This window comes from Kordia sp. (genome assembly GCF_965283645.1).
Classification (GTDB): domain Bacteria; phylum Bacteroidota; class Bacteroidia; order Flavobacteriales; family Flavobacteriaceae; genus Kordia.
Map to the genome: position 1 here is coordinate 2,004,043 of NZ_CBDIPG010000001.1, position 115,343 is coordinate 2,119,385.

Annotated in this window: 113 protein-coding genes, 1 tRNA gene and 2 pseudogenes (2 of these 116 only partly in view); 37 read left to right on the plus strand and 79 right to left on the minus strand. The window is 32.7% G+C overall.

Annotated features, from left to right (window positions below):
* The 4 genes from ACQ654_RS08730 to ACQ654_RS08745 form a co-directional block, all read left to right on the plus strand.
* On the plus strand, positions 1-1,166 hold the 3' portion of the coding sequence (locus tag ACQ654_RS08730) for a sulfatase-like hydrolase/transferase (protein WP_430409939.1). The gene continues 373 nt to the left of window position 1, outside the view; 1,166 of the gene's 1,539 nt are visible here — the last part of the coding sequence; the start codon falls outside the window, past its left edge; its stop codon occupies positions 1,164-1,166.
* A 95-nt stretch (positions 1,167-1,261) separates the two neighbouring features.
* Positions 1,262-1,477 (plus strand): hypothetical protein, encoded by a 216-nt coding sequence (locus ACQ654_RS08735; protein ID WP_430409940.1) that lies wholly within the window; start codon positions 1,262-1,264, stop codon positions 1,475-1,477.
* Positions 1,478-1,639: 162 nt separating this feature from the next.
* On the plus strand, positions 1,640-2,581 hold the full coding sequence (locus ACQ654_RS08740) for a YitT family protein (protein WP_430409941.1): 942 nt from the start codon (positions 1,640-1,642) through the stop codon (positions 2,579-2,581).
* 54 nt (positions 2,582-2,635) lie between these two features.
* The gene (locus tag ACQ654_RS08745) at positions 2,636-3,982 is read left to right on the plus strand and encodes a DEAD/DEAH box helicase (protein WP_430409942.1); all 1,347 of its coding nucleotides are present in this window, start codon (positions 2,636-2,638) and stop codon (positions 3,980-3,982) included.
* Positions 3,983-4,040: 58 nt separating this feature from the next.
* Here the strand turns inward: ACQ654_RS08745 and ACQ654_RS08750 are convergent, their stop codons facing one another.
* Positions 4,041-4,196: a hypothetical protein gene (locus ACQ654_RS08750; protein WP_430409943.1), complete on the minus strand. Its 156-nt coding sequence runs from the start codon at positions 4,194-4,196 to the stop codon at positions 4,041-4,043.
* A gap of 123 nt (positions 4,197-4,319) precedes the next feature.
* Here ACQ654_RS08750 and ACQ654_RS08755 point away from each other — a divergent pair, with 123 nt between their 5' ends.
* Positions 4,320-4,778 (plus strand): GNAT family N-acetyltransferase, encoded by a 459-nt coding sequence (locus ACQ654_RS08755; RefSeq protein WP_430409944.1) that lies wholly within the window; start codon positions 4,320-4,322, stop codon positions 4,776-4,778.
* A 39-nt stretch (positions 4,779-4,817) separates the two neighbouring features.
* On the opposite strand, the gene acs is transcribed toward ACQ654_RS08755, so the two are convergent.
* The 3 genes from acs to ACQ654_RS08770 all read right to left on the minus strand — a co-directional run bounded on the left by acs (position 4,818) and on the right by ACQ654_RS08770 (position 8,901).
* A complete protein-coding gene (gene acs, locus ACQ654_RS08760) occupies positions 4,818-6,725 on the minus strand; it encodes an acetate--CoA ligase (RefSeq protein ID WP_430409945.1) in 1,908 nt (635 codons plus the stop codon).
* A 111-nt stretch (positions 6,726-6,836) separates the two neighbouring features.
* The gene (locus ACQ654_RS08765; RefSeq protein WP_430409946.1) at positions 6,837-8,612 is read right to left on the minus strand and encodes a sodium:solute symporter family protein; all 1,776 of its coding nucleotides are present in this window, start codon (positions 8,610-8,612) and stop codon (positions 6,837-6,839) included.
* A gap of 28 nt (positions 8,613-8,640) precedes the next feature.
* Complete coding sequence (locus tag ACQ654_RS08770; protein ID WP_430409947.1) at positions 8,641-8,901, minus strand: DUF4212 domain-containing protein; 261 nt, start codon at positions 8,899-8,901, stop codon at positions 8,641-8,643.
* A gap of 310 nt (positions 8,902-9,211) precedes the next feature.
* On the opposite strand from ACQ654_RS08770, the gene ACQ654_RS08775 reads away from it, so the two are divergent.
* From ACQ654_RS08775 to ACQ654_RS08790, 4 genes are all read left to right on the plus strand, one after another.
* Positions 9,212-9,763: a hypothetical protein gene (locus tag ACQ654_RS08775; protein WP_430409948.1), complete on the plus strand. Its 552-nt coding sequence runs from the start codon at positions 9,212-9,214 to the stop codon at positions 9,761-9,763.
* Between the two features lie 377 nt (positions 9,764-10,140).
* On the plus strand, positions 10,141-10,710 hold the full coding sequence (locus ACQ654_RS08780) for a hypothetical protein (protein ID WP_430409949.1): 570 nt from the start codon (positions 10,141-10,143) through the stop codon (positions 10,708-10,710).
* Between the two features lie 225 nt (positions 10,711-10,935).
* On the plus strand, positions 10,936-12,450 hold the full coding sequence (locus ACQ654_RS08785) for a tetratricopeptide repeat-containing sensor histidine kinase (protein WP_430409950.1): 1,515 nt from the start codon (positions 10,936-10,938) through the stop codon (positions 12,448-12,450).
* Between the two features lie 3 nt (positions 12,451-12,453).
* Positions 12,454-13,200 carry a LytR/AlgR family response regulator transcription factor gene (locus ACQ654_RS08790; protein WP_430409951.1) on the plus strand — a complete coding sequence of 249 codons (747 nt, stop codon included), beginning with the start codon at positions 12,454-12,456 and terminating at the stop codon, positions 13,198-13,200.
* A gap of 33 nt (positions 13,201-13,233) precedes the next feature.
* Here the strand turns inward: ACQ654_RS08790 and ACQ654_RS08795 are convergent, their stop codons facing one another.
* Both ACQ654_RS08795 and ACQ654_RS08800 read right to left on the minus strand, forming a co-directional pair.
* Entirely contained in the window at positions 13,234-13,650 is a 417-nt protein-coding gene (locus tag ACQ654_RS08795; RefSeq protein ID WP_430409952.1) for a hypothetical protein, read from the minus strand.
* A gap of 85 nt (positions 13,651-13,735) precedes the next feature.
* Positions 13,736-14,095: a hypothetical protein gene (locus ACQ654_RS08800; RefSeq protein WP_430409953.1), complete on the minus strand. Its 360-nt coding sequence runs from the start codon at positions 14,093-14,095 to the stop codon at positions 13,736-13,738.
* Between the two features lie 370 nt (positions 14,096-14,465).
* Between ACQ654_RS08800 and ACQ654_RS08805 the strand changes: the two genes are divergently transcribed.
* Positions 14,466-16,079: an alkaline phosphatase family protein gene (locus ACQ654_RS08805; protein WP_430409954.1), complete on the plus strand. Its 1,614-nt coding sequence runs from the start codon at positions 14,466-14,468 to the stop codon at positions 16,077-16,079.
* A 125-nt stretch (positions 16,080-16,204) separates the two neighbouring features.
* On the opposite strand, the gene rimK is transcribed toward ACQ654_RS08805, so the two are convergent.
* The 15 genes and pseudogenes from rimK to ACQ654_RS08880 all read right to left on the minus strand — a co-directional run bounded on the left by rimK (position 16,205) and on the right by ACQ654_RS08880 (position 29,645).
* Positions 16,205-17,584, minus strand: a complete 1,380-nt coding sequence (gene rimK, locus ACQ654_RS08810; RefSeq protein WP_430409955.1) for a 30S ribosomal protein S6--L-glutamate ligase — start codon at positions 17,582-17,584, stop codon at positions 16,205-16,207.
* A gap of 27 nt (positions 17,585-17,611) precedes the next feature.
* A pseudogene (locus tag ACQ654_RS08815) lies at positions 17,612-18,599 on the minus strand (GNAT family N-acetyltransferase); the annotation flags it as partial.
* Positions 18,600-18,606: 7 nt separating this feature from the next.
* A complete protein-coding gene (locus tag ACQ654_RS08820) occupies positions 18,607-19,023 on the minus strand; it encodes a VOC family protein (RefSeq protein ID WP_430409956.1) in 417 nt (138 codons plus the stop codon).
* Positions 18,989-19,441, minus strand: coding sequence for an NUDIX hydrolase (locus ACQ654_RS08825; RefSeq protein ID WP_430409957.1), 453 nt, complete (start codon positions 19,439-19,441; stop codon positions 18,989-18,991). The genes ACQ654_RS08820 and ACQ654_RS08825 overlap by 35 nt, the downstream gene beginning before the upstream one ends.
* Positions 19,442-19,456: 15 nt before the next feature.
* A complete protein-coding gene (locus ACQ654_RS08830; protein ID WP_430409958.1) occupies positions 19,457-19,768 on the minus strand; it encodes a hypothetical protein in 312 nt (103 codons plus the stop codon).
* Between the two features lie 35 nt (positions 19,769-19,803).
* Positions 19,804-19,953, minus strand: a pseudogene (locus ACQ654_RS08835) (arginine decarboxylase); the annotation flags it as partial.
* Between the two features lie 696 nt (positions 19,954-20,649).
* A complete protein-coding gene (locus ACQ654_RS08840) occupies positions 20,650-20,808 on the minus strand; it encodes a hypothetical protein (RefSeq protein WP_430409959.1) in 159 nt (52 codons plus the stop codon).
* A gap of 258 nt (positions 20,809-21,066) precedes the next feature.
* On the minus strand, positions 21,067-22,242 hold the full coding sequence (locus ACQ654_RS08845; RefSeq protein ID WP_430409960.1) for a radical SAM protein: 1,176 nt from the start codon (positions 22,240-22,242) through the stop codon (positions 21,067-21,069).
* Between the two features lie 57 nt (positions 22,243-22,299).
* A complete protein-coding gene (locus ACQ654_RS08850; protein ID WP_430409961.1) occupies positions 22,300-22,539 on the minus strand; it encodes an acyl carrier protein in 240 nt (79 codons plus the stop codon).
* A gap of 25 nt (positions 22,540-22,564) precedes the next feature.
* The gene (locus ACQ654_RS08855) at positions 22,565-22,894 is read right to left on the minus strand and encodes a hypothetical protein (RefSeq protein WP_430409962.1); all 330 of its coding nucleotides are present in this window, start codon (positions 22,892-22,894) and stop codon (positions 22,565-22,567) included.
* Between the two features lie 141 nt (positions 22,895-23,035).
* Positions 23,036-23,821 (minus strand): galactosyltransferase-related protein, encoded by a 786-nt coding sequence (locus ACQ654_RS08860; protein WP_430409963.1) that lies wholly within the window; start codon positions 23,819-23,821, stop codon positions 23,036-23,038.
* Entirely contained in the window at positions 23,818-25,290 is a 1,473-nt protein-coding gene (locus ACQ654_RS08865; protein WP_430409964.1) for a glycosyltransferase family 4 protein, read from the minus strand. The genes ACQ654_RS08860 and ACQ654_RS08865 overlap by 4 nt, the downstream gene beginning before the upstream one ends.
* Positions 25,291-25,294: 4 nt before the next feature.
* Positions 25,295-26,917: a hypothetical protein gene (locus ACQ654_RS08870; protein WP_430409966.1), complete on the minus strand. Its 1,623-nt coding sequence runs from the start codon at positions 26,915-26,917 to the stop codon at positions 25,295-25,297.
* Positions 26,918-27,031: 114 nt separating this feature from the next.
* A complete protein-coding gene (locus tag ACQ654_RS08875; protein ID WP_430409967.1) occupies positions 27,032-27,226 on the minus strand; it encodes a hypothetical protein in 195 nt (64 codons plus the stop codon).
* A gap of 82 nt (positions 27,227-27,308) precedes the next feature.
* On the minus strand, positions 27,309-29,645 hold the full coding sequence (locus ACQ654_RS08880) for a TonB-dependent receptor domain-containing protein (protein WP_430409968.1): 2,337 nt from the start codon (positions 29,643-29,645) through the stop codon (positions 27,309-27,311).
* A gap of 48 nt (positions 29,646-29,693) precedes the next feature.
* Here ACQ654_RS08880 and ACQ654_RS08885 point away from each other — a divergent pair, with 48 nt between their 5' ends.
* Genes ACQ654_RS08885 through ACQ654_RS08895 form a run of 3 tightly spaced genes read left to right on the plus strand, consistent with a single transcriptional unit; the run spans position 29,694 to position 32,785 of the window.
* Positions 29,694-30,983: an HAD-IIIA family hydrolase gene (locus tag ACQ654_RS08885; protein ID WP_430409969.1), complete on the plus strand. Its 1,290-nt coding sequence runs from the start codon at positions 29,694-29,696 to the stop codon at positions 30,981-30,983.
* Between the two features lie 2 nt (positions 30,984-30,985).
* Positions 30,986-31,960: a GHMP kinase gene (locus tag ACQ654_RS08890; protein ID WP_430409971.1), complete on the plus strand. Its 975-nt coding sequence runs from the start codon at positions 30,986-30,988 to the stop codon at positions 31,958-31,960.
* Positions 31,961-31,972: 12 nt separating this feature from the next.
* Positions 31,973-32,785, plus strand: coding sequence for an FkbM family methyltransferase (locus tag ACQ654_RS08895; protein WP_430409972.1), 813 nt, complete (start codon positions 31,973-31,975; stop codon positions 32,783-32,785).
* On the opposite strand, the gene ACQ654_RS08900 is transcribed toward ACQ654_RS08895, so the two are convergent.
* Complete coding sequence (locus ACQ654_RS08900) at positions 32,769-33,311, minus strand: D-sedoheptulose-7-phosphate isomerase (protein WP_430409973.1); 543 nt, start codon at positions 33,309-33,311, stop codon at positions 32,769-32,771. The two genes, ACQ654_RS08895 and ACQ654_RS08900, sit on opposite strands and share 17 nt — an antisense overlap.
* A 348-nt stretch (positions 33,312-33,659) precedes the next feature.
* On the opposite strand from ACQ654_RS08900, the gene ACQ654_RS08905 reads away from it, so the two are divergent.
* Positions 33,660-35,054: an AMP-binding protein gene (locus ACQ654_RS08905; RefSeq protein ID WP_430409974.1), complete on the plus strand. Its 1,395-nt coding sequence runs from the start codon at positions 33,660-33,662 to the stop codon at positions 35,052-35,054.
* A gap of 2 nt (positions 35,055-35,056) precedes the next feature.
* Complete coding sequence (locus ACQ654_RS08910; protein WP_430409976.1) at positions 35,057-36,121, plus strand: polysaccharide pyruvyl transferase family protein; 1,065 nt, start codon at positions 35,057-35,059, stop codon at positions 36,119-36,121.
* 13 nt (positions 36,122-36,134) lie between these two features.
* Here the strand turns inward: ACQ654_RS08910 and ACQ654_RS08915 are convergent, their stop codons facing one another.
* Together ACQ654_RS08915 and ACQ654_RS08920 are read right to left on the minus strand one after the other, a co-directional pair.
* Entirely contained in the window at positions 36,135-37,211 is a 1,077-nt protein-coding gene (locus ACQ654_RS08915) for a hypothetical protein (protein ID WP_430409977.1), read from the minus strand.
* Between the two features lie 61 nt (positions 37,212-37,272).
* Positions 37,273-37,548: an acyl carrier protein gene (locus ACQ654_RS08920; protein WP_430409978.1), complete on the minus strand. Its 276-nt coding sequence runs from the start codon at positions 37,546-37,548 to the stop codon at positions 37,273-37,275.
* Positions 37,549-37,622: 74 nt separating this feature from the next.
* Here ACQ654_RS08920 and ACQ654_RS08925 point away from each other — a divergent pair, with 74 nt between their 5' ends.
* The 6 genes from ACQ654_RS08925 (at position 37,623) to ACQ654_RS08950 (ending at position 42,091) form a co-directional block, all read left to right on the plus strand.
* The gene (locus ACQ654_RS08925) at positions 37,623-38,879 is read left to right on the plus strand and encodes an exo-beta-N-acetylmuramidase NamZ family protein (protein WP_430409980.1); all 1,257 of its coding nucleotides are present in this window, start codon (positions 37,623-37,625) and stop codon (positions 38,877-38,879) included.
* A gap of 46 nt (positions 38,880-38,925) precedes the next feature.
* The gene (locus tag ACQ654_RS08930) at positions 38,926-39,858 is read left to right on the plus strand and encodes a hypothetical protein (RefSeq protein ID WP_430409981.1); all 933 of its coding nucleotides are present in this window, start codon (positions 38,926-38,928) and stop codon (positions 39,856-39,858) included.
* A gap of 267 nt (positions 39,859-40,125) precedes the next feature.
* A complete protein-coding gene (locus ACQ654_RS08935) occupies positions 40,126-40,311 on the plus strand; it encodes a hypothetical protein (protein WP_430409982.1) in 186 nt (61 codons plus the stop codon).
* A gap of 229 nt (positions 40,312-40,540) precedes the next feature.
* Entirely contained in the window at positions 40,541-40,882 is a 342-nt protein-coding gene (locus ACQ654_RS08940) for a hypothetical protein (protein ID WP_430409983.1), read from the plus strand.
* Between the two features lie 452 nt (positions 40,883-41,334).
* Positions 41,335-41,520, plus strand: coding sequence for a hypothetical protein (locus tag ACQ654_RS08945; RefSeq protein ID WP_430409982.1), 186 nt, complete (start codon positions 41,335-41,337; stop codon positions 41,518-41,520).
* A 229-nt stretch (positions 41,521-41,749) separates the two neighbouring features.
* A complete protein-coding gene (locus ACQ654_RS08950; protein WP_430409983.1) occupies positions 41,750-42,091 on the plus strand; it encodes a hypothetical protein in 342 nt (113 codons plus the stop codon).
* 305 nt (positions 42,092-42,396) lie between these two features.
* Here ACQ654_RS08950 and ACQ654_RS08955 read toward each other — a convergent pair whose 3' ends face one another.
* The 4 genes from ACQ654_RS08955 to ACQ654_RS08970 all read right to left on the minus strand — a co-directional run bounded on the left by ACQ654_RS08955 (position 42,397) and on the right by ACQ654_RS08970 (position 48,618).
* Complete coding sequence (locus ACQ654_RS08955) at positions 42,397-43,335, minus strand: carbohydrate kinase family protein (RefSeq protein WP_430413014.1); 939 nt, start codon at positions 43,333-43,335, stop codon at positions 42,397-42,399.
* Positions 43,335-44,510: a glycoside hydrolase 100 family protein gene (locus ACQ654_RS08960; protein ID WP_430409984.1), complete on the minus strand. Its 1,176-nt coding sequence runs from the start codon at positions 44,508-44,510 to the stop codon at positions 43,335-43,337. The genes ACQ654_RS08955 and ACQ654_RS08960 overlap by 1 nt, the downstream gene beginning before the upstream one ends.
* Entirely contained in the window at positions 44,507-45,823 is a 1,317-nt protein-coding gene (locus ACQ654_RS08965; RefSeq protein ID WP_430409985.1) for an MFS transporter, read from the minus strand. Before ACQ654_RS08965 ends, ACQ654_RS08960 begins: the two co-directional genes overlap by 4 nt.
* Before the next feature lie 179 nt (positions 45,824-46,002).
* Positions 46,003-48,618 carry a TonB-dependent receptor gene (locus ACQ654_RS08970; RefSeq protein WP_430409986.1) on the minus strand — a complete coding sequence of 872 codons (2,616 nt, stop codon included), beginning with the start codon at positions 48,616-48,618 and terminating at the stop codon, positions 46,003-46,005.
* 159 nt (positions 48,619-48,777) lie between these two features.
* Here ACQ654_RS08970 and ACQ654_RS08975 point away from each other — a divergent pair, with 159 nt between their 5' ends.
* Positions 48,778-49,800 (plus strand): LacI family DNA-binding transcriptional regulator, encoded by a 1,023-nt coding sequence (locus ACQ654_RS08975; protein ID WP_430409987.1) that lies wholly within the window; start codon positions 48,778-48,780, stop codon positions 49,798-49,800.
* Positions 49,801-52,076: 2,276 nt separating this feature from the next.
* On the opposite strand, the gene ACQ654_RS08980 is transcribed toward ACQ654_RS08975, so the two are convergent.
* From ACQ654_RS08980 to ACQ654_RS09030, 11 genes are all read right to left on the minus strand, one after another.
* Positions 52,077-52,571, minus strand: a complete 495-nt coding sequence (locus ACQ654_RS08980; RefSeq protein ID WP_430409988.1) for a hypothetical protein — start codon at positions 52,569-52,571, stop codon at positions 52,077-52,079.
* Positions 52,572-53,339: 768 nt separating this feature from the next.
* Complete coding sequence (locus ACQ654_RS08985) at positions 53,340-53,507, minus strand: hypothetical protein (protein ID WP_430409989.1); 168 nt, start codon at positions 53,505-53,507, stop codon at positions 53,340-53,342.
* A gap of 68 nt (positions 53,508-53,575) precedes the next feature.
* Positions 53,576-54,358 (minus strand): ATP-binding cassette domain-containing protein, encoded by a 783-nt coding sequence (locus ACQ654_RS08990; protein WP_430409991.1) that lies wholly within the window; start codon positions 54,356-54,358, stop codon positions 53,576-53,578.
* 1,349 nt (positions 54,359-55,707) lie between these two features.
* Positions 55,708-56,292 carry a hypothetical protein gene (locus tag ACQ654_RS08995; RefSeq protein WP_430409992.1) on the minus strand — a complete coding sequence of 195 codons (585 nt, stop codon included), beginning with the start codon at positions 56,290-56,292 and terminating at the stop codon, positions 55,708-55,710.
* Between the two features lie 48 nt (positions 56,293-56,340).
* Positions 56,341-56,550 (minus strand): hypothetical protein, encoded by a 210-nt coding sequence (locus ACQ654_RS09000; protein WP_430409993.1) that lies wholly within the window; start codon positions 56,548-56,550, stop codon positions 56,341-56,343.
* Between the two features lie 11 nt (positions 56,551-56,561).
* A complete protein-coding gene (gwsS, locus tag ACQ654_RS09005; protein ID WP_430409994.1) occupies positions 56,562-57,671 on the minus strand; it encodes a grasp-with-spasm system SPASM domain peptide maturase in 1,110 nt (369 codons plus the stop codon).
* Positions 57,661-57,846 carry a hypothetical protein gene (locus ACQ654_RS09010; protein ID WP_430409995.1) on the minus strand — a complete coding sequence of 62 codons (186 nt, stop codon included), beginning with the start codon at positions 57,844-57,846 and terminating at the stop codon, positions 57,661-57,663. Before ACQ654_RS09010 ends, gwsS begins: the two co-directional genes overlap by 11 nt.
* Entirely contained in the window at positions 57,843-58,793 is a 951-nt protein-coding gene (locus ACQ654_RS09015; protein ID WP_430409996.1) for a hypothetical protein, read from the minus strand. The genes ACQ654_RS09010 and ACQ654_RS09015 overlap by 4 nt, the downstream gene beginning before the upstream one ends.
* On the minus strand, positions 58,771-59,268 hold the full coding sequence (locus tag ACQ654_RS09020) for a hypothetical protein (protein ID WP_430409997.1): 498 nt from the start codon (positions 59,266-59,268) through the stop codon (positions 58,771-58,773). Before ACQ654_RS09020 ends, ACQ654_RS09015 begins: the two co-directional genes overlap by 23 nt.
* A 58-nt stretch (positions 59,269-59,326) precedes the next feature.
* Complete coding sequence (locus ACQ654_RS09025; protein ID WP_430409998.1) at positions 59,327-59,542, minus strand: hypothetical protein; 216 nt, start codon at positions 59,540-59,542, stop codon at positions 59,327-59,329.
* Between the two features lie 48 nt (positions 59,543-59,590).
* On the minus strand, positions 59,591-59,773 hold the full coding sequence (locus ACQ654_RS09030) for a hypothetical protein (RefSeq protein ID WP_430409999.1): 183 nt from the start codon (positions 59,771-59,773) through the stop codon (positions 59,591-59,593).
* Positions 59,774-60,131: 358 nt separating this feature from the next.
* Here ACQ654_RS09030 and ACQ654_RS09035 point away from each other — a divergent pair, with 358 nt between their 5' ends.
* Positions 60,132-60,578, plus strand: coding sequence for a hypothetical protein (locus tag ACQ654_RS09035; RefSeq protein ID WP_430410000.1), 447 nt, complete (start codon positions 60,132-60,134; stop codon positions 60,576-60,578).
* Here the strand turns inward: ACQ654_RS09035 and ACQ654_RS09040 are convergent.
* The 4 genes from ACQ654_RS09040 to ACQ654_RS09055 form a co-directional block, all read right to left on the minus strand.
* Complete coding sequence (locus ACQ654_RS09040) at positions 60,575-60,766, minus strand: hypothetical protein (protein ID WP_430410001.1); 192 nt, start codon at positions 60,764-60,766, stop codon at positions 60,575-60,577. The two genes, ACQ654_RS09035 and ACQ654_RS09040, sit on opposite strands and share 4 nt — an antisense overlap.
* Positions 60,753-61,193 carry a hypothetical protein gene (locus ACQ654_RS09045; RefSeq protein ID WP_430410002.1) on the minus strand — a complete coding sequence of 147 codons (441 nt, stop codon included), beginning with the start codon at positions 61,191-61,193 and terminating at the stop codon, positions 60,753-60,755. The genes ACQ654_RS09040 and ACQ654_RS09045 overlap by 14 nt, the downstream gene beginning before the upstream one ends.
* Before the next feature lie 313 nt (positions 61,194-61,506).
* Complete coding sequence (locus tag ACQ654_RS09050) at positions 61,507-61,671, minus strand: hypothetical protein (RefSeq protein WP_430410003.1); 165 nt, start codon at positions 61,669-61,671, stop codon at positions 61,507-61,509.
* Between the two features lie 476 nt (positions 61,672-62,147).
* On the minus strand, positions 62,148-62,375 hold the full coding sequence (locus ACQ654_RS09055) for a hypothetical protein (RefSeq protein WP_430410004.1): 228 nt from the start codon (positions 62,373-62,375) through the stop codon (positions 62,148-62,150).
* A gap of 2,200 nt (positions 62,376-64,575) precedes the next feature.
* On the opposite strand from ACQ654_RS09055, the gene ACQ654_RS09060 reads away from it, so the two are divergent.
* Positions 64,576-64,776, plus strand: coding sequence for a hypothetical protein (locus ACQ654_RS09060; RefSeq protein WP_430410005.1), 201 nt, complete (start codon positions 64,576-64,578; stop codon positions 64,774-64,776).
* The gene (locus ACQ654_RS09065; RefSeq protein WP_430413015.1) at positions 64,733-66,334 is read left to right on the plus strand and encodes a recombinase family protein; all 1,602 of its coding nucleotides are present in this window, start codon (positions 64,733-64,735) and stop codon (positions 66,332-66,334) included. The genes ACQ654_RS09060 and ACQ654_RS09065 overlap by 44 nt, the downstream gene beginning before the upstream one ends.
* On the opposite strand, the gene ACQ654_RS09070 is transcribed toward ACQ654_RS09065, so the two are convergent.
* The 15 genes from ACQ654_RS09070 to mraZ form a co-directional block, all read right to left on the minus strand.
* Positions 66,288-66,361, minus strand: a tRNA-Arg gene (locus ACQ654_RS09070). The genes ACQ654_RS09065 and ACQ654_RS09070 overlap by 47 nt on opposite strands.
* A gap of 54 nt (positions 66,362-66,415) precedes the next feature.
* Positions 66,416-66,868 carry a GatB/YqeY domain-containing protein gene (locus tag ACQ654_RS09075; protein ID WP_430410006.1) on the minus strand — a complete coding sequence of 151 codons (453 nt, stop codon included), beginning with the start codon at positions 66,866-66,868 and terminating at the stop codon, positions 66,416-66,418.
* A 99-nt stretch (positions 66,869-66,967) separates the two neighbouring features.
* Positions 66,968-68,920, minus strand: coding sequence for a cell division protein FtsZ (gene ftsZ / locus ACQ654_RS09080; RefSeq protein ID WP_430410007.1), 1,953 nt, complete (start codon positions 68,918-68,920; stop codon positions 66,968-66,970).
* Positions 68,921-68,941: 21 nt separating this feature from the next.
* On the minus strand, positions 68,942-70,297 hold the full coding sequence (gene ftsA / locus ACQ654_RS09085) for a cell division protein FtsA (RefSeq protein WP_430410008.1): 1,356 nt from the start codon (positions 70,295-70,297) through the stop codon (positions 68,942-68,944).
* Between the two features lie 3 nt (positions 70,298-70,300).
* On the minus strand, positions 70,301-71,020 hold the full coding sequence (locus ACQ654_RS09090; protein WP_430410009.1) for a cell division protein FtsQ/DivIB: 720 nt from the start codon (positions 71,018-71,020) through the stop codon (positions 70,301-70,303).
* On the minus strand, positions 71,010-72,362 hold the full coding sequence (murC, locus tag ACQ654_RS09095) for a UDP-N-acetylmuramate--L-alanine ligase (RefSeq protein ID WP_430410010.1): 1,353 nt from the start codon (positions 72,360-72,362) through the stop codon (positions 71,010-71,012). The genes ACQ654_RS09090 and murC overlap by 11 nt, the downstream gene beginning before the upstream one ends.
* A 5-nt stretch (positions 72,363-72,367) precedes the next feature.
* On the minus strand, positions 72,368-73,468 hold the full coding sequence (gene murG / locus ACQ654_RS09100) for an undecaprenyldiphospho-muramoylpentapeptide beta-N-acetylglucosaminyltransferase (RefSeq protein WP_430410011.1): 1,101 nt from the start codon (positions 73,466-73,468) through the stop codon (positions 72,368-72,370).
* 281 nt (positions 73,469-73,749) lie between these two features.
* A complete protein-coding gene (locus ACQ654_RS09105; RefSeq protein WP_430410012.1) occupies positions 73,750-74,949 on the minus strand; it encodes an FtsW/RodA/SpoVE family cell cycle protein in 1,200 nt (399 codons plus the stop codon).
* A 69-nt stretch (positions 74,950-75,018) separates the two neighbouring features.
* On the minus strand, positions 75,019-76,356 hold the full coding sequence (murD, locus tag ACQ654_RS09110) for a UDP-N-acetylmuramoyl-L-alanine--D-glutamate ligase (protein WP_430410013.1): 1,338 nt from the start codon (positions 76,354-76,356) through the stop codon (positions 75,019-75,021).
* Between the two features lie 122 nt (positions 76,357-76,478).
* Positions 76,479-77,714 (minus strand): phospho-N-acetylmuramoyl-pentapeptide-transferase, encoded by a 1,236-nt coding sequence (mraY, locus tag ACQ654_RS09115; protein ID WP_430410014.1) that lies wholly within the window; start codon positions 77,712-77,714, stop codon positions 76,479-76,481.
* Positions 77,715-77,737: 23 nt separating this feature from the next.
* A complete protein-coding gene (locus ACQ654_RS09120) occupies positions 77,738-79,201 on the minus strand; it encodes a UDP-N-acetylmuramoyl-L-alanyl-D-glutamate--2,6-diaminopimelate ligase (RefSeq protein ID WP_430410015.1) in 1,464 nt (487 codons plus the stop codon).
* Positions 79,198-81,204 carry a penicillin-binding protein gene (locus ACQ654_RS09125; RefSeq protein WP_430410016.1) on the minus strand — a complete coding sequence of 669 codons (2,007 nt, stop codon included), beginning with the start codon at positions 81,202-81,204 and terminating at the stop codon, positions 79,198-79,200. The genes ACQ654_RS09120 and ACQ654_RS09125 overlap by 4 nt, the downstream gene beginning before the upstream one ends.
* Before the next feature lie 6 nt (positions 81,205-81,210).
* Complete coding sequence (locus tag ACQ654_RS09130; RefSeq protein ID WP_430410017.1) at positions 81,211-81,528, minus strand: FtsL-like putative cell division protein; 318 nt, start codon at positions 81,526-81,528, stop codon at positions 81,211-81,213.
* A 3-nt stretch (positions 81,529-81,531) separates the two neighbouring features.
* Positions 81,532-82,428, minus strand: a complete 897-nt coding sequence (gene rsmH, locus ACQ654_RS09135; RefSeq protein ID WP_430410018.1) for a 16S rRNA (cytosine(1402)-N(4))-methyltransferase RsmH — start codon at positions 82,426-82,428, stop codon at positions 81,532-81,534.
* Positions 82,415-82,882 carry a division/cell wall cluster transcriptional repressor MraZ gene (gene mraZ / locus ACQ654_RS09140; RefSeq protein ID WP_430410019.1) on the minus strand — a complete coding sequence of 156 codons (468 nt, stop codon included), beginning with the start codon at positions 82,880-82,882 and terminating at the stop codon, positions 82,415-82,417. Before mraZ ends, rsmH begins: the two co-directional genes overlap by 14 nt.
* Positions 82,883-83,156: 274 nt before the next feature.
* Here mraZ and ACQ654_RS09145 point away from each other — a divergent pair, with 274 nt between their 5' ends.
* Complete coding sequence (locus tag ACQ654_RS09145) at positions 83,157-83,921, plus strand: alpha/beta fold hydrolase (RefSeq protein WP_430410020.1); 765 nt, start codon at positions 83,157-83,159, stop codon at positions 83,919-83,921.
* Between the two features lie 6 nt (positions 83,922-83,927).
* A complete protein-coding gene (gene yihA / locus ACQ654_RS09150) occupies positions 83,928-84,536 on the plus strand; it encodes a ribosome biogenesis GTP-binding protein YihA/YsxC (RefSeq protein ID WP_430410021.1) in 609 nt (202 codons plus the stop codon).
* On the opposite strand, the gene ACQ654_RS09155 is transcribed toward yihA, so the two are convergent.
* Positions 84,511-84,882: a GTPase gene (locus ACQ654_RS09155; protein WP_430410022.1), complete on the minus strand. Its 372-nt coding sequence runs from the start codon at positions 84,880-84,882 to the stop codon at positions 84,511-84,513. The genes yihA and ACQ654_RS09155 overlap by 26 nt on opposite strands.
* A gap of 318 nt (positions 84,883-85,200) precedes the next feature.
* Between ACQ654_RS09155 and ACQ654_RS09160 the strand changes: the two genes are divergently transcribed.
* Entirely contained in the window at positions 85,201-85,953 is a 753-nt protein-coding gene (locus tag ACQ654_RS09160) for a DUF5995 family protein (protein ID WP_430410023.1), read from the plus strand.
* Positions 85,954-86,001: 48 nt separating this feature from the next.
* On the opposite strand, the gene gldC is transcribed toward ACQ654_RS09160, so the two are convergent.
* Together gldC and gldB are read right to left on the minus strand one after the other, a co-directional pair.
* On the minus strand, positions 86,002-86,340 hold the full coding sequence (gldC, locus tag ACQ654_RS09165) for a gliding motility protein GldC (RefSeq protein WP_430410024.1): 339 nt from the start codon (positions 86,338-86,340) through the stop codon (positions 86,002-86,004).
* A complete protein-coding gene (gldB, locus tag ACQ654_RS09170; protein WP_430410025.1) occupies positions 86,340-87,296 on the minus strand; it encodes a gliding motility lipoprotein GldB in 957 nt (318 codons plus the stop codon). Before gldB ends, gldC begins: the two co-directional genes overlap by 1 nt.
* A gap of 206 nt (positions 87,297-87,502) precedes the next feature.
* On the opposite strand from gldB, the gene nadE reads away from it, so the two are divergent.
* Together nadE and ACQ654_RS09180 are read left to right on the plus strand one after the other, a co-directional pair.
* A complete protein-coding gene (gene nadE, locus ACQ654_RS09175; RefSeq protein WP_430410026.1) occupies positions 87,503-88,291 on the plus strand; it encodes an NAD(+) synthase in 789 nt (262 codons plus the stop codon).
* Positions 88,292-88,453: 162 nt separating this feature from the next.
* Entirely contained in the window at positions 88,454-89,083 is a 630-nt protein-coding gene (locus ACQ654_RS09180) for a response regulator (protein WP_430410027.1), read from the plus strand.
* 70 nt (positions 89,084-89,153) lie between these two features.
* Here ACQ654_RS09180 and ACQ654_RS09185 read toward each other — a convergent pair whose 3' ends face one another.
* Positions 89,154-89,915 carry a hypothetical protein gene (locus tag ACQ654_RS09185; RefSeq protein WP_430410028.1) on the minus strand — a complete coding sequence of 254 codons (762 nt, stop codon included), beginning with the start codon at positions 89,913-89,915 and terminating at the stop codon, positions 89,154-89,156.
* Positions 89,916-89,931: 16 nt separating this feature from the next.
* Positions 89,932-91,893: a DNA primase gene (gene dnaG, locus ACQ654_RS09190; RefSeq protein WP_430410029.1), complete on the minus strand. Its 1,962-nt coding sequence runs from the start codon at positions 91,891-91,893 to the stop codon at positions 89,932-89,934.
* Positions 91,894-92,216: 323 nt separating this feature from the next.
* On the opposite strand from dnaG, the gene ACQ654_RS09195 reads away from it, so the two are divergent.
* The gene (locus ACQ654_RS09195) at positions 92,217-92,483 is read left to right on the plus strand and encodes a Cys-every-fifth RiPP peptide CefA (RefSeq protein ID WP_430410030.1); all 267 of its coding nucleotides are present in this window, start codon (positions 92,217-92,219) and stop codon (positions 92,481-92,483) included.
* 65 nt (positions 92,484-92,548) lie between these two features.
* Here ACQ654_RS09195 and ACQ654_RS09200 read toward each other — a convergent pair whose 3' ends face one another.
* From ACQ654_RS09200 to ACQ654_RS09220, 5 genes are all read right to left on the minus strand, one after another.
* Positions 92,549-93,826 carry an erythromycin esterase family protein gene (locus tag ACQ654_RS09200; protein WP_430410031.1) on the minus strand — a complete coding sequence of 426 codons (1,278 nt, stop codon included), beginning with the start codon at positions 93,824-93,826 and terminating at the stop codon, positions 92,549-92,551.
* A gap of 170 nt (positions 93,827-93,996) precedes the next feature.
* Positions 93,997-95,031, minus strand: coding sequence for a hypothetical protein (locus ACQ654_RS09205; RefSeq protein ID WP_430410032.1), 1,035 nt, complete (start codon positions 95,029-95,031; stop codon positions 93,997-93,999).
* A 53-nt stretch (positions 95,032-95,084) separates the two neighbouring features.
* Positions 95,085-95,876, minus strand: coding sequence for a hypothetical protein (locus ACQ654_RS09210; protein WP_430410033.1), 792 nt, complete (start codon positions 95,874-95,876; stop codon positions 95,085-95,087).
* Positions 95,863-96,426 (minus strand): RNA polymerase sigma factor, encoded by a 564-nt coding sequence (locus ACQ654_RS09215; RefSeq protein ID WP_430410034.1) that lies wholly within the window; start codon positions 96,424-96,426, stop codon positions 95,863-95,865. Before ACQ654_RS09215 ends, ACQ654_RS09210 begins: the two co-directional genes overlap by 14 nt.
* Before the next feature lie 69 nt (positions 96,427-96,495).
* Positions 96,496-97,473, minus strand: a complete 978-nt coding sequence (locus ACQ654_RS09220) for a polyprenyl synthetase family protein (protein ID WP_430410035.1) — start codon at positions 97,471-97,473, stop codon at positions 96,496-96,498.
* Positions 97,474-97,766: 293 nt separating this feature from the next.
* On the opposite strand from ACQ654_RS09220, the gene ACQ654_RS09225 reads away from it, so the two are divergent.
* Complete coding sequence (locus ACQ654_RS09225) at positions 97,767-98,846, plus strand: choice-of-anchor J domain-containing protein (RefSeq protein WP_430410036.1); 1,080 nt, start codon at positions 97,767-97,769, stop codon at positions 98,844-98,846.
* Positions 98,847-98,941: 95 nt separating this feature from the next.
* A complete protein-coding gene (locus ACQ654_RS09230) occupies positions 98,942-99,847 on the plus strand; it encodes an IS982 family transposase (RefSeq protein ID WP_430409813.1) in 906 nt (301 codons plus the stop codon).
* A 330-nt stretch (positions 99,848-100,177) separates the two neighbouring features.
* Here ACQ654_RS09230 and rlmN read toward each other — a convergent pair whose 3' ends face one another.
* The 10 genes from rlmN to rsgA form a co-directional block, all read right to left on the minus strand.
* On the minus strand, positions 100,178-101,218 hold the full coding sequence (gene rlmN, locus ACQ654_RS09235; protein WP_430410037.1) for a 23S rRNA (adenine(2503)-C(2))-methyltransferase RlmN: 1,041 nt from the start codon (positions 101,216-101,218) through the stop codon (positions 100,178-100,180).
* Between the two features lie 89 nt (positions 101,219-101,307).
* Positions 101,308-102,354, minus strand: coding sequence for a hypothetical protein (locus ACQ654_RS09240; protein WP_430410038.1), 1,047 nt, complete (start codon positions 102,352-102,354; stop codon positions 101,308-101,310).
* A gap of 382 nt (positions 102,355-102,736) precedes the next feature.
* A complete protein-coding gene (gene queA / locus ACQ654_RS09245) occupies positions 102,737-103,792 on the minus strand; it encodes a tRNA preQ1(34) S-adenosylmethionine ribosyltransferase-isomerase QueA (protein ID WP_430410040.1) in 1,056 nt (351 codons plus the stop codon).
* A 79-nt stretch (positions 103,793-103,871) separates the two neighbouring features.
* Positions 103,872-105,101, minus strand: a complete 1,230-nt coding sequence (locus tag ACQ654_RS09250; protein ID WP_430413016.1) for a 3-phosphoshikimate 1-carboxyvinyltransferase — start codon at positions 105,099-105,101, stop codon at positions 103,872-103,874.
* A 114-nt stretch (positions 105,102-105,215) separates the two neighbouring features.
* The gene (locus ACQ654_RS09255) at positions 105,216-105,542 is read right to left on the minus strand and encodes a nucleotide pyrophosphohydrolase (RefSeq protein WP_405303103.1); all 327 of its coding nucleotides are present in this window, start codon (positions 105,540-105,542) and stop codon (positions 105,216-105,218) included.
* 207 nt (positions 105,543-105,749) lie between these two features.
* On the minus strand, positions 105,750-107,765 hold the full coding sequence (locus ACQ654_RS09260) for a transglutaminase domain-containing protein (protein ID WP_430410041.1): 2,016 nt from the start codon (positions 107,763-107,765) through the stop codon (positions 105,750-105,752).
* Between the two features lie 31 nt (positions 107,766-107,796).
* Positions 107,797-109,800, minus strand: coding sequence for a transglutaminase domain-containing protein (locus ACQ654_RS09265; RefSeq protein ID WP_430410042.1), 2,004 nt, complete (start codon positions 109,798-109,800; stop codon positions 107,797-107,799).
* Positions 109,801-109,839: 39 nt separating this feature from the next.
* Entirely contained in the window at positions 109,840-111,747 is a 1,908-nt protein-coding gene (locus ACQ654_RS09270; protein WP_430410043.1) for a DUF3857 domain-containing protein, read from the minus strand.
* 112 nt (positions 111,748-111,859) lie between these two features.
* A complete protein-coding gene (gene dtd, locus ACQ654_RS09275) occupies positions 111,860-112,312 on the minus strand; it encodes a D-aminoacyl-tRNA deacylase (RefSeq protein ID WP_430410044.1) in 453 nt (150 codons plus the stop codon).
* 2 nt (positions 112,313-112,314) lie between these two features.
* Complete coding sequence (gene rsgA / locus ACQ654_RS09280; RefSeq protein WP_430413017.1) at positions 112,315-113,268, minus strand: ribosome small subunit-dependent GTPase A; 954 nt, start codon at positions 113,266-113,268, stop codon at positions 112,315-112,317.
* A 275-nt stretch (positions 113,269-113,543) separates the two neighbouring features.
* On the opposite strand from rsgA, the gene ACQ654_RS09285 reads away from it, so the two are divergent.
* Genes ACQ654_RS09285 through ACQ654_RS09300 form a run of 4 tightly spaced genes read left to right on the plus strand, consistent with a single transcriptional unit; the run spans position 113,544 to position 114,486 of the window.
* Entirely contained in the window at positions 113,544-113,744 is a 201-nt protein-coding gene (locus ACQ654_RS09285; protein ID WP_430410045.1) for a hypothetical protein, read from the plus strand.
* A 41-nt stretch (positions 113,745-113,785) separates the two neighbouring features.
* Entirely contained in the window at positions 113,786-114,037 is a 252-nt protein-coding gene (locus tag ACQ654_RS09290; RefSeq protein ID WP_430410046.1) for a hypothetical protein, read from the plus strand.
* Between the two features lie 18 nt (positions 114,038-114,055).
* Positions 114,056-114,274 (plus strand): hypothetical protein, encoded by a 219-nt coding sequence (locus ACQ654_RS09295; protein WP_430410047.1) that lies wholly within the window; start codon positions 114,056-114,058, stop codon positions 114,272-114,274.
* A gap of 29 nt (positions 114,275-114,303) precedes the next feature.
* Positions 114,304-114,486 carry a hypothetical protein gene (locus tag ACQ654_RS09300; RefSeq protein WP_430410048.1) on the plus strand — a complete coding sequence of 61 codons (183 nt, stop codon included), beginning with the start codon at positions 114,304-114,306 and terminating at the stop codon, positions 114,484-114,486.
* A gap of 78 nt (positions 114,487-114,564) precedes the next feature.
* Here ACQ654_RS09300 and ACQ654_RS09305 read toward each other — a convergent pair whose 3' ends face one another.
* Positions 114,565-115,343, minus strand: the 3' portion of a protein-coding gene (locus ACQ654_RS09305; protein WP_430410049.1) for a chorismate mutase. It continues 304 nt past the right edge of the window; only the last 779 of its 1,083 coding nucleotides appear in the window; the start codon falls outside the window, past its right edge; it ends in the stop codon at positions 114,565-114,567.

Below are 115,343 nucleotides of genomic sequence, written 5' to 3' on the forward strand. Positions count from 1 at the left end.
AAGGTGAAACTGAAAACGGATTGACAGCTTCTGAAATTGCACTCACAGGTTTTAAAGGTTGGATTGCTCCTGATGCAGGAGAAGATGTAAAACCGCAAAACTTTGGTGGCGGTTACGCAAATCATGATGAAATATACATTCAGCAAGGAATTGACTTTTTACGACAAGTGCGTACCGAACGTGAAAGTGGTAAAAAACGTGTGCCATTCTGTTTGGTGCTTTCCTTGGTAAATCCGCATGATGTGTTGGCGTATCCAAATGGTGTAAACTATGGATATTCTAAAAAAAATTGGCTCGGTAGAAGTGTTAGTTTGCCATATTCTGTCAATGAAGATTTACTAAAAAGTAAAAAACCAATGGCGCAATTTCAAATTGTACAATCTGCCAATATTCTTTTAGGAGATTTGCCTACTGATGAGAAAAAACTAAACTACATCAATTTTTATGCACATACATTAACAAAGATTGACAAACAAATTGGTGAATTTATTGACGAGCTTTATCATGTAAGTGATGCTGGAAATCGCATGGCTGATGAAGCGTTGGTAATTCGTATTTCTGATCATGGAGAAATGGGCTTAGCGCACGGCGGCATGCGACAAAAAGCATTCAATGTATATGAAGAAACGCTCAATGTTCCGATGGTTTTTTCAAATCCGATTCTCTTTCCAAGTGAAGACAAAAAAGGAAAAGCGATTCCACAACGAAGTTCAGATGAATTGGCTACTTTGATTGATATTATGCCAACAATGGCAGAAATTGCCAATATAAAACGTCCATCAAAAGCTTTGCAAGGCAACAACTTATTGCCAATAATTACAGATGATGAAAGCGTTCAAGATGAAATTATGTTTACGTTTGATGATACCAAAGCGAGTTCGGCAGATTATGCTTCGGCGGTTTTAGCGGCAAATCGGATTCGATGTATTCGTACAAAAGAATGGAAATTTGCGTACTACTTTCATGCATTAGGAAGTTATCCAACACAATACGAATTGTATAAATTGACCGATAACGAAGACAACGAAATGGAAAACTTAGCATACAAACCAAAATACAAGAAAATCAGAGATGAACTCGCAAAAAAACTACACGAAGCTGAAAAGCGATTGTTATTGCGCAATGCAATCTCGGATGGACCAATTGCGTTAAATCAAAATAAGTAAAAAGCACTTCTCCATTTATAAATGGGCACTATTACTTATTGTTTTCACTATGTCAATCGTATACATTTATGATCTAATTTTTAAAATTTCATATCATGAAAAGAAAGAATCTTAAGTCATTAAAACTTAACAAAAAATCTATTTCAAGTTTAAACTCATCTTCTATCAATGGAGGAACATCCGGAATATTATCTATGCTTCCTGGAGTTGCATGTGCGCCTGGTGGCTCGCAAGGAACTTGTATCAATACACATTGTGAAGACGGAATTGTGTGCGATTTACAAGTACCAAAACCTAAGCAAGACAATTAATTGTGAAACGAGCGAACTTCGGTTCGCTTACTCTTCTCTTATTTGGATTGAAAATACCTATTCATAAAATTATCTCTACACATATAAATAATATTTTTGTAGGCATTACAACAAGTTTTTCGTTATCTTTTGAAAAAATATTTTCAGACTTAAACTTGCTACATGAAACAACTTATTTCAGAGATTTTTCAAATTTTCATAGGAATTATTTTGGCAAGTATTGGACTGAAAATGTTTCTACTACCAAACGGGTTTTTAGATGGTGGCGTTACTGGAATTGCTATTTTACTAAGTGAAATTTATGATTTTAATATCTCAATAGTCTTACTCATTGTCAGCATTCCGTTCTTAATCTTAGCTTGGTTTTCGCTATCCAAACGAATTTTCATCAAATCGATTCTTTCCATTATAGGTTTAGCCGTTTTTATTCAATTTGAAAACTTCTCCTCAGTTACGGACGACAAACTTCTGATTGCAATTTTTGGCGGATTATTTTTAGGAGCAGGAATTGGCTTAACTATCAAAAATGGAGCAGTTTTAGACGGTTCTGAAATATTGGGCATCTTCATCAACGATCGTTTAGGAATAAGTATCGGAAAAGTAATTTTAGGATTCAATGCAATATTATTTGCAATTACTGCGAAAGTACTTTCGGTAGAAATTGCCATGTATTCCATTCTTACATTTTTAGTCACAGCCAAAATTATAGACTTGATGATTGAGGGTTTTGAAGATTTTGTTGGTTTGATGATTGTCTCAGAACATTCAACCGAAATTGAAGAAGAATTAATTAAAGTTATTGGCGCAGGAACAACGTTATACAAAGGTTCAAGAGGTTATGGAAAACGCGGTGCGCAAACGGAAAAAAATATCATTCACACCGTGATTAATAGAATTGACATTCGGAGAACTTACAATTTAATTGAAAAAATTGATGAAAACGCGTTCATTATAGAATTTGATGTCAACAACATAAAAGGTGGAATTTTAACCAAATATCTCACCAAAGAAGGACTTAAAAAGTTAACGCCAGCTTTGTATTCGCAAAATGGTGAAAATGTAGAAAAAGCTATTGAGGATACAGAAAAAACAAAACAGAAATAGATTTCTGCGTCCTAACATCATGAAATACACTACATTTGCGCAAAATTACACAATATGTCTACTTTTCAAGATTTCGACTTATCAAATCAATTGCAATATGCCATTGACGATTTAGGTTTCACAACACCTACACCAATTCAAGAACAATCATTTTCAGTGGTTCGTTCAGGAAAAGATGTTGTCGGAATTGCACAAACAGGAACAGGAAAAACATTTGCGTACATGTTACCGCTGTTGCGCGATTTGAAATTTTCAAAACAACTAAATCCGCGAATTTTAGTCTTAGTGCCTACACGAGAATTAGTAGTGCAAGTGGTTGAACAAATTGAGTTGTTTGCCAAATATATAAATGTGCGCACGCTTGGAGTTTATGGTGGTGTCAACATGAATGCACAAATGCAAATTTTACAACAAGGTGTAGATATTGTGGTAGCAACACCTGGACGTTTGTATGATTTGGTTTTGAGTAGAGCTTTGCAATTAAAATCGATTAAAAAATTAGTGATTGATGAAGTTGATGTAATGTTAGATTTAGGTTTTCGTTTTCAGATTACCAATATTTTAGAATTGTTACCTGAGCAACGTCAGAATATTATGTTTTCGGCTACGATGACAGATGATGTAAGTGCATTAATTGACGATTTCTTTACAACTCCGCACACAATTTCTATCGCGGTAAGCGGAACACCGTTGGATAATATTTCACAAACGTGCTATCCTGTTCAAAACTTTTACACGAAAGTAAATTTATTAAAACAGCTATTAAAAGATAAAGAAACCTATAGTAAAGTGTTGGTTTTTATTTCGAATAAACGCATTGCTGATCGGTTGTTTGATTGTTTAAAATCTGACTTCGGAGAAGAAACCTGCGTGATTCATTCCAACAAAACACAAAATTACCGTTTGCGTTCAATCAATCAATTTAATGAAGGTCTGAACCGAATTTTGGTTGCTACTGATGTAATGGCGCGTGGTTTGGATTTAGATATGATAACGCATGTATTCAACTTTAATACACCTAACTATCCTGAAAATTACATGCACCGAATTGGTAGAGCCGGAAGAGCAAAAGCCAAAGGAAACGCCGTTTTATTCTACACAGAAAAGGAAAGAGTATACAAAGAAGCCATTGAAACGTTGATGAATTATGAAATTCCACAATTAGAATTTCCCGAAGAAGTTGCGATTTCATCTGAATTAGCTCCTGAAGAACAAACTAAAATTCGTGAAATTAATAATCCTTCCAAAACAACTGGATTGGCGCCAGGTTTTCACGAAAAGAAAGAAAAAAACAAGAAGACAAATCAAGGTGGATCATACCGAAGAGAAATTGCTAAGAAGTATAAAAAGCCAAAAACTAGAGGTGATAAAAATTACAACAAGCGGAATAAAAAGAAGTAATAATAAAGTTGAGTAAAGTCTGGAGACCTTACTCAACTTTACTTAACTGTTGATGATTTTAAGGCTGTGTATCCTTATCTGCACTCCAGCACCAGCAGTCTGAATACGGTAAAGATAAATACGTTGGATAACCTCTTCCTCCTTTAAGAACCTCACTAATTTTAGAAACAATTTCTTTTTTAAGGCCTAATGTTTTCAAATTTCTTTTTTTCATATCTAAATGATTTTAAGATTAATAATGATATGAAAGTAAACCAGTAAAAAACAGAAAACAAGAATTAGAACCTTCGTTTTATGAATCAAAGGTTATTAATAACTTTATTTTAAATTCATAAAAATGATTGAAAAACTACAACATTCCAATATAAAAGTAGCCACAGAAATACGTTCAGTTTTTCAAGTTTCATATGCGATTGAAGCCAACTTATTAAACGCACTAAATTTTCCTCCTTTACAAAGACCGCTGGAAAGTTATACAAATAGTACTACCATATTTTTTGGATACTTTAAAAATAAAGAACTCGGTGGAGTTGTTGAAATTGATCATAATCCTAATTTCACACATATTAATAGTTTGGTAGTTGCTCCAAAATTTTTCAGACAAGGTATTGCGAAACAATTAATAGATTTTGTTTTCAATACATTTGATTCGAATTTATTTGTAGTTGAAACTGGATTGAAAAATGAACCTGCCACGAAATTGTATTTGAAATTTGGGTTCAAAGAAGTGAAACAATGGAACACCGATCACGGTGTTCGGAAAATACGCTTTGAACGAAAAATAAAAGTTGAGTAAAATCTGGAGACTTTACTCAACTTTACATAATTTTTATCGCTACAAAGCATTATCCATAATATCTTGTACAACTTCAGGATTTAGTAATGTACTAATGTCGCCTAAGTTATCAGCATCTTTGCTCGCAATTTTCCGTAGAATACGACGCATGATTTTTCCTGACCGTGTTTTTGGTAATCCTTGTGTAAACTGAACTTTATCTAATTTTGCAATCGGCCCAATTTGTTCTGTTATAATTTGATTTATTTCTTTTCGAACATTATCATGATTTCTGCTTTCGCCCGTTTCTTTCAACGTTACGTAACCGTATAATGCATTTCCTTTGACATCATGCGGGAAACCTACAATTGCCGATTCTGCTACCGCAGGATGTTCGTTAATTGCATCTTCAATTGGCGCCGTTCCTAAGTTATGACCTGAAACAATAATGACATCATCTACTCTACCCGTAATTCGGTAATAACCAACCTCATCACGCAATGCGCCATCACCTGTAAAGTATTTGTTTTCATACGCTGAAAAATACGTGTCTTTGTATCGTTGATGATTTCCCCAAATGGTTCGTGCCATACTTGGCCATGGAAATTTGATACACAAACGTCCATCTACTTGATTCCCGTTGATTTCTTTACCATTTTCGTCCATCAACGCAGGTTGAATTCCTATGAATGGCAACGTTGCGTAGGTCGGTTTTGTTGGTGTTGCAAAGGCAATTGGCGTAATCATAATGCCGCCAGTTTCTGTTTGCCACCATGTATCAACAATGGGTGCTTTTCGTTTTCCAACATTATCGTCATACCAATGCCAAGCTTCTTCATTGATTGGTTCTCCAACTGTTCCTAATACTTTTATAGAAGATAAATCGTGTTTTTCTAAATGTTCAACACCTTCTTTCGCTAACGCACGAATGGCAGTTGGCGCTGTATAAAATTGATTGACTTTATGCTTTTCTACAATTTCCCAAAAACGTCCAAAATCTGGATAACTTGGCACACCTTCAAACATAACGGTGGTTGCTCCGTTACATAACGGACCGTACACAATGTAACTATGTCCTGTAATCCAACCGATATCGGCCGTACACCAATAGACATCTTTTTCGCGGTATTGGAATACATTTTTAAACGTATACGCACTATATACCATGTAACCTGCCGTAGAATGCACCATTCCTTTTGGTTTTCCAGTAGAACCTGAAGTGTACAAAATAAATAACGGATCTTCCGCATCCATAATTTCAGGAACACAATCGTGGTAGGCTTCATCTAGTAGTGGTTGCAACCAATGATCGCGTCCTTCTTCCATATGAATGTCAGCGTTGATTCTTTTGACAACTAAAACCGATGCTACACATTCGCAATCTTTCAAAGCTTCGTCTACAATTCCTTTTAGATCGATGGTTTTTGCTCCGCGATACGAACCGTCACTTGTGATCACCATTTTACAAGTTGCATCGTTGATTCTGGTTGATAATGCAGTGGAAGAGAATCCTGCAAAGACTACCGAATGAATGGCTCCAATTCGCGCGCACGCTAGTACAGAAATTGCCAATTCTGGAATCATTGGTAAATAGATACATACGCGATCTCCTTTTTGAATGCCTTGTTCTTTTAAAACATTTGCGAAACGACATACTTTGTCATGCAAATCACGGTAGGAAATATGTTGTGCTTCTTCGCTTGGATCGTTTGGTTCAAAAATAATTGCTGTTTTATCGCCACGTGTGTATAAATGACGATCGATACAGTTTTCCGTGATGTTAAGTTGTGCACCTTCAAACCATTTTACTTCTGGTTTTGAAAAATCCCAACTTAATACATTGTCCCACTTTTTTCGCCACATGAAGTGTTCTTCGGCAATTTCTTCCCAAAAAACTTCTGGATTACGAACTGATTCTCGATATACTTGGTAATATTCTTCTAAGTGTTTTATATGATAGTTACTCATAATGGTTTATTTTTTGGTCGATCGTAATTTATATATTGATTAAATTCGGCAGTAATTTACGCAGAATTTTTTCCATTTTATATGTTGAATTAAAGAATTCATGTAATCAATTTAATGACTTGAAGCTTCACCTGCTCCAGAAGGAATTCTGATGTTTTCTACTAAATCTTGTACATCTTTTGGTGGCGCGGCAGTGAATCTTGAAACAACTATGGAAACGACCACGTTTACAAACATTGCAATGGTTCCGAAACCTTCTGGTGAGGTTCCAAACCACCATTCGCTTTTTGGCAGTGGATCTAATACCCAAATTAGTCCTGTTTTGTAACGAATCATGTAGAATAGCATGAGCATAATACCAACAACCATTCCTGCTATGGCGCCTTCTTTGTTCATTCGCTTATCAAAAATTCCTAAAATGATGGCTGGAAAAAATGATGCAGCCGCCAAACCAAATGCTAAGGCAACCACCGCGGCGACAAATCCTGGTGGATAAATTCCGAACAATCCTGCAATGATGATTGCTACAAAGATTGCAATTCGTGCAGCTAATAGTTCTCCTTTTTCAGAGATATTCGGTTTTAATTGTTTTTTGATTAAATCGTGAGAGATTGATGTTGAGATTACAAGTAGTAATCCTGCGGCAGTTGATAGTGCTGCGGCTAATCCGCCAGCGGCCACTAAAGCAATTACCCAGTTTGGAAGTTTTGCAATTTCAGGATTTGCTAATACCATAATGTCTCTATCTACATATAATTCATTGGTTGCTGTGCTTGCATTTGCGATTAAACGTTCTCCGTTTGTTCCTCTTGCTTCAGTGAAGACAGGTTTTTTACCTTCTAAAGCACTTCCTGCCAGATATTGTATCTTTCCATCTCCATTTTTATCCGCCCAAGCGATTAACCCAGTATCTTCCCAGTTTTTAAACCAAGCTGGTATTTCTTGATAGTCTTTGTTACTTACCGTTTCTATTAGATTTGTTCGTGAGAATACCGCAATTGCTGGCGCAGTTGTGTATAGAATTGCAATGAATAGCAATGCCAATCCTGCAGATTTACGTGCATCTTTTACTTTAGGAACCGTAAAGAAACGAACAATTACGTGTGGTAATCCTGCAGTACCAACCATTAATGCTAATGTGATTGCAAATACATCCCACGTTGATTTGGTTCCGCTGGTATATTCGTTGAAACCGAGTTGTGTGTGAAGTGTATCAAGTTTATCGAGCAGGAAAGCGCCACCTTCTACTTTTCCTCCCATTCCTATTTGTGGAATGATGTTTCCTGTCATTTGCATAGAGATAAAAAATGCTGGCACCATGAATGCGAAGATTAGTACACAGTATTGTGCAACTTGTGTATACGTGATTCCTTTCATTCCGCCTAAAAAGGCAAAGATTAAAACCACTGTCATTCCAATGATAACTCCAACTGTGATATCTACTTGTAAAAATTGAGAAAATACAATTCCTACACCACGCATTTGCCCGGCTACATAGGTAAATGATACTATTAATGCACAAATTACAGCTACAGTTCTTGCTGTGTTTGAGTAGTATCGATCTCCAATAAAATCGGGCACTGTAAATTTTCCAAATTTCCGCAAATACGGCGCTAATAGTAATGCTAGTAATACATAACCTCCTGTCCATCCCATCAAAAATACAGAACCATCATATCCCATAAAAGAGATTAATCCTGCCATACTGATGAATGATGCGGCACTCATCCAATCGGCGGCTGTTGCCATTCCGTTTGCTAATGGAGACACGCCTCCGCCAGCAACGTAAAATTCTTTTGTTGAGCCAGCTCGTGCCCAAATTGCGATTCCAAAGTATAGGGCAAAAGTAATCCCTACTAAGATCCAAGTCCACGTTTGTACACTCATAATGTTTTATTGTTAAGTTTAGTTAGGATTACTCGTCAAAACCGTATTTTTTGTCTAGTTTGTTCATTAATCGTACGTATACAAATATTAAGATAACAAATACGTAGATTGAACCTTGTTGTGCAAACCAAAAGCCTAGTTTGAAACCGCCAAGTCTGAATTGATTGAGTTCTTCTCTGAATAGAATTCCACATCCATAGGAAACTAAAAACCAAATAGATAGTAGAATTATTAAGTATTTTATATTTTCTTTCCAGTATGCTTTTGCACGTTTTTGTGTATCGTCCATAATTGGTTGGTTTTATAAACTAGATAGTATTTTGAATGCTGTCTACTAAGGTATGTATTTATTCCCAAACCAAAAGCGGTTGTATTGCCGTCAATGGCATCTATTTGTCTACTATTAAATTGAATATATGGTTGGGATTTTTGTTTTTTTATTTCAAAATATTCATTAATCGTATACAATTCATAGACAAACAACTTTTTAATATCGTTTTACATTATGTGTAAGAAAAATATATTTTATATTTAGTAAGAAGCGTTGAAAGCAAATTTCAATAGTATAATTTTTTTATAAAATTACAATCAAAATAGTTATGAATACACATGCTGCTAAAACTCAAAAGAATGCTACGCAAACTGTAGCGAGTAGAATTGTTCAGAAAAAAGGAACTGCATTTGAATTCGAAGACAATCGACCTGAAGCTGTTGTACAGCAAAAAATAAAAGAATTGCAAAATAAGAAAGCTACTCAATTACAAGGAAAACATACTACAGGATGTGGTTGCGCTTCGTGTGTTTCACAATTAGCAGAAAAGAATAATTCTGAAACTATTCAAAAACAAAGTAAGGAAATTGTTCAACTGGTAAATTGTCCACACGGAAAACAAAAACACAAGTGTAAAGCCTGTCAACAAAGTATTGATGCCAGAAATGCAAATAAAGTAAGACGTTATCAAACGCCTCATAAAGATGAGCAAAAACAAAAAGCCAGAGAAGATGCTGTAAAGGGTAAAAAAGGTTCAGTTGCGCACGGGTTTGGTAAAAAAGGATCAAAACAAAGTGGAAAAATGGATCAAATTTTAAAAGATGTCAATGAAAAAGGAGGAAAAGGAGGAAAAGGAAAAAAAGGGAAGAAAGGCAAATAGTATTGATTGTTATTTTATGAAAATAATTTTGTTCAAAATTGACTAAACAGCTTTGTTTATTAGTATTTTGAATTCACCCAAAACTATTTTTGACTGAAATTATTTTTTCACTTCTTATTAAAAATCAATATATTTATATAGGAAAAAACTTTGTTTAAAAGCGTATTTTTATCCTTAATAGCCAATCTACCACAGTCATGCATACAAATACTACTCAGTACACAATACAAAAATTCTTTTCACAAACTTCATATTTAACTTACAAAATAGTGGTTCCGCTTTTATAGCATGACTACATATACTTAAAACACCTGATTCACAACACAATAACAAATTAATTTTAATCAAAGACTAATAACCTTACCAAACTTAAACTCATGTCAAACTACAGTCTCATTATTCCTGGAGAAAAAATACCACATTACGATATTGATCATAAAAAAAAGTTTTTTATGTTCAGGAAAGGGGAACATACCTTACCTGTTAGTATGCGACCTAATTTAAAAGTTGTAACACCTGCAGAAGAGCAAGATATATTTAGTGTAAAAACACTTATTGCGCCTACAGCATTTTCTATGCATCATCCTGATGTTTCTTATGAAGGAGAAAACTTTTTGAACGTTAAGGTTTTTACGTTTCTAAAAATCGCTTTGGGTGGTGATTATGTATTCAACGTAAGTTACCAACTCGTATTGAATGCTAGTGGAAATTATCAAATAAATATTTATATTTCTTTTAACAGGTTAAATTATAGTTCCGAAGAAAGTACCCCATTTGAGCATTATGAATTTGATATTATTTTTAAAGAAAATTCTATTAGTCTTATATCTAATTCTGATGTTTCTTCTTTAGATTTAAAAAATGTTGAGACAGTAAAGGTGTTTTTAATCCGCACCAATCCGAAAACATCTAGAGGAACAGTCACTACTGTACAAAGACCTGGATAGATAAGACGTATGTTAATGTTATACAATAGAATAGTATGTATTTGCTGGTTTTTTTTGACATCACTCTTTGGTTTTTCTCAACAGAAAATAGATCACACACTATTTCGGGAAAAAGTAACCGAAAAAAGTGCCCATTTTGATAGTGAAATTAGTTTTATAAAAGCGCGATCCTTTTTTTTATTGGAAAAATGGGATTCAACACTTGTGTATACGAGCAAGCAATTAATGATTAAAAATAATACTGCTGAGTTAAAAAATTATTGTCACTTTTTAAGAGGTTATAGTTTTCAGGAAAAGAAATTATTTACCCAAGCAGCACAAGCTTTTACGAATATTACACCTGATTTTTATTTTTATGATCATACAAAAGTTTTTTTAGGTGGAAATGCATTGGAACAACATCAGTTTGAAAAAGCTATTGATTATTATCAATCCGTTCAACATTTAGATGTGTATACAGATTTATCGTTGGAAAAAAGTCGCGTAGAACATAATATTGGTCTGTGTTATTTGCATTTAAAACAGTTTGATAGAGCTGAGTTTTTTTTATTGAAAAGTACTCAAACTCACGAAACCGCAAAAGACACCGTAAATTTAGTAAGTTCCTACGGAGATTTGGCAAACTTATATTATGAACAATATAAAGATGCGATGGCAATTCCTTATTTTGAAAAAGCATATGAACTTTCAAAGTTGGTTTCAAGTTTTGATTTGAAAGCTACTACTGCGCTTAATATGGCTATTGTTGAAGAGAATAAGAAAGAGTTTAGCAAATCGTTAACGTACAGAAAAGAATATGAACAATGGAATGATTCCTTGAATAACCAAAATAAAATTTGGAAGACTGCAGAGACTGAAAAACGACTCGCTATTCTTGAAAAAGATAAAGAATTTCGCATCCTTGAAGCTGTCAACAAAACAAGAATTGCTGAACGAAATGGCTTTATCTATTCTTCTATTTTTTTACTCATTTTACTCGGAACAGGTTTATATTTATATCGTGAAAAGATAAAAGCAAATGCAATTATTAACGCTCAAAAGGAAGCTTTGAATGAGTTGAATGCCACGAAAGATTATTTATTTTCTGTGGTTTCGCATGATTTACGTTCGCCTGTAAATGCATTACGGAAACAGCATCGTGCATTGAAGAATCAAGTTATGGAACATGATTTTGATAATCTTGAAAAAACTATTGAAACCTCAACAGCTATCTCAGAAAGCATGTATGGTTTGCTAAATAATATTTTACATTGGTCACTAGAACAAAGCAACCAGTTATTATTTCAAGCAAACATAAGTACTTTACAGCCTGTTATCTCACATGTTTTATTTGATTTTAAGAGTTTAGCCGCTTCAAAAAATATTGTTTTAAAAACTAATTTAGACGAAACTATTATTGCTAGTTTTGATAGAGAATCATTAAAAATTATTTTAAGAAATCTTATTGATAATGCTATTAAGTATACACCGAATAATGGTGAAATTGAAATAAAAACCTCAGAAACAAAACTTAATTCTTGTATTGAAATTAAAGATTCTGGCATTGGATTTTCAGAGGAACAACTTGAAACTATTCATGATTTAAAAGAGATTACCGTTGCAAATATTGATCGTGCAAAAGGTGTCGGACTTGGCTTGTTACTGTGTACAACATTGATTAAAAAAAACAAAGGAGAAGTATTTATTTCAAACAATCCAACTATTGGATCAACCATAAAAATAGTTTTACTAAAAACATAACCTATGATGGAAAAGATACATATTTTAATTTTAGAAGACGATTTAGTTGAAGCAGAAGAACTCACTTCTTTACTACATAAAAATGACTACAAAACTACACATGTTCCTGATGCAATACAAGCAATAGAAACCTTGCGACAACAAACATTTGACATGATGATTTTAGACATTATGATTGATGGAAAACCCAAAGGTATTGAACTCGCTCAAACATTAGAAAAAGATGGAATTGAAGTTCCGTTCATTTTTCTAACAAGCATCCGAAGTAGAGCTATTTTTGAAAAAGCAAAGTATACAAAACCTTTTTCATACTTACTAAAACCATACAATGAATTAGAGCTTTTATATGTGATTGAATTAGCCATAGAAACCTTTCATCAACAAAAAAACACGATTAGTAGAGAAGAAAATAATGCAGTTATTGCACCTGAATTTTTCTTTGTAAAAAAAGGACAAAAAATAGTCAAAGTAAATGTGAATACCATTAGTTATATTAAAGTTGATCAAAAGTATTGTCAATTGGTTTGTGATACTGGCAACTATTTGATACGACTTTCACTTTCCAAAGTAATAGAGGTTTTGGCTAATTCTAACTTCAAACAAACACACAGAAATTATGTGATAAATAGTAAAAAAATCAAAGAGTTATATATGGAAGATAATTTAATCATCATGGAAGCAGATCATCAAATTCCATTTAGTACGCGTTTTAAAACTGCTTTTTTAAAGGATGGGTTGTTTTTGAAATAACATAGAAAATTAACTACTTATCAAGTTATCTATTCAATTCTTTTTATGAAGATTTAATGTTTCTGGAGTTTTTGAAAACGTTGAAGGACATAAAAAACCTATAAAAACTGGAGCATCATTAATTGAAAAATTAGAAATAATTATTTGACTTCCTTTAAAATTTGAAATTGCAATGATTTGCTCTTTTACACTAAGTACGTGGATTCCGTTTAATCTTGAATTATTATTAAAAAAGGTGTTCTGCGTATCGCCAATTATAGTAACTATAACTTCTTGTGAATTATTCGTGTTTTTTATTGTGCAAATACATTCTGTACCGTTATTGGTACTTAACACAATATATTCATACTGATAAATCAAAACTGTTTCTACTTTAGAATGTTTAATAATATGTTGACTAAAAACTTGACAACATACAAACAATAATAGTATGGATAATCTAAATTGCATATGTTATTTTTATAAAAAAGCTTTCATATCTATTTGAACTCAAAAAGAGTCAATTTATATAAATTGACTCTTCCCGGACTATTTATTACTTATCTCTATTAGTAGCAACTACTAATGCGACAGCTTCATTATCTTCACTTGTATTATTTTCTAATGTTACCTCAACTCCTTTAAAGTTACCAGACCCAACAATCGAATACGATGGACTATTGGGTGGAACTATATGGTATCCATTTAAATCTGCTGTCTTACCATTAATAAAACCTTTTACATCATCTGGCACTCCTGAAATGATAATACTTAATTCATTTTTACGACTCTGATTAGTCACCGTCATAGTTGAATTTCCTCCATTAACTGTCACCCAAGTACATGTTCTAGTTGCTTTTACTTCTGCTCTTCCTGTTTTATCAATCTTTGGATTTTTTGAATTCTTTGCACTCATAATTTTAAATTTTAAATTGGTTATAAACTCCTACTCTATTCAACACAGGCTTTTCGGATTCCACCTTTTACTTCGCAATGCATAAAAATGATCGTAGCTACTCAATCGAAGGAATTTGTATGATTACGTTTGTTTTGAAAAACACACTTGGTTTATTTTTTGTGCGTTTTGTTATTTCAAAATTGATAAAATAAAGCGTTGCATTTTTAAAGAAGTCCTTAAGCGTTGGCTATTTGAGCATAAGTGTACTTATTTTGGCATGAAAGCAGCAGAAAACTATTTCCTACGTATAACTCGCTCTTTCTAAGGCTATATTTGGAAGTTACCATAGTATGCTATACCTTGATGTTCTTAACTAATCTACAAAGGAATGACTACAATTAATAGCAAAATTAAGCATGTCGTCGTCGTAATGTTTGAAAACAGATCATTCGACCATATGTTAGGATTTTTATACAACGATAGTTATAAAAATAAAAATACCGATAAAACAACGATTAATATATCGCCACTTGGACATCCATTTGAAGGATTGACAGGCAATGAAACAAACCCTGATGGTAAAGGTGGCAGCGTTAAGGTGTTTCCAATTGATAAAAATGATAAGTATGCGTATTATATGCCCAAAATGGATCCGGGTGAAGGTTTTATGAATACAAATTTTCAATTATTCGGATCTTTAAATCCTCCTTTTCCAACCAAAATTGGTCCAAATCAAGGTTTTGTGCGTGATTTTCATAATAAAATTGATACTAAATATTACGGAGATCCAAAGGAGAAAAAAACGGTTGCTACCAAAACAACTGAAAAAAAAGCATACGATAAAAACTATGATCATTCCAAAGATTATACAAATGAAGCTTATAAAGCTTGGTATAAAGAAGAACTTCCGCCAAAATCAGGTCTGAAAATTGTATCAAAATTTCCAGGTACTGTACCAAGTGATATTATGGGAATGTACACTCCTGATTTACTTCCTATCCTATCAAATTTGGCAAAAGGATATGCTGTTTGCGATCAGTATCATTGTTCTGTTCCTTCCGAAACACTTCCTAATAGAGCATTTATGCATATGGCAACTTCACAAGGCAACTTGTATGATGAAGAAAAAAGATATAGTGCTCCGAGTATTTTTAAACATCTTTCTAACAATGGGCATACATGGGGAATTTTTGGATACGAAGCCAAAAAAGAACCGTATACATTTAACTTTTGCGCAGATATATCTACACCTGAAAAAACAACAGAAACTATAGGACTCACAATTCCTACAGGTTGTCAGTATGGAAAATACACAAAATTTGAAGAAGCATTACAAAACGGAACACTTCCAGATTATACTTTTTTAGAACCATCATGGGGAAGTTACGGCAATAGTCAGCATCCTAATTATGACGTTTCTTTAGGTGAAGATTATATCTTAAAAATATACAATGCAATTAGAGAATCTGATTATTGGGAAAACACGTTATTTATCATTAATTATGATGAACATGGAGGTTGTTATGATCACGTAACTCCACCTACAGGAGCCGCACAACCAAACGCGGCATCAGTTAATGAACCTACTGGTTTTAAATTTGATCGTTTTGGCGTTCGCGTTCCTTGTATTTTAATTTCACCTTGGATAGAAGCAGGAACTGTATACAGAACAAAAAGTGATGTACCATTAGATCATACTTCTATTTTAAAAACAATTGAAGTATTGTTCAATTTAACTCCATTAACCGCGCGTGATGCGGCGGCGGCGGACATGTTAGATGTACTTACACTTGAAACAGCACGAACTGACAATCCGTTAGAAGGTATTAAAGCTCCTGTGACTGATCCGACTGTACAAATAGAAGATCATGCTTCTCAGATTTTAAGAGCGCAAGCAGATGCACTTACTGAAAAACGCAATGCTGAAACTGGAGAAAACTATAAAACACCCGTTTTTAAAACAGATGAAGAAGCCAATCAATACATTCATCAAGAATCGTAAAATTAAAATAGGAATATTGCTTTAAATCATAAAAGCGCAACAAATACTGTTACGCTTTTATGATTTGATTATTTATAATAACTTGTCAAGTAGTCGTCGCTTTGTTTAACGTTAATTTGATGAAATTATTGATGCTTAAATTTCAATTTCTTTTCTATAGATTCAATCATGATATTGGCAATATCCAATCCGGTAGCATTTTCAATTCCTTCCAAACCTGGAGACGAATTTACTTCCAATAGTAATGGTCCTTTGTTGGAACGAATGATATCTACACCTGCAACAGGTAATCCAAGTATTTTTGCCGCTTTGATCGCCAATTTACGTTCTTCAATGGTAATTTTTATTTTAGAAGCCGTTCCACCTTGATGAATGTTAGCTCTAAATTCTCCTTTTGCCGCTTGTCGTTGCATGGAAGCCACTACTTTACCGCCTACAACAAAACAACGAATATCTTGTCCGTTGGCTTCTTTGATAAATTCTTGTACTAAAATGTTTGTTTTTACACTTTTAAACGCATTAATTACACTTTCTGCCGCTTTTGTCGTTTCTGCTAAAACAACTCCTTTTCCTTGTGTACTTTCCAATAACTTGATGATTAATGGCGCACCATTCACCATTTTTATTAAATCTTTTGTATCTAATGGCGAATTTGCAAAACCTGTGATTGGAATGTTAATTTCATGTTTTGCAAACAATTGTGTCGCTTGCAGTTTGTCTCTTGATTGTGTAATTGCTTCCGCAGAATTTAAACAATATGCGCCCATTGCATCAAACTGACGAATTAGTGCACATGCATAAAACGTTACCGATGGTTTGATTCTTGGGATAATTGCGTCAAATTCGTCCACAATATTTCCACCACGATACCGAACTTGTGGTTCGTTGGCATCAAACTTCATATAAGCTTGTTCTACATTTAAAAACACCATTTCATGTCCTCTTGCAATTCCTGCTTCTATGATTCGCTTGTTACTAAACAATGCGGGATTACTCGCTAATAGGGCAATTTTTAATCCTGTTTTTTTCTTGATTAAGTGCTTGTACTTCTCACGAATTTCATCATCTATAAAGTTAGACGCTAAATACGTTTCTGAAGGATTTACCATAAAACGTTGCATCAATGCTTCACGCCCTAACAACATTCTGAATTCCATTGCATCACGATTGGCAAGTGTCAATTCTATTTCAAAAGTATCATTTCCAATTGTTACAGGTGATATAATGACATACCGTACTTCCGAAGTTCCGCTTGAACTTTTTACCAAACGCTTGTCAAAAACCTTTGCTTTACACTTTACAACGATACTTTTGTTTTCTTGTATCGGATTGACTTCAAAACTTACCCATTCTTCATTTACATCTTCGATTAGTTTTATATTATTAGCCTGAATCGATGATGTTTTTGCGCCCGAATCTACACGTGCTTTAATGGCAGGAATTGCCAAGTTTTCAAAACTACACCACTCTTCACTACCAATAATTTTTAATGTTGTTGAATTCAAATCGTTTCTTCTTTTTTTTAAATTAATTTATTTTTTCCTGAGTTCAAACAGGTCTTTTCTTCGATCTCTTAGGTTTTTTACAGCGCCAAATTGGTTTAATTCTCGCAGTAAATCGATATCGACATCTGCTAATAAACGACTTAATTCTGGAAATTCAGAATCATAACAGATAAGTATGCCAATTTTTCCACAATCTGTGTCAAATGTTTTGAGCGTGTTTCCACCTTGCATTCCCCAAACTTTAGCTTCATCTGGCGTAACATGTAATTTTTCATAACGTTCTAAAGTTCCATCACGTTTGCATAAATAACCTACATTGTATAGTTTTCCATCTCGCATTTCTGGCATGCTTCCCGAAATAACGTTAATGTTGTATGAAATGGAAAATTCAGCTTGCTGTAGTAATTCTTCCAAATCTTTATACGGACGCATTTGCCACTGAATAAGTCCTAAGCGCATATTTTTTTTCTTTGTAACTGCTTTTTTGTTGGGTTTCTCATAGTAAATATTATCCCATTCCATCAAAACCGCAAATTCGTTGGAGCTGTATCGCTTGCCAAATACCCTTTCATCACTTTTACAGGATGAAAATCATTAGAAATTTGAAAGTTTAGCACTGAATCGTTGATTTCTTTGCGTTTTACTTTTTCAATATATTCTTTTGGATTTAGTGTTGCCGCATAGTTATGATAGTTTGGCATTCGTCCTCCAAATACAATTCCTTTTAGGTTTTGTTTTTCACACAGTTCTTTGCGATAATCGTATAAACGTCTTCCGAGACGCAATCCTCTAAATTTTAGTTTTATAAATACATCTATTCCGTGTAAAACGTCGCCTTCATTCGTATGTGCATCAAATGATTTTTGAATGATGTCTTTGTAAGTATGTGAATCTTCAAAAGTATCATAATCTACAATGATTGATAATGCACAACCAGCCAATTCGCCATTGATTTTATCACGACTTGCCCTTCCGAAAACTTATCAATTAAAGTTTCTATTTGCTCTTCTTGCCATCTGTATTTATGCGTTTATGAATAGTTCGTTTTCGTTTTTGAAACTTTTAAATTCTACTTTATAACCATCTGGATCTGTTACAAAAAAAGAAATGTGTTCTCCTGCTTTGTTTTCTAAGAATGTAACTTCTGTAGTTACTTCTATATCCATAGAAAACAGTTTTGTATAGAGTTTTCCCCACGTTTCTGTATCGACAATAACTCCAAAGTGAAATGAAGGCAATACTTGTCCGCTTAAGCGATAGTTTTTAAAATCAAAGTTGAACGAACCTGCGTTGGTAAATGTTAATTGATTCCCGTAAAGATTTACATCTACCCAAGTATTTGTTCCTCTTCCTTGACTTGCGCCAAGCGTGTCAATATAAAATTCTTTCGTTTTTTGAATGTCATCACATGGCAATGCGAGGTGAAATGCTGCTTTCATTACGGTTTGGTTTTAGTTTCTTTTTTAATTTACTTTTAAAATATTTTTTAACTGCTTTTTTGTCTTCTTTATCTAAATACGGCAACGCATTTTCCCAATAAGTCCAATATACATCTTTGAATTTTTCAGTTTCTATTACTTTACATATATTCGTTTTTAACGTTGGTACAAAGTGATGCTTTATAATTGTAATTGAGTTTTTTGTAACTCCATTTGATAGTACATGTGAGAGCTTATGGACATCTATTAGAAGTCCTATTTCCTCTAGTGTTTCGCGCTTCAGACTTCCTTCTAGTGATTCGTTTCGTTTTTTTACACCTCCAGAAAGCGTGAGTTTTTTGAGTATTCCAACTTTTTCAATAACTAGAAGTTGATCTGCATTGACTGCTAATAAACGTGTTTTATGAATCGTTTTCATACGGAACCGTCTGATTTAGTAATCGTCTTCGTTTACTATTGGCGCTTGTACTGCATCTGGATCGTTGTCATCATAATCTTCATAATCATCTTCATCATAGTTTTCCATCGTTAATTCAAGCTTCACACTTACTTTTACCAAGTATTTTGTATCGCCTGATATTACTTCTACAGCTTCTACCGCTTCTCCTTTAGCATTTTTAAATTTTATAATATGAAAGTCGTCATAGCCATCAGGATATTTTTCTACCAAAAGTCCTAATATTTCTGGTGTCAACTTTTTAAAGTCAACAATGACGCGCTTTAAGTCGTTTCCTTGAGTTTTCATGATTGTATTTTTTGATTTGGTTATAGATTTAAAAAGTATGCAAATATTAATGGCGCAACATATTGAGCAACGAGTTTTGTGAGATCGATGCCGTGAAATTGTAATTTGTTGTTTTCATCGAGTTTGAATTCTTTTTGAGGGAAATAAAATGTCTGCTCGATAAGATCAATATATTTAGTTTTCATTTAAAAAATGAGTTGAAAAAATTATAGAAATAAGCAAGAATTACTAAATGTTGAACTAGTAATTAAAAGTGATAAGAATTTGATTTTCTCAAATACGGAAAGTAAACACCGTAAACGGTATGAACGTGCGTTGTAGTAGGCACTTAAAAGTATGTTCTGTTTCAGAAGTCAGCCTGAGAATTCGGCGTCTTATACGTAAGACAGCTTTTGGAGTAGACTTCTTTATTCTCCTAAGCCCGAATCTGAAAAAAGTATTCATTTATATAGGCAATGCGTTCTATTTGTGAACTCATTTACTAAACAAACATAGTAAAAAAATGAATTGAAAAAACTTTTTTTTATTTTTTTTATTTTCAATTGGAATTGCCTGGGAAATTGATACTTCAATAGGGTTATAAATTGTCTTGAAAATGAAAAGGAGATTGAAACAAGAAACCACATCATTTGACGTAGTTTGTTATGTGTTGTGACCTCAAGTATTGAAGGTTTGATTTTTTAATAGAGAATTTAAAGAGAATTGGTTTATTTTTAAAAGTTAGAGAAGAAGCTGTTTGTAACCAAGTTTTCTTAGCATACGTATTTCGAAACTTTTACTTCAATTTATATTATTATAATCAGATTTATTTAAAAACAAAAATGCTACACTGTACATAAGTATAGTGTAGCATTTTTGTTTTTTTAAAGTGTACTCAATTCTTAACCAAGAGGTGATCTCAAATCTCTTTTAGGTGCGTCGTTCGTTTCTTCAGTACATGTAGTATCCACAAGTCCACCAAGAAGTGTTTCCATTTGGTGAAACTTTAAAACCTTAGTTTTTTTTAATTTTAAAGACTTTTCACTTTTTTTATTTTTCATAATTATAAGAATTTATTCAATCAAATATAGCTATTTTTTTTGTAACTATCTAGCCCTCAATTCTTTTTTAAGGAGTTTTTATTTTCTCATTTACACATGCGTTATCGTAAGTTTAAAGAAGAAATAGCAACGTAGTTTTAGGGAATTGAACGTATAAGAAAATACAATCCACTTACAATTAGTTTGTTATAATTTCAGAATAGTATACTGAAAAATAGCATCTAGTATTCTTCTATAAAAATGATATGAGATTAATTGCTACATTCCATTGGAAAATAATATTTCACATTTGGCACAAATAGGCATCAATTCGTTGTTATGTGTTTTTCTAAATTTATGAAATGTTTCGCCATGCCATACTTCTTTCATAGAGTTTTTGTGAAGACTTCCCATTTTAAATTCAGTGAATTTTTTACATGAAACTACACTTCCAGAAGGCATTACATCCATACGGTTTGAAATTCCTAAACAGGTAGATTTACATGAAGGCGCTTTGGATTTTCCTTCAAGATATCCTTTGATTTCGTGCAATTCCAAGTTTGGCTGAAAACGTATTCTAATCTTCCAAGTTTTAGCTAAGATTCGATTTATTTGAGCAAGTAAATCATTTAACTTGTTTATATCAATATGAAAATCAAATGATTCCCACGTTTTTCTTCGAATGCGCGACTTTTCAAGCCACGAATAGTTTTCGTTGTAAAAGTTAGTCATCTTTTCTGCTTCATCATCAGGAATGTACCATGGAAAGTTAAAATACAACGTGTCAATTCCTTTTTCTTCAAAGTATTCACAACATTCGTATAAATGCGGAATTAAATCTTCGCTAAATACTGCAGCAATGGAAATATGACCTTTGTAGATATCTTGTTTTTGCAAATCGATTAGATAATCAATATTGTCCATTATTTTTTTAAAAGTACCTTTCCCTCTGAGTTTATCATGCTGTGCTTCCAAACCTTCTACACTTACTAACGTGGTGAGTCTTTCAGATATTTTTATCAATGAATCTACTTTTCGTTTGATGGATAGTCCGTTCGTACAAACTACCGTATCTCTCGGATCATTTGCCAATAATTCTACCAATTCATTCCAATATGTATAAATCATTGGTTCGCCGCCCCATAAATAAAAATGTGATTTTGTGTGACGTGTTGCTGCAAATAGTTTTTTTACAATTTCAATGTCTAAATCTCCTTGAACTTTTACTTCGCTTTTGTCTAATTGTCTATGAAAACCAGCATCATTCCATTGGAAACAATGTGTACAACGCAAATCACATCTATTGGTTAGTTTTAATCCTATTTCACGTGGCACTTCTGTGGCAAACGTAGGATCTTTTAATCGTTCCGTATAGCATTTTCGCGTGAAATCAATTTTCTCTTTAAATCGCTGTAATGATTCTACGGTATAGGGTTTGGTGCTTTTTGGTTGCATGATGTGTAGTGTTTGTCAAAGGTTTGTACATGTAATTTGAAAACATGTGATTTCATTTTATGCTTGCTCGCGCTCAATGAATTCTTTTAGTGTTTTGTACGTAAAAAATGTTTTTACATCAACCTCTTCTAAATCAACTTCAACTCCAAAAACATTTTCAATTTCTAAAATAAAGTACATCACATTAAGTGATGTTAATCCGAAATCTGTAGTAAGATTGGTTTCTTCCTGAATATTTTCTGGAGTAATGGTTTCTTCTAAAATTTCGGTGAGTATGGCCGCTAATTTTTCTTTCATGCGTTTGTGTATAATTTTTTATGCGCTATTTCCTTATTGCTTCAATGGTTTTATCTCCGTCTTGATCAAATTTGTGATATTCTCTAACTTCTAAATCGTCATAAAATAAGCAATAGGCTACTTCTCCATTTTTGTGAAAGAACAAAATAATTTGATCCGTAATACATTGCTCGTTTTTTACTGTATAATGTATTTTGTATTTTATATAAAATATACTTCCTGTTTTGAAATATTCACGCGCAATTTCTTCATTACTTACATAAATTGCATCTTCAGTAGGAAAACGCATTTCAAAAACTTTTTCAAATTGTGCTTTCAGTTTTTCTTCAAAAGAGTCTACTTGTACGATTTTCATGTTATATTTTCAATGATTATACTATTTTAATTAATTCGATTTTTTTGAATATATCGATAGTAAATATACCTTTTTTTTGTGTCATTTTTTTGTTGAAGTAAAGAAATGTCTTTTGATTTTGTTACGCAATACGGTTTTAAATCACAAGGCGTCAGTATCTTCTTCATACGTTCCTAAAAAGTGCCCAATTAGATAATTAGCAAGTGCTTTTTTAAAGTTTAAATCCTCGTTGGTAGCTTTGTCTTCTTGGATTAAATATCGTTTGTTGTCGGAATGACTCAGGTGAATGCAATTTCCTTTTTTTATACGTTTAATTTCATGATATTCTAATCTGTACACAAAATCGATATCTTCCCAACCCCAACCGACTAAATCCGAATTCATTCCTCCTATTTTGATAAAATTAGATTTTGACAGAATGACCAAACCTGGACAACTTCTAGCGTTTTCACCTAGAAACATTCGGTTGGTTTCCACAATAACTTCCTTTCCTTTTTGATTTTTAAAACCAATGTAATACGCAATTTCCTTAATTTCACCTTCAATTATTTTTTTGGAACTTCTGTTGCTTTCTGTTGTTTTTTGAAGTGTTAAGAATGAATTTTCATCTTTCAAATCTGCTGTTATGGTATTGATAGCGTCGTTCAGTACAATATCGCAGTCTAATATAAATAGTGTTTCATTTTTAGCATGATACGCGCCAATATTTATGGCTTTCGATTTGTTAAAAACCTCACTTTCTATATGTATTATTTTGATGTTTTTCAGTGCAGACGCAGTTACAATTGTATTGATTTCCGCAATATTTCCACCAAAATTGACAATAATGATTTCGATGTGATCAAAATTGAATGTATCATGATTCTTTTCTAAACTCTGCGCCAAATCTGGTCGGTTGCTCCACGGAATAATAATACTTACATTCATGCTGTTTTGTGTTGAGAATATACTAAAGCTCCTATTGAGAGTAATTTTAAAAGCGCGTTAGTGTCTAATTTAAACGATAATTTTGTTTGTAATTCGTCATAATCAATACCTTCTTTACAAGCGTCTATAATTTCTTTGGTTTGATTGGTAAAAGGTATTTGTAATGGCCAAGCTGGATCTTGAAATGTAATTTCGTTGTCTTGAATTGTATAGTTGCTGAACGTTTGTAGCGAAAGTATATTTGAAAATTTTATGTTTTCTATTGAAGTATTGCAATAAATTTGTGCCACTTTTTTATAATAATTCCATGAAGGTTTTACGTTTGGCAAATAGTTATTTTCTTCATAGGGTACGAAATCTAAATTCCCTTCCATATTGCTTGCGGCTAATTCAGTATTTGCGGAAATATTAATGATGTCAACCAAATTTTGAGCACAACTTTGAAACGAATAGTATTTTTCAGCTCTTTCCAAGCAATTGTTGGTTACTTTTTCTTTTAAAGCGGTATCATGATAGAGTTCTTTTATGAATTCTAATCCTTCGTAATATGCTGATCTGATACCTGATGCTGCACTCCAAGTGTCTAATAAGAAACCCGTTTTTTGATGTACAATGGAGTCTTTCAATCCGCCATAAGCAGTTCCAATAACAGGCGTTCCACATTTCATCGCTTCAATTGGTGCATAGCCAAAGTTTTCATCTAAAGAGTTTGTTGGATGTATTAAAAAATCTAACGCGCCATAGGATAGTGTTAATTCTTCATTACTGAGATTTGACTGAAATTGAAATATGTTTTCACTTAGTCCTAACGAACTTATGAGTTCATTTATGTACAAATGATATGCGTCTTCTGTTTTTTGCCAATTTAGAATTGGATAATCTACCCAATAATCACCAATTATAATCAGTTTTACATCTTTCGTAATTTCATGTTTTACTTTGTGTAGCATGTAAATGGCTTGATGTAGATTTTTTTGAGGTAAAATCCGAGCTACATATCCTAACAATAGTGTGTTCTCGTTGATATTGAATACAGATTTGCAATCATTTTTAGAATAGTTCAATGCTATATCTTTGCTTATCGGTAACTTGAGTAAATGCGTGTTTGGTGGCGTTTTAAATATTTTTTGTAAAATGGTTGTATCGCTTGTGCAATTTACGATGAAAGCATCATGAGCATTTACTTTTTCAGCATTGTTGATTAGAAATTCATAGTTTAAAACAGCGCCACCGTGCAAACAAAACACAACAGGTACTTTAATGTTGTGTTTGTGTTCCCAAACTAAGTTCCCGAAAAAATTAATAATGACATCAAAGTGCTGCAGTGTGTCAAAAAACTCTTGTTCGCTATGAATTAAAATAACATCGTGCGTCTTTTGTAAACTTTCTACATAAAATGTTTTTGTTCTTTCCAGACTGAGCCAACCTTTTAGACCAATACATACAAAGCCGATTTTTTTTAACGTCATAATTTTATACTTCTAATTGTAGCATTTTGTTCGAAATTTTCTCTTCACTTAAAGCTATCAATTTTATAAAGTCTTGCACAATTTTATCGGTAGCTACTTCTTCATTGTATAACATGTATAGACGTCCACAATTGTACCAAGCATTATCAATTAAAACATCTAATTCTGGCACGTTTGCTTGAATGTGTTGGTGTATTTTTTCTAAATCTGAAAATAAATCTTTGTATGCTACATCTTCAATGTGCAGTTCTACACCAATAGAATTATTAACGGTGTATTGTACAATTTCAAAATGTACCGAACGCGGCCATTTGTTTGGATGGTATCTTCGAAAGTGTTCAAAACCTCCTTTTAATTCCAGCTTGCTTTCTTTTAAAATTTCATTTTCTAACACTTCATTTAGTCTTGGTAAAACGTTGTATTCTTTAACGGAGAATAAGAAGTATTCTTTGTAATGTTGTTCATCAATATCAACCGAACTTAATGTTTCATTTTCTTCTTGAATTGCGTCTAAATCCACCGTATATAGTTTTAGCTTTTCATTGATATTAAAATCAGTAGCTAAGTTTAGCTTTTTATCAATATGCTTTGAAATTTCAAACAATAGTAATGATGCTCTTCTGTAATGTCCTAAAGAAAGGAAGCTTTCTAAAAAGCTGATGGCATCTAATCCGAAGTGATGTAAAAATCTATTTGCCGTATTAACCGCTTTGATCATCAAATTATAATGCACCATGTCTATTTTGAATCCGTTCAGCATTCCAAAACAAGCATTTTCAATGGCATGTCCTAAATAATACACATGATTCTCAAAATAGCTAAGAATGACCATTTTATCTCGTATGGATGTTAGCAAACTAAGATCGCCGTCTTCATCAAGTATTTGTTCAAAGATGAGTTGTATTAACCCAACCATTTCTGTTTGTCCATCTAAAAACCGTTGTGCGTCTGGCTTGTATTTTTCTAATTGTGGAACTTTGGAAGTAATGGCACATAATCCTTCTGACAAATGGAATTTACGACAAACTTCAAATCCTCCGTAATCATGTGCATCAATTCCTCTGTGTATTAATTCTTCTAAATTATGTGAAACACCATTGAGGTAAAATATATTTTCTAAGTCGTTTTTTTCATAATTGTTTGCAAAGGCAAAAAGCAAGTGACCTAATTCTTCTCCTTTATTTTTATTAATCCAAACACTGTTGAATGCTAAATCTTTTAAGGAATGATTTTTCACTTTTACAGTATCAAAATCAACTCCTGCCATACTTGTGTACGCTAACGATTGCCACGGATGAAAATCTCCTTCTGGATCGCATTGTTTTATATAAGGTTGATTATTTTTATAGAAAATGAAATCTTCCATTTTTTCAATAATGGGCGCGCCTTCATACGTAAAGTTTCCCCAACCGCATATCAAATGCGACAAATTGGGCAAACTGTTTCTTTCTACAATTGTTTTGACATTATTTTTTAATAAGATATTTACCTTTTTATCTACTTTGTTTAGTAAGTCACTATCTAATTGTTGGGGAGTTTGTTTTATGGTAGCTTTTAATTTTTTTAGTGCTTCTTTTTCTAGATCAGAAAGCGCTATCGGAAACCATACTTTTTCCTCTTTTTTCATTGTAGATTTTTTTTAAATAAAAAAAAGCGAATGTTGAAAAACACATTCGCTAATTAATTAAACTAATACTTTTTAGTTTTTAAGCTTACTACTTAAATTGATTATCCCAAAGGATTAGTTGCTTGTTGCAGTAGTGATTGGAGCCGCTAGAGCGTTATCTGCTGTTCCTAATCCACCACCTTCTTCTTCTCCACAACATCCTTGTGTGCAACATCCTGCTAATAATCTTCCACCTACTAAATTAGCTTCTTCCAATTTAGTCAGCATAGCTTGCTTTAATGCGTTTAAATCTTTTTTCGAATGGTTCATAATGTTAAATTTATTTATTTTCTTACAAGAATAATTAGTATCAAATGTATACTTTATTACATTGGATAACAAAAAAATACTGTTAAAACTGAACGCCATTTACATCTCTTGTTTCAATTGATTTTCTTCTCTTTCGTTGAATATTTTTAGTTTTATTTGATTTGAAATTGTATGAAAGTGCTATCCGTACTCTTCTTGATTCTGGCTCAAATAAACCTACTCTGTAAGCGTTGTCCGTTCGTATTTCATATTCCGGATTGTACGTATTGAAGATGTCGTACACTTGAATGGCGATATTTCCATTTCCTTTAAAAATTCGTTTACTGTATCCAAAATCAACTTTACCGTACGGATTTCTTCTTCCTTGCGGGAAAACTGCATTTCCTTTGTATCGAAAGTTGAGTTGAAAATTATGTTTCTTCCACTTGAATCGATTGTAACTTCTTAAATAGTATGATGTAAATTCTCTTTCAATGATTTGCGTGTCAATTAATGTTCTTATGACCGCATTATTTACATCAACTGTGTTTGTTACGGTGTACCAATTATTTATTTTCCATCTGCTAGACATTTCCAAACCGTACGCGTTATCACTTTCAATATTTTCCAGCGTGAATATGTAGATATCCGAATTTGCATTCGATGGTCTTTGGATATGCGAAATCCGATCATTCATATTTTTGTAATACACGCTCGTAGACAAGTTGAATCCGCCTTTTTGATAATTGTGAGAGATTTCAAAAGCGTTGATAAATGAAGGCTCTAGTTCAGGATTTCGAACTGCAAATGATGTTGGAGAAAAATATTTTGGAATCGTTGTCAATTGCCAATGTTGCGGTCTTACCAATCTTCTATTGTAATTAAACGCTATTGAATTTGCATCATTTAACGTGTTGGAAACAAATACACTCGGATATAATTGTGTGTAATCGTAATCAAAATTTTCGCTATTTAATGCCAGTTCTCGCTTTACATATTCCGTTCGCAATCCGGCAGTTACGCTCCATTTGTCAAAAGTTCCGTTGTAATTAAAATATCCAGCAATTATATTTCTTGAAAAATTATAATCTAACGCAAAGTCAGGAAATACTGGGTTATTTATACTTGTATTTTGCAAAAATTGATCAATATTTTGAAAACTCGATTGCAATCCGAGATCAAACGAATGTTTCGAAGATATTTCCTTCTGATAATCCACATTAAATTGCGCAAAATTTCCGCTTCCGTTGTAATTGTACAGTAGTGTATTATTGTCTAGTGTACCTTCAGCTATTTGTTCAGCTTCACTTTCGTTAGGCGACCACAAAAAATAAGCTTCAATGTCTAGAAAGTGATTTTCGCCATCTAAAATCTTTTTGTAACCAACTGTCAAATCGTGATTATTGTATTCATAATCTGTTTCATGAAAACTCCTTTCTGTATCATTGACAAGAAACTTTGAAATCGCTTCTGGTGAAGATATGTTACGCTTGTAGTTTACGAAAAGTTGATTTTTATCGTCCACGAAATAATCAACTCCAAACGTAAAAGCACGGTCATCAGCTCTGTTTACGTTTTCGGTAATTTGGAGAATATCATTTAAAAAATCTTCCGTTCTACCTTCAAAATAATTTTTGCTTTTACTGTACGATATAGAACTATTAAAACTAAATTTATCTACCGTATAATTAGCGGAAATACTAGATCGGTATTTCGCAAAAACTGATTGCGTATAACTGAAATTTCCATTAATATTCAATCCTCTTTCTCTGTTTTTTTTCAGGATTACATTTATAATACTGGAACCATCTGCATCCCATTTTGCTGACGGAGAAGTAATTAATTCTATCTTGGAAACATTAACAAGCAATAATTGATCTAAGCTTCTTTGCGTTGGTTTGCCGTCAATAAATATTCTGACATCCGTGTTTCCACGCATGGAAATTGTACCATTTTCATCAATATCAACCGAAGGGATATTTTCCATGATTTCGGTTATAGATGCGCCTTCATTCATAACATCGGCATCAACACTAACAATCACTTTTCCGTTTTTTCGCTCTATAAGTTTATCATCAGGTGATGCTTCAATAACTACTTCATCTAAACTGTCTATTTTTTTTTCTAATTGAATACCATCAAAAACTAAATTAGAAGCCAATTGATTGATCGGAATGAATACATCTGTATATCCTACACTTTGAATTTTAAGTACATAGTTTCCTTTTTCAATTTCCGTTAGTAAAAATTTTCCTTCCTTATCGGAATTCACTTTTTGAAATATTTTATCTTTAAGGATTAACGATATTGTACACAATTCAATAGGCGTTTTATTTTCCTGATCTAAAACGGATCCTTGTATGGAAAAAGTTGTCTGCGCATAAGTATTTATTGAAAATAGAACAATAATTAAGAAATTAATCCCATATTTGAAAACCATAATTTCGTATAATTTAAGACACTAAAAGTATAAAAATAAATAATATAAATGGTACAAAAAGCGGTAATATTAGCTGGCGGAAAAGGGACAAGACTCGGAAAAATTTCTGAGAAAATTCCTAAATCCCTACAACTCATAAACGCGATTCCGATATTGCATCATCAAATAGCGTTGTTAGCGAAATATGGAGTTAGCGAAATTTATATTATTACCAATTATCTGTATGATAAAATAGAAGATTCTCTACAAGAAATGCAACAGTATAAAGACTTAAAAATTGTTGTTCACAAGGAAAGTAAAGAATTAGGCACTGTTGGCGGAATTAAAGAAATTGAGCACCAATTGACAGCCGATTTTTTTGTGTTATACGGAGACATTATGTTGGATGTAGATGTAAGCCGAATTGCAAAATTTCACTCAAAAAACAAGTCTGATGCTACACTAGTTGTGCATCCCACAGATCATCCAAAAGACAGTGATTTGTTGGGCGTAAACACATCTGACAAAATAATTGAATTTTATCCCAAGCACGAAAGAAATCTTGAAGCTGTACATCCAAACATCTCAAATGCAGGCTTGTATCTTTTTACACCTAAACTATTTCCGTTTTTAGCTAAAGGTGTAAAAGCTGATTTTGGAAAAGATATTTTCCCGAAAATTGTTGACAAACTCAATATGTACGCGTACAACACGCCGGAATATTTGAAAGATATGGGCACGCCTGATCGTATTGAAAAAGTTCGAAACGATTTTGCAACTGGAATCGTTCAAACTAAGAACTTAGAACACAAGCAGAAAGCTATTTTTTTGGATAGAGATGGCGTTATCAATAAACTGTCCGGTTACATTAGTAAACCTGAGCAATTGGTGGTTTTTGAACATGCAATTAAAGCCATTAAAAAGATTAATGCCTCCGATTATTTGGCTATTGTCATTACAAATCAGCCTGTAGTTGCGAGAGGACTGTGTTCTATTGAAGAATTACAACAAATTCATCACACCTTAGAGTTTACGTTAGGCAATTCCGGAGCAAAATTAGATGCCATTTTCTTTTGCCCACATCATCCCGATAAAGGCTTTGAAGGCGAAAATATAAGCTATAAAAAAGAATGTACGTGCAGAAAACCTAATATTGGAATGATTGAAAACGCTGTGGCAAAATTTAATATTGATGTAAAAAAATCATACGTTATAGGTGATACTTGGAGAGATATTGAATGTGGCACAAATGCGAAAATGAAAACCATTTTGGTTGGCGATTCTAAGGAAGGAATTGGCACAAATCCTACTTCAAAAGCGAAACATTTACTGGAAGCAGTACAACAGATAATACACTAATTATGATAATTACAAGAACGCCTTTTCGGATCAGTTTTGTTGGCGGCGGCACAGATATTCCTGAGTTTTTCAAGTTACACAAAGGCGCTGTGCTCAGTTCTTCTATAAATAAGTACATGTATATAAGTTCGCATCCTTTTTTTGATAAAAGTAAAATACGACTCAAGTATTCTCAAACTGAGACGATTTCCAATATCGGCGAAATACAACACGAACTTTTAAAAAGAATATTTACTGAAATGAATGTGAGCAATGGAATAGAACTTTCGTCCATTGCAGACATTGTATCAGGAACCGGAATGGGTTCTTCTTCCGCTTTTACCGTTGGTGTTTTGCATAATTTGGCAATACAAAATGGAGACCTTATTGATAAGAATGATTTGGCACAAAAAGCTTTTGAAATAGAACAATCATTATACACTTCCATTGGAAAACAAGATCAATACGCGGCAAGTTTTGGAGGTTTAAATGTATTTGATTTTTCAAAAGATGGAACTGTAACTCGCACACCAATACGACTAAATTCAGATTTCAAAACGGCACTTAATAAAAAACTCTTGCTATTTTATGTAGGAAGTAGAAAATCGACTAAAAACATTTTGAACTCGTATGAATATGAAAAAAAGAGAACTGTTTTAATTCAAATGAGCGACTTAGTGTACGATTTAAAAAATGCCTTAGAAAAAGAATCTTTTAATGCTTTTGGCGAAATTCTTCACGAAGGTTGGTTGTTAAAAAAGTCTATTTCCAATCAAATATCGACAACCGAAATAGATGCTATTTATGAAACTGCTTTGAAACATGGAGCAAAAGGCGGCAAACTTTTAGGAGCTGGCACAAGCGGCTTTATGCTGTTTTATTGTGATGAGAAATATCAAGCCAATGTGATTGAAAGTTTACAACCAAAGTATAGAAAATTCGATTTTTCTTTTGAAGAAGATGGCTCTACAGTTATTTTTAAAGATACGTTGACTTAATTCATAGCTATTATGGAAAAAACAATCAAAAAAAGAAACATAGCATTTAAAGTGTTGGACAATCATAGAATAGAAGGCTATTGTCCAAATGGTTTTTTTACAGATTGTATTCAAAATGGAGATTGGGAAGAAGAAACATTTATCATTTTAGAAAAATATGCCACTACAAATAAAGTCTACATAGACGTTGGTGCTTGGATTGGCCCTACAGTTTTATTTGCTGCTCAATTGTATGAAAATGTAGTTTGTTTTGAACCCGATCCGATAGCGTTATTAACGTTAGAATACAATTTGTTGATTAATGATTTTGAACATGTTATTTTGGAGAAAAAAGCCTTAGCAGGTCATGTTGGTACAATTAAATTTGGCGGTAATTGGGAAATGGGCAATAGCGAATCTACACTATTGGTAAACGATGCTACTTTTTTATCAAAATATGATGTTGAAGGACAAAGAGGAACGTACAAATCACGCACGGAAAACAGTATTGAAGTGCCGTCAATTACCATTGAAAAAGTTATGGATACGCATGCGATTGATCCGAAAACTATTGCTTTAATAAAGATGGATATTGAAGGTGGAGAATATATAGTATTGCCAGCTATGAAAGATTTTTTACAAACAAATCAACCTAATTTTTACTTATCACTTCATTTTGTGTACTTGTTAGATTTTCAAGTTGATGAAATATTAGCTATTTTATTTCAAATTTACAACAGATGTTATACCATTATTGATGGAAAAGAACTAGAAATGACCAAAATTGAAATTATGCAAGAAAAGATAGAACACTTGGTTTTTGAAAACACTATTGAGCATCCGTAAATAAATCATTTACCAACGCTCTTTTAATAGCATGAAAGCAAGAAAGATGTACATCTTCTGTAATTTCCATATCGTGAATTGGAACATGCATGTGTTTGGTAGCTATTTTTTTTAATTCGCCTCCATCAAATCCACAAAAACCTATCGTTTCTATATTTTTGGAATTTGCATAGCTTATGGCGTTTATGATATTTTTCGAATTTCCACTTCCCGAAACTCCAATAATTACATCTTGTTCTTGTAGCATATTTTTTAATTGTTCTCTAAAAATTTCTTCATAATGAAGGTCATTTGCAATAGCAGATAACACCGTAGTATTATCGTTTAAACACACAATACGCAAACCTTTTACCGTTTTTAAATAATCACCCGCTACATGAGAAGCTGTAGCGCCACTTCCGCCATTACCAAAAATATAAACCATTCCATTTCGCTGATAACACTTTAATATGCTATCTTTAATAATCATCAAATTATCGGTATCGATTTTTGAAATTGTATCTTTTAAATCACTGAAGTATTGCATTATAATTCTCTGTAAATTATGTAATAGTTTGCGTTAAAGCTACTTAAATTCGATGATTTAAAAACCTTTATTATTTCGTTCACAATGTGTATAAATTTACCTTTATTATAAGAAAAATCAAAATTAATTACACTATTATCTTATACCGATATTTTATATTTTAAAGTATCTTAACGTATAAAATTTGTCGAGTTTACTCAAGGAAATAAAATGTTTATAAACCTTTACTTTGGAAAATGATACGTTAGCTACGATCATAAAAAAATTTCCAAAACCGAAAACAATTGACCATCTTTGCTTTTGTGGTGAAATAAACGTTGCGCGAAGCTATTTTCTAAAAGCATAAACATGGAAGTAAAAATTAAGAAATACGCTAATTTATTTGAAATCTATCGCAGCAATTTGCTAAACAATCCGAAAAGCACTTATATCGTACATAAAAAATCTCAGTATACGTATGCGGATTGTAATCACATCATCGATAGAATTACTACTTATTTACAATGCAACGCAAGAAAAAATGAACTTGTTGTCGGTCTTAATTTTTCGGATCAATTCAAATTTATAGTTTCGTTTTGGGCGTGTACAAAATTAGAAGCAACTATAATTCTTATTCAACAGCCAAACGCTCATTCAAAAATAAGTGAGTTGGAAAACTTGAACATGGAAATGGATGTAATGTTGTCTGATGATAATTTTGAAACAATTCATGAAGATAAAATTGATTTCATTACACCTTCCAAAGAAATACATTCCAACACATATATAGAAAACTCCGAGCGGTTAGGTTATATTTATTTTTACACAAGTGGAACAACTGGGAAGTCAAAATTTGTAAAAACTACTTATTATCAAATCGTACATGCCATCAATTGTATTCAGGATGAAGAATTGATGCCGTATGCAAAACATCAAAATGTTTTAATCACCGTGCCTCTATTCCATTCATATGGTTTAAGTTGTTTAGTGGAATATACCGCAGGAAACAGCAAAATAGTACTTCCACCTACAAAAGATTTCATCACTCCGATACAATGTTTATTTGATAAAAGCATCAGTGAACATATTTCTGCAATAGAAGGCGTTCCGTATTTTTACCAACAAATGGCATTATTGTTAAGAAGAATGCAATTACCTTGCTTACAACACATTGGAATGGGCGGCGATACGGTATCACAAAAATTAGTAGATAAATTTCATGCTAAAAATGATAGTGTAACATTTTCAATTCGGTACGGAATCACGGAAATTCCTTCTGTAATTGGTATTCGCTATTTTACCTATTCAACAGATTGCAAACCTAGTAAATTAGGCAAGATTCCGTCAATTTATAATATTACTATTGAAAAAGATCAGGAAGATGCTACTATTGGAGAGTTATCGATTGTACATCCGTTTCTTCCCAATGAGAAAAAGAAAATACAAACTGGAGATTTATTTGAACATCTCGGAAACGAATTTAATTTTATTTCAAGGAAAACGTTTCTAAAGTACAAAGGCTATAAAATAAACCCGATTGAAGTTGAAACTCATGTACTTGCACATCCAGAAATTGACGATTGTAAGGTTTTATTAAGTAATAGAATCTTAACAGCGGAAATTGTAACAAATGATCAGACAATAACTTTGGGCAGGTTGAAAGAATTCTTGAAACCGCGACTTACAGGTTTTATGATTCCAGATACTATTGAAATTGTGGAGTCTATAAAACGGACGAAAACTGGTAAAATAATTAGACATTGATTATGATTAAAATATTAACTTTTTTTGATTGCTACAATTACGGCGCGTACTTACAAGCGTATGCGTTGCATAAATTTTTAATAGACAATGGATTGGAAAACGAATTCATTAATTACAGAACTAAGAAAAGTATCAAAAATGAGTTGGCTAACGAATTAAAACCAGGCGCTAAAAATTTTGTATTATATTTTAAACTCTTAGGTAAAGTGTTAAGTTTCAAGCTTCATCAACGAAAGTTAAAGAAAACAAAACCAATTCATGTCTCAACAGCTCTTAAAAACGAAACATTTGATAAAGTCGTTATTGGGAGTGATCAAATTTGGTGTTATACACAAGAATGGGGCGGCATAGATACTACTTATTTTTCGGATAATATAGAAGCAGAAACCATCATTTCGTACGCTGCAAGTTTGGGTCCAGATAATTATAATAAACAACATCCAAGGTCAATTTTACGCTTGATGAAAAGATTTAATCATGTCAGCGTTAGAGATTACAATACGTTACACTTTGCCAAATTGGCGCGTCCGGATGATAAAAAAGGACCACATTTAGTATTAGATCCGACGTTGATATATGATTTCAAAAACGAGATTAAAACACCTACTGCCAAAAACTACATTGTATTTTATTCTGATAAACTTGAACCTTCAGCAGAGGTTATTGCTACTATAAAAAAGGTTGCAAAAGAGCGAAATCTTCAAATAATTTCTTTGGGAAAATCGTATGATTGGTGTGATAAAAATATCATAGCATTATCACCTTTTTTGTGGATGGGCTACATGAAAAACGCAGCCATGATCGTGACCTGTATGTTTCACGGATTGCTTTTTTCGGTGAAGTTTCAAAGAGAATTTATGATGTTTTTAAACGCGCACAGAAAAAACAAATGTTTAGATTTCTTAAATAGAATCGGGCTTGAAGATCGAGTGATTGAAAAACCTAAAGATGTTGTCAATTTGTTCAATTCCAGCATAGATTACAAACCTGTTGATTCGTTTTTGAAAACGGAAATGGAATATTCTCAAAATTTCTTGATAAGCACGCTAACAGACGAATACAAATAACGGAACTAGTTTTTTAACTTTTAATATCTGACACAATTTCAGAGATCAAATCAGGAAGATCCGTTTTTATCTTTTGAATATTTTCATGAAATTCACGAAGCAACTCTTTTGAAAATCCTTCTTTTTGCCATGTTTCAAATGAAGTTCCAATTTGAAGTCGCTCAATCAAGATTCGATTTCCTTCTTCGTTTTCTCCCATCGGTTCCAAATATAGTAAAGGCGTTCCTGTACTAATTGAATCTACTAATGTCATTCCTCCAGGTTTCGAAATAATTGCTTTGCTGTTTACAATCAAATCCAACACGCTATGATATTCAAAATTTTCAGTATAAGCTATATTTTCTTTGGAATTTATTTTGCCCAATCCTGGAAAATACGAAGCGTGTGCACGATGTTGAATAGGATTCCAAGTTGGATCATTTATATAATAAGCAGTCGCTTTTTCTTGAGGAATATACTTTGAAAAATCCTTTACTAATATTTTTTTAATCAATGTTTCAGGCAATTGTTGCGTGGTTTCCAAAAAGTTTCCAAGTGCCCATCCTCCACCATGAATTACAACAGCTTCTTCCCTTTCATCATATGGAATATACTGTAATGTAGGTATTGATAGTTTATAGTTTATTTTGCTTTCGGTAAGATTTAAAAAAGAATACGTTTTCTGTATGGCAAGCTCATCATTGATTCTCCATGTGACTGCATCACCAGCATCCAATCTACATAATTTCACATTAACTTTTGGGACAGATTTAGCATATAAAGACAGTACATCTAACCAAAGTCCGGAAAAGCATAAAAATTCAGAAACATTTGCCTCTTTCCACTGTTTGAATAATGTTTTCATCTTATCTAGATCAAACATTTCAGATGAATTAATGGACAATTTTGTAGCGAGCTTGGCAAGTTTGTAATTTTTGCTAAATGCAATTTTTGAAGCTTCAAATGTCTCTCTTTTTGCATCTGTGAATACATCTTCAATCAGTAACACTTCGCTGTCAAATTCGGCTGTTTTTAGACCGTTAGCTACAATACGAGCCGGAAAGTACACTCCAAATCCGAAAAGAGAAGTTAGAATTTTTGGTGCGGCCATTTTTTATATATTACTTTTGATTACAATCTATTTATGCGCAGATAGCAACATTCGTTTTCCTTCAACTTGCATTATTTTTTGCGATACATTCTTTGATGAATTTCTCTATATACATGTACTTTTTAAAATACCTCAGATCTAAACTTCCTACATCAATTTCAACATCAAATTCATTCTCTAATTCCAATATAAACTCTAAAAACTGTAATGAATTCAATCCAATTTCATCAATCAAATCAACTTCATCAGTCAATTCATTTGGCTGTATATTTTTAGACATAACTTCAGTTAATACTTTCGCTACTTTTTCTTTTAAAAGATTCTGATTATAATCCATTTTGCACTATATTTAAATTCTTAAGCCCTAAAGTAGGGCATTTGAATATACTATTCTCATTTTAAATACAAATTATGAAATATTTTAAGGTTTTAATAATTATAAGTTTATTAATAATTATTCCATTCCTTGTTTTTTCAAGCTTCCAAGCGAATACAGAAAAAATCGTTGATGAAGAAACACTTCCAACAGCTATTGTTGAAGATGAAATCTTAACAGGTGCAGACCAAGTAGCCATATATTTACCCTATTTACGAGATAAAAAAGTTGGACTTTTAGTGAATACTTCTTCCATCATTGAAAGCACTTCACTAGTGGATAGTTTGCTCGCTCACGATATTAATATCAAATACATTTTTGGCCCAGAACATGGTTTCCGATCAAATGCAGGTAACGGAGTTTCTATTAAAGACGAAGTTGATCCTACTACCGGAATTCCTATCATATCATTATACGGTGGCACAAGAAAACCTTCAAAAGCGCAAATGGACGCACTGGATTTGATTGTGTTTGATATACAAGATGTAGGCTGTAGATTTTTCACTTATATCAACAAGCTGTATGATATTATGGAAGCTTGCGCTGAAAACAATAAGGAGTTGATTATTTTAGATCGCCCAAATCCGAATGGCTTTGTGGACGGACCTGTTTTAGATATGAAATTGAAATCAGGAATAGGAAAGTTTCCAGTTCCTATAACACATGGAATGACTATGGCAGAATTTGCACAAATGATCAATGGAGAAGGTTGGCTTCCCAATAAAGCTAAATGTAAACTTCGTATCATTCCGCTTAAAAATTACACACATTCCACATATTATGAATTGCCTGTAAGTCCGTCACCTAATCTCAACACCCAAGAATCTATCATGTTGTATCCTTCATTATGTTTATTTGAAGGAACAATAATCAGTCAAGGAAGAGGAACCTATATGCCGTTTACCGTTTTAGGAAACCCTAAATTAAAAGATGCATATAAATTTTCATTTACACCAAAAAGCATAGCAGGTATGAGCAAGAGTCCGTTACATATGAATGAAACCTGTTATGGAATAGATTTAAGAGATTATGATGTGAAACAACTGCTTGAAACAAAACAAATCAATCTGAAATGGTTGATGGAGTTCTACGAGAAATATCCAGATAAAGCACGATTTTTTGACAGATCACAAAGTGCACAAATGGGAGACTTTGATAAATTAGCGGGTACTGTGAATCTAAAAAAACAGATCATAGACGGAATGTCTGAAGAAGAAATAAGAGCAAGTTGGGAACCTGAATTATCAGCATACAAAACAATGAGAGCGAAATATGTACTATATGATGAGTAGTGCAATTTTTTGCTACAATTTCATCATTAACAGCTAAAAAAATTACATGAAAAAAATCGCTTCGCTTTCTGCTATTGAATATGAATTAGGTAAAAGTAAATCTATTGAAACCTTAGATTTTTTAAAAAATGACCAAGATCAATTAAATAGTTACAAAAAAGCGGGAGCAGCATATTTTGCAGAATCCGAACTATCAAATATGGATCTTTGCTTTACAGCAATCAGCAAAACACTAAATGCTACTGCTGTTGAAAAAGACTCAATTGATGTAGTTTTATATGTTTCTGAAAATGCTACACGAGGTTACAGTATCAGTATAATTGATATCAATAAATTGTTGTTACGACTTGGGTTAAACAAGGCATTACCAATTGGAGTTTCTCTTTCGGATTGTGCTAATATCATCACAGGTTTACAAGTGGGAGCAAGTATGATTGCTTCTGGAATGGCAAACAATATTCTTTTGGTATGTTCTGATATAATAACTGGTGGAGACGAAAAGCGAAAAATGGATCGTGATACTTCAATTTTTAGTGATGGAGCAGTCAGTTGTATTTTAAGTAAACCCGGGAATGGTGACTTTGATATTTGCAGTATAATTAATGAAAATTTATCGGCTTTATGGGAACATGATGCAGAAACACACGAACACGAGTATTCTATGGAAAAGTTTAAAATTATGCATCGCATCAGCCGAGCTATTCTGAAGGAAAACACTATAAAACCTGTAAATCTCAAAAAAGTATTTGCCAGTAATTATTCCCTAGCGACTACTAAATTATTTGTCAAAATGACTGGTTGTAAGGCTGACAAAGGATTTTACGATAATATTGGACGATTTGGTCATACACTAGCCGGAGACATCCTTATCAACCTCAAAGATTTCTGCAAAGACAACACCTTAAATGCAGATGATACTTTCCTTTCGCTTGTAGATTCATATTCTACTTGTGGCGCTATGGTGTTTCGTAAAAAATAAAAAAGCAAGCTGATTATGTTAGCTTGCTTTCCGTTTATTCGTGACCGCGAACCTTCAAAGTTCGAACTTTTTAGTTGAGGATTTGAAGGCGATTGGTTTGTTTTTTGAGAAGAATTCGCATTTATTAATTGCACCTTAATTTTGATTTCATTTATAATTTCTTTAGTTTTAATAAAACTAATCCTACTTTTGAAAGACTCTAGGTTAGTTATAATAGAATAGTAGGAATTTCTGTTATAAATACGTTAGTTGAAATCACTAAATGATATGAATTTTTTCAAAAAACTCTTTAGAAAACGTAAAGAAGAAGTCAAAAAAGTATCAGATAAAAACAGTCATCATTGTATTACATGTGGTACATGCATTGGAACAGGTGTAATTAAGACTTCAGATAAAATACGAATTTGCCCTTACTGTGGAGGTAACTACTTTTTACGAAATGAGGAAAAATAAACTTCTTGAAACTATAACAACACGGTTTTTCTTCTGGACTGTTATATTAATTGTATGCGTTTTTTTAAGCTTATATTTTTTCCTTTCTACTAAATTAGGCTATAATATTTCTGAATTTAATAAGGTAGTTGATACTATATTAAAATCTCTGGCTGTAATACTTGGATTAATTTGGTTTGGAAATAGATATTTTAAGGAAAGAAAAGACATTCCCAAATTTGATATTCAGGTGGATTTTAACACTATTAAATTAGATTCAGGACAAACATTGTTAATATATAGATTAGACTTATTCAACAAAGGAAACACCTTATTCAATAATTATGACTTCTTTTTCAGTATTGACGGATTCAGAGTGGATTCTAATTCGATACTCAAGGATAATATTAAAAGATATCCAGTGTCAGGACTTCAAGAAGGAAGACCTATTGAACCAAATTCATGGACAGCAATTAATCATGAAATTCTAATAGGTAGTGAATATCCTGCAATAAGATTTTATTACGAAATAAATGAGAATGATACCATTGTTTGGTCATGGCATAAAACATTTAAACTAGACAGCAACTAACAATAGTGGTTTAGGTGATAACACGAAAGTATAGGTACGAAATAAAGGTCATTGCAAAACTGAAAGGTTAGTGAATAAAAACCCACTAATGTTCATACATGAGAATTTTACCCATAAAAATCTAACTTTTAAATATTTAGAAACCAAAAGCTTACATAAAACTGCCCGCTCGGGTATAAAACAAAAAACCTGTAATTATTTAAATTACAGGTTTTTACAACTTTTGTGACCGCGAACCTTCAAAGTTCGAACTTTTTAGTTGAGGATTTGAAGGCGATTGGTTTGTTTTTTGAGAAGAATTCGCATTTATTAATTGCACCTTAATTTTGATTTCATTTATAATTTCTTTAGTTTTAATAAAACTAATCCTACTTTTGAAAGACTCTAGGTTAGTTATAATAGAATAGTAGGAATTTCTGTTATAAATACGTTAGTTGAAATCACTAAATGATATGAATTTTTTCAAAAAACTCTTTAGAAAACGTAAAGAAGAAGTCAAAAAAGTATCAGATAAAAACAGTCATCATTGTATTACATGTGGTACATGCATTGGAACAGGTGTAATTAAGACTTCAGATAAAATACGAATTTGCCCTTACTGTGGAGGTAACTACTTTTTACGAAATGAGGAAAAATAAACTTCTTGAAACTATAACAACACGGTTTTTCTTCTGGACTGTTATATTAATTGTATGCGTTTTTTTAAGCTTATATTTTTTCCTTTCTACTAAATTAGGCTATAATATTTCTGAATTTAATAAGGTAGTTGATACTATATTAAAATCTCTGGCTGTAATACTTGGATTAATTTGGTTTGGAAATAGATATTTTAAGGAAAGAAAAGACATTCCCAAATTTGATATTCAGGTGGATTTTAACACTATTAAATTAGATTCAGGACAAACATTGTTAATATATAGATTAGACTTATTCAACAAAGGAAACACCTTATTCAATAATTATGACTTCTTTTTCAGTATTGACGGATTCAGAGTGGATTCTAATTCGATACTCAAGGATAATATTAAAAGATATCCAGTGTCAGGACTTCAAGAAGGAAGACCTATTGAACCAAATTCATGGACAGCAATTAATCATGAAATTCTAATAGGTAGTGAATATCCTGCAATAAGATTTTATTACGAAATAAATGAGAATGATACCATTGTTTGGTCATGGCATAAAACATTTAAACTAGACAGCAACTAACAATAGTGGTTTAGGTGATAACACGAAAGTATAGGTACGAAATAAAGGTCATTGCAAAACTGAAAGGTTAGTGAATAAAAACCCACTAATGTTCATACATGAGAATTTTACCCATAAAAATCTAACTTTTAAATATTTAGAAACCAAAAGCTTACATAAAACTGCCCGCTCGGGTATAAAACAAAAAACCTGTAATTATTTAAATTACAGGTTTTTACAACTTTTGTGACCGCGAACATTCAAAGTTCGAACTTTTTGATGAAGGATTTGAAGGTTATTCATAAATTTATGAAAGCTGTTTAACTTTATTGTTTCAATAGCTCAGATAGTATATTGATGTTGTTAGGTAATCTACCTACATTTTGTAGTTTAAGTGCTGCTAAATTTAATGCAATATGCAAACAGTCTTTAATTGAATGCTCTTTTAAATACGCAAATAAAAATCCTGACCAAAAAGCATCTCCTGCACCAGTTGCATCCATAACTTTATTAATTTTTATGGCTGGCATTAGGATTAATTCTTTATTTTTTTGTGATAATTTGACACCATTTTTACCTAAAGTCAAGCATACGATATCCACGCCTAATTCATGGAAAAAAGTAAATATCTCATCATGTAGTGTATGTTTCCCAAACAAGCGTGCAACATCATCTTCACTAATTTTCACTAACGGATTGTAACTACAATATTTTTTAATGATTTCTAATGCATTTGCTTTGTTACTCCATATTTTTTCAGAATAATTAATATCAATACTTAGCCTACATCCTAATTTGTATGCTTCTTTAGCTTTATTTATAATCGTTTCTTGTGCTGGATTTTTACTTAGCGCAAAACAAGTTGTGTGAAAAATTTTTGTTTTTTGAAGTAAGTCTGAAGGGATTTGATCTTCTGTGATTAAAAAATCTGCGCTTCTATATGGAATAAAGTCAGGTGTCTCTTTGGATCGAGACACAAAAATAACTGAAGTTGGACTTTCAAGTGTTTGTTTTATATATTCATTATTTATGTTTATTTCACTAAGTCGTTTTAAAATATAACTCCCCAAACCATCATTTCCTATGCTAGCTACTAATTTAGTTTGCAATCCTAAGCGTGCTGTATTCATAGCAACATTTGTAGGAGAACCTCCTAAATGTCTATGATAATCACGTACCTCATCAATCAGCACACTATCTTGATGTCCAATAAAATCAATCAAAGCTTCACCTACGCAAAGTATATCTATATTCTTATTTGTAATCAAACTAATAACCTTTTTCCGTTAATATATTGTTCTAATAATATTTCTCCTGCGGCGCTCCATGTACATTGCGGAACTCCTACTGCCTGTTGTGTTTTAGTGTTGAAGTTTTCATAAAACCCGTAGTTTTCTTTCGCGTTTAATTCCTTTATCGCTTTTAACACATGCTGAGAGTTTTCAATGTAATTCTGACTCACCAAACTCATTCCATAAAAACCATTTACCATTTGCCATGTACCGCCATTATGAAATTCATACGGAAAGTTTCTAAATTCATATTTACAATTGTTGACAAGTAATTTCCAATCGTCATCTTCTTTTTGAATCGGTTTCCAAAATGCTGGTAATAAGTTTAATGGTAAACTTTCTCTTAATTCCTCTGAATAACTTGAAAGCCTTTTTTGAAACGATGAGTCACCAAACTGTAATAACTGTGCAATGGAATTTGCAAATGCATCAAACATGGTTTGGTAACCCGAAGGATTTACAGAAGCCATCCAATATGGAGTATCTTCTAATTGTTTGTATGCTTTTGGATGAAACGGATTTTGACATGTTGTCTTTCTGTAGTTTTCATTTAATTTTTCTGTGATGCGATCAATTTTTGTTTGAAAATTATCAGATGGTTTTAATCTGTGAACACATCGCAATGCCCACAATCGCAATACTTGATCGTAAAACGTATGTCCTTCCGTAATGTATTCGTCTGCCCAATTTCCTGATCGTGGAACATATAATAAATCATTGTTATTAAATTCCCATGCTTCCAGCAGTTTTAGTCCTTTTTCTATGTTTGGAAGCAATTCGGTCAAAAATTCATCATCCTTCATCATCCAACAATAGTTGCATACGCCAATAATGAACCAAGAAATGGTATCTACTCTACCTGCCAAGCCACCAAAACTCAGTTCCACTTCATCGGTTGACTTAAAATATACATTAGACGGAATTTGTCCTAATTCATGTTGATGATTCGCAAGTGTTTGTAATGTATTTTTAAAAGTATTTACCAAAGTTTCATCACCATCTAACAATGCAGAAAGTCCGCAAATAACGCCATCACGAGCCCAAACACGTTTATAGTTTGTGATATTTTCTGCGCTTGCTAAAAACCCTTTTTCAGAACTTGCCTTCAAAAGTAGCTGTTTGGCTTGTATGTAAGATTGATTTGTCATGCAGCAGCTATTTTTTCTTTTGCTTTGGAGTTTATTAATAACGTACAGATTACACTGATTAAGAGTAATACACCTGCAAATGTGATTGCATTACGCGGATCGTTGTCTAAAAAGTGTTCTAATATATAGCCAAATGATATGGTTTGAAGCAACATTGGAATGACAATCATCATGTTAATAATTCCCATATACACACCATAACGTTCTTTTGGAATGTCATGTACAACCATTAAGTATGGAATTCCCATAATACTTGCCCAACCGATTCCAAAACCTGTAATGGCAAAGAATAATAGATTTTTATTTTCTATGTGAGGAAATACTAAGAATCCAATCGCAGCTAGTAATAAACAAAAAGCATGTACTCGTTTTGGACTGTATTTTTTTGCATATCCTACCAAGGCAAAAGCAACTAAGAAAGTAACGGCGTTGTACCAACCATTTACTAAACCTGTCCAGCTTGTAGCTTGTTCATACGCTTCTGGATTACTTTTTGGTGTGGCATTCCATACAGAAAGTGCAATACTTTTTGAAGAGTTTTGCCAGTAACAAAACAGCGCATACCACTGAAATAAGTATACCAATGCCAATTGCCACATTACTTTAGGCATATCACCAATGGCTTCATAAATTTCTATTAATGGATGGAAAACACTTCTTTTTTCGCTTCGTAAGACTGCGAGCTCTTCTTCTGTTGGAGGAATTTCATTTGTCGTTTTCATTGTCCATAAAATGGAGCCAATTGAACAAACTGCTCCTAGAAAGAAGGAAGCATATACCCAAGTTGGCAACGAGCCAGTGGTTCCTATAAAAATCATTGGAAATATAAATAAGGAAACATTTGCCAATACTTGTCCTATACCTGTAAAAAAGCTTTGCATTTGAAATCCTAAAGGCTGTTGTTCTGCGTCTAATTTATCAGCGATAAATGCACGATACGGTTCCATTGCTGTGTTATTTCCTGCATCTAAAATCCAGAGTAATCCTGCTGCCATCCATAGAGAACTGCTAAACGGAAATGCTAGTAAACAAATACTACAGATAAGCGCTCCAACAAAAAAATACGGTTTTCTACGTCCAAATTTTGGATGCCATGTTTTATCGCTCATTGCTCCAATTAATGGTTGAATCAATAAACCTGTCATGGGACCAGCTAAATGTAGTAAAGGAATTTGCGACGGATCTGCTCCTAGAAAATCATAGATTGGTGTTACCGCACTTTGTTGCAATCCGAAGCTATATTGAATTCCAAAGAATCCAATATTCATATTCCAAATTTGCCAAAAACTTAGTTTAGGTTTCTTAAACTTCATAGTATGCTATTATTTTTCTAGAAATTAGTTAAAATATGCAACGTTAGCTACTCCAATATACGCAAAGGAAATATAGCAATAATTAGGTTTTTCATGTGATGTTTTTATGAGAAAAAGAGTCAATATCAGTTGACATCAACTCTTTTAAACTAATTAAAAAACTTATGGTATTCAAATAATTAAAACATGTATTGTAATGTAAGAGAGATTGATCTTCCAGGTAAAGGTCTAGCTCTTACAATATTTGTTTGTCCTTCTACAATACTTCCTTCCTCTGATTCTGTAATTCCTAAAGAATCAAATATGTTGTTTGCTGCTATGTTTACGTTAAGTGATTTTGTGATTCCAACGTTTATAAAACTGTTTACGATTAAGAATCCTGGCATTACTAATTCATTGTTGTCTTGTGCGAATGCTTTCGATTGTCCTATGAAACTTAATCCTACTGAGTTTTGCTTTTCACTTCCAAAGTTATATGACGGAATTACGTTATAGATAAAATCTGGTTGTCTTCTTGGTGTGTTTCCTGCATTGTCACCAGAATCTACTTCTGCATCTGTCCACGTAACTGCTCCGCGTAAGCTAAAGTCATTAAATCTGTAGAAACCTTCTACTTCAACACCTAACGACTTGTAATCATTTTCTACAATACTGTTTGTTGATGCTTCAAATCCGCCTTCTTCTTCTGTTTTTGCGTAGAATGCTGTTGCGTAAATTGCTCCATTTTCAAAACCTCTTTTATATCCTATTTCTGCTTGATTGATGAAGTCTAATGCGTTGATTCGATCTCCATCTAAATAATCTAATCCTGAGAATAAAATACGGTCTGCTTTTGCTGAAGCACCTCTACTGTAGCGTCCAAAAACAGCTTGATTGTCTTGTAATTTATAGTTTAATCCTACTGAGTATGATACATAATCATAATCATAATCTACTGCCGTAGGATTTGCATTGTCAATGGCAAATACATTTTGCTCTGGTACAGAAATAACGCCGTCATTGTTGACATCAAATTCTCTTTGTGTTCCACCTGTGAACGAACCTGAAACACGTCCTTTGTCGTAACGTAAACTTGCATCAATTGTAAAGTTTTCAGAAGCTTCTAGCGTAAAGTTTACATAAGGTGCAGATACATTGTAGTCTGTATCATAGTTTCTGTGTAAATTTCCCCAAAAAGGAGTTCCGTAGGCATATAAACCATTTTCACTTAATGCGTTGTTTCCTGCATCAAATACATTAATCAATCGTGCATTATCGTCATTTACTTCTTGTAAGTACGAATTCCATAACCATGACATAGAAATACTTTGGAAAGATTTAAAGTATCCTACGGTAACATCTAAGTTGTCAAATGATTTTGATAATTTGAAATCGTTCATAAAGTTATTGAAGTTGTTCAATTCTACATCAAACATGTGAATTCTTGCTACCAAACTGCTTCCGCCTACAGGCGTACCATCTGTAAAAGCTAGTGTTGAGCCTGCTCCAAAAGAATCTGCAATTGTATTTGCATCAGCTATTTGCGATGGAAATGGCGATACAAAAGCTCCATTATTAGCAGAGTAACGTGCGTTGTTCCTTACTTTCCAATCATTCCCTAAGTCGAAATTTGCTTGCATCCCTACAGAAGTAGAAAGCGGATTCATTCCGTCAGTAACATCTCCTCTTTGTACTTGTCCGTCAGCACCGATTCTAACAGTTTGTGTAAGGTTTGCGCTGTGTAGTGAACCTCTTGTTGCATCAAAGTTTGGCGCATTTCCCCAATCAGGATTGCTATTGGTTCCTGTTACTTGTATTGGCATTGGTAAGTATGCAGCAGCTCTATCATTTAGATATTTAGCATACACACGTACAGAACCATTTTCAAATTCTTTTGTTAAGCTAAGTTTCAATTGTCCACCATTGTTGGCTGTAAATCCAGTTTCTCTTACACCTTCTCCAGCTCTGTAAAATCCACCAGCATGAAAGTATAAACCGTCTCCTATTTTTGAACCGTAATTAAAATCTGTTCTAAAAGAATTGTAATCTAAACCAAATGTAGTTCCTATAGCGCCACCTTCATTTTTACCTGTTTTGCTTATGATATTAATAATTCCACCAGGTCCATTTGACGTTAGTGTTGATGCTGAACCTCCACGAATAGCTTCTATTCTTTTTACATTGTAATCAAATCGAGTAAAAATATCTGCGGTTCCAAAAGAAATATCACCATATAATAATACAGGTAACCCGTCTTCTTGTAATTGTACATATTTTGATCCACCAGAAGAAATTGGCACACCACGAACTGCAATATTAGCATTTCCTTCTCCACCAGATGATTCTGAACGAATACCAGGAATTGTTCTAAAGATTTCAGCGGTACTTCTTGGTGCTGATTGTTTGATCGTTGCTGGCTGCATGCTCGTTACCGAAACACTTGATTCTATTTTTGATCTCGGATTTACTACACCAGTAATAATTACTTGATCTAAAGATTCTGCATCATCTGCCAATGTAATTTTAAGTACAATAGCACTTCCGTTTGCATTTACTGATTGATTGTATGTGGTATATCCAACTGAAGAAGCTTTTAATGTATATGTTCCATCTTCTACACCTGTAATAGCAAATTTTCCATCAAAATCAGTAACAGCTCCTTTTGTAGTTCCGTCAAGAATGATATTTACACCTGGAATTGGCATTCCAGCTTTATCATTAACTGTCCCTGAAATTTTGGTTTGCGCAAGTGATATTGTCGTAACCAAAAGTAACAATAAGGAACAAAGACCTTTTAAGTTCGTATAGTTTTTCATTGTATTATTAATAGTTTTTTGGATTAATTTTCAGCTAAATTATATTTATAGCGCTACTATTTTACATTTTTCTCACCGAAAACGTTTTCGATTTTACCGAAAACGTTTTCGATTTTGTATTTTGGTCATTCTATAAATAAAAAAATTATTTTAGTTTCCATGAAACCAGTTACTTTAAAAGATATTGCAGAGAAATTAGGGATTTCTGTCACTACAGTTTCAAAAGCATTAAAAGGTTATCCTGATGTGAGTAAAAAAACGCGTGCTTTGGTAAAAGAACTTGCAGAAACACTAAATTATAAACCCAATGCTTTTGCAGTCAACTTACGAACCGAAGAATCTAAAACAATCGGCTTGATTATTCCTGAAATTGTACATCACTTTTTTTCAAGTGTAATTAAAGGAATTATAAGTCAGGCGGAAAAGAAAGGTTATTTGGTGATTATTTTACAATCTAACGAATCGTACGCGCTTGAAAAGAAACAACTCGATTTATTGATTAGCAAACGAGTAGATGGTATTTTGATATCATTAGCGAATGGAACTGCCGATTTTAAACATATAACAGATGTTATAGATCAAGGAAAACCGATAGTGATGTTTGATAAGATCGCAAAGATTGTTAAGTGTTCAAAAGTTATTATTGATGATCGAAAAGCCGCGTATACAGCAACTCAGCATTTAATTGATACTGGATGCAAGCGCATTGCCCATTTTAGAGGTCCATTATTACCTCAAAATTCTATTGATCGTTTTCTAGGCTATAAAAAAGCTTTGGAAGATAACAGACTGACCTATGATCCATCTTTGGTATATATTTTTGACGACATGACTTTTGAAGTCGGAGAAATGTTCGCCAGAAAAATTTTAGCTGAGCATGCTAATGTAGATGGTATATTTGTGAATACTGATTTGGTTGCTATTGGAGCTATTACTGAATTTAACAGACAAGGTATAAAAATTCCTGAAGATATTTCTATTGTTGGTTTTAGCAATTGGTTTATGTCTTCTGCCATAACACCTTCTTTGACAACTATACATCAACCAGGTTTTGAAATGGGAAAAATGGCATTTAAGCAATTGTTTAAAGAACTGAAGGCTAAAAAGAAAAAGAAAATAATTACTCCAAAAGTTATAGAACTAGAAACAAGTTTAGTTCAAAGGAATTCTACACGATCTTAAATATTAAAATTTAAAGATAAAAGCCTTACTCTAACAGTAAAGTTTTTACTTAGTGACCCGAACAATCAAAGTTCGAACTTTTTGGTGGAGGATTTAAGGGCAATTAGCGAGTTTGTAAAAGAAAATGATTATTTATTAATGGTTTCTTAAAATTGAAAATTGTTTAGAAAAAAATTCTGAATTTTTATTTGCTTATTGAATATAATATATTCATTTAAATTTCCTGTTATTCTTCTTGTTTGAAGTAATTACAGGAAATTTTTTCAATATATATAATAACAATCTGTTTGTGTGTGTGTATTACTTCTTATCAAGTAAATTCAATAAAACATATTAAAAATCTTACCTTTTAATTTGATTTTACATGAAACTATTTTAACTTTAATCAATAACTAAATTTCATAATAAATAGGTTTAGTTATTAGAGAAATTCCTATTACCGACAGTATCTCATAAACTGTGTAAGTAATCAGAATAAACTTAAATTCAGAGTATTTCATAGGAATAAAAATTTAGTACCATCAAACGGGTTAAAAGAGGTTGTCTAAAATAGACAACCTCTTTTTTTATTCAATAATATTCTGGGCAAATATTTGAATTCAATCAAATCTTATTTCCCTCTACATATCTCAAAAGAGTATCAGCCAATAGCTTTGACTTATACGAATATTAAAAAAGTAGCATGTACTTCTAGCTACTAGAACCGCATATCAATATTATTGATAAGCTTTTACAGGAATAAATAATTCCGTTTTACCTATGCGTAAATTTATCACGATACTTTATATATTAGTTTAATAATCCTCAACGAACAGTCAAAAACTACTCAACGACACTTAACAAGCACTTACGAACAGTCACGAACAACCTAATAACAGTCAAACGAAACCTAACGAACTTTAACGAACACCTACGAACAGTCACGAACAGTCAAAAAAAACCTAATAAAAGCCTATGTCTAATACTAAAACTACTATACAGGTTAAACATTCATTGCTAAAATAACTTATCATATAATTATTAATGTATAGGCAAATTTTAAGACGATACCACAACAGTACAATAAGAAGCCTAATTATTAGTAATGTCTATCAATGAACATCAACTAGAATCAACCATTTTCAATTGACATCAACAAGAAATCAACACTTTTGCAACAAAAAATCAACAGAAATCATGGGAGATCAACAAAAAATCAACGAAAATGAATGCTTTCCAATTGAAACCAATTCTTTCCAACCAGAATCAACCCTTACCAATCTAAATCAATGAAAATTGATTGGCTACCAACTAAAATTTCTAAATAACACAAACGATTTGATTAAACATAATAGTAATCAACTGAAATCAACCCTTTTCAATTGACATCAAATACATTATAGTCGACTGTTCCCAATAAAAAAGAATAAAAAATCAACCCTTATCAACCCAAATCAATAAAAGTTGTCAACTTATATTGATTATTATTTTTTTGCATTACCAATTGCTTTTACAAGTTCAGCATATCCATTAATAAAATACTTGGAAACGAAAAGCAATCCGTAAATCACAACACCCAAATGACAACTTTTGTGATAGGGTCTTTTAAAGCTTTTTAGGTCTCTAGGATTGGCTTTACATTTTCTCGAATAGACTCCATATGTAACTGATCCGTAATGGGTCTTTTTTCATTTTATATCATACCGTAAATTTTAAATGATAATACTTCTTTTTTTAATTTGATTACTACTTGTTTTCAGATTCTTCAAAGTCTCTAAACCTCATATCTGAAACAAATATGAAAAACAATAGTGAAGTATCATTTGTTCGGTTTTGTACTTCGGTACAAAACTGAACAAATAGAAAAGTCTATGGCTAGCAAAAACCTTAAAGTAATACTTTAAGGTTTGAGCAAAACAGGAACGGTTCTTGAATTTTTAAAAAGGAAATATGACCCTTAAAAAAGAGAATATATTTAGGTGGGAGAGAAAAAATTGAAAAGGTATTTAGTTGGCAAATCTTAACCAAATGAGAAAAAAATTTGATGAAAAACAAATATTTCCAAATAAAAAAATTGAAATGAAATTTGAATATTTTTTATATTTGAAATTGAAAAACAAATTTAGAAAACAAATTTGAAATTTCTAAAATATCACAAATCATTGATTTTCATAATTTTACATTTTTATAAAATATTTTAAATTAAAAATAAATTCCAAATTTTTTTTTATTTCAATTTCAAAAACAAATAAATTTGGCTAATCAGCCATTATAAATTAAAATATAGACAGGTATTCTTACTCCGTAAATAATTGTGGGTGTTCTGCTTTTTCGCAGTTAATCGCATCAGAATAATTACACTCCGTACAATAACCATCGCCATTTTCTTTTCGTTTTGGATTGCAACCCACAGCACAACCTTTACAAACAACTATTGAACCAATAGAGATAATTCTAAATGTTTCATTTACTTTTTCTAATGGATATGAAACCTTTATAGAACCATCATTATTTTTTCCTATAAGCTGAATAATATCAACTTTTTCATTATCTATTGCTTTACTGTATTCAATATTCAAATCTGTTAATTCAACAGAAAGTTTCTTGATCTTTTTCAAGCTGTTTTCGATATTTATAATTAATTCTTTCTTGTCTGTAAAGACTATTTTCCCGTCATTCAGTTTAGCAATTTCTATCGTCCGAATATCTGCAAGATTTTCTTTTTTCTTATCATTGGTACAAGCACAAATTGACAATAGAGTTACTGTAAATAACGTAAGTAGTTTTTTCATAATCTTTGAGTTATAAGTGTTTTATTTTTTTGTGTGCATATTCAAAGTTGGAGATTCTTTTTTTTCAAGATGCAAGATGTAATTGTATTGACAAATTAGTCATACACCACACCCAAAACCACCATCACAAAAACCACGATAAATACTATCGCAGTTAAAAATCCTGTAATAAAGCCTTTTAGAAATTGTAATTTTTTAGCGTCCATATTCATTGCCCGTGCAAACGGGTAACTATTTTATTGCCCATGAAAATGGGTAACTATTCATTGCCCGTGAAAACGGGAATCTCTTTTTTTATACTATATTGGTTATCATAAAGTATGATAACAAGGCGACTAGGTTAAAACTCCATGATTGAACCTAGTGCCTTGCCTGTCTAACTAATAGTTAAAATTAGACATGGGTTGTTATTCCAACCCAATCATAACACACCAGAACCCTAAAACTTAAAAAAAGTAATGTGATGTGTTATGCTATATTCATTATCTATAAAGGGTAGCAAAGTGGCTAGGGCTGAAATCTTACTTTTGCCACTTTGCTTGCCTAAAGCGTACTTTAGACGTAGGGTTCTTTATAATTTTTAATATTTCAAGATAGTTGTAAAAAAGCAAAGCGACAGCGAACCGTCGCTTTGCAAGGTCAACCCCAAAACCAACATTTAACATACCTAACGATACGTGTTGCCTAAATAAAACAACGTATCACTCTCCAAAATTTCCGCCAAGAAAAAATGTACAGCATGTAACTTTTCTACATTTTCCTAAAATGCTATTTGTTCTTTTTCAGTTCATTCTCAATTTCATCATCAACGTTATTTTTCTTTTTTGATTTCTTCTTAAACTTTAGCTTTCCTGTAAAGTGTAAAGCTATAAAGACAATGATTACTATTTCTATTATAATTACGCCTATAAGGAAATCTATACTTATATCTTCCATATCTATTTTTATGAATATTAACGGCTATTAATAACAATAAAATAGTACTTGGTTTGGGTTTTAAATGTTTATAAAATGAGTTTTACACCGTCTTTTTCTTGTAAAATATCCGTCCAAAAATCGCTGTAAAAGTTAGCGGTTTCTAAAAGTTCTTTGTGGCTTCCGTGTACAACGGTTTGCCCGTTTTCAATCACGTAAATGTGATCTGCTAGTTGTTTTAAACAATGTAATCGATGTGATATAAAAATGATACTAACTTTTGATTTTAGCCGTTTTAGCAATTGCAACACAAAGTGTTCTGTATTTCTATCCATCGCAGAAGTAAACTCGTCCAAAATCAACAGTTGTGGCTTTTTATAGAGCGCACGAATCAGTGCTAAGATTTGTTTCTGTCCGCCCGATAAGTTCACACCATTCTCGCCTAAAACAGTTGCGTAGCCTTGTGGCAAGCTTTGTATAAAATCTTCAAAACCATATTCCTGTATAAAGTCTTTAATACTCTCGAAAGTATATTTTTTAGAAAAAGTTGTTTGTTTATCCATCACAATATTTTCAAGTACATGCGTTGGAAAAATTTTCACATTGCCTTGAACAACGTTTACGGTGGTATGCCAATTATTTGCAGATATATCATTGAGTGAAATTTGGTTGTTAATAGTTATGTTTCCATTGTCATACATTTGCTTTTTTTTAATGATTTCAAGTAGTATATTTTTTTCGCTTTCGTTTTCACACACAATAGCAATACATTGGCTCTTTGAGACATGAATGTTAATGTCTTTTAGCAATTGTTTTTGTCCCGAAAATTGGAATGACAAACTGTTTATATGTAGCGATTCAAATTGTAGCATAATGCTATTGTTGATGTTTTAATTTATGTTCAATTTGCGAGTCAGTTTTATTATAATATCTGCTTTCATACCTGTCATAGCACAGTTTAGCAATGATGAAAACCACAAGTATACTGACTACAATTAGTATTATTTCTTGTACAGACAAGCCTAAACTGAATTCTTTAATAGTTGTTTTCATAGTGTTTTTTGTAGGTTAAAAAAAGCCATGCGTATAGCTGACTATGCTACTCAAAGCATGGCTTTCCAAGGGTACTCATGAAAAAAAGCGAACCTGTTTAGTGTTTCTTTTTACGGGGAAATGTTATTTTCTAAAAGTTGAAATAGTTATAAATTCTTCATTAATTTTTATTTTATATTAGAAACTTACCACATCACTGAACTTATACAATGAAAAAATTATATTACGTTATCAGCAAGGCGTAATCATTATTGCCATCATAATAATTTCTATATTTGTTTAGTCAGCAAGGCGACGAAAAATTAAACCTTTCGGAGTCTATCGCCTTGCCCTAAACAAGCAGTATCAATGAAGTACTGCCATTGGTAACACGTCTTGAATTTAGCACTAAAGTATTCGGCTAAAGTGCTTTTTAGAAAAAACTTATTATAAGATATGATTTCATTCTTGACGTGTTATTTCTTTTATATAATAAATAAAGCAAAGTGGCTTTGCTTTCGTTGATACCCACATCAAGCGCTTTTTAACTCGTTTATACTACCATGAATTGTGAGTATATTGTTTTGCCAATTATGTAACTAAATCTATTTGGTCTAACTAATCAAGTTTGTAATCATTTACACATGTATTCAGATTGGAGCAATAACTAACAAAACTATAATCATGGAAGAAAAAAGAAAAGTTACCCTTTACTTCTTTTAATTTCCTCATTGATTAATTGTTCATAATTTGACAATATTTTATTGTTTTTCTCAACCGTTGAACTGTTATAACAAACAAGATTGTGAATCTTGTTAATTGCATCATGTTTTTTGAATATCATATATGCGAAAATTAAGATTATTACATTCAACAATATTGATAAGCTAACTAATACTATTAGTAAAAAATATGTCATTTTCTTTGTTTAAAAATTACAAATACTTTGTCTATACCTATAATAATACATCTGTGATTTGCAAGTGCATTATTAAGTGAAATTTGATTATTAATTGTTATAGCAACAATAAAAAGGTTTAAAAAAAGGCATGCGTATAACAGGCTGTGCCCTGTATGAAACAGCTTTTTTAAGGTAGTCATGAAAAAAGTGAACTTATTTATTATTTCTTTTAAATGGAGAAAAAAGATAGTTGTAAATTGTCTCTTTCATGAAATAGCAGAACATAAATTAATTTACTTGTATCTGTATTTGGTCTATTTCATTATCTTTTCTTCCACCAATGTGCCACTTAATATATTTATAATCTCCCTCGCCTATGCGATTTGCTAGTTTTTCTTTTTCTATAACCTTATCAATTTCTTTCCAATATTTTTTAGGAGCATGACCAAAAATTAAAAAAGGAGCAGCATAATTTTCACATTCTAGTTTTTCCGTGTCTGGAAAGCCATACTTTTTTACAATTTCTAATAGTTTTTCAGTTGTTTTGTAATCAAGTTCTTTTTGTAGAACCATCAAAGAATCTTCTTCAGCTTTAGATATTTTAGGTTTTGTATCAGCAATTTTTCTTGCAATTTTCCCAAATGCTAATTGTTCATTTTGGGGAAGTTTTGCATATTCAGAACGGCTTAAATTATTTATATCCATTAATGAATCAAGCACCATAAAAAATGGATCTTCCAATTCTTGCATACCTCTATAAAACTGATCTTGTAAATGCAAGTTAGATAGAACATCACATAATTCAGAATTATTGAGTTTTTTTGCTGTTTTACAAGAAGCTAAGACTAATAGTAATAGTATAATTTTTTTCATAGTTTTAATTTTAAAGGGAATTTAATAAAAAATCCCCTTTTAAAGTTTTTACGCAACAAGCATCGGTTGTCCCATTGTTCCAACTCTTCCGTCGTCGAAATATATGGTATCTCCATTGTCAAGTTTTCCGTTATCATTATCATCAAAATAAGTGTCTTTTCCTGTCCCACTTGATGATGTCCATGTGGTTGTACATCCGCCTCCAAGTACGTTGTGTGCTTCTTTTAAATTTAGTTTTTTTGAATTTAGTTTTTTCATGGTAATAAATTTTAGTTTGACTTACTCTTTTTAGGCTTTTCAGTTACCGCCTTTAATTTGTAATATGAGATAGCTTCTTTTTTTAAAGGGTTTATGCTCCAATCTTCCCATTCATTAGTATATGGACTGTAACCACATTTTAGCGGTTTAGAAAATTCATCTGTTGGGTTTTCTTTATATGCTCTACAATCTGTACAGATATGACGAAATTCACAGTCTTTACATACTGAAATTTGATCTTTTGTAATGCTCCAAACATTTGTGAACTCTTTATCAATTATAATGTCTTTCAATTGAGTGTCATTGACTGAACCAAATCCGTTCTGCATAGAAGGGCAATTTTTGATATTTCCATTTTTATCGATTGAAAGTTTTTTATTTAAACAGGAATTATGGTTTACACTTTCTGTAAAAGCTTTCATATTTGCAGCAAAGAAATTTTGACTTATTTTTCCACAACATAGTTCACTTTCATAGTGCTGTTTTGTATACATTACATGTGCTTTACTGTTACCCTTTGGTACTATATTTTGATTGATAGAACTGTTAAATACTCTTATAAAATCTATACGTAAAAATTGATTTGTAATAGAAGTTATCCACTTTTCAATGTCTTTGAAAAAAGGCAATAATATTTCTATTGATTGTATTGATGATTCGTTTTCTTTTAAGAAAACAAGCATATTTTCCATAACATCAATTCTTGCAACATCAAAATTTCTAATTTCTAAATGCCTACAATGTAAATCATCAAGTTGTTTTAAAACTTTAAGTACATCATAACTAGAATTTTTATCAATATCGATAATGCTATTACTTATGATCGTAGGATCAGACCACTTTAAAGATAATGATGGAAAAATAGCTATCTGTTTTGTAAAGAATACAAACTCATTATCAAACAAAAATTGAAAATACTCGTCAATGATTTCGTCAAACTCATTATTATACTGTTTTTTGATTTCATTGATAGTTTTATCTTCATGATTTGTTAATATATCATACAAATCATTTGGTATAGTTCTAACATCATTTCGTTGTAAATCACAAATAGTACTTCTATTGTAACCTTTAACAATAACGCAGTTTGCAAATAATTTAAAAGGAGTATTAAACTTCATCAAATGAGAATATTTTTGATATTGGTTTATAAAATTTTTCGATTTGAATTTTATCAGATACTATTTTCTTAATCGTGATAAACTGTTCTTTTTTTGATTGTTTTATTTCTGATTTTTCTGTGATCGTAGCCTTATGAAAAGTCAAAGGCAATTGTTCTATTTTTTGAAGTTTCATATTTCCATAAATTCTTTTGCAATCGCTTCTTCTATGTAATAATTACAATTCTTGGATAACCAATCAAATTGTCCCATCGGATTCACTTCTAAAAAAATATAACGCTCATCAATTGAATATATCATATCAATTGAACCCGTATTTAGCTTTACTTTTCTTGTAAAATTTAATAGTTGTTCTTTTAAATCATTCGGTAAATTTATGGGAACACATCTGTTAGGAACTTCATCATTATAATTTCTATAATCAACTTTTGTTTGTTCGTCTTGTTGAGAAAAAATTCCCATTGAAAAAAACGTATCTTCAATAAAAAATATTCGTATTTCAAATTCTTTCTCGATATACTCTTGCGCATAAATTGGCGCAAAATGATCTTCCAATTCAGAAATTAAATCCTCTGTAACTTTGAACGTTCCTGTTGAGTTAATGCTTATATCATCCGTTTTAATATTAATTGCATAGCGTAAATCTTTAGATATTATTTGATCGTATTTAGAACGAAAATCTAATAAACTTTTCTTGCTAGTGGTTACAATTGAATCGGGAATGTTTAAATTACATTCTTTAGCAGCTATTAAGTGATCTAACTTATAATTTTCGATTTCACTTATGTATGAACCAATATATTTTTTAGTAGCCTTTAAACTCGTTTCTATAGATTTGATAAGGCTATCTTCTTCTTTTTTAAGATAGGTTGTTACTTTTCCTAAGCTATTTAATGAGTTTGGTAGGTTTCTGATTCTACCTCGTCTATGCCAAATTCCTGTAATAGCTTCTAAGTTTATGTGGTTTATGGTTAAACTTATCGATTGATTATTTATATAAAAGTGATTCAGTATACTAAATTCTTCTGTATGCAATCTCAAAAAATCTACACCATAATAATTCAACCATCGAATTACGATATTCGTTGAAACATCGTATTTACTGCTTATTAAGAGAATCATTTTTTTTTGTTGAGAGATAATTGATTTTTAAATCTTCTGGAATACTGAATTTCATGTGCGAAATTATTTTATCATAAGTAGCATCCTTGATGTTTCCTTTTCTCTTCTCTCTATCAATTAAGGATTTTATATCCTTCCAATATTTTTTTGGTGAGTGTAAAAATAATGGAAGTATTGAAATATATTCAAGATTAGAATTATGTTGATTAACGTACCCATATTTTTTTACAATTTCAATGAGCCTTTTTGTGTTTTTATCATCAATTGCAAATTGAAACTTCCATAATGTCTTTCGTTCTTCTTCACTTAACAAGTGTTGTTGGTCATATAATATACTACCTCTATATAATTGATCTTTTTCATGCATAAGATCAATTTCCATGATTAAAGTAGCGTCTAGTATTTTTTTCTTTTTTTCTTCTTGACCGAAAACCGAAAGTGATAGAAGAAAAACTAAATAAATAATATTTTTCATAGGTAGATTTTTTAATCTGCTTATAAACAAGAAGTATTTATAAGCAGATGATCTGATTTTATATTTTATTTATGGTAGGAGTTGTGTGATAAAAGTGCATCGATTCTCCAGCACTCCATTTTCCATCTCCGTTCTCATCTACAAATAAATCACTCTCGTAGCTGAACTGTTGTACAACTCCTCCTCCAGTTGCTTGAATACCATCCCAACCTCCATAAATTTTAGGAATTTCCACTTTAAGTGTTTGTAGTTTTTTTATATTTTTTGATTTCATAATTGAATTTTTAATTGGTTTATAAAAAGATAAAGTTATTGAACACTACTAAAGTTTAGTTATTACAAGTTCATCGCCAGCAGTCCACTTGTCGTCATCGTCTCTATCAATATGAACATCTGTGTATTGCGGTTTTTCTGGGTCACCTATTGTTGTTTTATGGTGCTTAGTACCACCATAAACACTAGAAAGTTCAACCTTTCCGATTTGTTTAAAATTGTTTGTTTTCATAATTTGTAAAAATTAAATTAATGCCTACTCTATTATATAGGATTTTCAGCTACTTCCTTGTTTGAAAAATTTAGTTGCAACACAATTTTAGAGACAAAGGGAAATCTTTACACAGTACTTAACTACAAATAAACTAAAAAATTGCACAATAAGTAAGGGGAATCTTCCCCTAAATTTAGGTAATTAGTTAGATTAATCTATTTTATCATGATAACTTAATTTGTTTTGTTAACTAATTAGTCAGTAAATCATTTATGGTACATTTCTTTGCACTTTATTTTAATACCTTTGGTTATTGACCAAAACAAATATAATGAAAATTATACAAAAACTATAATAATTATATAAAATAAATAATATGAATATCAATCGTATCCGAAAAGCTATGAAAGAATTGGATGTTAGCGGGTATAAAATCCAACAAGTAAGCAATGGTTTATTGTCACAAGTTTCGGCTGATAAGATTAAAAATAGTGTGATTGATAACCCAAGAGAAAAATCATTAAAAGTGTTGACTGATATTTTGTGTACTGAATTTAATGTGTCTCGTGAGTGGTTGACAGATGGTACAGGGGAAATGCTACTAGAATCTAATGATTCAAAAGATATGTTTATAGAAAAGCTAGGTGTTCGTTTTGAACTTATTGAATTAGTAGATCATTTTGTGAAGAACAAGGAAGATTACTACAAGAAGTCAGAATATTTAAAGTTATTTATAGATAATCTTGCAGAGCAAAAAATACGACAACGATTAATTGAATTTGGAATTGTTCAACCGCAAGCAAAGGATAAAGATTCTGATTAAAACGCTAAATTAATGCCTTTAGGTAAATGACTCAAATAATGGTCATTTTCTCTTTTCTTACGCTCCACCTCTTTACGCAATTCCTCAACTTTTTTCTCGATTTCTGAAATGGCTTTATTGAAAGAATCTTCTTTGAGATAACCGAGTTCATGTAGTTGCTTTACCTTTTTTATATTACGATTCTTCATGGTAGGGTATTTTAAATTCCTCAATTTCTTTTGTATATCCATCAACATATTGTTCTTTCTTTTTAGTATCGCTTATAAAGTTTGGTGTTATATTGATTATGAAATACCATAAACGTTTAAAGTTTTCCTTGTGAATAAATACAATAGATTTTCTTTGAATCATCCATTTCAAGAAATACATTGTTGCAATGGTTAATATTACAGCGATAGCAAACATCATGAAAATATAAGCCAAATATGGTAAATCTGATTTTGGATAAAAAATCCAAACTAAATAATAGAATGCAATTGACATAAAAGCAAAGGAACAAAATTGATAAGCCCTTTTTAATGATTTGTATTCTATCAATTGAAGCGTAATATAGAATAAGATTGATAAAATTAGTAACACAATAAATACACTTATTTGATAAAGAAAAACATTCATGTTTTTGAAGTAGAATACTTTTGAATCTTGTTTGACTAAACCAAGTTCCTTATATTTCAAAATAGATTTATCATATAAACTAAGGTAATCAGCTAATAATACTCTATTTCGTTCTTCAAAATTATTTTTTGCAATTTCTCCACTAGAATATTGTTCGTAGTTTAGTCTTAATTCTTTAAACTTACTATCTCTTTCCTTTTTTACTTTTGAATGTATTGATCTAGCCTGTGCGACTTCTGAGTTAGTAGTGGGAAAAAATACATGAGAGAAAACTGCAATAATAGAAATTATTGCAGTTATATATAATATAATTTTAGTCGTTTGAATCTTCTTCGTCTTCGACTCCTGGTGCTGTAACGTCTCCTTTGTCTGTCGCTTGGAATTCTTCATATTCTTGTTCTTCTACACTATTTGGTGTACAACTATTAAAAAATGATAATCCGAATACTAATGCACTAATACATACTAATTTTTTCATGGTTGTTTGATTTAATAATTAACATTAAATCAAATGTATATGAAAACAATAGTAGTCAGAAATTTACATCTTATAAATACCGTAAAGTTGTTGCTAAAGTAGTAATATTATGTAATTAAACATAACTTTAGATAAAGAATTTTCATTCATTTTATATAACTATGGTTTTACCGTATGTAAGTTACGGTTGCTTAAATTAACAGTCAAATAAATAAATATGGTGTAAAATCTTTGAAAAAAATCCAACCCAAAAATTATCAGATAGCATTACATGGGTAACAACACACTTTACGTTGTTTCATATTCTGCCAAATCAAAGTTTTTTGATTTTTTCGTCAATGATGCAATCCACATGATGAAAACATTTATCATTACAGAGTAATTACCATTTTTAATATATCGTAAAACTAAATTATTCTGAATTTTGAAAGCTTCAATTGTAATGATTGAAGCTTTTGTTTTTGATACAAGTTAAGTTATCTTCTCAAATCATGTCGTGCATTGTGAACCGCTTTTACAAGTCCAGCATAGGCTCTTACAAAATGCTTTGAGACATGTAGAAATCCGTAAATACTTACGCCCACAATAATTACTATTGTAATTGGGTGCTTTAAAATTTCTTTCTTATCAATCATTGGTTTTGCTTCTTTTGGTGTTAATTCCATGTCAAGCCTTTCTTTGATGGTTTTTTGTTCTATTCTCATACATATTTATTCCTCGTGAAAACGGGGAACTATTTTTTTCAAGTTTATACTACTTTTTTGAATTGTTCAACGTCTCTAAACGCTGAATCATTTTTTTGCTTTATGAAATCTCTAAATCTCATTTAGTAAACAAAGATGTGGAAGAAAGTTGAGATATCATTTGTAAAATTTTGTTCACTGAACAATGGCATGAAGTGAATAAAATAAGCCATCAAGAACCTTAAAGTAATACTTTAAATAAATTAAGAATCAGTACTTGTTTTTACAAGTAAAATTGGGTGCATCATCATAGAGTTGCAACGTTATCTTTTCCATAAGTAATTACTGCATGAAATTTCTTTTTCAATTCTTTTCCTTAAACTTATTGCTAAGTGATAAGTTTATTTTTTTAAAAGGTCAAAGCGGTTTTATTTTACATTCAAAAATGAAGTAGAAACTAAAATTTTTAGCTTTTTTTTTGAATTTATTTATTTTAAAATGTTTCCAGTTTTTTTATCTGAAAAAAATAATTGAAATTTTTTACGCTTAAAATACTGAAAAACAGATATTTAATATTTTAAAAGTAAAAGTGGTTTTACTTTATTACAAAAAAAATCAAAGTGGTTTTACTTTTTTTAAAACAGAACTAAAACTTAAAATACTGAAAAACAGACATTTAATACTTTAAAAGTAAAAGTGGTTTTACTTTATTACGAAAAAAATCAAAGTGGTTTTACTTTTTTTAAAACAGAATTAAAACTTAAAATACTGAAAAACAAGCATTTGATTTTTAAAAGTAAAAGTGGTTTTACTTTATTAAGAAAAGATCAAAGTGGTTTTACTTTTTTTCACGGAAATCTAAAATAGTAGCCATTTTTCAAGTTTATTAATCAAATATGAAATAAAGCAGTTCTTCTAATAGTTTAAAAAAGCAATTCAGTTTCCTCTTTATAGATAAAATAAAACGAGTCCACGTTCTTTTTTGCTTTTTTTCAAATAAAAAAATAAAAAAAGTGGAAGTAATTCTAGGTGCTTTTTCAACAGTTTTCTCAGCAATAATCTACGTTTCCAAGCCATTGTTCAGTGACCAAAATTTTACAAATGATATCTCAGTTTTGTTTTAAATCTTTGTACTGACAAACGCATAAAACTTTATTTGACAAATTGCTACATACCCATAGCAATAATAAAATACATGAGTTGCGTACTTAAAACGAATGTTGAACCTTAAAAAAATGGAGTAAGAAACTCCAAATTCTAGATGCTTTTAAAATTGCTGATTATGTGTTTAGAAATTAATTGTTAAGAAATTGGCAAGTCATTTAAAAGTAATTAAAGAATAAAAAAAGCACTTTTCAAAAAGTACTGATATCCACTTTTTTAGTATGAAAATGTAAGACTCTAAAACTATGTGATTTGTTCACTTTTGTACCGATATACAAAAGTGAACAAATGAAATTTGAATCATAACTGCAATTTTTGTGTTGTAGAAATGGAAAAATAGGTATTGCTATCGACGACTATTGAAGTTTATTGATCGCTATCGAAGTTTATTGACTGTTATCGAACGCTATCGGCTGCTATCGATTATTCGATATTTTTTAATGCTAATCTTTGTAATGTGAAAAAGTAAAAAGTGTATCAACAAAGTTGCACGAACTTAATATATCAACATTGTTTTTGACGAAGTTCCACGAACTTCCATAAACTGTAAAGCAGTATTAAAATTATAGTAATATTTGATATGAATAAGATAAAAAAGAAGAAATACAGACTGAAAAATGATTTTGAATGATGAAAAGCTGTGACAATCTGTGACAATCTGTGACAATCTGTGTCAATCTCGGTCAATCTGTGACAATCTCTGAAAAGCTTACTTTTTTATACCAATATTTGTAATTCAAAGAGGTAAAAGTGAAAAAAGAGTTGATTCAAACTGACGCATACTGGAAAACTTAATTTTTTTTCTTTTAACCTTTACAATAGCAACTAATGAGTTTTAAAAATAATATGAACACACATTAAAATAAATAGTAAATGACTTCCCTTAGTCATGTATTGTAGGAACAATACTGTTAATTATTGATGAAACAGTAGGATTCGATTTGAATTCTTCGTATTATTGAAGATATGATTTCAAATAATTCTACAATTTTCACAAAGGGAAATATAGCTTCTTACTACGCATTAGCGGTAAGATGCAATACCATAGTTCCTTTATATGAAGATAGAAAAAGACATCACAGCATTAAGAACGATTTCCGTTAAAGAATTAAGAAGCTTCGACGGATTTGCTGATGTGTCAGATGAGCAAGCAATTCATATTATACATACATTAAAAGAATTATCATTATTAACTCATAATATCGTCACGAACCATGAAAAATCTGATTCAATTTCAAAGCTTCGCAAAGCAGAGTAAACATGTAACAATTAGAAATAACAAAGCCGTTATATACACACGTGTTTCAGATATAAAACAACGTGATAATACAAGTTTAGAAAGTCAGCTAAAATACTGTACAGAATATGCCAATAAAAACGATATGGAGATTTGCGAGTATTTCGGTGGAACAAACGAGAGTGCTAAAACGGATGATCGAAAAGAATTTCAACGGATGCTTTCGTTTGTAAAGACAAAAAAGATTTCACATATCATCGTATATAGTACAGATCGTTTTTCAAGGGCGGGAGAAAGTGCCATTCATACCTTAGCCAAAATAAGAAGAATAGGAATCAATCTCATTGCCATTACACAACCTGCCGACACGCAAACTTCTACGGGGCGGTTTTATCAAAATCTAAACTTACTGTTTAGTAAATATGATAACGACCAACGCAGAGACAAAACCATTACAGGAATGCGCCATCGTTTGTTAAATGGCTATTGGATGGGAACTGCTCCGATTGGCTATAAAAATACACGAGACGAAAAAAACATTCCCATTATAGTTCCAAGTGAAAAAGCACATTTAGTGCGGAAAGCTTTTGAATGGAAAGCAAACGAAAATTTATCCAATGCAGAAATTGTAAACAGACTAGAGAAATACGGATTAAAAATATATAGACAGCGATTAACTAATATGTTTAGAAATGTGGTGTATTGCGGATTGATATCACATAGTTTGTTAGACGAGCAAATTATTGAGGGTAAGCACAAAGCCATTGTTCCAAGGGATTTATTTTTAAAAGTGCATGGCATTCAAGCTATGAATAACCACAAATCAAAACACAATAAGACTAATGAGAATTTACCTTTAAAGGTATTTACAAAATGTGCTACATGTAAAAGTCCACTAACAGGATATTTGGTAAAGAAAAAGAATATCTATTACTATAAATGCAAAACGGTTGGTTGTCCTTGCAACAAAAATGCAAATGACTTGCATGACAAATTCAACGATATATTAGGAAAGTATCAAATTGATAAAAAGTACATTGCTCCGCTAAAGATGCAGTTGAAGCATACCTTTGAATACTTCAATACGTCCAATGAGGATAATACAGCGCATTTAAAATATAACCTAAAGACAATTAACGAAAAGGTAGAAAAGATTGAGGAACGCTTTGTAATTGGCGAAATAGGTGGTGCGTTGTATCAAAAGTTCTCAAAGAAATATGATGAGCAGAAGAAAGAAATAGAGCAAGAAATTGAAAAAAACAGCTTGGATAGTTCGAACCTTGAAACTTATATTAATAATTCGATAGATTTACTTTGTAACTTACACAATATATGGCGATTAGGAAGTTATACGGAAAAACAGAAATTTCAAAAACTCATCTTCCCCGACGGAATCACGTATGATCGCAAAAATGATGTAGTTCGAACCACTAGAGCAAACTCAATATTTGAATTAACTCGTTCAATGTCAGTAAGTTTTAGAAATAAAAAAAACGGACAAAAAAACAAAAATGTTATTTTGTCCGCTCCTGTGACCGCGAAGGGATTCGAACCCCCAACCCTCAGAGCCGAAATCTGATATTCTATCCAGTTGAACTACGCAGCCAAAATTCTCACATAAGTGAGATCTATATTAAAACTTTATATTTTTTTGATTTTTTTAGTTAGACAGTTTTGCCTTTACAATAGTAGAGATTGTTTTCCCATCTGCTTGCCCAGCCAATTCCTTTGAAACGATTCCCATTACTTTTCCCATGTCTTTCATTCCTGTAGCGCCAATACTTTCAATTGTCATGACAACTACTTTTTCAATTTCATCTTCACTCAAAGGTTCTGGTAAAAATTGACTAATCACTTCTGCTTGATCAATTTCAGGAAGTGCCAAATCTTTTCTGTCTTGTTCCAAATAAATAGCAGCACTATCTTTACGTTGCTTTACTAATTTTTGAAGCAACTTTACTTCCTCTTCTTCCGACAATTCTTGCTTAGCACCACTTTGTGTTTGCGCTAATAATATTTCAGATTTTACAGCACGTAAAGCCGCCAAAGCAGTTTGATCTTTGGCTTTCATAGCCGTTTTCAATGCCGTCATTATATCTTGTTGTAATCCCATGATGTTTGTATTTTGATGCTGTGAAGATAAAAAATTAAACCCGGAAATAGAACAGCAATTCCCGGGTCTAAAAAACATATATAATAGTACTAAATCTAATTAGTCAACGTTGTCATGCAAAAAAGAATTATTATTTCTCAATTGCATATCATCATTACTATCCGTACCTAAACTGGTTCGGGAAGCCGTGTCTGATGAATTATTTTCATTGAGTTCAATACCTGCTCTTTTGTAAGCGGGTTGTTTCTCAATTTCTTCAATACGCGAAGATACGTTTTTATTGAACTTATGGTTAAAATTTTTCAATGTTCTTCTACGTTCGTCAGCTCTGTTTTTTAAGCTTTCTTCAATAGTAGCATTAAACGGATCCGCTTCAATTGTTTCTTTCGATTCTTCAACTGGTTTCGCTACTACCTTTTTCTCAAAAACAATGCCATCTTCAGCAACCTGAGGAATATTTTTTTCAGAAGTAACTTCTTCTTCCATATAATCATCCAAACTGTATCGTGTGACACCTTTGTCATGAACTTCTGTCACAGGAATTACTTCTACATGATCGTTTACTTCAATAGCATTTACCTCTTCAGAAGTCAATTCGAACTTAACAATATTTTCTTCTTCTGTTGGAGTTTCTTCCACTACAGTATTTGCCAATGGCATATCAAATGTAAACGCAATCTGGTTTTCTTCTTCCTCTTCTTCTTTTGTTTCAGCAACTACAAATTCAGGATCATTCACTTCCAAATTCAAAATCTGATCTGTCATTGAAGTAATAATAAAATCCTGTTCAACTTGTGGTTGCGGCACTTTTACTTCTTCATACACAACAGACATATTCTTAATAATTTCCGAAGTCGGAATCAAATTCATTGTCGCTGTATCATCATCTATTAATGTATGACGTACTACTTCCGCCTTTTTAGGAGCTTCTTCAACAGATTTTTGTACAGGAATAGTTGACGTTACTACCGATGTTGGTTTTGTAGTCAAATTTTGTACTGCGCGTTGTTCATCTTCTAAAGTATGGATAATCTTTTTTGATTCAGTATTTACAATTTCATCTTGCTGATCAACATCGAAACCCGTAGCAATAATCGTTACCGAAATTGCATCTTCCAACGTTTCATCTTCTCCAACTCCCATAATGATGTTTGCTACACCACCAGCTTCAGTTTGAATATGATCGTTGATTTCTCCAATTTCATCAATCGTAATTTCTTCTGAACCAGAAACGATAAGCAACAGTACGTTTTTAGCTCCTGCAATTTTGTTATCATTTAATAATGGAGAGTCTAGTGCCTTCATGATGGCTTCGCTTGCGCGATTTGCCCCAGAAGCATTTGATGATCCCATGATGGCTGTTCCACTATTTGATAATACAGTTTTCGCATCCCGCAAGTCAATATTTTGCGTGTAGTGATGCGTAATTACTTCTGCAATTCCTCTAGAAGCAGTAGAAAGTACTTCATCCGCCTTTGAGAAACCAGCTTTGAAACCTAAGTTACCGTAAACTTCTCTTAATTTGTCATTATTGATGACAATTAACGAATCCACGTGCGAACGTAGTTTTTCAACTCCGATACGTGCTTGTGTGTTACGCATTTTTCCTTCAAACTTGAAAGGAATCGTTACAATACCAACGGTTAGTATGTCTTTGTCTTTGGCTAGTTTTGCAATTACTGGAGCCGCTCCAGTTCCTGTTCCACCGCCCATTCCAGCAGTGATAAATACCATTTTTGTATTGGTATCTAACATTGTGCTAATGTCTTCTATGCTTTCCAATGCCGCTTTTTCTCCAACTTCCGGATTTGCGCCTGCGCCCAATCCTTCCGTAAGTGAAACTCCTAATTGAATTTTATTAGGCACTGTACTATTTTGTAGTGCTTGCGAATCTGTATTACAGATGACAAAATCTACTCCTTTTATTCCTTGTTGGAACATGTGGTTGATGGCGTTACTTCCGCCACCGCCTACACCGATCACTTTTATTACATTTGATTGGTTTTTTGGCAAATCAAATGAAATGTTTCCGAATTCTGTGTTGCTACTCATAATTCTTTAACTGGGTTTTTATTATTCTGCGTTATCTAAAAAATCTTTCAACTTATCGGCCCATTTTTCAAAGATCGACTTTCGTTCTTTTTTGGGTTCCGATTGTACTGGAGCACTGTTATTGGTATGTTCTGCGTTGTCTTCGATTGCAGTTTCTGCATCTGAAATTGTTTCTATAGGTGGTTCCACAACTTCTTCTTCAACAACGACTTTTGATTGGTTTTCTACTGCATTCATTACTAATCCGACAGCAGTTGCATATAATGGACTTGCCATTTCTGCATCAGAATCGCCTGCTAAATGTTCGTTTGGATACCCAATTCTGGTATCCATTCCTGTAATGTATTCTACTAATTGTTTTAAATGATTTAACTGACTTCCGCCACCTGTAAGCACTATTCCAGCAATTAGTTTTTTCTTTTGTTCTTCATGCCCGTAGTTCTTAATTTCTAAGTACGCTTGTTCTATGATTTCAACAACACGTGCATGAATAATTTTTGAGAGATTTTTTAATGTAATCTCTTTTGGTTCTCTTCCACGTAATCCTGGAATTGAGACAATTTCGTTGTCTTTGTTTTCGCCTGGCCAAGCAGATCCAAATTTTATTTTGAGTAATTCCGCTTGTTTTTCTATGATAGAGCAACCTTCTTTGATATCTTCTGTAATGACATTTCCGCCAAATGGAATTACTGCCGTGTGGCGAATGATTCCGTCTTTAAATATGGCTAAATCTGTGGTTCCACCACCAATATCAATTAAAGCAACTCCTGCTTCTTTTTCTTCCTGACTTAATACTGCATTGGCAGATGCTAACGGCTCTAAGGTGATTCCGGCTAAGCCCAACCCTGAACTTTTTACACATCTTCCAATATTTCTAATTGATGATACTTGCCCAACAACCACATGAAAGTTAGCTTCCAATCGTCCGCCATACATTCCTATTGGTTCTTTTATTTCGGCTTGCCCGTCAACTTTGTATTCTTGCGGAAGCACATGAATAATTTCTTCACCTGGAAGCATCACTAATTTATATACTTGATTGATTAACAATTCAATATCATCTTCATCAATCACTTCATCTGCGTTTGTACGCGTGATGTAATCACTGTGTTGTAAACTACGAATGTGTTGTCCTGCAATTCCAACCACGACTTCCGTAATTTTGTTATCCGAATCACTTTCCGCTTCTTGAACGGCTTGTTGTATGGATTGAATGGTTTGTGTAATATTATTTACGACACCACGGTGCACACCCAAGCTTTTGGATTTTCCAACTCCAAGAATTTCGAGCTTTCCATATTCATTTTTTCGCCCAACCATTGCCACAATTTTTGTGGTTCCTATGTCTAATCCTACTGCGATGTTATTGTTTTCCATGACTTATTTTTTGGTGCATACTACTTGATTGGCAAATTTTAAATCAACTTTCGTATAATCATTCAACGTTTTATCTTTTACAGCTTTTTTGTAAAACGCTTTCAAATTATTCACCTTCTTTTCTATATTTTCAATTTTACCAAATAATACAACGAAATCATTCGTTCTTAATTTTAGATTGAATGTAAAATTTTCATTTTGTACAATGGTGATAATATTCTTTTTCAGAAAATCATCTTCAGCGATATATTTTGCTAACGCATATACATTTTTCAACGCTTTTTTATCTACTTTTCCTTCCACAAATGGAACACGAGCGGCAGAAACTTTAGACAAAGGCATTGCTTTCCCTTCCGAATCTATATAAAAAGAGTCTTTGTTTGCAATACGCGCAATTGGTGTTCGCTGTTTTATTTTTGCACCAAGAGTCCCATTTACAGATAGATACACTTCTGCATCTTGAATCATTTCATTCGAACGTAAACGCTCCTCTAGAACATCCAAATCTAATTGATCTTTTCTTATGTTCGTAACACTATCGTTATTTTGTATTAACAATTTATTAACCATCGATCTTGTGATGAAATATTGCTCTCCATCCAAGAATTTTATATCAGGATTTCCAACAACACGCGTTGCATTTCTGTTCGCCGAAAAGGCATACAAAAATATCAATACTGCAACGATTGCAATTCCTTTTATGACATTCCAATTAATGTTCAACTGTTAATCTGTTTTTAATTTTTAATACTTCTGCTCCTATATCACCAGCACCAACAGTTACTAAAACATCTGTTTTTATATTAGTGATATGATCAATTAAATTTTCTTTAGTGAGCAATTGTTTTTGATCGTTTTTTATTTTATTCAATAACCAACTAGATGTAATTCCTTCTATTGGTTTTTCCCTTGCGGGATATATCTCTAAGAGAATGATTTCATCAAATTGTGCTAAACTTTCCGCAAATTCGGCTGCAAAATCTTTGGTTCTGCTAAATAGATGCGGCTGAAATATTGCCGTTACTTTTTTTTCTGGATACATTTCACGAACCGCTTGATGCAATGCGTTTATTTCTGTTGGATGATGCGCATAATCGTCTATGAATACGAAATCATCCGTTTTTATTTGGTATGAAAACCTTCGTTGCACACCTTTAAAAGTTCCCAAAGCTCTAGCGAGGCGGTCGGTTGGGGTTCCTATTGTTTCCGCCATCGCAAAAGCTACTAGACCGTTTAACAAGTTGTGTCGTCCGGGTAAATGAAATTGTATGTCTTCAATGATTTTAAAAGGTGTTACAATATCAAATAGATAAGCACCATTTTTAATGCTTATGTTTTTTACATAATAGTCCGATGTTTCTTTGAATCCGTATGTGATTCCATCTAATTGAATATCTTCTTGTACAAATAGTTTTCCGTTAGGTTTGATACGTTGTGTAAATTCTATAAACGAATCGTGCAATGCTTCTTTTTCACCATAGATATCTAAATGATCTGCGTCCATTGACGTAATGCAAGCAATATCTGGCGAAAGCTGTAAAAACGATCGATCGAACTCATCAGCTTCAACTACTGTAATTTCGTTTCCTTTTAGTATTAGGTTCGAATTGTAGTTTTCAGCAATTCCACCTAAAAAAGCTGTCACACTCGTTTCAGATTCCGCTAGCAAGTGTCCTAAAATACTTGATGTCGTTGTTTTTCCATGTGTTCCTGCAACTCCAAGACAATAGGTATCTTCAGTAATTACGCCTAAAATCTCTGCTCTTTTGTATATACTAAAATTATGTTGCCTAAAATACGTTAGCTCCGAATGTGTACTCGGAATTGCTGGCGTATATATGATGATCGTGTTTTCTTTGTGTAAATATTCAGCAGGAATTTCAGCTATATTATCATTTGTAGAAACCTGAATTCCAAGTGCTTCTAGTGCATTTGTAAGTTCCGTTTTCGTTTTATCATAACCCGCTACATTTTTGTTATTGAATTTGAAATAGCGCGCCAAAGCAGACATGCCGATTCCGCCAATGCCTACAAAATAAACGTTATGTATGTTTTTCAAATTCAAATCTATTATTTGTTTAATAGTTTTTCAACCTCATCTACAATGGTTGCCGTTGCATCTGGCAAGGCTAGTTTTTTGATTTCAATACTGAAATCGGCTTGCATTTTTTCCGACTGAATGAGTTCAGAAAAGCAACTTTCAAATATGGCGTCTAATTCTTTTTCTCTGATCAACATTCCCGCGCCTTCTTCCGTGATAGATAAGGCATTTTTGGTTTGATGATCTTCAGCTACGTTTGGTGATGGAATAAAAATTACAGGTTTTCCTACAATGCATAATTCCGAAACCGAACTTGCACCTGCGCGCGAAATAATGATATCTGCCGCAGCATACGCTAAATCCATTTTGTTTACGAATTGATGCACTTGTACATGTGCCAATTCGTTGTGTTTTTTATATCCTCTATAATACATTTTTCCACATTGCCAAATGAGCTGTACATTTTGCTTTTTGAAGAAATTCAATTCTTTTTCTATCAATTGATTGATTCTTCTTGCTCCTAAACTTCCGCCAATAATCAAGATTGTTTTTACACCTTCTTGCAATTGAAAAAATGCTATTCCTTCTTTCCTTTTTCCTTCAATTTTTAATAAATCGCGTCGTACAGGATTTCCTGTTTTTATAATTTTCCCTTTCGGGAAGAAACGCTCCATGTTGTCATATGCGACACATATTTTTTGTACTTGCTTTGCCAAGAGTTTGTTTGTGATTCCCGCATAGGAATTTTGCTCTTGAATCAACGCTGGTATTTTTTTCCCCGAAGCTACTTTTAGTAATGGACCACTTGCAAATCCGCCAGTTCCGATAACGACATCTGGCTTAAATTTTTTAATGATTTTGCGTGATTTTATTAAACTATTCATCAACTTTATTGGAAATATTAAGTTTTTGAATGTTAGCTTTCGTTGCAATCCTGAAATCCACAAACCTTCTATATTATAACCTGCTTGTGGTACTTTTTCCATTTCCATACGATCTTTTGCTCCTACAAATAGAAACTCTGATTCTGGATAGCGTTTTTTTAATTCGTTCGCAATCGCAATCGCAGGATAGATATGTCCTCCTGTTCCGCCTCCGGATAGTATGATTCGATACGAATTGTTAGTCATTTTGATTTTTGATTTGCGATTTTTGATTTACGACTTATGATTTTATTTTTTCCTACTCCTCATTGTTTTTATCGAAGCAACTATTATTGACAATATTTCATTAGCTTCATTATGTAATCTATTTATTTCCGTTTTTTCCTCATCTGTTATCTCGGAAAACAATTCCAAGAAATACATACTTTCATCAGCTTCCAACAATCAGAGGCAATTTTTTTTAGTTCTATTTTTTATTTTTTATTTCATTGTATTAAATCAAAATCTACAACCGTATATCTAAAATCCTATAGCACTTCGCTGAGTACTGCTAATGGATTTTCTTCTTTTTCTTTTTGTTCTAGTATTTCTTCGCGCTTTTTACTTACGCTTAGTACAATTCCTATTGCCAAACAGGTCATCCAAATTGATGTTCCTCCACTACTAATTAATGGTAATGTTTGTCCTGTTACTGGAAATAATTCTACCGCAACTGCCATATTTATTAATGCCTGAAATACAATGGGCAATCCGACACCAATAGCGAGTAATTTACCAAATATCGTATCTGCCTTGTGCGCAACAATGACAATCCGAAAGAGTAGTAAGAGATATAAAAAGAGCAACGATAAAGCTCCAATTAGACCATATTCTTCTACAATGATTGCATATATAAAATCCGATGAACTTTGTGGTAATAGATTTTTCATGACGCTTTTTCCAGCTCCTACTCCAACCACGCCACCACTTGCAATCGCAATTTTAGCACGTTCTATTTGATAGTTTGCTTCTTTATTACTTTTATCTCCGTTCCAATAATTACTAACTCTATTTTCCCATGTTTGTATTTTGACTTGTATCGGTCCTGGAATTGCTCTACCAACAAGGATGAATAATAATAGTCCTGCGATACCAGTTCCTACTACTCCTAATAGATATTTCCATGGATAACCACCTAAAAAACATAGCATTAGCACCATTGAAAAGATGATTCCTGCAGTGGAAAAGTTAGCAGGAAGTATCAAACCAACAACTAGGAATACAGGTATCCAGAGTGGTAAAATTGTTTCTTTGAATGTGACTACTTTTTCTTTGATTCGCGATAGATATCTGGCTACATAAATCATTAATACAACACTCGCTAATGTTGATGTTTGAAATCGTATGCCTACAAACGGAATTCGCATCCAACGACTTGCATTTGCACCACCAATGGTGTTCCCTTGCGCTAACGTATATACTAGAAAAACGAATACTATCGGAATCATGATAATGGATAAACCTTTGAAATAGTGATACGGCATTTTGTGTACACCGTAAATAATAGCAAATCCTAGGAATAAATGTGATGCATGTTTTATTAAGAATTTAAGCGTATTACCATCTCCATATAAATACGCTAAGTTGCTACTTGCGCTATATACAGGCAAAAACGAGAATAACGCTAGTAAGGCAACTACTGCCCAAAGCGCTTTATCTCCTTTTATATTTTTAAAGATGGCATTCATTTTTTGTTATTCGTTGATTTGTTGTTTGAAAAACTTTTACATTTAAAATTTTATATTTAGCATTTAATATTAGAGGCTTCTTACCGCGTTTTTGAACTGTCTTCCTCTGTCTTCATAGTTTTCGAATAGATCAAAACTTGCACATGCTGGCGATAACAATACATTTTCTCCCTTTTCCGCAATTTTGTGTGCAATTTTCACTGCTTCACTCATGGAAGTTGTTTCTACCATTAAATCAGCTACTCTTCCAAATGACTCAATAATTTTTGAGTTGTCAATTCCTAAACAAATGATTGCTTTTACTTTTTCGTGTACTAACGGTAATAAGTCTGAGTAATCATTTCCTTTGTCAACTCCACCAACGATCCAAACTGTTTGTGTTGTCATGCTTTCCAACGCGTAATAGGTTGCATTGATGTTTGTTGCTTTGGAATCATTGATGTATTGAACGTTTTGTATTTTTAGTACTTTTTCCAAACGATGTTCCACACCTTGAAACCCTGACATACTTTCACGTATGGTTTGTTTTCTTATATTTAATAGTTGCGCTACTGCAGATGCTGCCATTGCGTTTTTTGTATTGTGTTGTCCTTCTAGTGCTAGCGAGTCCGTCGGCATAGTTATTGTCTTATTTTGTATCGTTAGTATTATATTTTTGTCTTCTATGTATGCGCCATTTTCAAGTTTTTCCTTTAATGAAAATGGTATTAATGTTGATTGAACAGGATGTTTTTTTAACCAGCTTACAATGACTTCATCATCTGCGTCATAAATGAGATAATCATCCGATGTTTGATTCATTGCAATTCTGAATTTAGAAGCGATATAGTTTTCAAATTTGTATTCATATCGATCTAAATGATCAGGTGTAATGTTTGTAATGACAGCAATATGTGGCTTGAATTTCACAATTCCATCCAACTGGAAACTGCTTATTTCCAACACATATGGATTGTAATTTTCTTCCGCAACTTGCTTTGCAAAACTGTCACCTATGTTTCCAGCCATTCCCACATTGAGTTTACCTTGCTTTAATACATGATTCGTCAACATTGTGGTGGTCGTTTTTCCATTACTTCCAGTGATTGCAACTATAGTAGCATCTGTATATTTTGATGCAAATTCTATTTCAGAAATCACTAAAATTCCGTTAGTAACTAATTGTTTTACTAATGGAACCGTATCTGGAATTCCAGGGCTTTTCATGACAACATCCGCATTTAAAATTTTCGTTTCCGTATGCTGTTGCTCTTCCCATTCAATTTCAAACTGATTCAGAACGTTTTTGTAATGTGCTTTGATTGTTCCTTTATCCGAAACAAATACTTCATAGCCTTTTTGCTTTCCTAAGATTGCAGTTCCTACACCACTTTCTCCGCCTCCCAATATGACTAATCGTTGTTGCATTTTACTAATTCAAAAATTAAAAGATTCAAAATTCAAGGATTGTACTCTCTTTAATCTTTTATCTGTTTTCTAGTTACTCGTTTGCTTAATACTCAATTCTTATAACTCACAACTATTTTCACTTATCTAAGTTTCAGTGTTACGATGGTTAGAATTGCTAATAAGATTCCGACAATCCAGAATCGGGTTACAATTTTACTTTCGTGATATCCTAGTTTTTGATAGTGATGATGTAATGGTGACATTAGAAATATTCTTTTTCCTTCTCCAAATTTCTTTCGTGTGTATTTAAAGTACCCTACTTGCAAGATCACCGATAGATTTTCTGCTACGAAAATTCCGCAAAGGATTGGGATTAACCATTCTTTACGAATCGCAATTGCAATTACCGCAATGATTCCTCCAATTGTGAGACTTCCTGTATCACCCATAAATACTTGTGCTGGATAGGTATTGTACCAAAGAAATCCAATTAATGCTCCGACAAATGCGGCAATGTATATCGTAATTTCTCCCGCTCTTGGAATGTACATGACATTGAGATATTCGGAGAAAATCAGGTTTCCTGAAATCCACGCAAATATCCCTAAGGTGAGTACAATAATGACCGAAGTTCCTGCGGCGAGTCCGTCAATTCCATCCGTAAGGTTAGCACCATTGGAAACTCCCGTGATGATAATTATTACGATTGGAATGAAAATTAACCACGCATATTTTGCATAATCAGGATTCATCCAAGTGATTAGTTTTGCATAATCTAGCTCATTGTCTTTTACAAAAGGAATTGTCGTTTTAGTTGAACGCTTTTCTTCACCGAACTTCTTTGTTGGCGCATCATTACTAGCAACCAATTCTTGCTGTTGCGTTACAGGTAATTCTTCACGAATAGTTACATCTTGATGAAAAAACAAGGTTGTCCCGACAATGATTCCTAGTCCAACTTGTCCTAAAATTTTGAACTTTCCTTTGAGTCCATCTTTATCATTTTTAAACTTTTTGATGTAGTCATCTATGAATCCGATAATTCCCATCCAAATTGTCGTTACAATCAATAATATGATGTATATGTTTTCAAGTTTCGCGAATAGTAATACAGGAAGTAATGTTGCCAAAATGATAATAATTCCACCCATTGTTGGTGTTCCTGCTTTTTCTTTTTGACCTTCTAATCCTAAGTCACGAACCGTTTCTCCAATTTGTTTTGTACGTAGATACGCAATGATTCTTTTTCCGTAAATTGTAGAAATCAACAACGAAAAAATTACCGCCATAGCTGCCCTGAAACTCAGGTACCCAAATAAGGATGCACCAGGGAATTGGTATTGTTTTTCGAGATATTCAAATAAGTAGTATAACATATTTTCGTTTGTTGTTGTGCTCGTTATTCGTTGAGAGTTTCTAGTATTTCTTTCGCGATTTTATAATCGTCAAAATCTGTTCGTTTTCCATTTACTTCTTGATACGTTTCGTGTCCTTTTCCAGCAATGAGAATGATATCATTTTCAGTTGCCATTTGACATGCCGTTTTGATGGCTTGCTTACGATCTGTAATTGAAAGTGTCTTTTTATAGTTTTGCGGTTCTACGCCTTTTTCAATGGCTTCAATAATTGCCATTGGATCTTCTCTTCTTGGATTATCAGATGTAAATATTGCTTTGGTACTGAGCGCAGACGCAATGTTGCCCATTTTTGGACGTTTTGTTGTATCACGATCTCCGCCACAACCCACTACCGTAATAAGTTGCTCGTTTCCTGTACGAATGCTATTGATTGTTTCCAATACATTTTTTAACGCATCAGGTGTGTGCGCATAATCAACAATAGTTGTAATTTTATTTTTTGAGATGAAATATTCAAAGCGCCCACTTACACTTTCGAGTTCACTGATTAAGCGTAATATTTCTATTTCTTCTAAACCTAATAATTCTGCTGTAGCGTAAATTGATAATAGATTGTACGCATTGAAACTTCCTATTAACTTTGCCCAAACTTCATTGTCATTAATTTTCAGAAGCAATCCTGCTAATCTATTTTCCAGAATTTGCGCACGATAATCCGCATAGGTTTTTAGTGCGTATGTATATTTTTTAGCTTTGGTATTTTGCATCATTACCAAACCATTTTTATCATCTATATTTACTAAGCAAAATGCTTCTTTTGGCAATTCGTCAAAGAATTTCTTTTTTACATCTCTGTATTCTGCAAACGTATCATGATAGTCTAAATGATCATGCGATAGATTTGTAAATATCCCACCTTGAAACGTGAGTCCGTCAGTTCTTTTTTGATGAATTCCATGCGACGAAACTTCCATGAAACAGTATTCTACACCTTCATGATTCATTTCTTGCAAATATTTATTAATCGTCAATGAATCTGGCGTTGTATGTGTTGCTTTGTATTCTTTATTATCTACCAAAATTTTCACTGTAGATAACAAACCAACTTTGTACCCTGCTTTTTTGAATAGTTGATATAATAAGGTTGCAATGGTTGTTTTTCCGTTGGTTCCTGTTACACCAATTAATTGTAGGTTTTCTGAAGGATTTCCGTAATAGTTTGAAGCCATTATCGCCAACGCACTACTTCCGTTATCTACTTGAACATAGGTAACTCCGTTGATTATTTCTTCTGGAATTTCTTCACAAATCACTGCAATTGCACCCGATTTTATTGCTGAGTTGATGTAACTATGCCCATCAACTTCATACCCTTTCATTGCAACAAACAGATCATTCAATTGTACTGCGCGCGAATCAAAAACTAGTTCGCGTATCGCAATTGTCGTATCACCTGTGACGGCTTCGATTTGCACTTTGTATAATATGTCTTTTAGTGTTTTCACGATAATTCTAGTACAATTCGTTTTTGTGATCCTATTTTTTTACCTGCTTCTAATGATTGCTTGGTTACTTTTCCGTTTCCGTTAATTTCTACGCGTAGTCCTAAGTTTTCTAGTAATGGAATGGCGTCCATTGCTGGCATTCCAACTACATTAGGAATGATGGTTTCGTACTTTCTTGATTTTTCTAAATAATCTTCAAAGTCTTTTTCGACAACTCCTTGCACTTCATCAATGTTTTCAACTTCATCAAATATGGGTGTGTCTGTGTAAATCTTGTGTGCAATTTTTTTGAATACTGGTCCCGAAACGTCTGCTCCGTAGTATCCAATACTTCTGTCTGGCTCGTGGATTACTACAATACATGAGTATTTTGGATTTTCTACAGGAAAGAATCCAGAGAACGTTGAAATATATTCCTTGTTATCTTTTATGATGTAGTTTTTTTGACATGTTCCCGTTTTCCCTGCCATAGAAAAGTCAGCAGAATACAAGCTATTTCCTGTTCCATGTTTTTTCTCCACTACATTTTGCATCATCTTTTTCACTTTTTCAACTGTTGTTTTAGAACAGATTGAAGGATTGATGACTTCTTTGTCAAATTCTTTTTCACTCGCATACCAGTTTTCGCGAACTGCTTTTACAAATCGCGGACGTACCATTTCGCCATCATTTGCAATAGCATTGTAGAATGTAAGAGTTTGCAATGGTGTTAATGAAACTCCATACCCAAAAGCCATCCAAGGTAATGTTGTTCCAAACCATCCTTTTTTATCATTTGGATGTGGAATGATTGGTGCTCCTTCTCCTGTAATTGGCAAACCAAGCTTATCATTTAAGCCCATATTATAGAGTCTGTCCACAAATTTCTCCGGATTTTTACCGTAGAAGTCTGTGATGATTTTAACAACTCCCGTATTTGATGATACTTCAAAAGCTTCCGACGCAGAAATTTTCCCGTACCCTTTGTTATTCGAATCGCGAACCGTTTTTCCGTAAAATTTCAACTTTCCGTCTCCTGTATCTACTACATAATTACTATCAATTACTTTGTCTTCCAACGCCGCAACCATTGCCATCAATTTGAATGTTGAACCTGGCTCATGCGATTCGCCAACCGCATAGTTTAAACGTTCGTAATATTTTCCTGCTTTGTTTCTTCCTAAGTTTGATATGGCTTTGATTTCTCCTGTTGCCACTTCCATCACTACCACACAACCGTGATCTGCTTTGTATTTTTCTAATTGTTCCAATAATGCATGATGTGCAATGTCTTGAATGTTTACATTTACGGTTGATATGATATCAAAACCATCTTGCGGTTCTAATTCATTGTCGCCAGAAACAGGTTTCCATTGTCCTTTTGCTATTTTTTGTTCTAAGCGTCTTCCTTCTTTTCCACGTAAGTATTCCCCAAAAGCACCTTCGAGTCCAACACGCGTGTAATATCCTTTGTCATCTTTACGCTCGTACCCAACCGTACGTTCTGCAATTCCACCAATTGGATGTTCTCGAACTGTTTTTACTTTATCTATAAATCCACCACGATTTGCACCGTGTTCAAAGATTGGAAATTGTTTGATTCGAATGTATTCTGAGTAACTTAGCTTTCTAGCAATTCGAAAATACCTGCTTTTGTCTTTTCGCGCTTTACGCAACATTTTTTCATAATACGAAGACGGTTTATTAAACATGATCGCTAATGAATCTGCCAGCGGCTTTACATTGTCAATAAAGGTTTTTTCTTTTACCGTAACTGCATCAAAAAAGATGTCATATTTAGGAACAGATGTTGCTAATAAACTTCCATCGTCTGCGTATACATTTCCACGACTTGGCGCAATTGTAGCATTTCGCAATGTGCGCTCTTGTGCCATTTCTTTGTACTTGTCACCATCTACAAATTGAATATTCACCAATTGCACCACAACCGCTATCGCGAAGAGAAACATACCTCCTGCGATAAAATATAAACGATTTAATATGTTCTTGTCGGTTACTGGCATTTGCTTTTATTGTTGTGACTTTACTCTAATTTTTTTTGGCGGATTTTCGGAAGGCGCCAATCCTTTTACGGCTACTTTTTCTGTGATGTACGATTCAAGTTTTAATTGTTGTAAAGTGGTCCGCGCATCTACAAATTCACTTTTCAGTTCTTTTACCTCATCGTTGAGCTTGGCTATTTCATGTACTTTTTTGTCTGCCCAATGCGAACTTGCAATCATTATCAATGCTAAGAAGGAAGCAAATACAATGAATCGCCAGTTTTTTACCGCGTCATCATTGATGAGAAATCTACCTTTTAATATGTCATAGATGTTTTTTTTCATAATCTATAAACGTTCTGCAATTCTTAGTTTTGCACTTCGCGCTCTGTTGTTAATTTTTATTTCTTCTTTTGATGGAATGATGAGTTTTCCAACTTTTTTGAATGGAACTTCTATTCTTCCGTAAAAATCTTTTTCAGGTTCACCTTCAAATAATCCGCTTCGGATGAATCGTTTTACCAAGCGATCTTCTAATGAGTGGTAACTGATTAAACTTACTCTTCCACCTTCATCTAGCATTTCTTGCGTCTGCAATAGAAATTCTTTTAAAACTTCTATTTCTTGATTGACTTCTATTCGAATTGCTTGATAGATTTGTGCTAATATTTTATGTTCTTTATAATTTGGCAAAAATCGTTTTAACACAATTCTTAATTCTTCTGTTGTTTTTATAGGTGTTTCGGTTCTTGCTTCTACAATTTGAGCCGCAATTGCTTTTGCATTTCGAACTTCACCATATACTGATAGAATTGAGCGCAATTCGTTTTCGCTGTATTCATTTACGATATGATATGCTGAAATTTCACTGTCTTGATCCATTCGCATATCTAAATCTGCTTCAAATCGCAATGAAAATCCACGCTCAGCTACATCAAATTGATGTGATGAAACTCCGAAATCCCCTAAAATTCCATCAACCTTTTTCACACCGTAAAAGCGTAAAAACTTTTTTAAGTGTCTAAAATTTTGACTGATCAATGTAAATCTTGGATCGTCAATCGCATTTTTCAACGCATCTTGATCTTGATCAAAAGCATACAATTTTCCGTTTTCTCCTAATCGACTCAAAATTTCTTTTGAATGTCCACCGCCACCAAAAGTCACATCTACATATACTCCAGCCGCTTTGATGTTGAGTCCGTCAACCGTTTCTTTTAGTAAAACTGGATTATGATATTCCATCTGCATCGTCATTTCCCATTACTTCTTCTGCTAAATCTGCTATGTTTTCTGCGGAATCGTCAATTGCCGCTTCATACTTTTCTTTATCCCAAATTTCTATGATATTGATTGCCGATGACAACACAATTTCTTTTTTGATACCAGCAATTCCGATCAAATCTTTTGGAATTAATAAACGTCCAGCGGCATCAATTTCAATAATTTTTACACCAGCTGTGAACTTTCTGATGAAGTCATTATTCTTTTTCTTGAAACGATTCAGCTTATTTACATCTTTCATTGCCGCATTCCATTCGTCCATCGGATACAGTTCTAAACATGCTTCAAACAGACTTCGCTTTACCACAAAACCTTCTTGTAACACAGGTGACAACTGCTTTTTTATAGCAATTGGCACAAGCATTCGCCCTTTGGCGTCTACCTTGCATTCGTATGTTCCGATTAAATTTATCACTTCAAAATGTGGTTTATACACTTTAAGATTCAAATATATTGAAAATTTTACCACATTTTACCACATTTTACCACATTGTTAATAAATTTTTCTTTTTTATACTCAAAAAAGAGATAACTAAACTGAAAATCAACTTTTTGATGAGTGGTAAAAACCTTTACACATCCCGTTTATTTGTACTATTTTTAGTATGTTTTGAGACATTTAAAAAAAAGCACTCTAATAATTACGAAATGCCTATATTTGTCTCTTGTTAAAAAACTGATAGCCGTTAATGAAAGAAAGCTTTAAAAAGGAAGGTAAATTCAATTATCTCGAAGTGGGAGAAGGGACACCTATCGTTATTTTACATGGCTTAATGGGCGGATTGAGCAATTTTGAAGCTGTTACCGAGAGCTTTTCAGCAAAAGGATACAAAATTTTAATTCCTGAATTGCCTATTTACACAATGCCACTTCTGAAGACTAACGTGAAGAATTTCGCGAAATATGTCCGCAGTTTTATACTTCACAAAGAACTTGATAAAGTTATTTTACTTGGAAATTCGCTTGGTGGTCACATTGGTTTGTTAGCAACTAAACTATATCCTGAATTGGTGAAAGGTTTGGTGATAACGGGAAGTTCTGGATTGTACGAAAGCGCTATGGGCGACGGATACCCAAAACGTGGTGATTATGAATTCATTAAGAAGAAAAGTGAAGATGTTTTTTATGATCCCGCAGTTGCTACAAAAGAAATTGTCGATGAAGTTTTTGCTACTGTAAATGATCGTAGTAAATTAATTAAAACTTTAGCGATTGCAAAAAGTGCAATTCGTCATAATATGGGGAAAGATTTGCCTAAAATGAACATTCCAACAGGAATTATTTGGGGAAAAAATGACACGGTTACGCCACCAGATGTTGCGGAAGAGTTTCATGAATTACTTCCAGATTCAGACTTGTATTGGATTGAAAAATGTGGTCACGCACCTATGATGGAACATCCAAAAGAATTCAACGAACATTTACAAGATTGGTTGACAAAACGTAATTTCTAGTCTGTTATGAAGATAAAATCTGCCGAATTTGTAATGAGTAATTCGGACGTTGCTAAATGTCCAAAAAATCCAATTCCCGAGTATGCATTTATTGGACGATCAAATGTTGGGAAATCTTCATTGATTAATATGCTTACGCAACGAAAAAGTTTAGCAAAAACATCCGGAAGACCAGGAAAAACACAGTTAATTAATCATTTTAAGATTAATGACGAATGGTTTTTGGTCGATTTACCTGGCTATGGATATGCACGTGTTTCTAAGAGTTCTAAGCGAGTTTTTCAAAAATTTATTACGGAATATTTTAGCAAACGACCGCAATTAGTTTGTGGTTTTGTATTGGTTGATATTCGCCACGAACCACAAAAAGTAGATTTAGAATTTATGCAATGGTTAGGCGAAAATCAGATTCCTTTTTGTATTATTTTCACCAAAGCGGATAAGTTGCGTCCTTCGCAAATTGATAAACATGTAAATACGTATCGTGAAAAGTTACTGGAAGACGTTTGGGAAGAAATGCCGCAACATTTTATCACTTCTTCATCTAAAGCTATCGGTCGTGATGATGTATTGGATTATATTGGGCAGATTAATCAAGATTTGAAAAATTCTTAGTTTTTGCTTGTATTAAATTGATTAATTCTTCTGTACTTTCTATTTTTTCAATTTCACGTTTCGAAATCCACTCTGTGAGTTTTTCATTTTCTGCTAAGAGAATTACAGGATATTGTGTTTCTACTGGCTTATAAGTTACTTCAAATTCATCACTGTGCAAAAATTCTAGCGGAAGCGTTGTCGTTTCTCTAAATCGTTTCCATTGTTCATTTTCTGAAAACGTATTGTGCGTAATTGAACACAATTTGCATTGATATGTTTTCGGACTGATTAATTTGTGTGCAACATCAAGCAAACCATTTATAGTTCCAGATTTCGCGTTGTATATGAAGATGAGTTTTTTCAATTTCAGGTTTTGGGTTTTACTAGGTTGGTTTTTGTACAGTTTGAATTAAAACTTAAACTATTATACGTACAAACACCTAAACTTCATTTTTTGTTGATTCGATTATTTATTGGTTCTATTCTAGGTTTGTCAGTAAAATTACTTTTACATTTATAATTTAAGATTTCGATCCAAGAAGTCATAGTAAATTTTAGAAAAATTCTCAATCCTAATTACTCAATTCTACTATCTATTCCTGAAACATAAGTCGTATAAAATATGTTTTCCTTTTCAACTTTAACATAATTTCATATTTTTAGTTGATCAAAACTCAAAACCATGCAAGCAACTACCATTGATGAAGTTATTTCGTTCCTAGACCTGATAATTGAAGAAAGCAAAGAAACACCAAGTACAATAGGCTATTTCGCGGCATTGTATCAGAAAGTGACTTGTAAAGTAAAGGAAGGAATTGAGAACGGTTTTTTTGATGATAATCCGCGCATGGAACGTTTGGATATTATTTTTGCGAATAGATATTTGCAAGCCTATACCGAATATAAAAACGGAATTTCGCCAACAAATTCATGGCAAGTTGCTTTTGAAGAAACAGATAATTATTGGCTGATTGTATTGCAACATTTACTATTAGGAATGAATGCACATATAAATCTAGATTTAGGAATTGCCGCCGCAACAGTAATGAAAGGCAAAAACATTCAAGATTTGAAAAATGATTTTGATAAGATTAATTTGATTTTGGGCGAATTGGTACACGATGTTGAAAAAGAATTGTCACTCATCTGGAAAACATTGGAGAAAATTATTAAAGCCACTGAAAAGTTTGATACTATTTTAATCGATTTTAGCATGAAACTTGCCAGAGACGGCGCATGGAAATACGCAACTTCTTTAGCCGCTTCACCAGAAACGAACTGGCCGCAATTAATTGCCGCAAGAGACCAAAAAATAACTAAAAAAGCGCAAATCGTTACAGATCCAGGATTCTTAATTAAGTTTTTATTGAAGATTGTCAGACTTGAAGAAAGCGGTTCGGTTGAAACAAAAATTGAGATTTTAGAAAAAGACTAAAACTAGTTTTTGCCACTTATACCGCAGTCGAGAAGTTTTGAAATCATACTATTTTTTTACAATCTCTAGTTTTTCTGCAAAATAATCACAAAAATCGAGCATAGTTGCGCTCATTTTTTCATCGTTTGTTGCACGCTCAAACGTGCGTGCCATTGACACCAATGTTTGGTGATAAAATACTTTCATTTCATCTACTGGCATATCTTTTGTCCACAAATCGATACGCAAACTTTCTTGTGCTTTATGATCCCAAACGGATAACATCACTGCTTTTGTAGCTTCATTATTTACACCACCATCTTTAGCCGTCCAATTGATTGCTTCTGGAACATTATTTTCATCAACGCTTACTGCAATTTTGATTTCTGACTTGAGTTTATTCGCCATTATTTTTTTGGTTTGTACTTTGAGTTATTATAGATTTCTTCTCCTGATTTTGACAATAATTCCTGCAAAGATACATCATTATTTTTCATATATGCAGTCACAATTTGATAGCCAATATAACAACCTATTCCACCTGGAGAATCATTATCTAACTCTAAATAAAATTTAGAAAATGGCGCCATGTTTATAAACCTAGCATCCAATTTATTATCTGTACTAAATAATAATTCTTTCTCAATAAAATACGTCCAAATTTGCGCCTCATTTTCTCTTGCCCATGTCATTTGCGCTTCCGTATACCCAAACTGCAATGCCTCTGAAGCATTTGGCACAAGCAATGATTTTACATATTGTGCTTTTCCATGATACATAATTTTTCCTAAAAAAGTACGATCGCGACGTGTGGTTGCTATTTGCGAATATGCAAATTCATTCGCAATATCAACAGGAATCATTTCTTTTTCGAAGTTATGCACAATAAATTGCTGAATTCCTTCATAATATTTATGAGCAGCACCCAAATAGGTATTTAAGGCAATCAAAATCATATCTTCGTGTAGAATTACTTTTTTACGATAATCTTCCGTAGTAACGGTAAAAACATTTGGCGCATCGTATTCAGGAAAATAATATACTATATGTTGTAATACAGATTTTACATCTTGTTGCACGGAGCTGAAATCATTAAAAGTAGCATCAATTTCCTGTTTTAATTCTTTCTGTAAAGGATCGCGCATTGTGTATATCCACGTAGAATCTGGAATTGAACTTGGAAAAAACATTGGATATACTTCCTTTAGTTTTGGCAAATCGGAAGGTGTTGCTCCAAGAAATACTTGATCAAATCTTGAAATATTTAGGTCTATCGGAATTGCCGCAATTTCTTTTTCTAGCGGTTTTTCTTTGGCACATCCAACTACAATTAAAAGACAACATGCACACAGTATTTTTTTCATCATAATTTTTAACTCATTATATATAGTAAACGCATGTACTTTTTATAAATTTTATACGACACCTATTTTTGTCTGCAAATTTACTTTTTTTATCTTGTAAAAAAATTGAAATACATGAAATGAGTCAAAACAATTCATTTGGTAACAATCGAAATGATTATTGGCGAATTCTATCTGACAAAATTAATTAAGTAAAAAACAAACTGATGAAAACTGATAAGGTTATTGAACATATTGTTACTTGGCTAAAAGATTATGCCACAAATGCAAACGTAAACGGATTTGTTGTAGGAGTTTCTGGAGGAATTGATTCTGCGGTAACTTCAACTTTGTGTGCCGAAACTGGCTTGCCAACTTTGTGTATAGAAATGCCAATTCATCAAGCACAAAGCCATGTAAATCGTGCGCAAGAACATATAAAACAACTAAAAGAACGTTATGAAAATGTAAGTGATGTTCGTGTAGATTTGACACCTGTTTTTGAAGAATTTAAAACAGAAGTTTCCTTAGATGGAAAGCAAGCAACTGTTGATATGGCATTAGCGAATACAAGAGCACGCTTGCGCATGACAACTTTGTATTATCATGCAGGATTATTAGGACGTTTGGTTGCAGGAACTGGAAACAAGGTTGAAGATTTTGGTGTAGGTTTTTATACGAAATACGGAGATGGCGGTGTTGATTTGAGTCCGATTGCTGATTTAATGAAAAGTGAAGTATACATGCTTGGAGAAGAATTAAAAGTGCCAGAATCAATTATGAAAGCCGCTCCTTCTGACGGTTTATTTGGTGATGCACGAAGCGACGAAGATCAGATTGGAGCCAGCTATGACGAGCTAGAATGGGCTATGCAGATGCAAGCGGCAGGCAAAACTGTAGAAGATTTCTCAGGGAGAGAACTGGAAGTTTTCAGTATTTATAAGCGATTTAATTCTGCTAACAAACACAAAATGACGCCAATTCCAGTCTGTGAAATACCGCAAAATCTGACATAAAAAATCTTCTTTTTTAATCATTTTTATAAAAATTTGTTTAAATTTGTTGCTACAGACCCCCTAAACCTGAAATAAAAATTGATTCGATTTTGTGTTAGCATGAAATACCGAACCTTTCTTTATGTGATGGTCTGATTTAATAATAACTTTAAAAACTAAATTATGGTTAAAGTATTAATTGCAGACAATCATCCCATTGTTCGAAAAGGAGTAAAATCTTTATTCAAGAACTCTACAGAGATTGACGTAGTAGGCAAAGCTGCTACTACTTCTGAGCTTTTTGACTTCATTAGTCAAGAACATGTAGATGTTGTTTTATTAGAGATGGATATTCCTGAAGTCAATGGTATTACTGCTTTAAGAAGGCTTAAAAAAGACTTCGCCGAGGTTAAAGTGATTATGTTTAGCTCACACTCAGAAGATGTTTACGCAGTAAGCACACTAAGAGCTGGAGCATCTGGTTACTTATCCAAATCTGTCGCTACAAATGTTATTAAGGACGCTATTATTAAAGTTGCCAATGGAGGCATCTATATTAGCAACGAATTAGCGCAACGCTTAGCATTTGACGAGAGCACAAACAAACCCCGTAGGTTCTTTAGACGTTTGTCTACGAGAGAAGTAGAAGTATTAAAACTTTTAGCTTCTGGTAAACGTAACAAACATGTTGCTGAAGAATTAAACCTAAACGAAAAAACTGTGAGCACGTACAAAGCTCGCCTAATGCGAAAGTTGAACGTAGACAACTTAGTTGATCTACTACAACAAGCAAAAGCATTGGAATTACTGTAATTGCACAGTTAAAGATTTTTATGATGATATATACGAATTCTCGTTTGAGTTTGTATATGTCATCATTTTTTTAATCATAAATTTTTCTAGGAAAGCTTACACAACCTCCGCAAATAAGCAATGTTGAGTTTCGTGTTTTTATGTGTTTGATGAGTTTCTTTTCTAGTGGAGAAAGTGGTAGTTTTTCTTTTTCCTCTAAACGTTCTAATGCATGTATTCCGTAAGCTTGTAATTCAGGATTGAACGATGTTAACCATTTTCTAAAGTGTTTTCCGTTTCTTATATCGTCAAAATAAATATCGTCGTATACTAATGGAGCATTTGCTATTGGCGAATAGCTACATTGAAATCCGTAAATTCTCCTTTCTTTTAATTGAGCTACGAAATCTGAAATTCTATAGTTGGTTTCGTATAGTTTATTGTGTAACTCAATATGCGCGGATAGTTTTTCATCATTATAATACGAATTTACATTTCCAGTGCTTGCTTCATAACTAATTAAGCAAATGATCGCATCTCGTTTTGAAAACACATGTATTTTGTATTCTTTATATCTTGAATACCTTCCTAAAGGATGCTCAATAGTAATTGTATAAATTGCTTGTTTTAGATTGTTATCTAACATTCTATCAAATTCGAAACCACCTCCTGTTTCTCTAGGATTAATAAGGCGAATATGCTTAAATTTTTTCTTCTTTAGAGAATAAAGGTTAAACTCTTGATAGTTTTTAAAATATCCTTGAAGTTCATAATCAGCATCAATTCCTTCCTGATTTTGCGAACATAACAATAATGATTGCAATAAAAATATACACGTAATTATTTTTTTCATGTGTGATTGTTTCTAGTTACAACACTCTTTTCAATTGTTCAGAAAGTGATTTTTTGAGAAAGATGTAATCTTTGATTTCCTCTAATACATTTTGTAATTGCTCTATTGCAGTGTCTTCTTGCAAACTAAGTTTGAGTTCTTCTATTTTAAGATTGATTAAAAAACAACGCAATGATAAAATGGTTTCACTTGTTAATTGCGCAATAGTTTCTTCTTTTGGTTTTACAAAAATGTTTTGCGCTTCCCAATTGTGCAGTTCATACCGTTCTTCTCGCATGAGAATGTCCGTAACTTCACTGGCAATTTCTGGCTCAATTTCGTTGACAAACGTATCTATTTCTAAATTTCCAGTTTCATTGAGCTTTTCAATAGCTTTGTAATAGATAGCTTTGAATTTTTCATTTGCCAAATCAATTTCATCTTGTTGTAAATCGAGATAGAGCTTTTCAAAAACACGTGCTTCAAATAATTCGCGCTCCATTTTTAGTTCGCCATCATCGTTTTCTTTTAAGATTAAGTCTTCAAAAGTGGTTTCCATGTTTCCGTACAACAATAAGATTTCAATTAGTTTTCGTTCCAACACATATTGAACATCTACTTTTTCAGCTTTTTTCTCCGTTTTTATAACTTCAAAAGCCTTTTTTTCTTGCCGAACTTGTTTGTTTGCTTCCTTAATTCCTTTATTTTGAATTTGTGCTAAGGTTGCAAATAACACTTCTTCCGAAATGTCCATGATACGAGACGTTTCACGTAAATATAGTTCTTGCTTGATCCGATCCGATACTTTGGAAATACTAGACATCATATCATTGATGACTTCTGCCTTTTTGATTGGATCATTTTTCGCAACTTCCATTAATAACGAAGCTTTGTAACTGATAAAATCTTTTACATTGTTTTCAAAATATTCCAATACATCTTCCAATGCATTGTTTTTAGTGAAACTATCAGGATCTTCTCCTTCTGGAAATGTACATACGCGCACATTCATTCCTTGTTCTAAGATTAAATCAACTCCACGAAGCGACGCTCTAATTCCTGCCGCATCTCCATCATACAGAACTGTAATGTTTTTTGTAAGTCTATTTATTAAGCGAATTTGCTCAGTGGTTAATGCAGTTCCAGATGATGAAACTACATTGTGAATTCCGGCTTGATGCATTTGAATTACATCTGTATATCCTTCTACTAAATAACAATTATCTTCTTTCGCTATCGCTTGTTTTGCATAGTATAAACCGTATAAAACTTTACTTTTATGGTAAATATCACTTTCTGGCGAATTGAGATATTTAGCTGCTTTTTTATCATTCGTTAAGATTCTTCCACCAAAACCAAGCACGCGTCCACTCATACTATGAATTGGAAACATGACTCTTCCTTTAAAGCGATCAAAGCGTTTTTCGTCTTTTACAATTGTTAATCCAGTTTTTGCAAGATAGTTTAGATTGTAGCCTTCTTTTAACGCTTCTTTGGTAAATGCTTCCCATTCGTCTAACGCATATCCTAAACCAAATTTTTCGATGGTTTCCGTTGTAAAGCCTCTTTCTTTAAAGTATGTAAGTCCAATTGCTTTTCCCTGTGGAGATTCCCAAAGAATTTTTTGATGATATTTTTTAGCATATTCAGAAACCAAATACATGCTTTCTTTTTCGTTGGCTAACTCTTTTTCTTCATCGGTTCGTTCCGTTTCTTCAACTTCAATTCCGTATTTGTTTGCCAAGTATTTTATGGCTTCTGGATATGTAAAATGCTCGTGTTCCATTAAAAACGCTACCGCATTTCCACCTTTTCCCGAACTGAAATCTTTCCAAATTTGTTTTACTGGCGACACCATAAAAGAAGGTGTGCGTTCATCTGAGAATGGACTTAATCCTTTGAAGTTACTTCCCGATTTTTTGAGTTGTACAAAATCGCCAATGACTTCTTCTACACGAGAAATGTCAAAAACTGCATCTATAGTTGATTTTGATATCAATGGTTTTCGGGATTTTTAGGAATGAATTTCAAAAATACTAAGTTTTCATCAATATTAAGATAAAAAAGAAAAGTGTCTTCTAGAACTGACTCTTTTTTAATTTTATATTAAAAAACACAACACTAACTACTATTTTACCTCTCACTATATACTACTTTTCTTTCTAACACATAAGTCTTATATATTTAAAAATACGGTTTTACCTTACTAAAATTAATTTAAAATTTTTTACATTTAGTTAACCATTAATTAGTTACGCTGTATTTTTTTATAAAAAAAACAGCAATATTAACACAATCTATTAACTTTTAAATTCTAAAATCATGAAAAAAAAGAAAATGAGTTTACGCAAACTGGCTTTGAACAAAAAAGCAATTTCCAATTTGAGTAGCAATCAGGTTAGAGGAGGAATTCTTATTGACGGTCCAATTATTGTGACTGATTCAGATTTCTGCCCGTCAGATTTCTGTCCATCAGATTTTTGCCCGTCTAACGGATGCCCATCTAATGGATGCCCGACAGATTTCTGTCCTTCGAATTTTTGTCCTTCAAGATTATGTCCTTCTATAACTATTATAGACGTAAGATAGTGACTTTCACTTTTTAGATTAAAATTAAAAGGAGATACTACACAGGTATCTCCTTTTTTTACATATTAGTTATTTAGTGATATCGTATGATTTGTGTTTTTGATAAAGATGAGAAGATCATACATTACAGCCGGATTGACTTCATAATAATCTTTCTCCGTATTTTTACTGTACCCAAATAGTTTTAGTTTTTGCTTGGTTAGTTTTTTACAAATTTCTTTGATTCTTGAAGTGATTGGAAAGTAATAGGCTTCCGATTTGTTTTGCGCTAATTTTTCTTCAAAAGTATTTGTTGGCGGTGTCGGATAGTCGCTTGTAAATAATTCATCATCAAAATTATGATTGTCATTTATAAACCTATTTTTTATATAGGAATATGTACCGCTAAAACTGCTCATTCCTATGGCAATATATTCGTTTGGAAATTCTTTTTTTAGGTTTCTTCCCATCAAACCAATTTCATTATCAATGATAACTTCTTTTGAAATATGCGCATTGTGTGCCCAAACTATGATTTTAGCTGTTGGATCTTTAGCAAAATATGCAACTCGTTCAGCCATGACAATATCGCGTGTTTTGATGTTTCCTTTAAAAATTAGCTCATAATTAATGTATGAATTTTTACCATTGGCTAGTAATTCTTCTAAATATTTAGATTCAATTTGCTCTTTTTTAACTTCTTTTTCCAATTTCAAAAGTAATCGATATATTTCTCTATTATAACCGTATTCATCAACTTTTTCAGGTTTTTTAGCTGGGAACTTCTCGTAGTATGCATTTGGTTCTAAAGCAACTCGTAGCTTGATTTCTTTGAGTGTTTCTTTGATTTCATCTGTCATGTGTGCATCCAATTCTTGTGTAATTAACGCTGGTAAAATTTCTCTGTATGAATCGTCACAACCTTTAAATGGAATTGTCGTATGCGTTTGATTGTACTTTTTTAACCAAGTCAAAAACTTTTTCATTTCTTGTGATTGATAGATCGAAAAAAGATGATTTTTCATTAAAGAATCTAACGATTGTGTTTGCAAATTTTGCGATAGAAGTTCCATATCTTCATATGGATTTTCCAAGATAACCATCGTAAATCCTTTTTCCTTTATCAACTTTTGCGTAATCGCATTTCTAAGTTCATAAAACTCTTTAGTTCCGTGTGTATCTTCGCCTAGTGCAACAATACGCTTGTCTCCTATTTGAGCAACAAGCGCATCTAAAGATGTGTCTAATTTTTGCGTTGACACTAAATTTATGTCTGTTTTTATGTTATTAATTTCTTGTTGCAATGCTTGTCCATTCGCGGAAAGCGCAACACAAATAGTAAAGAGTAAGAAGATTTTTTTCATTGTTATTTGGCATTAGTTTTCTACACAACTCTACAGGAAAGTTGTGAAATGTAGTTTTGATTTGAATTTTAGTAAATGTCAGATCGAGAAGTACTTTGCTAGGTATTGCACTAGATATAACGAATTAGGAATTTGCAACTCAATCAGATACTTGTGAACTTTGTTTGTTTTTAAAATACATCTAATCGTAAACCAAGGGAAATGTTCCGTTGTTCTAAGTTTGGACTTTTGAATATTGGCGATAAATCATATTTGCAGTATAAACTTAAATCGTCCCAACCGATGTAACCTGCTAAACCATAGACAAATGTGTTTGTATTGAAGTTTCTACGAATTTCCTGATCAACACGATCACCATCTTCTGAATATTTTAGTTTTTGCTTTACGGCAATGTTAAATCCTGCATAACCACCAATTCCGATTTTGAATTTTTTACGTGTGTTGTAACGAATGTAATGATCGGTTTCTTTTTTGTTTGAAGGACCAAATTCAAAGTAAATTGGCACTACCAAATTGGTCATTCTAATTTTTGAGCGTCGTAAATCATTCGGAAATTGTTCTAAGGTAGTTGTGTTACCATTGTCTACAAAAACACGATTTCCTGTTGGTTTTAAATTGTTGTATTGTAACGATAGTCCGTACTTGAATCGTACAAAATTATGTTTTTTAAAGAGACGTGTTCGCCAACTAATTCCAAATTCAAAAAATCGGGAACCTGCCATTCGGTAATCGGAATCGCCAAGCGATTTTCCATCTTGTAGCGCATTGTTAAATCCTAAAGCAAACACCAAATCAGAATACGTACGTCTGTCATAACGAAAAGGTCTCTTTTTAATTTTTCGTGAATCAAACACTTCTCCAAACCGAATGAAACTTCCGTTTTCTTGGATTCGGTAATCGAGTAACATTTCACGTTTTTCTTTTGCCATACGATACTCAATATTTGCAGCTGTTAACATTGCAGCTTTCTTTTTCTGTTTTTCTGCTTCTTCTTTGCTGATTTTTCCTTTTTCAAGATCCGAATTAATTAGCTCTACAGTATTTTTTAGCAATATTTTTTCATCTTCTGTAATGATGCGTAGTCGATTTTCCAAATACTTTTTAGTTCTTTCTTTTTTAAGTTGAATCGAATCTTTTTGTTGTGCCTGCATCGTAAAGTTTACGCATAGGAATGCCAGGCATAAATACATAGTAATTGTTTTCATGTTCGTTTTTTTTTTAGTGAATTAACTCACTTATGATAAGTTCTTAGTTATGATTAATTTCGATCAGCGAGTAAGGTTTTGCCCTTTTTCACATTTTTCTTGATGAGATCAAATACTCTTTGCTTGAATGATCTATCTAATTCGTATTCGACCTCATTTAGCAATTCGTCAGCAGTTGCGAATCGCATCGTGTCTTTTTCCTTTGTTATCTCTAATTCTGAAAGTGATTGTTGTGCTTCTTTGAGCATTTGATTAATTTCAGCATCCGTAATTGTACTATTTTCAGCAACTGACAAAGCGGCTATTGATGCTTTTAAATCTTTATTTGTATCAACAACTACATCTTTTTGTGTGATGATTGCTTCTATTTCTTTAGGTAAATTTTCGTTTTCTTGAACAACAACAGTATTTTCAATTTCCTTTTGTAATTTAATAACAATTTCTCTTTGTTTGTTTGGAATTAACGCTTCCTTTTTAGGTGATTTTTCAACTATTTCTGATTGTTTTAGATAGAATAAATCTTTATGTACTGCAATTGCAGCGTTAAATAATTCATCGTTAATTTCTTCTTTTAGAATAGTGGATTTTGGTGTTTCTATTTCTTCTTGAACTTTAATTGCTTCGGTTTCAACTACGCTTTGTACTTGAGATTCTCCAACGCTTTTACTCACCATAAGCGTAATTAAACCAACCAATAACGCTAAACAAGCGGCATACGGATATAATTTTCGACGCTTTTTATTTTGATCATTCGCATCTAATTGAGTGGCAAGTTGCTCCCAAGAATTTTTAGGAACTTCTATCCTGCGCTCTTCTAATATGTCTTTTATATTATGCAATTTCATTAGTTCTGTTTTTTTTTGATTGAAGTTGTGCTTGAAGCGTTTTTTTCGCCTTAAACAATTGTGTTTTTGACGTACTTACGGAAATATTGAGCATTGCTGCAATTTCTTGGTGCTTGTATCCTTCCATTTCATACAAATTGAATACAATTCTATATCCTTGTGGCAATACATCAATTGCTTTTTGAATTTCTGCTACGCCAGCATTCACGTCCATTTCACATGCTACAACTTCCGTATAATTTTCTATTTCTTCAACAGCAATTAATGGGTTCTTTTTTCTGAGAAATGAAATCGATTCACGAATCATTATTCTTCGAATCCAACCTTCAAAACTTCCTTCGTTTTTAAACGTTTTGATATGCGTAAATACTTTAAAAAATCCAGAAAGCATTGTTTCTTCAGCGTCATGAACATTTGAAATATAATACCTGCAAACACTTAACATCTTTGGTGCATGTTGCGTATAAAGTGCATGTTGCGCTTTACGATCATTGCGTTTTGCTCGCTTGATGAGTTGTGTTTCTTGTAGATGTAATTGAATAACTTTCACAGTACAGGTTGCTTTCTATTGACATAGACGCAATTTTTATATAAATGGTTGTCTGCGTATGAAAAAAAATTATTTTTTTCTGTCAATTACGTAGTTAACCATCAGTTCTAATGAATCTTTAAATGTTGATTGAGGATAGGTATTTAGTAGGTTGAGTGCTTTTTCTTGATACAATTTCATTTGTGTAGTTGCATATTCCAATCCGCCCGTTTTTTTTACAAAGGCAATCACTTCTTTGACTCTTTTTTTGTCTTTGTTATGATTTTTTATCGAATTGATCACCCATTTTTTCTCTTCTTTGGTACAATGATTTAAGGTATAAATCAGCGGAAGCGTCATTTTTTGCTCTTTAATATCAATTCCAGTTGGCTTTCCAATTTGCGTGTCGCCATAATCAAATAAGTCATCTTTTATCTGAAACGCCATACCAATATATTCACCAAACAATCGCATGCGTTCTACTTCTTCATCGGAAGCTTCTACAGAACGTGCGCCCATGGCACAACAAGCGGCAATTAAAGTTGCTGTTTTTTGACGAATAATTTTGTAATAAATATCTTCTGTAATATCAAGTCTACGTGCTTTTTCAATCTGAAGTAATTCGCCTTCACTCATTTCACGAACCGCTACTGAGATAATTTTTAACAAGTCAAAATCACCATTATCAATGGAAAGTAATAATCCTTTTGATAATAAATAATCACCAACTAATACGGCAATTTTATTTTTCCACAAAGCATTTATTGAAAAGAAACCTCTTCTTCTATTGGAATCATCAACGACATCATCATGTACTAAGGTTGCGGTATGAATAAGTTCAATAACGGAAGCTCCACGATAAGTTCTATCATTAACAGTTCCGTCAGAAACCATTTTGGAAACCAAGAACACGAACATGGGACGCATTTGTTTCCCTTTTCTATTTACAATATAATGCGTGATTCGATTGAATAGCGCGACTTTGGAAGTCATGGAATTGGAAAACTTTTTTTCAAAGAGTTCCATTTCTTTTTCGATGGGTTGTTTTATCTGCGCAACTACTTTCATTCGACTGTAAAGATATCAACTAATTCTATGATTTTATAGTTTTTAACAAGATTCAAACAGTTCAAAACGTAATTAATTGTTTTATTTTCATCATTTTGAAGATAGTATACTCTATTTTGACATTAAATAAATCTGTTTTAATTTTTAGTTTCTTTTAGTGAATCAAAAATAATCATTCTCATTTTTTATATAATTTATAAAAATATTGGTGTTTACAATAAAAACATAGGCAATATGCTGGTGTTCTATATTTTTTCATAACTTTATGAATACTAACACTTAAACCTCGATATATGAGAAAAATTACACTTTTACTTTTATGCATGTTCTATCAATTAGGATATGCTCAATTATCAGAAGATTTTGAATCTGGTACTACAATACCTGCTGGATGGGCAAGTTTTATAGGGACAAATGGCCTTGGAACTACTCAAAATTGGCAAATAAACAACGGAACAACAAATAATGTTGCGTTTGTTACTTGGGAAGCTGTTGTTGGAGGAAATGCAGAAGATTGGCTGGTAAGTCCGCAATTTACTGTAGATGCAACAAATTTCATTCTTTCGTTTGATCAATCGGATAGTTTTTCAGATGATTTTGGTTCAACCTATACAATTAGAGTGTCCACAGGTGCAAGTCAAACTACACATGCCGATTTTACCATTATTGATACACAAACTGAAACTGATGTTTGGTCTGGTGGTCCTTTAGCGCAACACACTGTAGACTTAACAGCGTATATTGGACAACCTATTTACGTAGCTTTTGTTTTAGAACAAAACGATGGTGACCGTTGGATTATTGATAACATAGACATGATTGCCGATGCATCTGCTCCAGAACCTGCAGAAACACCGACACCTGCAGATATGGCAATGAATGTCGTTATTGATCCTGCAGATGATAATATGGATGGAACACCTGATAATTCTGTTACGTTTGCTTGGGTCGCATCCGCTACAGGAGATCCTGCAACTGCGTATGATGTATATTTAGGAGATTCTCCTACTACGTTAGCGTTGCTAGGAACGCTTGGAAATACGACAGTAGATATTACTGGAATGGAGTATTCTACATTATATTATTGGCAAATTGTAGCTAAAAATGTTGGTGGTGACGCTATGAATTCTCCTATTTGGAGTTTTACAACAGAAATTGATCCTGCTTTGTCTGTAGACGAAGTAAATTCGACTAATTTCAAATATTATCCAAATCCGACAAAAGGATTGATACAGTTTGAAAGCAACTTGACTATTGATAATTTAAAAGTTATTAATTTATTTGGTCAAGAGGTGATACGCGTTAATGAAAATATCTTATCAACGAAACAAATAGACATTTCTTCATTAAAAACTGGAACTTATATAACGTGAGTTCGACTTAAGAAGATGTTTTAATTGTTTGTAAAATAGAGAAGGAATCATTAACTTAATATTCTGAATAACAAGCTAATAATAAGAACTTCTCTATGATTACTGACAATAAAATTATTGAAATATTTTGTCTTTTAGACGATTTTAGTAAAGAATATAACGATTTGGTTACCAAAAACAGTCTTCTTGACCCAAATAAAAAGAAAATACGCAAAAGAAAGCGTAAAATGTCTGATGCAGAAGTAATGACTATTTTAGTTATTTTTCATTTCAAATCTTACCGAAATCTGAAGCACTTCTATATAAATCATGTGTGTAAACATATGCGTAATGAGTTCCCCGATTGTGTTTCATACAATCGTTTTGTTGAACTTCAAAAAAAAGTAGTTCAACCACTAGGAGTATTTATGAAAATGCATTGTTTGGGTAGTTGTACTGGCATTTCATTTATAGATTCTACTACGTTGAAATCCTGTCACTATAAAAGAGAAAAGCAACATAAAGTGTTTGCTGGTTTAGCTCAAAAAAGTTACGGAACCTTAGGTTGGTTTTATGGATTTAAATTACATCTTGTCTGTAACGATAAAGGTGAACTAGTCGAGTTTATGCTTACTCCAGGGAATGTGGATGATAGAAAACCTCTTAGAAACAAATCATTCAATGATAAAATATTTGGTAAAATTTATGGAGACAAAGGCTATCTCGGAAAAGATTTATTTGAAAAATTATTTGTAGATGGAATTCATTTAATAACAAAAGTGAGAAAGAATATGAAGAAAAAAGCAATGGATTTTATGGATAAAGTACTATTAAGAAAAAGAGCTGTAATTGAATCTGTAAATGACATCTTAAAAAATGTATGTTATATTGAGCATACAAGACATAGGTCGGTAGATAATTTTATATCAAACTTGGTCTGTGGATTAATAGCATATAGTTTTATACCTAAAAAACCATCTATCAAAATTACTAATATGCTCCCAAATATTGGAATAAGTTAAGTCGAACTCACGTTATATACTAATTGTTACTATAGGTGACACCGTAAGTTCTTATAAAGTTATTAAAGAATAAGAAGTATATTTTTATACTAAACAGAAAGCCTTTGAAGTATTTACTTTGAAGGTTTTTTGTATTTGATTGAAAATTAAATAGTGAGCTTTGTCAAGAATTCACGAATGTTTTTTATTCTTGTTGATGGAACTTGGATGAGATTTGTACTCATTGAATACGTTGTTGTATTGAAAGATTACTTTATGAGACGCCACATTAAACTCAGCATGACATACTGATTTTCAACACTTAACACTAACTTCTCAAAAACTAAAAAACTACTCTTTATTTGCCAATTGTCCGCAAGCCGCATCAATATCTTTTCCACGTGAACGTCTTACCGTAACTGTAATTCCGTTTTGTTCAAGTGAATCTACATAGCGGTCAATTGCTTTGTCACTTGCTTGTTGAAATTGTCCGTCATCAATTGGATTGTATTCAATTAGATTGACTTTACTTGGCACGTCTTTACAGAATTTTACCAACGCATTGATGTCTTTTTGCTGATCGTTAATTCCATCCCAAACTACATATTCGTACGTGATTTTATTTTTGGTTTTATCATACCAATAGGCTAACGCTTCTTTTAAGTCTGTAAGTGGAAAGTGCTCATTAAACGGCATAATTTCCGTTCGAACTTCATCAATAGCAGAATGTAACGATACTGCCAATTTGAATTTGACTTCATCATCCGCCATTTTTTTGATCATTTTTGGAACACCCGAAGTTGAAACAGTAATTCGTTTTGGTGACATTCCTAAACCTTCTTCTGACGTAATTTTGTCAATTGCTTTGATAACATTATTATAATTCATCAATGGTTCGCCCATTCCCATGAATACAATGTTTGATAATGGTCTGTTATGGTATAATCTACTTTCGCGATCTATAGCAACTACCTGATCATATATTTCATCAGGATTTAGATTTCGCATACGTTTTAATCGTGATGTAGCGCAAAATTTACAGTCTAAACTACATCCAACCTGACTTGACACACAAGCTGTTGTTCGTGTGCTTGTTGGAATTAACACAGATTCTACAATTAAACCATCGTGCAAGCGTACCGCATTTTTAATCGTTCCATCATTACTGCGTTGCATTTTATCAACGTGAATGTGATTGATCACGAAGTTTTCTTCCAACATTTGACGTGTTTCTTTGGAAACATTGGTCATGTCTTCAAATTTATGCGCACCTTTTTGCCAAAGCCATTCATATACTTGGTTTCCTCTGAATGCTTTGTCTCCTTGTGCTACAAAGAAATCTCGAAGTTGTTCTTTGTTCAACGCGCGTATGTCTTTTTTACTTGCTTGCATACTGCAAAAATAGTTAGAATTTATGGTTTTGTTGCCGAACCCATAAATCAATTTAAATATGAAGCGATTGAAAGTAGAACATTCACATATTACCGCTTTTTAATTTTAATCTCTAACTCAAAATCACCTTCTGTTAAACCTTCTGCACCAACAACACCAATCACTATTTTATAGGAACGATTAATCGCATTCACCCTAACTTTTCGAGTATGATCTTGTGTTTTTCCACGCCATTTACGATCCCATTTATGGTCAGCTTCGCACGTAACACAACTACTCAATTTTGGTGGTAATTGTTCATTGGACAAACCAACTTGATACGCATACAGACTAAAGTTTTGATTTTTATTTTTAGGAATGAGTCTGATAAACATTTCAGAATATTTCGGTATCGTTGTTGAATATATAACGTGATTTCCAGAGAATTTTTGGTTTTGAGTTGCAGGAAAACAAGCTACACTACTATTTGCCGCCCAAGACAAATCGCTGATTAAACCACCTGTTTCAAGATTTCCATTTATTGTTGTGACTGTTCCTGTTGTTTCTATTTTCATAACTTCAACTTTAGCTGTCATCATAGGAATTTCTTCACCGCCATTTAGTTTTATTTCTAACGTAAAATCACCTTCCGTTAAACCTTCTGCGCCTACAACACCAATCACTATTTTATAGGCACGATTAATAGCATTCACTCTAACTTTTCGAGTATGATCTTGTGTTTTTCCGCGCCATTTTCGATCCCATTTATGGTCAGCTTCGCACGTGATACAACTACTCAAATTTGGCGGTAATTGTTCATTGGATAAACCAACTTGATATGCATATAAACTAAGGTTGTGATTTTTATTTTTTGGAATGAGTTTGATGAACATTTCAGAACGCTTTGGTATCGTTGTTGAATAAAAAACATGATTTCCAGAGAATTTTTGATTTTGAGTCGCAGGAAAACAGGCTACACTGCTATTAGCCGCCCATGATAGATCTGAAATTTGTTGTCCGTCAGCTAAATTTCCTTGATAGGAAACGGTACTATTCGCTTTTACTTTTAATACAGAAATTTGTGTGTTTCTATTTTGCGAAAAAGCATTGTTAATGATAAATAAACAAAAGAATGTGTATAGAATACTTGTTTTCATGAAGTAATAGTTTGTGATTATTTTTTTCAAGAATATACACAACGCTTTGCTTACTAACGAATTGTACACTCAACATATTAAATGTAGCAAAAACTAACTCAATAAAAGTTTTGCATGTGTTTTTGGTTAGTAATTCTGTACAAATAACCAATTACACATATTGTTGCCTATTTAAAAAGTTTCTGTTGCGCTTCGGAAAAGGAAAAATAAGGCTGTCGCTATATATTTTTCTTTACCACGGAGATTTAAAGAAGAAAGTATAAAACTCTTTCATACGATCGTTTTCAAAAAGAATTGGGAAAATTTTATCAGACGCTAATAATTCTAAAAAACAAAATCCTGCCAAAGACAGGATTTTATAAATATGGTATATGTTTTCTATTTACAGAATTAACATAGCGTCTCCGTAAGAATAGAATTGGTATCCTTCTTTAATTGCTTCTTTGTATGCTTTTAGGATAAAATCGTGACCTGCAAACGCTGAAACCATCATTAATAGTGTTGATTTTGGCGTATGGAAGTTTGTAATCATACAGTTTGCAATACTAAATTCGTATGGAGGAAAGATAAATTTGTTGGTCCAACCTTCGTATTCGTTTAGTGTTAAATCAGATGACACTGAACTTTCTAAAGCACGCATTACAGTTGTTCCTACTGCGCACACTTTTCTTTTCGTTTTCTTAGCATGGTTAACAGTTACAACAGCTGGCGTTTCAATTTTTAACTCTTCTGAATCCATTTTATGCTTCGATAAATCTTCTACTTCTACAGGATTAAATGTTCCTAAACCTACATGTAGTGTGATTTCAGAGAAATCGATTCCTTTAATTTCTAAACGCTTTAATAAGTGCTTTGAGAAATGCAAACCTGCTGTTGGCGCGGCTACTGCTCCTTCTTCTTTTGCATAGATAGTTTGGTAACGCTCTTCATCTTCTGGCTCTACATCTCTTTTGATGTATTTTGGAAGTGGCGTTTGTCCAAGTTCACCTAATTTCGTTCTAAATTCTTCGTATGAACCATCATACAAGAAACGTAAAGTACGACCTCTTGATGTTGTGTTGTCAATAACCTCAGCCACTAAACTTTCATCTTCTCCAAAGTATAATTTGTTTCCGATTCTGATTTTACGCGCCGGATCAACTAAAACATCCCACAAACGTTGATCTTCATTTAACTCTCTTAATAAAAAGACTTCGATTCTTGCTCCTGTTTTTTCTTTGTTTCCAAATAATCTTGCAGGAAATACTTTCGTATTGTTCAACACCATTACATCATCTTCTTCAAAGTAGTCTACTAAGTCTTTGAATTTTTTGTGCTCGATTGTTTGTTTTTCACGATTTAACACCATTAAACGTGCTTCATCTCTATGTTCAGAAGGGTATTCAGCTAATAAATCTTCAGGAAGTTCAAAATTGAAATGCGATAGCTTTTTTGCCATAAGTCTTTTGAGTTATTTTTTTAAGAACCGCAAATATACAATCTCAAAATAGGCGTTGTCAAGTATTTAGGGAGTTTTTTTAGTTTTCTTTTGTTACAACACCAATCTTTTCCAAATCTTTCCAAAAATTTGGGTACGATTTTGATACTACATCCGCTTTTTCAACTTCCAACGGAACACGCAATGCCAACGGTGCAAAAGCCATTGCCATTCTATGATCTTTGTAGGTAGCAATTGTTATATTTTCATTAATTGTAGTTGCTTTGTGTAAATGCAAAGACGCATCTGTAATGTCTACAGAACCGCCAAGTTTTTCCAATTCCGTTTGTAACGCAATTAACCGATCTGTTTCTTTGATTTTAAGCGTATGCAAACCAATCATTTCACAAGATAATTGCAATCCGAAAGCCGTTACCGCAATAGTTTGAGCAATATCTGGCGCGTTTTTTAAGTCGAGCTGAATGGTTTTCTGCGTTGCTTCTTGCTTTTTAGTAAGCGTAATTGTGTTTTCAGAGAACGTAGTTTCTACACCAAATTCTTGATAGATTTCTGCTAGGCATGAATCGCCCTGTAAACTATTTTGTTTGTAAGATGATAGTTTTATTGTTGTTCCTATTTCGCTTAGCGCGATTAAACTATAAAAATACGAAGCCGAACTCCAATCAGATTCTACCGTGAACTTTCTTGCTTCTTGCTTCGCTTCAAATCGTGCTACATTGATCGTGTTTCCTTCAAAATTTGTTTTTACACCTAATTCGTCCAATAAAGCAAGTGTCATTTTTATATACGGAACTGATGTTATTTTTCCATCTAGCGTAAGCGTTAAACCATTTTTTAAAGTTGGTGCAATTAATAGCAGGGCAGATATGTATTGACTACTTACATTTGCCGCCAATGTTACTTGATTCTCTAGTAATTTTTGCCCTTTAATTTGCAAAGGCGGATAGCCTTCATTGTTTGTGTATTGAATTTCCGCACCTAGTTGTCGCAATGCATCAACAAGTATTTTTATTGGGCGTTCTTGCATTCTTGACGAACCTGTTAATGTAATTTCTTGTCCGTTTTGCGTTGCGTAATATGCTGTTAGAAAACGCATTGCCGTTCCTGCGTGGTGAATGTCTTTTACAGTATCCGAAGATTGTAATGCTTTTTGCATTAAGGTAGCATCGTCCGAGTTTGATATGTTCGCAATTGATATGTTTGAATATAGAGCTTGCAGTAATAACAGTCGGTTAGATTCGCTTTTGGAACCTGTTATTGCTAGGTTAGATTGTTTGTGTAGTGACGATTTTTGAAGCTTTATGTTCATGCTATTTGTGTATTCTTGATTGTTAAATATTCTCATGAAATAGCAAAATGTGTGATTCTGAATCAAGTTCAGAATGACCTACTTTTAACTTTTTAGAGAAGTATTCCGAAACTATTATTTTAATTTTTCGTTGTTGTGATGACGATCGTGATCGCGTTTGGTTTTTTTGTCCATTTTTTTATCAAAAGCTTCTTGCAAGTCAATTCCTGTTTGATTTGCCAAACATAGAACAACAAAAACAACATCTGCTAATTCTTCTCCTAAGTCTTTGTCTTTGTCGCTTTCTTTTTCGCTTTGTTCGCCATAACGACGTGCAATGATACGCGCTACTTCTCCAACTTCCTCGGTAAGTTGCGCCATGTTTGTAAGCTCATTAAAGTAACGAACACCGTGTTCTTTGATCCAAGTATCTACGTCTAACTGAGCGGCTTTTAGATTCATATGAGTTATTTTTTCTTGTAAGATCCCGCTTTTCTTCGGGATTCGTTCAACTTACAATTTTGAGTACGACTTTTAGGCTTCTTAAAATTGAGTTTCACTAAAAAAGTGACTTTACAACACGTGTTATAAAGTCACTTGTAAAAATATAGCTTTTCAATGAATTATTTCGTGCAATTTTGCAGAAACCTTTCTACTTTTTTGAGTTGATTATATTTTTTTTAATACTACTTTTTCTTCTTCTTTTTCAATTAAGATTCGGTATAATTCTCTTAGAGAAGGATATTTATCAGACGGAATTACCGCTGTGTTTATTTCTCTTAACATTACAACACTTATTCCTGTTGGTGTTTTTGTTATGTTGAATGCGTATGAACCTAAGTTATCTGGCAATCGGATTGTCTCTATTTCTGGCAATGATTCTATTTCATATCCTTCTGGTATGTTGATGTTCATCATTATTTTTCGTTTCCACGGATATCCAAAATCAACAGGATAGATTCTTTTTTCAGCTTTGAACGGGTTTTCACTTGTTGCTAGGTATAATAATGGTGAAAAGTAGAGTTTGTCTCCAATGACTTCTGCTTGTGCTTCTTTTGAGAATGCATACGATTCTAGTATTGGTTTTCCAATGCTTGACACATTTTTTACGCTGTAGTCTTCTATTTCAATGTCACCAATTGAGTTTTCCAATCGTTCTAAGTAATCAGCTTCATCCGCGCGTCCGTATACATTTCTGAATGATAAAGCATTGTGCGATGTGAATTGCGTTCGTTGTTTTCCTTCTATATCACCCGAAGCATGTAGCGTTATGTTCATAGTAGTTGTTTCTAACGCTTCTTTTTTTGGCATTAAGCTAATTTGCGTCCAGCTTCCATCTTTACGAATAAGTCTACCAATCCAGTTAAGTGCGCGCATTGGCAATACGTTTGGTTCTCCAAAATAATTGGTAGCATCTAGGAGAATAACCGCATTTTCTATTTCTATAGCAGTGATTACATAGTTGAATCCATTTAAGGTTGGAAACATATGAATTCCGTGTCTGCGTGTGCTTAGTAATACCGGATTTGCGGATATTCCTGCATATCGTAACATTGCTGTTAGCATTAAGTTCATGTCTGCTACATTTCCTGTTTTTTCTTTGTATGCTTTTCGAACGCCAACATCTGAATATTTACCATAGTTGCCATTCCATTTTACTTTGTTTTGAACATAGTTATATATTTTTGCCGCTTTTACCATGTCGTTTGATTCGCCCGTAATCAACGCATCTATGTCATCTTTGAAATAGTTAGTTTTAGCAAGTTCTTCTCCAAAGTTTTCACTTCTGTAGATGGTTCTCACAATATCATCCCACGATCTTGCATTGTATTGTACAGGTTCGTTTGGCATTTCAATCTGAATTAATTCAAATTTTACTGTACTTCTATAATTGTTGATATTGCTTACATATTTTTCTTCTTTTAACGCAGGAACATTTTCTAGGTTGAACTCTGATATGTTGTATTCTACATCAATTCTACTTTCATTAAAGCTTGTTCTTGTGGCATTAAATCCTCCATTATCCGATCTTGATTTTGATCGTAATACAATTTGTTTTCCAATTGTAGTTTCTTTTGGTTTTAGTAAGTAATAGCCTTTGTAATGCTTCTTGAATGTATGATACGTTGGCGTTTCAAAGATTAGGTTTATTTTATTTAATGGAATCGTATATTGAAAGTTATATTCGTTAATGTCGCCAAAGAAAGGAGAAATAAATTTGTATTCATATTCAATAACACTACCTTCTTTGATGTTTGGCATTGTTATTTTTTCTATATCAATATTATCAGAAACGTGCTCTTTGAAAATTCCATCACTTCTCAGTTTCGTTTTTTTCACTTTTCCATCAACTAAATTGTATGTATAGCCTTTGAGTCCATTTATTTTTTCGCGTGTACTGTTTTGTTTGTACAAACGCATTTCATGATTTGCCCATTCAAATCCGTCCTTATTGTATATTTTTATACGTCTGTAAATTGTTGTTTCTACTAAAAATCCTTGTCGTTGAATGTATCGTATTTGAGTATGGATTTTGTTGTATAGAATTGCGGCATTTGCTTCAGTTTCTAACGGATGTTTTGTTTCTGCTAGTTCAGCTTCGGATACTTTACCAAATTCAAAATCTTGCGCATGTGTAAATGTTACACATAATAATGTGAGTATAAATAAAACACTTTGTTTCATCAGTTTGTCTTAGTTTTTGTTATTAGAGGAATTATATTTTCTTTAGCACTACTTTTTCTTGTTCTTTTTCAACCAACATTTTATAGAATTCTTTTATGTTTCCATAATACATGGACGGAATAATGAGTGTATTTATTTTTACGGAAGTACTTACATTGATTCGATTACCGGTTTGAGAAACCATGTATTTGAATTCACCTAAATTGTCTTCCATTGCCATTGCCAACGATTTTGGAATCGATTCTATTTCATATCCTTCAGGAATTTCAATGGTAATTCTGTACGTATCACTCCATAAGTAATTGTAATCTATGGGATATTCTCGCGTATCCGCTTTGAACGGATTTTCAGTAGTTGCTAAGAATAGCATAGGTGAAAAGTAAATTTTGTCACCAATGATTTCCACTCTATCTTCTAAAGTGAATTTGTACGATTCCGTGACTGGTTTCCCTAGATTCTTTTCATCTTTGATGGTATATTCTTCAATTTCGATACCTTCAATATCATTTTCTAGCTTTTCAAGATATTCATCTTCGCTTATATTGCTATATTTTTTTCTAAATGTTAATGCTCTGTTTTCGCTAAAGCTAGATCGTTCTTGCCCTTCTACAACTCCGTCTGCGCCAATTTTGAAATTGTACATACTTAGTTTAGCCGCATGTTTTTGAGGTGTTAAATCTACTTCGGCAGAAGAACCATCTTTACGAACAATTCTACCAATCCAATTGATGGCTCTTTCAGGCAATACATTTGGCGTTGCGTATATTTCTGTAGCATCAAATAAGATGAGTCCATTGTTTATTTCTACAGCGCTTATAACATAGTTGAATCCTTTTGACGTTGGAAATAATGGAATTCCATTGTTACGTGTACTTACTAAAACAGGATTTGCACTAATTCCGGCATGTCTAAACATTGCTGTCAACATTAAGTTGATGTCAGCTACATTTCCTATGCCTTCTTTGTAAGCATTTTTTACTCCTTTATCTGTAAGATATCCGTAGTATCCGTTCCATTTAACTTTTGTTTTGACATGGTTGAATATGACGGCAATTTTTTCCGATTCGCTTGTTGCATTTTGAAGTAATATGTCTAAATCTTTTCTGAAATATCTATCTTTATCAAGTTCATTTCCAAAGCTTGGAAGCTTGTAAATGCGCTCTACAATTTTTTCCCAAGAAGTGTTGTAATTTTTGCGTTCGCCACCAAATCGTTCAAAACTTGCCAATTCAAAAGCAATGGCAGTTGCATAATTTCGTATGTTATGAATGTATGATTCTTCTTTTACCGCAGGAACATTATTTGTATTGATTTCATATATATTTTCATAAAACGTTACAGTTCCATTTTTAGTTTGCATACGTGAATATCCGTTTGTACTACCTGCTTTATAGGGAAAAATTAAATTCCTGTTTTTTTTGGTTTCATTAAATTTTACAGGAAAATAACCTTTAGAGTTTCTCTTGTAGTAAAAATATTTCGGAATTCGAATGTTGTTCTCGGTTTTGTTTACAGGAATACTGTATTGAATTTCCACATCATTTATCGTCCAACCTGCATCTACTAAACGATATTTGTATTCTATTACACTTCCGTCTTTTACATTTGGAAATGTCATCGTTTTTTTGTTCCAATACTTATTGATTTCCGCATCAAATATTCCGTCCCTTTTTAACTTTGTTTTTTGTATTTTACCATTAACTAAGTTGTATGTATATCCTTTAATTGCCGATATTTCATCATCTCCACGACTTCCTTGGTATAACGGAACTTCGTGTGTTGCCCAACTAACACCATCTTTTGTATAGATTTTTATTCGACGAGTGATTTCTGTAACTACACGCCATCCGTCTATATTATTGAATTCGAAAAATGTTTTTCGATTATTGTATAATATGGCAGCGTTTGCATCTGCTTCTCTCGGATGTTGTGTTTCTTCTATTTCTGCTTTGGAAACATTTCCAAATTCAAAGTCTTGTGCATTTAGTATACTACTATTTAGCAATACAAATATGATTAGGATGTATGATTTCATCTTTATATATGGTATAATAATTAGTTTTATGTAAATAGATTATTTTTTGACTAAGACTATTTTTGAGTTATCAAGTTTTACGATTTTTTTGATGAATTTTCGATAGTTTTTGTATTCTTCTTTCGGGTATTGTCCATCTTTTATTTTGATCGATCTTTTGTATACTAATGTTTGATCATCTTTTTGTGTGATACTGAATGCGTAGCTTCCAAATTTGTCTTCAACTTCAATATCATTTGGAATTGCTTCTATTTTGTAATCGCTTGGCAATTTTATTTCATAGGAATCTACATCATAGAAGCCTCTAGAAATTTTGAGTGGGAATTTTCGATTTCGATACCGATCAGGAATACTGTTGTATTTATTCAATGCATTGGGCGCAAATAAAATTCGATCTCCAGTTTGCACAACATATCCATCGGCTTTGAATGTTACTTTTTCGGTAAATACAATATTTTCTTTATCATTTTCATGAACAATTTTATCTATGGAAATGTTATTGATGTATCGCCAATATTTTTTGTAATATTTATCTTTTTCCAATTCAGATCGATCTTCTAAGTAATAGCGATTGCTGTACTGAGTTCCTTTGGTAGTGACCGTTACATCTACATTAATTCCGCCATCATTATGTAATGCATACGAACCCGTTGTTTCTTGGTAGTTTTCATCGGTTTCGTATTTTTTGGTACGTTTTATTTTTCCACCTTCAGGTGTAATGACCAACACATTTCTGTTATCTGTAAAGTCGCCTATAAAACCAAAAGGCATTTTCTGACTTGTACATTCTAACCAAATATCATCACCTCCATTTGGAATGTTTAGAATGACATGATTTCCTTGTTCAAGCGAAGCAAAGTCTTCATAAAAATCTACCATTTCATCTCCTGCTTGTACATGTGTATAATACGATTCTACTCCTGCAATTTTTAACAACGCCATCATGTAGTTTGATAATCCTTTGCAATCACCATAACTAACCTTGTCAACTTCGTCTGCTGGAATCGGTTGAAAACCACCAATCCCGACTTGCACGCTAATGTAACGTGTTTTGTTTTGCATGTATTCGTAAATTATTTTTGCTTTTTCAACATCAGAAGTTGCATTGGCTATTAATTTTTTTATCGTCGCTTTGGTTTCTGCATCTACTTCAGAACGTCCGGTGAGTAAATCTTTGTACATCCAATTTCCGAAATCGTACCAATCATCTACTGTAGCCGAAATTCCATCATAACTAAATTTATTGAGTGCTAAATATACGCTGGGTTTTATTTGTGATTCTGGTGGACTTAATGATTCTGGCTTGATTCCTGAAACGTTTTCAAGCGTATAATTCAACTTTCCTAAGCTTTCACTTTTTACAACTCCAAATTCTTCTAAATTGAGTTCTTTTTTGTGGATTACAAATGATGAAGGATAGGTAATTGTGTAACTACTTTTTTGTATGCCAACGAAGTATTCCATTGGATTAAAATTTGGTATAAGTGCTGTATTTTTTGTTTGTATTGTACTTGTAAATACTGCCGTAAATGGATACGCAACTGGCGTGTAATCTAAATATTTTGCACGAGAATCTGAATAGAGTGTTTCGCCTTCTACAGCACTTACATCTTTAAAGTCACGTTCACGAATTCGCTTAATTTGCTTTCCAAATTTATCGTAAATTTTTACTTCAACATCTTTTACTTTGATGTCATTATCATACCAAACAGCCGCTCTAATTTTGTATAAACCATTTTCATTTAAAACCGTAACAATTCGTTTTTTCGAAATTTCTAAGTCGTTGATTGCTTTTACTTCAATATTCACTTCATTGAGCCGTATAACAGCATTTGCATTTTTTGTAAGTTCTTGCGGAAGCGTTAAATAACTCGTGAGATTATCTTGAGCAATTACGGCGTTTACACTTAATAAAAAGAGAATAGCGTGCAGTATTTTTATGCGCATACATGTGTGTTTTTTCTATAAATGGATGGGGAAATACAGTGCGAATATAAGAAAAGAAAATTATTTTTAAAGAAACAACTTTACAAGCGTTCAAAAAAGTTAATAAACGCAGTTATTCTTTGTTTTTTGTATCAATAATGATCGTAACTGGTCCGTCGTTTAACAATTGTACTTTCATATCGGCACCAAAGATTCCCGTTTGTACTTTTATTTGTATGTCTTTTTCTAATTGTGTTACAAATGCTTCGTATAATGGAATCGAAATATCAGGTTTTGCCGCTTTTATGTAGCTTGGACGATTTCCTTTTTTTGTGCTTGCATGCAATGTAAATTGACTTACGACAATAGCTTCGCCTTTTACATCTACTAATGAAGTATTCATCACGCCATTTTCATCGTTGAAGATTCTGAGTTTGGCTATTTTGGCAGAAAGCCATGTAATATCTTCGTGTGTATCTTCGTTTTCAATTCCGAGAAGAATGAGCATTCCATACCCTATAGTTGCTACTTTTTTTTGATCAACAGTAACACTTGCTTCAGAAACTCTTTGTATTACGACTTTCATTGTTATTGTTCTTTGAATTCGTCAACACGGTAGTTATTCTCATCACCTTCTACTATTTGCAAGTAACTTTTGTAGCGCGACCAAGCTATTTCACCTTCATCAACGGCATCTTTTACAGCGCATTTAGGTTCTTCAATGTGAATGCAGTTGTTGAATTTACATTCGTTTTTTAGCGCAAAGAATTCTGGAAAATAGTTGTCTATTTCTTCTTTTTCCATATCTACAATTCCAAAACCTTTAATACCTGGTGTATCAATTATTTTTGCGCCAAATTCTAAATCAAACATTTCGGCAAAAGTTGTTGTATGTTGTCCTTGTTTGTGTTGATCGGAGATTTCTTTGGTTTTCAAGTTTAATTCGGGCGCAATAGCATTTACCAACGTAGATTTCCCAACACCTGAATGTCCGGCAAACATACTTACGGTACCTTTCATACGGTTTTGAATGGCTTCGATATTGTGCTTTTCTTTGGCGGAAATTTCGATACATTCATATCCAATATTTTCGTAAATATCTTTGAGATACATCACTTCTGCTCTGCGTTCAATTTCTGTATAAGAATCAATTTTATTGAATGCCAATACACACGGAATGGAATATGCCTCTGCAGTGACTAAAAAGCGATCAATAAAACTTGGAAACGTTGGCGGATTGTCAATTGTAATTAATAAAAACACTTGATCAATATTAGCCGCAATGATATGTGTTTGTTTGGAAAGGTTGACCGATTTACGAATGATGTAGTTTTTACGATCAAAAATTTCATCAATAATTCCAGTTTCCGTATTATTTTTGGCTTCCAACGTAAAGTGTACTTTGTCGCCAACCGCAATAGGATTGGTACTTTTGATGCCTTTGAGTCTGAATTTACCTTTTATTCTACACTCATATTCTTTTCCTTCTTCGGTTTTCACCAAATACCAACTTCCCGTAGATTTATAAACAGTTCCTATCATTCCTGCAAAGATCAAGATTATTCTTATAATTAACAAAAGGTTTGTACATACATACACCCTTTTTATTGTTTTGATTTTGAATTAGTTCTGAATTTGCATTCTTCCAAGTTTGTCTTTCGGTTTTTTAAATGCGCAAATGCTATAGTCATTAGTGCGTTTTCATAAACCATCAATTGATTTCATTGACAGTTTATGAACCCTCAACAGTGTTTCTTTGTTTGTGGTAAAATAATTTCTTCTTTTGATTCATTATTAATTTTAAAACTAAAACTAGTATGAAACAACAAAAATTAAAGAGCTTACATCTTAATAAAAAATCAATTTCCAATTTTAATGACCGTGTAAAAGGTGGTGCTTTTACATATGATGTTATTTGTCAAACGGCACCATTACCAGGACCAGATTCAAATCATACGTGCTACTTTTCATGTGCGGGAAATGATATGCCTTCTTGTCGCTACACAGATTGCAGATAATTTTCATCTAACAAAAAATTAATTTTAAAACTATACTTATTATGAAAAAACGAAATTTAAAAAGCCTGTCATTAAACAAAGCGTCTGTATCAAACCTTACAGGTGGATTAAGTCGCTTAGACACAAATCCGACCATAACAAATCCAACGATTACTGTATTAAATTCTAATTTTATTGGTTGTTGGTCAGATGGCATCAATTCTTGTGAAAGCGAATATCGTACAGCTTGTGAATATACAGTAGATGAAACTTGCGGATTTCACTGTGAAAGTATTCACGTTCCTTCTAATTAATATTTAAAATACATACTCATGAAAAAACAAAAATTAAAAAATTTAAAATTAAATAAGAATTCAGTTGCTGGTTTTAATACTGTTGAACTAAAAGGTGGATTATCAGGTTGGTGCGATCCTTCGGAAGGTGGACCTACACAACACAATCCGATGAATAGTAGATATAGATCAAGATGTTTTGGTTGTGAAGAAAGCTTCGGTATTCTTTGCCGAACAATTGACGTTCAATGCAATTAATCTTTTTATAAATTACAAAATAGATACTTATGAAAAAACAAAAATTAAAAAACTTACCGTTGCATAAGAAATCGATTTCTAATCTTTCTATAAGAGGTGGATTTAATCCGGGAAATCCTTCAGGCGGAAGTAATCATAATCCAAGTTCTGTGGATATTTTAAAATGTTCGCCTGCAACACTGATAGCAAATACAGATTGTACTTGCGCCTAGTTTTTGCTGGTATTGCTAAATTAAAAAGCGAGCCAATTGGCTCGCTTTTGTGTTTATGGCAATTTTGATGCAACGTTTTTATGCATTTACAATTTTCTTTTGATGGTTAATTGATTCTTGGTGAATTGCTTTGAAGATTCGTAATACAAATTCTTCACTCAATTGATTTTGTTCACCTTCTAAAATCATTTTTCCTAAGATTTCATTCCAACGTCTTGTTTGTAATATTGCTACGTTTTTGTCTTTCTTTAAAGCGCCAATTTTATCTGCAACTTTCATACGTTTTCCTAACATTTCAATTAATTGATGGTCAATAACGTCAATTTGTGTACGGAACGTGTTTAGTGCATTTCTGTATTCAGCTTCTGTATCAGTAGCTTTTCTAATTTTTAAATCCTCCATAACTTCTACAAGTCTGGCAGGTGTAATTTGCTGTTTGGCATCACTCCAAGCATTGTCTGGATCGTAATGTGTTTCTACCATTAAACCATCAAAGTTTAAATCTAAACCTGTTTGGCAGATGTCAAAAATGATATCTCTTCTTCCAGCAATATGCGATGGATCGAGAATTAATGGTAAGTCTGGAAAACGATTTTGTAACTCAATCGGAATTTGCCATTCTGGATTGTTTCTATAACGTGTTTTTTCATACGTTGAAAATCCTCTATGAATCACTCCTAAGTTTTTAATGTTTGCCGTGTATAAACGCTCTACAGCTCCTAGCCACAAAGGTAAATCTGGGTTTACAGGGTTTTTTATTAACACAATTTTGTCGGTTCCGTTTAGCGCATCTGCAATTTCTTGTACAATAAATGGACTTACTGTAGATCGTGCACCAATCCACAACACATCAATAT

Excerpts from the sequence above, each read along its gene's own strand:
- ACQ654_RS08965 (WP_430409985.1), bottom strand. The coding sequence starts at position 45,823 with ATGAAGTTTAAGAAACCTAAACTAAGTTTTTGGCAAATTTGGAATATG.
- ACQ654_RS09210 (WP_430410033.1), bottom strand. The coding sequence starts at position 95,876 with ATGAAATTGCATAATATAAAAGACATATTAGAAGAGCGCAGGATAGAA.
- ACQ654_RS08805 (WP_430409954.1), top strand. The coding sequence starts at position 14,466 with ATGACTACAATTAATAGCAAAATTAAGCATGTCGTCGTCGTAATGTTT.
- ftsA (WP_430410008.1), bottom strand. The coding sequence starts at position 70,297 with ATGGAAAACAATAACATCGCAGTAGGATTAGACATAGGAACCACAAAA.
- ACQ654_RS09200 (WP_430410031.1), bottom strand. The coding sequence starts at position 93,826 with ATGAAAAAAATCTTCTTACTCTTTACTATTTGTGTTGCGCTTTCCGCG.
- ACQ654_RS08755 (WP_430409944.1), top strand. The coding sequence starts at position 4,320 with ATGATTGAAAAACTACAACATTCCAATATAAAAGTAGCCACAGAAATA.
- ACQ654_RS08910 (WP_430409976.1), top strand. The coding sequence starts at position 35,057 with ATGATTAAAATATTAACTTTTTTTGATTGCTACAATTACGGCGCGTAC.
- ACQ654_RS09015 (WP_430409996.1), bottom strand. The coding sequence starts at position 58,793 with ATGATTCTCTTAATAAGCAGTAAATACGATGTTTCAACGAATATCGTA.
- ACQ654_RS08865 (WP_430409964.1), bottom strand. The coding sequence starts at position 25,290 with ATGACGTTAAAAAAAATCGGCTTTGTATGTATTGGTCTAAAAGGTTGG.
- ACQ654_RS08985 (WP_430409989.1), bottom strand. The coding sequence starts at position 53,507 with ATGGAAGATATAAGTATAGATTTCCTTATAGGCGTAATTATAATAGAA.
- ACQ654_RS09035 (WP_430410000.1), top strand. The coding sequence starts at position 60,132 with ATGAATATCAATCGTATCCGAAAAGCTATGAAAGAATTGGATGTTAGC.
- ACQ654_RS08740 (WP_430409941.1), top strand. The coding sequence starts at position 1,640 with ATGAAACAACTTATTTCAGAGATTTTTCAAATTTTCATAGGAATTATT.
- ACQ654_RS08945 (WP_430409982.1), top strand. The coding sequence starts at position 41,335 with ATGAATTTTTTCAAAAAACTCTTTAGAAAACGTAAAGAAGAAGTCAAA.
- ACQ654_RS08750 (WP_430409943.1), bottom strand. The coding sequence starts at position 4,196 with ATGAAAAAAAGAAATTTGAAAACATTAGGCCTTAAAAAAGAAATTGTT.
- ACQ654_RS08900 (WP_430409973.1), bottom strand. The coding sequence starts at position 33,311 with ATGCAATACTTCAGTGATTTAAAAGATACAATTTCAAAAATCGATACC.
- ACQ654_RS09260 (WP_430410041.1), bottom strand. The coding sequence starts at position 107,765 with ATGAAACAAAGTGTTTTATTTATACTCACATTATTATGTGTAACATTT.
- ACQ654_RS08980 (WP_430409988.1), bottom strand. The coding sequence starts at position 52,571 with ATGAAAAAACTACTTACGTTATTTACAGTAACTCTATTGTCAATTTGT.
- ACQ654_RS09205 (WP_430410032.1), bottom strand. The coding sequence starts at position 95,031 with ATGAAAACAATTACTATGTATTTATGCCTGGCATTCCTATGCGTAAAC.
- ACQ654_RS08735 (WP_430409940.1), top strand. The coding sequence starts at position 1,262 with ATGAAAAGAAAGAATCTTAAGTCATTAAAACTTAACAAAAAATCTATT.
- ACQ654_RS08930 (WP_430409981.1), top strand. The coding sequence starts at position 38,926 with ATGAAAAAAATCGCTTCGCTTTCTGCTATTGAATATGAATTAGGTAAA.
- ACQ654_RS09075 (WP_430410006.1), bottom strand. The coding sequence starts at position 66,868 with ATGGGATTACAACAAGATATAATGACGGCATTGAAAACGGCTATGAAA.
- ACQ654_RS09295 (WP_430410047.1), top strand. The coding sequence starts at position 114,056 with ATGAAAAAACAAAAATTAAAAAATTTAAAATTAAATAAGAATTCAGTT.
- ACQ654_RS08820 (WP_430409956.1), bottom strand. The coding sequence starts at position 19,023 with ATGAAAGCAGCATTTCACCTCGCATTGCCATGTGATGACATTCAAAAA.
- gwsS (WP_430409994.1), bottom strand. The coding sequence starts at position 57,671 with ATGAAGTTTAATACTCCTTTTAAATTATTTGCAAACTGCGTTATTGTT.
- ACQ654_RS08840 (WP_430409959.1), bottom strand. The coding sequence starts at position 20,808 with ATGAAAAATAAAAAAAGTGAAAAGTCTTTAAAATTAAAAAAAACTAAG.
- ACQ654_RS08770 (WP_430409947.1), bottom strand. The coding sequence starts at position 8,901 with ATGGACGATACACAAAAACGTGCAAAAGCATACTGGAAAGAAAATATA.
- ACQ654_RS08855 (WP_430409962.1), bottom strand. The coding sequence starts at position 22,894 with ATGAAAATCGTACAAGTAGACTCTTTTGAAGAAAAACTGAAAGCACAA.
- ACQ654_RS08995 (WP_430409992.1), bottom strand. The coding sequence starts at position 56,292 with ATGAAAAAAATTATACTATTACTATTAGTCTTAGCTTCTTGTAAAACA.
- ACQ654_RS08775 (WP_430409948.1), top strand. The coding sequence starts at position 9,212 with ATGAATACACATGCTGCTAAAACTCAAAAGAATGCTACGCAAACTGTA.
- ACQ654_RS09050 (WP_430410003.1), bottom strand. The coding sequence starts at position 61,671 with ATGAAAAAATTAGTATGTATTAGTGCATTAGTATTCGGATTATCATTT.
- dtd (WP_430410044.1), bottom strand. The coding sequence starts at position 112,312 with ATGAAAGTCGTAATACAAAGAGTTTCTGAAGCAAGTGTTACTGTTGAT.
- ACQ654_RS08745 (WP_430409942.1), top strand. The coding sequence starts at position 2,636 with ATGTCTACTTTTCAAGATTTCGACTTATCAAATCAATTGCAATATGCC.
- ACQ654_RS09145 (WP_430410020.1), top strand. The coding sequence starts at position 83,157 with ATGAAAGAAAGCTTTAAAAAGGAAGGTAAATTCAATTATCTCGAAGTG.
- ACQ654_RS09060 (WP_430410005.1), top strand. The coding sequence starts at position 64,576 with ATGAAGATAGAAAAAGACATCACAGCATTAAGAACGATTTCCGTTAAA.
- ACQ654_RS08960 (WP_430409984.1), bottom strand. The coding sequence starts at position 44,510 with ATGACAAATCAATCTTACATACAAGCCAAACAGCTACTTTTGAAGGCA.
- ACQ654_RS08905 (WP_430409974.1), top strand. The coding sequence starts at position 33,660 with ATGGAAGTAAAAATTAAGAAATACGCTAATTTATTTGAAATCTATCGC.
- ACQ654_RS08920 (WP_430409978.1), bottom strand. The coding sequence starts at position 37,548 with ATGGATTATAATCAGAATCTTTTAAAAGAAAAAGTAGCGAAAGTATTA.
- ACQ654_RS09255 (WP_405303103.1), bottom strand. The coding sequence starts at position 105,542 with ATGAATCTAAAAGCCGCTCAGTTAGACGTAGATACTTGGATCAAAGAA.
- ACQ654_RS08785 (WP_430409950.1), top strand. The coding sequence starts at position 10,936 with ATGATTAAAAATAATACTGCTGAGTTAAAAAATTATTGTCACTTTTTA.
- ACQ654_RS09065 (WP_430413015.1), top strand. The coding sequence starts at position 64,733 with ATGAAAAATCTGATTCAATTTCAAAGCTTCGCAAAGCAGAGTAAACAT.
- ACQ654_RS09125 (WP_430410016.1), bottom strand. The coding sequence starts at position 81,204 with ATGCCAGTAACCGACAAGAACATATTAAATCGTTTATATTTTATCGCA.
- ACQ654_RS08990 (WP_430409991.1), bottom strand. The coding sequence starts at position 54,358 with ATGCTACAATTTGAATCGCTACATATAAACAGTTTGTCATTCCAATTT.
- ACQ654_RS09000 (WP_430409993.1), bottom strand. The coding sequence starts at position 56,550 with ATGAAAAAACTAAATTCAAAAAAACTAAATTTAAAAGAAGCACACAAC.
- ACQ654_RS08780 (WP_430409949.1), top strand. The coding sequence starts at position 10,141 with ATGTCAAACTACAGTCTCATTATTCCTGGAGAAAAAATACCACATTAC.
- ACQ654_RS09265 (WP_430410042.1), bottom strand. The coding sequence starts at position 109,800 with ATGAAATCATACATCCTAATCATATTTGTATTGCTAAATAGTAGTATA.
- nadE (WP_430410026.1), top strand. The coding sequence starts at position 87,503 with ATGAAAACTGATAAGGTTATTGAACATATTGTTACTTGGCTAAAAGAT.
- ACQ654_RS09185 (WP_430410028.1), bottom strand. The coding sequence starts at position 89,915 with ATGAAAAAAATAATTACGTGTATATTTTTATTGCAATCATTATTGTTA.
- ACQ654_RS09030 (WP_430409999.1), bottom strand. The coding sequence starts at position 59,773 with ATGAAAACAAACAATTTTAAACAAATCGGAAAGGTTGAACTTTCTAGT.
- ACQ654_RS08765 (WP_430409946.1), bottom strand. The coding sequence starts at position 8,612 with ATGAGTGTACAAACGTGGACTTGGATCTTAGTAGGGATTACTTTTGCC.
- rsgA (WP_430413017.1), bottom strand. The coding sequence starts at position 113,268 with ATGATAGGAACTGTTTATAAATCTACGGGAAGTTGGTATTTGGTGAAA.
- murG (WP_430410011.1), bottom strand. The coding sequence starts at position 73,468 with ATGACTAACAATTCGTATCGAATCATACTATCCGGAGGCGGAACAGGA.
- ACQ654_RS09195 (WP_430410030.1), top strand. The coding sequence starts at position 92,217 with ATGAAAAAAAAGAAAATGAGTTTACGCAAACTGGCTTTGAACAAAAAA.
- ACQ654_RS09105 (WP_430410012.1), bottom strand. The coding sequence starts at position 74,949 with ATGAATGCCATCTTTAAAAATATAAAAGGAGATAAAGCGCTTTGGGCA.
- ACQ654_RS08915 (WP_430409977.1), bottom strand. The coding sequence starts at position 37,211 with ATGGCCGCACCAAAAATTCTAACTTCTCTTTTCGGATTTGGAGTGTAC.
- ACQ654_RS09055 (WP_430410004.1), bottom strand. The coding sequence starts at position 62,375 with ATGAGAATAGAACAAAAAACCATCAAAGAAAGGCTTGACATGGAATTA.
- ACQ654_RS08935 (WP_430409982.1), top strand. The coding sequence starts at position 40,126 with ATGAATTTTTTCAAAAAACTCTTTAGAAAACGTAAAGAAGAAGTCAAA.
- rlmN (WP_430410037.1), bottom strand. The coding sequence starts at position 101,218 with ATGCAAGCAAGTAAAAAAGACATACGCGCGTTGAACAAAGAACAACTT.
- ACQ654_RS08875 (WP_430409967.1), bottom strand. The coding sequence starts at position 27,226 with ATGAACCATTCGAAAAAAGATTTAAACGCATTAAAGCAAGCTATGCTG.
- gldC (WP_430410024.1), bottom strand. The coding sequence starts at position 86,340 with ATGGCGAATAAACTCAAGTCAGAAATCAAAATTGCAGTAAGCGTTGAT.
- ftsZ (WP_430410007.1), bottom strand. The coding sequence starts at position 68,920 with ATGAGTAGCAACACAGAATTCGGAAACATTTCATTTGATTTGCCAAAA.
- ACQ654_RS09040 (WP_430410001.1), bottom strand. The coding sequence starts at position 60,766 with ATGAAGAATCGTAATATAAAAAAGGTAAAGCAACTACATGAACTCGGT.
- ACQ654_RS09130 (WP_430410017.1), bottom strand. The coding sequence starts at position 81,528 with ATGAAAAAAAACATCTATGACATATTAAAAGGTAGATTTCTCATCAAT.
- ACQ654_RS09270 (WP_430410043.1), bottom strand. The coding sequence starts at position 111,747 with ATGCGCATAAAAATACTGCACGCTATTCTCTTTTTATTAAGTGTAAAC.
- yihA (WP_430410021.1), top strand. The coding sequence starts at position 83,928 with ATGAAGATAAAATCTGCCGAATTTGTAATGAGTAATTCGGACGTTGCT.
- ACQ654_RS09290 (WP_430410046.1), top strand. The coding sequence starts at position 113,786 with ATGAAAAAACGAAATTTAAAAAGCCTGTCATTAAACAAAGCGTCTGTA.
- ACQ654_RS08880 (WP_430409968.1), bottom strand. The coding sequence starts at position 29,645 with ATGGTTTTCAAATATGGGATTAATTTCTTAATTATTGTTCTATTTTCA.
- ACQ654_RS09300 (WP_430410048.1), top strand. The coding sequence starts at position 114,304 with ATGAAAAAACAAAAATTAAAAAACTTACCGTTGCATAAGAAATCGATT.
- mraY (WP_430410014.1), bottom strand. The coding sequence starts at position 77,714 with ATGTTATACTACTTATTTGAATATCTCGAAAAACAATACCAATTCCCT.
- ACQ654_RS08895 (WP_430409972.1), top strand. The coding sequence starts at position 31,973 with ATGGAAAAAACAATCAAAAAAAGAAACATAGCATTTAAAGTGTTGGAC.
- ACQ654_RS09230 (WP_430409813.1), top strand. The coding sequence starts at position 98,942 with ATGATTACTGACAATAAAATTATTGAAATATTTTGTCTTTTAGACGAT.
- ACQ654_RS08845 (WP_430409960.1), bottom strand. The coding sequence starts at position 22,242 with ATGCAACCAAAAAGCACCAAACCCTATACCGTAGAATCATTACAGCGA.
- ACQ654_RS09160 (WP_430410023.1), top strand. The coding sequence starts at position 85,201 with ATGCAAGCAACTACCATTGATGAAGTTATTTCGTTCCTAGACCTGATA.
- acs (WP_430409945.1), bottom strand. The coding sequence starts at position 6,725 with ATGAGTAACTATCATATAAAACACTTAGAAGAATATTACCAAGTATAT.
- queA (WP_430410040.1), bottom strand. The coding sequence starts at position 103,792 with ATGGCAAAAAAGCTATCGCATTTCAATTTTGAACTTCCTGAAGATTTA.
- ACQ654_RS08795 (WP_430409952.1), bottom strand. The coding sequence starts at position 13,650 with ATGCAATTTAGATTATCCATACTATTATTGTTTGTATGTTGTCAAGTT.
- ACQ654_RS08800 (WP_430409953.1), bottom strand. The coding sequence starts at position 14,095 with ATGAGTGCAAAGAATTCAAAAAATCCAAAGATTGATAAAACAGGAAGA.
- ACQ654_RS09250 (WP_430413016.1), bottom strand. The coding sequence starts at position 105,101 with ATGAACATAAAGCTTCAAAAATCGTCACTACACAAACAATCTAACCTA.
- ACQ654_RS08975 (WP_430409987.1), top strand. The coding sequence starts at position 48,778 with ATGAAACCAGTTACTTTAAAAGATATTGCAGAGAAATTAGGGATTTCT.
- gldB (WP_430410025.1), bottom strand. The coding sequence starts at position 87,296 with ATGAAAAAAATACTGTGTGCATGTTGTCTTTTAATTGTAGTTGGATGT.
- rsmH (WP_430410018.1), bottom strand. The coding sequence starts at position 82,428 with ATGGAATATCATAATCCAGTTTTACTAAAAGAAACGGTTGACGGACTC.
- ACQ654_RS08890 (WP_430409971.1), top strand. The coding sequence starts at position 30,986 with ATGATAATTACAAGAACGCCTTTTCGGATCAGTTTTGTTGGCGGCGGC.
- ACQ654_RS09010 (WP_430409995.1), bottom strand. The coding sequence starts at position 57,846 with ATGAAACTTCAAAAAATAGAACAATTGCCTTTGACTTTTCATAAGGCT.
- ACQ654_RS09180 (WP_430410027.1), top strand. The coding sequence starts at position 88,454 with ATGGTTAAAGTATTAATTGCAGACAATCATCCCATTGTTCGAAAAGGA.
- ACQ654_RS08830 (WP_430409958.1), bottom strand. The coding sequence starts at position 19,768 with ATGAAAACTCAAGGAAACGACTTAAAGCGCGTCATTGTTGACTTTAAA.
- ACQ654_RS08870 (WP_430409966.1), bottom strand. The coding sequence starts at position 26,917 with ATGAAAAAAGAGGAAAAAGTATGGTTTCCGATAGCGCTTTCTGATCTA.
- ACQ654_RS08825 (WP_430409957.1), bottom strand. The coding sequence starts at position 19,441 with ATGAAAACGATTCATAAAACACGTTTATTAGCAGTCAATGCAGATCAA.
- ACQ654_RS09285 (WP_430410045.1), top strand. The coding sequence starts at position 113,544 with ATGAAACAACAAAAATTAAAGAGCTTACATCTTAATAAAAAATCAATT.
- ACQ654_RS09020 (WP_430409997.1), bottom strand. The coding sequence starts at position 59,268 with ATGAAAAATATTATTTATTTAGTTTTTCTTCTATCACTTTCGGTTTTC.
- ACQ654_RS08970 (WP_430409986.1), bottom strand. The coding sequence starts at position 48,618 with ATGAAAAACTATACGAACTTAAAAGGTCTTTGTTCCTTATTGTTACTT.
- ACQ654_RS08925 (WP_430409980.1), top strand. The coding sequence starts at position 37,623 with ATGAAATATTTTAAGGTTTTAATAATTATAAGTTTATTAATAATTATT.
- ACQ654_RS09025 (WP_430409998.1), bottom strand. The coding sequence starts at position 59,542 with ATGAAATCAAAAAATATAAAAAAACTACAAACACTTAAAGTGGAAATT.
- ACQ654_RS08790 (WP_430409951.1), top strand. The coding sequence starts at position 12,454 with ATGATGGAAAAGATACATATTTTAATTTTAGAAGACGATTTAGTTGAA.
- ACQ654_RS09045 (WP_430410002.1), bottom strand. The coding sequence starts at position 61,193 with ATGAATGTTTTTCTTTATCAAATAAGTGTATTTATTGTGTTACTAATT.
- murD (WP_430410013.1), bottom strand. The coding sequence starts at position 76,356 with ATGCAACAACGATTAGTCATATTGGGAGGCGGAGAAAGTGGTGTAGGA.
- ACQ654_RS08885 (WP_430409969.1), top strand. The coding sequence starts at position 29,694 with ATGGTACAAAAAGCGGTAATATTAGCTGGCGGAAAAGGGACAAGACTC.
- ACQ654_RS09240 (WP_430410038.1), bottom strand. The coding sequence starts at position 102,354 with ATGAAAACAAGTATTCTATACACATTCTTTTGTTTATTTATCATTAAC.
- ACQ654_RS08860 (WP_430409963.1), bottom strand. The coding sequence starts at position 23,821 with ATGAATGTAAGTATTATTATTCCGTGGAGCAACCGACCAGATTTGGCG.
- ACQ654_RS08850 (WP_430409961.1), bottom strand. The coding sequence starts at position 22,539 with ATGAAAGAAAAATTAGCGGCCATACTCACCGAAATTTTAGAAGAAACC.
- ACQ654_RS09220 (WP_430410035.1), bottom strand. The coding sequence starts at position 97,473 with ATGAAAGTAGTTGCGCAGATAAAACAACCCATCGAAAAAGAAATGGAA.
- ACQ654_RS09225 (WP_430410036.1), top strand. The coding sequence starts at position 97,767 with ATGAGAAAAATTACACTTTTACTTTTATGCATGTTCTATCAATTAGGA.